The sequence below is a fragment of the Campylobacter sp. RM16189 genome (assembly GCF_012978815.1).
Taxonomy (GTDB): Bacteria; Campylobacterota; Campylobacteria; order Campylobacterales; family Campylobacteraceae; genus Campylobacter_A.
In genome coordinates, this window is sequence record NZ_LIWR01000044.1 from 57,672 (window position 1) to 169,941 (window position 112,270).

General features: G+C 37.8%; 125 protein-coding genes, 1 tRNA gene and 3 pseudogenes (2 of these 129 only partly in view). 70 read left to right on the forward strand and 59 right to left on the reverse strand.

Annotated elements, in window-relative coordinates:
• Positions 1 to 1,031: the 3' portion of an efflux transporter outer membrane subunit gene (locus CDOM16189_RS08375; RefSeq protein WP_169976395.1), read on the forward strand. Its footprint begins 352 nt before the window's first position; the window shows 1,031 of its 1,383 coding nt (coding positions 353–1,383); its start codon lies beyond the left edge, outside the window; the stop codon is at positions 1,029 to 1,031.
• A gap of 33 nt (positions 1,032 to 1,064) precedes the next feature.
• Here CDOM16189_RS08375 and purN read toward each other — a convergent pair whose 3' ends face one another.
• The 7 genes from purN to tig are packed head-to-tail and all read right to left on the reverse strand — an operon-like array spanning position 1,065 to position 8,077.
• Positions 1,065 to 1,643, reverse strand: coding sequence for a phosphoribosylglycinamide formyltransferase (purN, locus tag CDOM16189_RS08380; RefSeq protein WP_169976397.1), 579 nt, complete (start codon positions 1,641 to 1,643; stop codon positions 1,065 to 1,067).
• Entirely contained in the window at positions 1,625 to 3,034 is a 1,410-nt protein-coding gene (locus tag CDOM16189_RS08385; protein WP_169976399.1) for an NAD(P)H-hydrate dehydratase, read from the reverse strand. Before CDOM16189_RS08385 ends, purN begins: the two co-directional genes overlap by 19 nt.
• Positions 3,031 to 4,557, reverse strand: a complete 1,527-nt coding sequence (locus CDOM16189_RS08390) for a YifB family Mg chelatase-like AAA ATPase (protein ID WP_169976401.1) — start codon at positions 4,555 to 4,557, stop codon at positions 3,031 to 3,033. Before CDOM16189_RS08390 ends, CDOM16189_RS08385 begins: the two co-directional genes overlap by 4 nt.
• Positions 4,554 to 5,072 carry a peptide deformylase gene (gene def, locus CDOM16189_RS08395; protein ID WP_169976403.1) on the reverse strand — a complete coding sequence of 173 codons (519 nt, stop codon included), beginning with the start codon at positions 5,070 to 5,072 and terminating at the stop codon, positions 4,554 to 4,556. Before def ends, CDOM16189_RS08390 begins: the two co-directional genes overlap by 4 nt.
• A 7-nt stretch (positions 5,073 to 5,079) precedes the next feature.
• Positions 5,080 to 6,099, reverse strand: coding sequence for a GGDEF domain-containing protein (locus CDOM16189_RS08400; protein ID WP_169976405.1), 1,020 nt, complete (start codon positions 6,097 to 6,099; stop codon positions 5,080 to 5,082).
• Between the two features lie 11 nt (positions 6,100 to 6,110).
• Positions 6,111 to 6,701, reverse strand: coding sequence for an ATP-dependent Clp endopeptidase proteolytic subunit ClpP (clpP, locus tag CDOM16189_RS08405; RefSeq protein ID WP_169943013.1), 591 nt, complete (start codon positions 6,699 to 6,701; stop codon positions 6,111 to 6,113).
• On the reverse strand, positions 6,698 to 8,077 hold the full coding sequence (tig, locus tag CDOM16189_RS08410) for a trigger factor (RefSeq protein WP_169976407.1): 1,380 nt from the start codon (positions 8,075 to 8,077) through the stop codon (positions 6,698 to 6,700). Before tig ends, clpP begins: the two co-directional genes overlap by 4 nt.
• 133 nt (positions 8,078 to 8,210) lie before the next feature.
• On the opposite strand from tig, the gene folE reads away from it, so the two are divergent.
• From folE to CDOM16189_RS08435, 5 genes are all read left to right on the forward strand, one after another.
• Positions 8,211 to 8,798, forward strand: coding sequence for a GTP cyclohydrolase I FolE (folE, locus tag CDOM16189_RS08415; RefSeq protein ID WP_169976409.1), 588 nt, complete (start codon positions 8,211 to 8,213; stop codon positions 8,796 to 8,798).
• Positions 8,798 to 10,102: a flagellar protein export ATPase FliI gene (fliI, locus tag CDOM16189_RS08420; protein WP_169976411.1), complete on the forward strand. Its 1,305-nt coding sequence runs from the start codon at positions 8,798 to 8,800 to the stop codon at positions 10,100 to 10,102. Before folE ends, fliI begins: the two co-directional genes overlap by 1 nt.
• Before the next feature lie 510 nt (positions 10,103 to 10,612).
• A complete protein-coding gene (locus tag CDOM16189_RS08425) occupies positions 10,613 to 11,803 on the forward strand; it encodes a NifS family cysteine desulfurase (protein WP_169976413.1) in 1,191 nt (396 codons plus the stop codon).
• 69 nt (positions 11,804 to 11,872) lie between these two features.
• Positions 11,873 to 12,865, forward strand: coding sequence for an iron-sulfur cluster assembly scaffold protein (locus CDOM16189_RS08430; protein WP_169976415.1), 993 nt, complete (start codon positions 11,873 to 11,875; stop codon positions 12,863 to 12,865).
• A 337-nt stretch (positions 12,866 to 13,202) separates the two neighbouring features.
• The gene (locus CDOM16189_RS08435; RefSeq protein WP_169976417.1) at positions 13,203 to 13,625 is read left to right on the forward strand and encodes a TOBE domain-containing protein; all 423 of its coding nucleotides are present in this window, start codon (positions 13,203 to 13,205) and stop codon (positions 13,623 to 13,625) included.
• A gap of 51 nt (positions 13,626 to 13,676) precedes the next feature.
• On the opposite strand, the gene CDOM16189_RS08440 is transcribed toward CDOM16189_RS08435, so the two are convergent.
• The 8 genes from CDOM16189_RS08440 to CDOM16189_RS08475 form a co-directional block, all read right to left on the reverse strand.
• Positions 13,677 to 14,474 carry a class I SAM-dependent methyltransferase gene (locus tag CDOM16189_RS08440; protein ID WP_169976419.1) on the reverse strand — a complete coding sequence of 266 codons (798 nt, stop codon included), beginning with the start codon at positions 14,472 to 14,474 and terminating at the stop codon, positions 13,677 to 13,679.
• A complete protein-coding gene (locus tag CDOM16189_RS08445) occupies positions 14,471 to 15,208 on the reverse strand; it encodes an ABC transporter ATP-binding protein (protein ID WP_169976421.1) in 738 nt (245 codons plus the stop codon). Before CDOM16189_RS08445 ends, CDOM16189_RS08440 begins: the two co-directional genes overlap by 4 nt.
• Entirely contained in the window at positions 15,208 to 16,209 is a 1,002-nt protein-coding gene (locus CDOM16189_RS08450) for a FecCD family ABC transporter permease (protein WP_169976423.1), read from the reverse strand. The genes CDOM16189_RS08445 and CDOM16189_RS08450 overlap by 1 nt, the downstream gene beginning before the upstream one ends.
• Positions 16,210 to 17,256, reverse strand: coding sequence for an ABC transporter substrate-binding protein (locus CDOM16189_RS08455; RefSeq protein WP_170000974.1), 1,047 nt, complete (start codon positions 17,254 to 17,256; stop codon positions 16,210 to 16,212).
• A 118-nt stretch (positions 17,257 to 17,374) separates the two neighbouring features.
• Positions 17,375 to 19,354, reverse strand: a complete 1,980-nt coding sequence (locus CDOM16189_RS08460; RefSeq protein ID WP_169976425.1) for a TonB-dependent receptor plug domain-containing protein — start codon at positions 19,352 to 19,354, stop codon at positions 17,375 to 17,377.
• A 171-nt stretch (positions 19,355 to 19,525) separates the two neighbouring features.
• Complete coding sequence (locus CDOM16189_RS08465; RefSeq protein ID WP_169976427.1) at positions 19,526 to 20,026, reverse strand: chemotaxis protein; 501 nt, start codon at positions 20,024 to 20,026, stop codon at positions 19,526 to 19,528.
• The gene (locus tag CDOM16189_RS08470; RefSeq protein ID WP_169976429.1) at positions 20,008 to 20,217 is read right to left on the reverse strand and encodes a molybdopterin biosynthesis protein MoeB; all 210 of its coding nucleotides are present in this window, start codon (positions 20,215 to 20,217) and stop codon (positions 20,008 to 20,010) included. Before CDOM16189_RS08470 ends, CDOM16189_RS08465 begins: the two co-directional genes overlap by 19 nt.
• On the reverse strand, positions 20,217 to 20,948 hold the full coding sequence (locus CDOM16189_RS08475; RefSeq protein ID WP_169976431.1) for a DNA-binding protein: 732 nt from the start codon (positions 20,946 to 20,948) through the stop codon (positions 20,217 to 20,219). Before CDOM16189_RS08475 ends, CDOM16189_RS08470 begins: the two co-directional genes overlap by 1 nt.
• A 133-nt stretch (positions 20,949 to 21,081) precedes the next feature.
• Here CDOM16189_RS08475 and CDOM16189_RS08480 point away from each other — a divergent pair, with 133 nt between their 5' ends.
• A complete protein-coding gene (locus CDOM16189_RS08480; protein WP_169976433.1) occupies positions 21,082 to 21,633 on the forward strand; it encodes a DUF1523 family protein in 552 nt (183 codons plus the stop codon).
• Here CDOM16189_RS08480 and CDOM16189_RS08485 read toward each other — a convergent pair.
• Genes CDOM16189_RS08485 through CDOM16189_RS08495 form a run of 3 tightly spaced genes read right to left on the reverse strand, consistent with a single transcriptional unit; the run spans position 21,623 to position 25,711 of the window.
• A complete protein-coding gene (locus tag CDOM16189_RS08485; RefSeq protein ID WP_169976435.1) occupies positions 21,623 to 24,076 on the reverse strand; it encodes an EAL domain-containing protein in 2,454 nt (817 codons plus the stop codon). The genes CDOM16189_RS08480 and CDOM16189_RS08485 overlap by 11 nt on opposite strands.
• Complete coding sequence (locus CDOM16189_RS08490) at positions 24,073 to 24,948, reverse strand: cytochrome-c peroxidase (protein WP_169976438.1); 876 nt, start codon at positions 24,946 to 24,948, stop codon at positions 24,073 to 24,075. Before CDOM16189_RS08490 ends, CDOM16189_RS08485 begins: the two co-directional genes overlap by 4 nt.
• A gap of 43 nt (positions 24,949 to 24,991) precedes the next feature.
• The gene (locus CDOM16189_RS08495) at positions 24,992 to 25,711 is read right to left on the reverse strand and encodes a class I SAM-dependent methyltransferase (RefSeq protein ID WP_169976440.1); all 720 of its coding nucleotides are present in this window, start codon (positions 25,709 to 25,711) and stop codon (positions 24,992 to 24,994) included.
• 54 nt (positions 25,712 to 25,765) lie between these two features.
• Between CDOM16189_RS08495 and CDOM16189_RS08500 the strand changes: the two genes are divergently transcribed.
• The gene (locus CDOM16189_RS08500) at positions 25,766 to 26,173 is read left to right on the forward strand and encodes an acyl-CoA thioesterase (protein WP_169976442.1); all 408 of its coding nucleotides are present in this window, start codon (positions 25,766 to 25,768) and stop codon (positions 26,171 to 26,173) included.
• Here the strand turns inward: CDOM16189_RS08500 and CDOM16189_RS08505 are convergent.
• Positions 26,170 to 26,520: a Fur family transcriptional regulator gene (locus CDOM16189_RS08505; RefSeq protein ID WP_169976444.1), complete on the reverse strand. Its 351-nt coding sequence runs from the start codon at positions 26,518 to 26,520 to the stop codon at positions 26,170 to 26,172. The two genes, CDOM16189_RS08500 and CDOM16189_RS08505, sit on opposite strands and share 4 nt — an antisense overlap.
• A gap of 118 nt (positions 26,521 to 26,638) precedes the next feature.
• On the opposite strand from CDOM16189_RS08505, the gene CDOM16189_RS08510 reads away from it, so the two are divergent.
• Genes CDOM16189_RS08510 through CDOM16189_RS08525 form a run of 4 tightly spaced genes read left to right on the forward strand, consistent with a single transcriptional unit; the run spans position 26,639 to position 30,532 of the window.
• Positions 26,639 to 27,523 (forward strand): metal ABC transporter solute-binding protein, Zn/Mn family, encoded by an 885-nt coding sequence (locus tag CDOM16189_RS08510; protein ID WP_169976446.1) that lies wholly within the window; start codon positions 26,639 to 26,641, stop codon positions 27,521 to 27,523.
• A complete protein-coding gene (locus CDOM16189_RS08515) occupies positions 27,523 to 28,968 on the forward strand; it encodes a HoxN/HupN/NixA family nickel/cobalt transporter (protein WP_169976448.1) in 1,446 nt (481 codons plus the stop codon). The genes CDOM16189_RS08510 and CDOM16189_RS08515 overlap by 1 nt, the downstream gene beginning before the upstream one ends.
• Positions 28,965 to 29,741, forward strand: a complete 777-nt coding sequence (locus CDOM16189_RS08520) for a metal ABC transporter ATP-binding protein (protein WP_169976450.1) — start codon at positions 28,965 to 28,967, stop codon at positions 29,739 to 29,741. The genes CDOM16189_RS08515 and CDOM16189_RS08520 overlap by 4 nt, the downstream gene beginning before the upstream one ends.
• Entirely contained in the window at positions 29,735 to 30,532 is a 798-nt protein-coding gene (locus CDOM16189_RS08525) for a metal ABC transporter permease (protein ID WP_169976528.1), read from the forward strand. The genes CDOM16189_RS08520 and CDOM16189_RS08525 overlap by 7 nt, the downstream gene beginning before the upstream one ends.
• Positions 30,533 to 30,576: 44 nt before the next feature.
• Here CDOM16189_RS08525 and CDOM16189_RS08530 read toward each other — a convergent pair whose 3' ends face one another.
• The 3 genes from CDOM16189_RS08530 to CDOM16189_RS10040 all read right to left on the reverse strand — a co-directional run bounded on the left by CDOM16189_RS08530 (position 30,577) and on the right by CDOM16189_RS10040 (position 32,548).
• Positions 30,577 to 31,458 (reverse strand): DMT family transporter, encoded by an 882-nt coding sequence (locus CDOM16189_RS08530; RefSeq protein ID WP_169942896.1) that lies wholly within the window; start codon positions 31,456 to 31,458, stop codon positions 30,577 to 30,579.
• Between the two features lie 27 nt (positions 31,459 to 31,485).
• Complete coding sequence (locus tag CDOM16189_RS08535; protein WP_169976453.1) at positions 31,486 to 32,232, reverse strand: DUF4197 domain-containing protein; 747 nt, start codon at positions 32,230 to 32,232, stop codon at positions 31,486 to 31,488.
• 193 nt (positions 32,233 to 32,425) lie between these two features.
• Positions 32,426 to 32,548, reverse strand: coding sequence for a hypothetical protein (locus tag CDOM16189_RS10040; RefSeq protein ID WP_349304353.1), 123 nt, complete (start codon positions 32,546 to 32,548; stop codon positions 32,426 to 32,428).
• Here CDOM16189_RS10040 and CDOM16189_RS08540 point away from each other — a divergent pair.
• Positions 32,502 to 33,027 (forward strand): annotated as a pseudogene (locus tag CDOM16189_RS08540) (manganese efflux pump MntP). The gene CDOM16189_RS10040 and the pseudogene CDOM16189_RS08540 overlap by 47 nt on opposite strands.
• Positions 33,028 to 33,069: 42 nt before the next feature.
• On the opposite strand, the gene CDOM16189_RS08545 reads toward CDOM16189_RS08540, so the two are convergent.
• On the reverse strand, positions 33,070 to 33,942 hold the full coding sequence (locus tag CDOM16189_RS08545) for a pirin family protein (RefSeq protein ID WP_169976457.1): 873 nt from the start codon (positions 33,940 to 33,942) through the stop codon (positions 33,070 to 33,072).
• A gap of 190 nt (positions 33,943 to 34,132) precedes the next feature.
• On the opposite strand from CDOM16189_RS08545, the gene CDOM16189_RS08550 reads away from it, so the two are divergent.
• Positions 34,133 to 34,345, forward strand: coding sequence for a hypothetical protein (locus tag CDOM16189_RS08550; RefSeq protein ID WP_169976459.1), 213 nt, complete (start codon positions 34,133 to 34,135; stop codon positions 34,343 to 34,345).
• Between the two features lie 197 nt (positions 34,346 to 34,542).
• Here CDOM16189_RS08550 and CDOM16189_RS08555 read toward each other — a convergent pair whose 3' ends face one another.
• Positions 34,543 to 35,301 (reverse strand): exodeoxyribonuclease III, encoded by a 759-nt coding sequence (locus tag CDOM16189_RS08555; RefSeq protein WP_169976461.1) that lies wholly within the window; start codon positions 35,299 to 35,301, stop codon positions 34,543 to 34,545.
• Between the two features lie 90 nt (positions 35,302 to 35,391).
• On the opposite strand from CDOM16189_RS08555, the gene CDOM16189_RS08560 reads away from it, so the two are divergent.
• Positions 35,392 to 35,751 (forward strand): diacylglycerol kinase, encoded by a 360-nt coding sequence (locus CDOM16189_RS08560; RefSeq protein WP_169976463.1) that lies wholly within the window; start codon positions 35,392 to 35,394, stop codon positions 35,749 to 35,751.
• On the forward strand, positions 35,748 to 35,999 hold the full coding sequence (locus tag CDOM16189_RS08565) for a replication/maintenance protein RepL (RefSeq protein WP_169976465.1): 252 nt from the start codon (positions 35,748 to 35,750) through the stop codon (positions 35,997 to 35,999). Before CDOM16189_RS08560 ends, CDOM16189_RS08565 begins: the two co-directional genes overlap by 4 nt.
• Before the next feature lie 253 nt (positions 36,000 to 36,252).
• Here the strand turns inward: CDOM16189_RS08565 and prfA are convergent, their stop codons facing one another.
• Together prfA and rpsT are read right to left on the reverse strand one after the other, a co-directional pair.
• On the reverse strand, positions 36,253 to 37,320 hold the full coding sequence (prfA, locus tag CDOM16189_RS08570) for a peptide chain release factor 1 (protein ID WP_169976467.1): 1,068 nt from the start codon (positions 37,318 to 37,320) through the stop codon (positions 36,253 to 36,255).
• A gap of 14 nt (positions 37,321 to 37,334) precedes the next feature.
• Positions 37,335 to 37,607 (reverse strand): 30S ribosomal protein S20, encoded by a 273-nt coding sequence (rpsT, locus tag CDOM16189_RS08575; RefSeq protein ID WP_169942906.1) that lies wholly within the window; start codon positions 37,605 to 37,607, stop codon positions 37,335 to 37,337.
• 181 nt (positions 37,608 to 37,788) lie between these two features.
• On the opposite strand from rpsT, the gene glmM reads away from it, so the two are divergent.
• From glmM to hemJ, 4 genes are all read left to right on the forward strand, one after another.
• The gene (gene glmM / locus CDOM16189_RS08580; RefSeq protein ID WP_169976469.1) at positions 37,789 to 39,132 is read left to right on the forward strand and encodes a phosphoglucosamine mutase; all 1,344 of its coding nucleotides are present in this window, start codon (positions 37,789 to 37,791) and stop codon (positions 39,130 to 39,132) included.
• The gene (gene lspA, locus CDOM16189_RS08585; RefSeq protein ID WP_169976471.1) at positions 39,125 to 39,577 is read left to right on the forward strand and encodes a signal peptidase II; all 453 of its coding nucleotides are present in this window, start codon (positions 39,125 to 39,127) and stop codon (positions 39,575 to 39,577) included. Before glmM ends, lspA begins: the two co-directional genes overlap by 8 nt.
• Before the next feature lie 98 nt (positions 39,578 to 39,675).
• Positions 39,676 to 40,038: an NINE protein gene (locus CDOM16189_RS08590; protein WP_169976473.1), complete on the forward strand. Its 363-nt coding sequence runs from the start codon at positions 39,676 to 39,678 to the stop codon at positions 40,036 to 40,038.
• 11 nt (positions 40,039 to 40,049) lie between these two features.
• Positions 40,050 to 40,484: a protoporphyrinogen oxidase HemJ gene (gene hemJ, locus CDOM16189_RS08595; RefSeq protein ID WP_169942910.1), complete on the forward strand. Its 435-nt coding sequence runs from the start codon at positions 40,050 to 40,052 to the stop codon at positions 40,482 to 40,484.
• A gap of 33 nt (positions 40,485 to 40,517) precedes the next feature.
• Here hemJ and proC read toward each other — a convergent pair whose 3' ends face one another.
• From proC to proB, 3 genes are read right to left on the reverse strand one after another with little or no spacing between them, the layout of a single operon-like run.
• Positions 40,518 to 41,300 (reverse strand): pyrroline-5-carboxylate reductase, encoded by a 783-nt coding sequence (gene proC / locus CDOM16189_RS08600; protein ID WP_169976475.1) that lies wholly within the window; start codon positions 41,298 to 41,300, stop codon positions 40,518 to 40,520.
• 43 nt (positions 41,301 to 41,343) lie between these two features.
• Positions 41,344 to 42,591, reverse strand: coding sequence for a glutamate-5-semialdehyde dehydrogenase (locus CDOM16189_RS08605; protein ID WP_169976477.1), 1,248 nt, complete (start codon positions 42,589 to 42,591; stop codon positions 41,344 to 41,346).
• 9 nt (positions 42,592 to 42,600) lie between these two features.
• Positions 42,601 to 43,716, reverse strand: a complete 1,116-nt coding sequence (gene proB / locus CDOM16189_RS08610) for a glutamate 5-kinase (RefSeq protein WP_169976479.1) — start codon at positions 43,714 to 43,716, stop codon at positions 42,601 to 42,603.
• A 94-nt stretch (positions 43,717 to 43,810) separates the two neighbouring features.
• Here proB and nhaA point away from each other — a divergent pair, with 94 nt between their 5' ends.
• The 13 genes from nhaA (at position 43,811) to CDOM16189_RS08675 (ending at position 55,026) form a co-directional block, all read left to right on the forward strand.
• On the forward strand, positions 43,811 to 45,001 hold the full coding sequence (gene nhaA, locus CDOM16189_RS08615; RefSeq protein ID WP_169976481.1) for a Na+/H+ antiporter NhaA: 1,191 nt from the start codon (positions 43,811 to 43,813) through the stop codon (positions 44,999 to 45,001).
• A 140-nt stretch (positions 45,002 to 45,141) separates the two neighbouring features.
• On the forward strand, positions 45,142 to 46,296 hold the full coding sequence (locus tag CDOM16189_RS08620; RefSeq protein ID WP_169976483.1) for an ABC transporter substrate-binding protein: 1,155 nt from the start codon (positions 45,142 to 45,144) through the stop codon (positions 46,294 to 46,296).
• Entirely contained in the window at positions 46,286 to 47,326 is a 1,041-nt protein-coding gene (locus CDOM16189_RS08625; protein WP_169976485.1) for a FecCD family ABC transporter permease, read from the forward strand. Before CDOM16189_RS08620 ends, CDOM16189_RS08625 begins: the two co-directional genes overlap by 11 nt.
• Entirely contained in the window at positions 47,323 to 48,096 is a 774-nt protein-coding gene (locus CDOM16189_RS08630) for an ABC transporter ATP-binding protein (RefSeq protein WP_169976486.1), read from the forward strand. Before CDOM16189_RS08625 ends, CDOM16189_RS08630 begins: the two co-directional genes overlap by 4 nt.
• Positions 48,097 to 48,144: 48 nt before the next feature.
• Positions 48,145 to 48,606 (forward strand): 2-thiouracil desulfurase family protein, encoded by a 462-nt coding sequence (locus CDOM16189_RS08635; RefSeq protein WP_169976488.1) that lies wholly within the window; start codon positions 48,145 to 48,147, stop codon positions 48,604 to 48,606.
• 198 nt (positions 48,607 to 48,804) lie between these two features.
• Positions 48,805 to 48,880: transfer RNA gene (locus tag CDOM16189_RS08640), tRNA-Val, on the forward strand.
• A gap of 183 nt (positions 48,881 to 49,063) precedes the next feature.
• A complete protein-coding gene (locus CDOM16189_RS08645) occupies positions 49,064 to 50,332 on the forward strand; it encodes a tyrosine-type recombinase/integrase (protein WP_169976490.1) in 1,269 nt (422 codons plus the stop codon).
• Positions 50,326 to 51,288 (forward strand): hypothetical protein, encoded by a 963-nt coding sequence (locus tag CDOM16189_RS08650; protein WP_170000975.1) that lies wholly within the window; start codon positions 50,326 to 50,328, stop codon positions 51,286 to 51,288. Before CDOM16189_RS08645 ends, CDOM16189_RS08650 begins: the two co-directional genes overlap by 7 nt.
• Positions 51,289 to 51,478: 190 nt before the next feature.
• Complete coding sequence (locus tag CDOM16189_RS08655) at positions 51,479 to 51,661, forward strand: hypothetical protein (protein ID WP_169976493.1); 183 nt, start codon at positions 51,479 to 51,481, stop codon at positions 51,659 to 51,661.
• A gap of 133 nt (positions 51,662 to 51,794) precedes the next feature.
• Positions 51,795 to 52,022, forward strand: coding sequence for a hypothetical protein (locus CDOM16189_RS08660; RefSeq protein ID WP_169976495.1), 228 nt, complete (start codon positions 51,795 to 51,797; stop codon positions 52,020 to 52,022).
• Positions 52,019 to 52,684: a hypothetical protein gene (locus tag CDOM16189_RS08665; protein ID WP_169976497.1), complete on the forward strand. Its 666-nt coding sequence runs from the start codon at positions 52,019 to 52,021 to the stop codon at positions 52,682 to 52,684. Before CDOM16189_RS08660 ends, CDOM16189_RS08665 begins: the two co-directional genes overlap by 4 nt.
• Position 52,685: 1 nt before the next feature.
• The gene (locus CDOM16189_RS08670; protein WP_169976499.1) at positions 52,686 to 54,173 is read left to right on the forward strand and encodes a hypothetical protein; all 1,488 of its coding nucleotides are present in this window, start codon (positions 52,686 to 52,688) and stop codon (positions 54,171 to 54,173) included.
• Positions 54,174 to 54,477: 304 nt separating this feature from the next.
• On the forward strand, positions 54,478 to 55,026 hold the full coding sequence (locus tag CDOM16189_RS08675; RefSeq protein ID WP_169976501.1) for an ATPase: 549 nt from the start codon (positions 54,478 to 54,480) through the stop codon (positions 55,024 to 55,026).
• Positions 55,027 to 55,071: 45 nt separating this feature from the next.
• Here CDOM16189_RS08675 and CDOM16189_RS08680 read toward each other — a convergent pair whose 3' ends face one another.
• A complete protein-coding gene (locus tag CDOM16189_RS08680; protein WP_169976503.1) occupies positions 55,072 to 55,302 on the reverse strand; it encodes a hypothetical protein in 231 nt (76 codons plus the stop codon).
• Between the two features lie 10 nt (positions 55,303 to 55,312).
• Positions 55,313 to 55,525: an XRE family transcriptional regulator gene (locus CDOM16189_RS08685; RefSeq protein WP_249321669.1), complete on the reverse strand. Its 213-nt coding sequence runs from the start codon at positions 55,523 to 55,525 to the stop codon at positions 55,313 to 55,315.
• Positions 55,526 to 55,673: 148 nt separating this feature from the next.
• Between CDOM16189_RS08685 and CDOM16189_RS08690 the strand changes: the two genes are divergently transcribed.
• The 15 genes from CDOM16189_RS08690 (at position 55,674) to infC (ending at position 66,207) form a co-directional block, all read left to right on the forward strand.
• Positions 55,674 to 55,904 (forward strand): hypothetical protein, encoded by a 231-nt coding sequence (locus CDOM16189_RS08690; protein ID WP_169976505.1) that lies wholly within the window; start codon positions 55,674 to 55,676, stop codon positions 55,902 to 55,904.
• Positions 55,901 to 56,335 carry a hypothetical protein gene (locus CDOM16189_RS08695; RefSeq protein ID WP_169976507.1) on the forward strand — a complete coding sequence of 145 codons (435 nt, stop codon included), beginning with the start codon at positions 55,901 to 55,903 and terminating at the stop codon, positions 56,333 to 56,335. Before CDOM16189_RS08690 ends, CDOM16189_RS08695 begins: the two co-directional genes overlap by 4 nt.
• Before the next feature lie 101 nt (positions 56,336 to 56,436).
• A complete protein-coding gene (locus CDOM16189_RS08700) occupies positions 56,437 to 56,829 on the forward strand; it encodes a hypothetical protein (protein ID WP_169976509.1) in 393 nt (130 codons plus the stop codon).
• Between the two features lie 390 nt (positions 56,830 to 57,219).
• On the forward strand, positions 57,220 to 57,417 hold the full coding sequence (locus tag CDOM16189_RS08705; RefSeq protein WP_169976511.1) for a hypothetical protein: 198 nt from the start codon (positions 57,220 to 57,222) through the stop codon (positions 57,415 to 57,417).
• Positions 57,407 to 58,576 carry a phage portal protein gene (locus CDOM16189_RS08710; RefSeq protein ID WP_211436617.1) on the forward strand — a complete coding sequence of 390 codons (1,170 nt, stop codon included), beginning with the start codon at positions 57,407 to 57,409 and terminating at the stop codon, positions 58,574 to 58,576. The genes CDOM16189_RS08705 and CDOM16189_RS08710 overlap by 11 nt, the downstream gene beginning before the upstream one ends.
• Complete coding sequence (locus CDOM16189_RS08715; protein ID WP_169976515.1) at positions 58,563 to 59,114, forward strand: HK97 family phage prohead protease; 552 nt, start codon at positions 58,563 to 58,565, stop codon at positions 59,112 to 59,114. The genes CDOM16189_RS08710 and CDOM16189_RS08715 overlap by 14 nt, the downstream gene beginning before the upstream one ends.
• Before the next feature lie 3 nt (positions 59,115 to 59,117).
• Positions 59,118 to 60,323 carry a phage major capsid protein gene (locus tag CDOM16189_RS08720; protein ID WP_169976517.1) on the forward strand — a complete coding sequence of 402 codons (1,206 nt, stop codon included), beginning with the start codon at positions 59,118 to 59,120 and terminating at the stop codon, positions 60,321 to 60,323.
• Positions 60,320 to 60,592 carry a head-tail connector protein gene (locus CDOM16189_RS08725; RefSeq protein ID WP_169976518.1) on the forward strand — a complete coding sequence of 91 codons (273 nt, stop codon included), beginning with the start codon at positions 60,320 to 60,322 and terminating at the stop codon, positions 60,590 to 60,592. Before CDOM16189_RS08720 ends, CDOM16189_RS08725 begins: the two co-directional genes overlap by 4 nt.
• Positions 60,589 to 60,876, forward strand: a complete 288-nt coding sequence (locus CDOM16189_RS08730; protein WP_169976520.1) for an HNH endonuclease — start codon at positions 60,589 to 60,591, stop codon at positions 60,874 to 60,876. The genes CDOM16189_RS08725 and CDOM16189_RS08730 overlap by 4 nt, the downstream gene beginning before the upstream one ends.
• A gap of 104 nt (positions 60,877 to 60,980) precedes the next feature.
• Positions 60,981 to 61,319, forward strand: coding sequence for a hypothetical protein (locus CDOM16189_RS08735; protein WP_169976522.1), 339 nt, complete (start codon positions 60,981 to 60,983; stop codon positions 61,317 to 61,319).
• Positions 61,319 to 62,290: a terminase large subunit gene (locus CDOM16189_RS09980; protein ID WP_211436618.1), complete on the forward strand. Its 972-nt coding sequence runs from the start codon at positions 61,319 to 61,321 to the stop codon at positions 62,288 to 62,290. Before CDOM16189_RS08735 ends, CDOM16189_RS09980 begins: the two co-directional genes overlap by 1 nt.
• Positions 62,291 to 62,301: 11 nt before the next feature.
• Positions 62,302 to 62,952 carry a terminase TerL endonuclease subunit gene (locus tag CDOM16189_RS09985; RefSeq protein WP_349304349.1) on the forward strand — a complete coding sequence of 217 codons (651 nt, stop codon included), beginning with the start codon at positions 62,302 to 62,304 and terminating at the stop codon, positions 62,950 to 62,952.
• A complete protein-coding gene (locus CDOM16189_RS08745) occupies positions 62,952 to 63,290 on the forward strand; it encodes a phage head closure protein (protein ID WP_169976526.1) in 339 nt (112 codons plus the stop codon). The genes CDOM16189_RS09985 and CDOM16189_RS08745 overlap by 1 nt, the downstream gene beginning before the upstream one ends.
• 584 nt (positions 63,291 to 63,874) lie before the next feature.
• Positions 63,875 to 65,695 (forward strand): threonine--tRNA ligase, encoded by a 1,821-nt coding sequence (thrS, locus tag CDOM16189_RS08750; protein WP_170000976.1) that lies wholly within the window; start codon positions 63,875 to 63,877, stop codon positions 65,693 to 65,695.
• On the forward strand, positions 65,692 to 66,207 hold the full coding sequence (gene infC / locus CDOM16189_RS08755; RefSeq protein WP_169975416.1) for a translation initiation factor IF-3: 516 nt from the start codon (positions 65,692 to 65,694) through the stop codon (positions 66,205 to 66,207). Before thrS ends, infC begins: the two co-directional genes overlap by 4 nt.
• 98 nt (positions 66,208 to 66,305) lie before the next feature.
• Here the strand turns inward: infC and CDOM16189_RS08760 are convergent, their stop codons facing one another.
• The gene (locus CDOM16189_RS08760; RefSeq protein ID WP_169975414.1) at positions 66,306 to 66,836 is read right to left on the reverse strand and encodes an isoprenylcysteine carboxyl methyltransferase family protein; all 531 of its coding nucleotides are present in this window, start codon (positions 66,834 to 66,836) and stop codon (positions 66,306 to 66,308) included.
• A 187-nt stretch (positions 66,837 to 67,023) separates the two neighbouring features.
• Between CDOM16189_RS08760 and rpmI the strand changes: the two genes are divergently transcribed.
• Complete coding sequence (gene rpmI, locus CDOM16189_RS08765; protein ID WP_169975412.1) at positions 67,024 to 67,215, forward strand: 50S ribosomal protein L35; 192 nt, start codon at positions 67,024 to 67,026, stop codon at positions 67,213 to 67,215.
• Positions 67,216 to 67,305: 90 nt separating this feature from the next.
• Positions 67,306 to 67,662, forward strand: coding sequence for a 50S ribosomal protein L20 (gene rplT / locus CDOM16189_RS08770; RefSeq protein ID WP_169975410.1), 357 nt, complete (start codon positions 67,306 to 67,308; stop codon positions 67,660 to 67,662).
• A 303-nt stretch (positions 67,663 to 67,965) separates the two neighbouring features.
• On the opposite strand, the gene CDOM16189_RS08775 is transcribed toward rplT, so the two are convergent.
• From CDOM16189_RS08775 to coaE, 4 genes are read right to left on the reverse strand one after another with little or no spacing between them, the layout of a single operon-like run.
• Positions 67,966 to 68,169, reverse strand: coding sequence for a glucosaminidase domain-containing protein (locus CDOM16189_RS08775; RefSeq protein WP_169975408.1), 204 nt, complete (start codon positions 68,167 to 68,169; stop codon positions 67,966 to 67,968).
• A complete protein-coding gene (locus CDOM16189_RS08780) occupies positions 68,166 to 68,675 on the reverse strand; it encodes a glucosaminidase domain-containing protein (RefSeq protein WP_169975406.1) in 510 nt (169 codons plus the stop codon). The genes CDOM16189_RS08775 and CDOM16189_RS08780 overlap by 4 nt, the downstream gene beginning before the upstream one ends.
• Positions 68,656 to 69,399 carry a diaminopimelate epimerase gene (gene dapF, locus CDOM16189_RS08785; RefSeq protein WP_169975404.1) on the reverse strand — a complete coding sequence of 248 codons (744 nt, stop codon included), beginning with the start codon at positions 69,397 to 69,399 and terminating at the stop codon, positions 68,656 to 68,658. Before dapF ends, CDOM16189_RS08780 begins: the two co-directional genes overlap by 20 nt.
• Positions 69,380 to 69,991 (reverse strand): dephospho-CoA kinase, encoded by a 612-nt coding sequence (gene coaE, locus CDOM16189_RS08790; protein ID WP_169975402.1) that lies wholly within the window; start codon positions 69,989 to 69,991, stop codon positions 69,380 to 69,382. The genes dapF and coaE overlap by 20 nt, the downstream gene beginning before the upstream one ends.
• A gap of 73 nt (positions 69,992 to 70,064) precedes the next feature.
• Here coaE and purM point away from each other — a divergent pair, with 73 nt between their 5' ends.
• Positions 70,065 to 71,048, forward strand: coding sequence for a phosphoribosylformylglycinamidine cyclo-ligase (purM, locus tag CDOM16189_RS08795; protein WP_169975400.1), 984 nt, complete (start codon positions 70,065 to 70,067; stop codon positions 71,046 to 71,048).
• Between the two features lie 19 nt (positions 71,049 to 71,067).
• Here the strand turns inward: purM and CDOM16189_RS08800 are convergent, their stop codons facing one another.
• The 3 genes from CDOM16189_RS08800 to CDOM16189_RS08810 form a co-directional block, all read right to left on the reverse strand.
• On the reverse strand, positions 71,068 to 71,781 hold the full coding sequence (locus CDOM16189_RS08800) for an HvfC/BufC family peptide modification chaperone (protein WP_169975398.1): 714 nt from the start codon (positions 71,779 to 71,781) through the stop codon (positions 71,068 to 71,070).
• Positions 71,747 to 72,559, reverse strand: a complete 813-nt coding sequence (locus CDOM16189_RS08805; protein WP_169975396.1) for an MbnB/TglH/ChrH family RiPP precursor modification enzyme — start codon at positions 72,557 to 72,559, stop codon at positions 71,747 to 71,749. Before CDOM16189_RS08805 ends, CDOM16189_RS08800 begins: the two co-directional genes overlap by 35 nt.
• Before the next feature lie 276 nt (positions 72,560 to 72,835).
• A complete protein-coding gene (locus tag CDOM16189_RS08810) occupies positions 72,836 to 74,014 on the reverse strand; it encodes a replication-associated recombination protein A (RefSeq protein WP_169975394.1) in 1,179 nt (392 codons plus the stop codon).
• A gap of 122 nt (positions 74,015 to 74,136) precedes the next feature.
• Between CDOM16189_RS08810 and CDOM16189_RS08815 the strand changes: the two genes are divergently transcribed.
• Positions 74,137 to 75,186 carry a tellurite resistance TerB family protein gene (locus CDOM16189_RS08815; RefSeq protein ID WP_169975392.1) on the forward strand — a complete coding sequence of 350 codons (1,050 nt, stop codon included), beginning with the start codon at positions 74,137 to 74,139 and terminating at the stop codon, positions 75,184 to 75,186.
• Positions 75,187 to 75,205: 19 nt separating this feature from the next.
• On the opposite strand, the gene CDOM16189_RS08820 is transcribed toward CDOM16189_RS08815, so the two are convergent.
• The 6 genes and pseudogenes from CDOM16189_RS08820 to CDOM16189_RS09935 all read right to left on the reverse strand — a co-directional run bounded on the left by CDOM16189_RS08820 (position 75,206) and on the right by CDOM16189_RS09935 (position 79,979).
• A complete protein-coding gene (locus CDOM16189_RS08820) occupies positions 75,206 to 75,679 on the reverse strand; it encodes a GNAT family N-acetyltransferase (RefSeq protein ID WP_169975390.1) in 474 nt (157 codons plus the stop codon).
• Positions 75,680 to 75,791: 112 nt separating this feature from the next.
• Positions 75,792 to 77,903: a TonB-dependent receptor domain-containing protein gene (locus tag CDOM16189_RS08825; RefSeq protein ID WP_169975389.1), complete on the reverse strand. Its 2,112-nt coding sequence runs from the start codon at positions 77,901 to 77,903 to the stop codon at positions 75,792 to 75,794.
• Positions 77,904 to 78,055: 152 nt separating this feature from the next.
• A pseudogene (locus tag CDOM16189_RS08830) lies at positions 78,056 to 78,557 on the reverse strand (pyridoxamine 5'-phosphate oxidase family protein).
• Positions 78,558 to 78,605: 48 nt separating this feature from the next.
• Complete coding sequence (gene ung / locus CDOM16189_RS08835; RefSeq protein ID WP_170000977.1) at positions 78,606 to 79,307, reverse strand: uracil-DNA glycosylase; 702 nt, start codon at positions 79,305 to 79,307, stop codon at positions 78,606 to 78,608.
• 2 nt (positions 79,308 to 79,309) lie between these two features.
• A pseudogene (locus CDOM16189_RS10095) lies at positions 79,310 to 79,887 on the reverse strand (DUF2625 family protein).
• Positions 79,848 to 79,979, reverse strand: coding sequence for a DUF2625 domain-containing protein (locus CDOM16189_RS09935; protein WP_249321676.1), 132 nt, complete (start codon positions 79,977 to 79,979; stop codon positions 79,848 to 79,850). The pseudogene CDOM16189_RS10095 and the gene CDOM16189_RS09935 overlap by 40 nt, the downstream one beginning before the upstream one ends.
• Before the next feature lie 103 nt (positions 79,980 to 80,082).
• Between CDOM16189_RS09935 and CDOM16189_RS08845 the strand changes: the two genes are divergently transcribed.
• From CDOM16189_RS08845 to CDOM16189_RS08855, 3 genes are read left to right on the forward strand one after another with little or no spacing between them, the layout of a single operon-like run.
• Positions 80,083 to 80,637: a YbaK/EbsC family protein gene (locus CDOM16189_RS08845; protein ID WP_170000978.1), complete on the forward strand. Its 555-nt coding sequence runs from the start codon at positions 80,083 to 80,085 to the stop codon at positions 80,635 to 80,637.
• Between the two features lie 26 nt (positions 80,638 to 80,663).
• A complete protein-coding gene (locus CDOM16189_RS08850) occupies positions 80,664 to 81,809 on the forward strand; it encodes an iron-containing alcohol dehydrogenase (protein ID WP_170000979.1) in 1,146 nt (381 codons plus the stop codon).
• A 41-nt stretch (positions 81,810 to 81,850) separates the two neighbouring features.
• On the forward strand, positions 81,851 to 82,405 hold the full coding sequence (locus tag CDOM16189_RS08855) for a flavin reductase family protein (RefSeq protein ID WP_169975380.1): 555 nt from the start codon (positions 81,851 to 81,853) through the stop codon (positions 82,403 to 82,405).
• Here the strand turns inward: CDOM16189_RS08855 and CDOM16189_RS08860 are convergent, their stop codons facing one another.
• Genes CDOM16189_RS08860 through dnaG form a run of 3 tightly spaced genes read right to left on the reverse strand, consistent with a single transcriptional unit; the run spans position 82,406 to position 86,010 of the window.
• Positions 82,406 to 83,329, reverse strand: coding sequence for a restriction endonuclease (locus tag CDOM16189_RS08860; RefSeq protein WP_169975378.1), 924 nt, complete (start codon positions 83,327 to 83,329; stop codon positions 82,406 to 82,408). It abuts the gene before it with no gap.
• A 12-nt stretch (positions 83,330 to 83,341) separates the two neighbouring features.
• The gene (locus CDOM16189_RS08865; RefSeq protein WP_169975376.1) at positions 83,342 to 84,328 is read right to left on the reverse strand and encodes an argininosuccinate synthase domain-containing protein; all 987 of its coding nucleotides are present in this window, start codon (positions 84,326 to 84,328) and stop codon (positions 83,342 to 83,344) included.
• Positions 84,325 to 86,010 carry a DNA primase gene (gene dnaG / locus CDOM16189_RS08870; RefSeq protein WP_170000980.1) on the reverse strand — a complete coding sequence of 562 codons (1,686 nt, stop codon included), beginning with the start codon at positions 86,008 to 86,010 and terminating at the stop codon, positions 84,325 to 84,327. The genes CDOM16189_RS08865 and dnaG overlap by 4 nt, the downstream gene beginning before the upstream one ends.
• A 60-nt stretch (positions 86,011 to 86,070) precedes the next feature.
• On the opposite strand from dnaG, the gene CDOM16189_RS08875 reads away from it, so the two are divergent.
• From CDOM16189_RS08875 to aroC, 4 genes are read left to right on the forward strand one after another with little or no spacing between them, the layout of a single operon-like run.
• Complete coding sequence (locus CDOM16189_RS08875) at positions 86,071 to 87,096, forward strand: CDC27 family protein (RefSeq protein WP_249321679.1); 1,026 nt, start codon at positions 86,071 to 86,073, stop codon at positions 87,094 to 87,096.
• The gene (rnhA, locus tag CDOM16189_RS08880; RefSeq protein ID WP_170000981.1) at positions 87,074 to 87,508 is read left to right on the forward strand and encodes a ribonuclease HI; all 435 of its coding nucleotides are present in this window, start codon (positions 87,074 to 87,076) and stop codon (positions 87,506 to 87,508) included. The genes CDOM16189_RS08875 and rnhA overlap by 23 nt, the downstream gene beginning before the upstream one ends.
• A 2-nt stretch (positions 87,509 to 87,510) precedes the next feature.
• A complete protein-coding gene (rnc, locus tag CDOM16189_RS08885; protein ID WP_170000982.1) occupies positions 87,511 to 88,188 on the forward strand; it encodes a ribonuclease III in 678 nt (225 codons plus the stop codon).
• Entirely contained in the window at positions 88,185 to 89,252 is a 1,068-nt protein-coding gene (gene aroC, locus CDOM16189_RS08890) for a chorismate synthase (RefSeq protein ID WP_170000983.1), read from the forward strand. Before rnc ends, aroC begins: the two co-directional genes overlap by 4 nt.
• Here aroC and CDOM16189_RS08895 read toward each other — a convergent pair.
• From CDOM16189_RS08895 to purB, 3 genes are all read right to left on the reverse strand, one after another.
• A complete protein-coding gene (locus CDOM16189_RS08895; protein WP_170000984.1) occupies positions 89,249 to 91,012 on the reverse strand; it encodes a DUF7380 domain-containing protein in 1,764 nt (587 codons plus the stop codon). The genes aroC and CDOM16189_RS08895 overlap by 4 nt on opposite strands.
• A 36-nt stretch (positions 91,013 to 91,048) precedes the next feature.
• Entirely contained in the window at positions 91,049 to 93,421 is a 2,373-nt protein-coding gene (locus tag CDOM16189_RS08900; protein WP_169975367.1) for a ribonucleoside-diphosphate reductase subunit alpha, read from the reverse strand.
• A 121-nt stretch (positions 93,422 to 93,542) separates the two neighbouring features.
• On the reverse strand, positions 93,543 to 94,871 hold the full coding sequence (gene purB, locus CDOM16189_RS08905; protein WP_169975365.1) for an adenylosuccinate lyase: 1,329 nt from the start codon (positions 94,869 to 94,871) through the stop codon (positions 93,543 to 93,545).
• Positions 94,872 to 95,017: 146 nt separating this feature from the next.
• Here purB and CDOM16189_RS08910 point away from each other — a divergent pair, with 146 nt between their 5' ends.
• Positions 95,018 to 95,941: a pseudouridine synthase family protein gene (locus CDOM16189_RS08910; protein ID WP_169975364.1), complete on the forward strand. Its 924-nt coding sequence runs from the start codon at positions 95,018 to 95,020 to the stop codon at positions 95,939 to 95,941.
• A 158-nt stretch (positions 95,942 to 96,099) separates the two neighbouring features.
• Here CDOM16189_RS08910 and rlmN read toward each other — a convergent pair whose 3' ends face one another.
• The 6 genes from rlmN to CDOM16189_RS08940 form a co-directional block, all read right to left on the reverse strand.
• Complete coding sequence (rlmN, locus tag CDOM16189_RS08915; protein ID WP_169975362.1) at positions 96,100 to 97,161, reverse strand: dual-specificity RNA methyltransferase RlmN; 1,062 nt, start codon at positions 97,159 to 97,161, stop codon at positions 96,100 to 96,102.
• Complete coding sequence (locus CDOM16189_RS08920; protein WP_169975360.1) at positions 97,158 to 97,724, reverse strand: phosphorylase family protein; 567 nt, start codon at positions 97,722 to 97,724, stop codon at positions 97,158 to 97,160. The genes rlmN and CDOM16189_RS08920 overlap by 4 nt, the downstream gene beginning before the upstream one ends.
• A gap of 76 nt (positions 97,725 to 97,800) precedes the next feature.
• Positions 97,801 to 98,556 (reverse strand): imidazole glycerol phosphate synthase subunit HisF, encoded by a 756-nt coding sequence (gene hisF, locus CDOM16189_RS08925; RefSeq protein ID WP_169975358.1) that lies wholly within the window; start codon positions 98,554 to 98,556, stop codon positions 97,801 to 97,803.
• A gap of 122 nt (positions 98,557 to 98,678) precedes the next feature.
• A complete protein-coding gene (locus tag CDOM16189_RS08930; RefSeq protein WP_169975357.1) occupies positions 98,679 to 99,146 on the reverse strand; it encodes a cupin domain-containing protein in 468 nt (155 codons plus the stop codon).
• Positions 99,147 to 99,228: 82 nt separating this feature from the next.
• Positions 99,229 to 100,824 (reverse strand): DUF4857 domain-containing protein, encoded by a 1,596-nt coding sequence (locus tag CDOM16189_RS08935; RefSeq protein ID WP_169975355.1) that lies wholly within the window; start codon positions 100,822 to 100,824, stop codon positions 99,229 to 99,231.
• 12 nt (positions 100,825 to 100,836) lie between these two features.
• Positions 100,837 to 101,670, reverse strand: a complete 834-nt coding sequence (locus CDOM16189_RS08940; RefSeq protein WP_170000985.1) for an ABC transporter ATP-binding protein — start codon at positions 101,668 to 101,670, stop codon at positions 100,837 to 100,839.
• Positions 101,671 to 101,864: 194 nt separating this feature from the next.
• Here CDOM16189_RS08940 and rsmA point away from each other — a divergent pair, with 194 nt between their 5' ends.
• The 10 genes from rsmA to CDOM16189_RS08990 all read left to right on the forward strand — a co-directional run bounded on the left by rsmA (position 101,865) and on the right by CDOM16189_RS08990 (position 111,588).
• The gene (gene rsmA / locus CDOM16189_RS08945; protein ID WP_170000986.1) at positions 101,865 to 102,716 is read left to right on the forward strand and encodes a 16S rRNA (adenine(1518)-N(6)/adenine(1519)-N(6))-dimethyltransferase RsmA; all 852 of its coding nucleotides are present in this window, start codon (positions 101,865 to 101,867) and stop codon (positions 102,714 to 102,716) included.
• Positions 102,673 to 104,844 carry a ribonuclease J gene (locus CDOM16189_RS08950; RefSeq protein WP_170000987.1) on the forward strand — a complete coding sequence of 724 codons (2,172 nt, stop codon included), beginning with the start codon at positions 102,673 to 102,675 and terminating at the stop codon, positions 104,842 to 104,844. Before rsmA ends, CDOM16189_RS08950 begins: the two co-directional genes overlap by 44 nt.
• A gap of 8 nt (positions 104,845 to 104,852) precedes the next feature.
• Positions 104,853 to 105,815 (forward strand): KpsF/GutQ family sugar-phosphate isomerase, encoded by a 963-nt coding sequence (locus tag CDOM16189_RS08955; RefSeq protein WP_169975347.1) that lies wholly within the window; start codon positions 104,853 to 104,855, stop codon positions 105,813 to 105,815.
• Positions 105,816 to 105,829: 14 nt separating this feature from the next.
• Positions 105,830 to 106,594, forward strand: a complete 765-nt coding sequence (locus CDOM16189_RS08960) for a pseudouridine synthase (RefSeq protein WP_170001007.1) — start codon at positions 105,830 to 105,832, stop codon at positions 106,592 to 106,594.
• Between the two features lie 93 nt (positions 106,595 to 106,687).
• On the forward strand, positions 106,688 to 107,131 hold the full coding sequence (locus CDOM16189_RS08965) for a DUF417 family protein (protein WP_170000988.1): 444 nt from the start codon (positions 106,688 to 106,690) through the stop codon (positions 107,129 to 107,131).
• A gap of 168 nt (positions 107,132 to 107,299) precedes the next feature.
• Positions 107,300 to 107,677, forward strand: coding sequence for an ArsR/SmtB family transcription factor (locus tag CDOM16189_RS08970; protein ID WP_170000989.1), 378 nt, complete (start codon positions 107,300 to 107,302; stop codon positions 107,675 to 107,677).
• A 1-nt stretch (position 107,678) separates the two neighbouring features.
• Positions 107,679 to 109,796, forward strand: a complete 2,118-nt coding sequence (locus tag CDOM16189_RS08975) for a heavy metal translocating P-type ATPase (protein ID WP_170000990.1) — start codon at positions 107,679 to 107,681, stop codon at positions 109,794 to 109,796.
• Between the two features lie 125 nt (positions 109,797 to 109,921).
• Complete coding sequence (locus CDOM16189_RS08980) at positions 109,922 to 110,131, forward strand: hypothetical protein (RefSeq protein ID WP_170000991.1); 210 nt, start codon at positions 109,922 to 109,924, stop codon at positions 110,129 to 110,131.
• A 129-nt stretch (positions 110,132 to 110,260) separates the two neighbouring features.
• A complete protein-coding gene (locus tag CDOM16189_RS08985) occupies positions 110,261 to 110,968 on the forward strand; it encodes an ABC transporter transmembrane domain-containing protein (protein ID WP_349304350.1) in 708 nt (235 codons plus the stop codon).
• A 50-nt stretch (positions 110,969 to 111,018) separates the two neighbouring features.
• Complete coding sequence (locus CDOM16189_RS08990) at positions 111,019 to 111,588, forward strand: ABC transporter ATP-binding protein (protein ID WP_349304351.1); 570 nt, start codon at positions 111,019 to 111,021, stop codon at positions 111,586 to 111,588.
• 373 nt (positions 111,589 to 111,961) lie between these two features.
• Here CDOM16189_RS08990 and CDOM16189_RS08995 read toward each other — a convergent pair whose 3' ends face one another.
• A complete protein-coding gene (locus tag CDOM16189_RS08995) occupies positions 111,962 to 112,228 on the reverse strand; it encodes a type II toxin-antitoxin system RelE/ParE family toxin (protein ID WP_169975335.1) in 267 nt (88 codons plus the stop codon).
• Positions 112,222 to 112,270 carry the 3' portion of a hypothetical protein gene (locus CDOM16189_RS09000; RefSeq protein WP_169975333.1) on the reverse strand. It continues 176 nt past the right edge of the window, so the window shows 49 of its 225 coding nt (coding positions 177–225); its start codon lies beyond the right edge, outside the window; the stop codon is at positions 112,222 to 112,224. Before CDOM16189_RS09000 ends, CDOM16189_RS08995 begins: the two co-directional genes overlap by 7 nt.

A 112,270-nucleotide genomic window follows, 5' to 3' on the forward strand; every position in this document is an offset into this window, starting at 1 on the left:
ACTCTCTAAATTTCGGGCTAAACTACGAGATAGATCTTTGGGGCAGGGTCAAAAACAGCATAGAAGCTTCCAAGTCAAGCTTAAAAGCGAGCAAATTTGACTACGACAGCGCAAGACTTACCATAGCATCAAATATTGCCAAAAGCTACTTCACTTTGGTTGCTTTAAACATGCGAGAAAAGGTGCTAAGCGATACTCTCAAAAATTATGAAGAGATAATGAATTTCAGAAAAACTCAGCTTGAGTTTGGAAGTGTCGATAACATCACCTTTTTGCAAAGCAAAGCTCAAGTAGATAGTGCCAAAGCAAGCCTTGTAGATATCAAAAACTCAATCAGCCTAGCACTAAATTCGCTTAGCATAATGAGCGGCAAAAGCAACGATGAAATTTTAAAAGGTGTCATAAAAAGCTCCAAAAAACTGCCAAAAGAACCGGAAGTAAAAGCCGGCATAAGCGCAGACATACTGCTTAGAAGAAGCGATGTTGCTAGTGCCTATGAAAATTTAAAGGCTACAAATGCGCTAATCGGCGTATCTAAGGCGGCATATTACCCATCCATATCGCTAACGGGGCTTTTAGGTTTTGTTAGTAACGATTTAGCAAGACTCTTTGACGCAAATGCAAATACTTGGAGCTTAGGTGGATCGCTAACACAAAAGATATTTGATAACGGACGCATAAAAAACAATGTAAAAATCGCCGAGACCAACGAGCAAATCGCGGCATTGGCTTATGAAAAGAGTATTAAAACCGCTTTAAGCGAGGTTAGAGACGCACTTTTAAAAAGAGAGAATGCCAAACTATCCCAAAAGAGCGTAAAGGCTCTGTTAAACTCGCAAGAAAAGATTTATAAGATAGCAAAGAGCAAATTTGAAGAGGGCTACAGTAGCCATCTTGAGCTGCTTGACGCTCAAAGAAATCTGCTTGCAAACAAGCTTCAAGATGTAAATGCAAATTTAAATTTGATCAATTCAATTGTAGAAATTTATAAGGCTTTTGGTGGCGGATTTAAGGCGGAAAATTTAAAATAAATCCAAATTTAGCCCTTTTAAAATGGGCTAAATTTATGCCTTGCAAAGAATTTTTACGATACTTTCAGGCAAAATTTCATGCTCTATAGAGTGAATTTTGTCCTCAAACTCCTCTAAACTCATGCCGTCATGCTTTTCAAAAGCCCTTTGCATGATAAGCTTTCCTCCGTCAAGCTCCTCGCTAACATAGTGCACACTAACGCCTCCAACTAACATATCGCTTTCAAAACTCTCCTTTATTGCGTAAGCGCCTTTAAAGAGTGGCAGTAAAGATGGATGAAGATTGATGGCCTTAATTTGAGTAGTAAAAACAGGAGTTAGTATTCTCATAAAACCGGCTAAAACTACAAGATCTACGTTATATTTTTTAATCTCGCTAACTAACGCAGCGTCAAATTCTTCGCGTGAGTTAAATTTAGTATGCTCTATAACTACGCTTTCAAGCCCGTATTTTCTAGCTCTTTCTATACCGTAAGCGTTATCTTTATTTGTTAGCGTTAGGACGACTTCAATTTTGACGTTATTAAAAATTTTATTATGGATTTTTGACAAAATCGACTCTAAATTTGACCCTCTTCCGCTAAATAAAATCGCTATTTTTTTCGTAACCATTTAAGCCCTTTTATAATATCTTTTGCAGTTATTGAGTAGTTATTCTGTTTTAAATTTTTCACACTTAAAGCGTGAGCCAAAATACCGGTAATCGCCGCGTCTAGTGTGCAGTATCCTTGAGCTAACAAAGAGATAATAATACCACTTAGAGCATCTCCGCTTCCGCCTTTTGACAAGGAAGCATCTCCGTAAGGCATAATATAAATTTTACAGTTTTGAGCGATAATAGTATTAGCCCCTTTTAGCACCAAAACGTTAGGAAATTTCTCACTCCACATTTGAGCTAATTTAAAGCGGTTTTGTTGAATTTCACTAACACTAAATTTCCCAAATCCCCCAAGCTCTAAAAGAGAGCAAAACTCCTTTGGATGAGGGGTTATAACGATATCTTTTTTTGTCTTTAAAAGCTCTATTATTCGCTTTTCATAACAAAGATCGGCATCTATAACAAGAGCTTTTTTACTCTTTAGCTCTTTAAAAAGCTCATCTTTTTTAGCCTCACTAAGCTTGCCAAGTCCCATACCAAGAGCTCCGTAAGCCATCTTTTCGCTTATCTTTTTTGACTGCATAAAAAGCATGCCAGCTTTTATATTGGCCTTCTCGCTAACTATACTAACAAGTCCCGCTCCCATAGTTAAAGCAGCCTTTGCAGCGATTTTAGCAGCTCCGCTAAACTCACCACTAACAACAAAAACATGTCCGAAATCACCCTTGTTAGTGTTAGCCTTCACTCTAAGAGGAAGCCTCATATCTGCCTTGCTAAGCTTAAAAATATTAGTTTCACCCTCAAATTTCCTAGCTCCCATACCCAAATTTGCAACCCTTATCCTGCCAGTAAAATCCTTTGCAAAATCAGAATAAAGAGCTGCCTTTCTAGCCCCCATAGTTATAGTCGTATCTGCTTTAAAAACGGCTCCAAGGCTATTTCCAAATTTATCAAGTCCGCTAGGTATATCGCAAGCTATCCTGTAAGCCTTTTTTGAATTTAAAAGATTTATCAGATTTATGGCTTGCTTATCCAGCTCTCTATTTAATCCTGAGCCAAAAATTCCATCTATTATGCATTTATACTTACCGATATCTTTGACAAATTTAACTCCGAGCTTACGCGCTCTATCAATTTGAGTTTTAAGCATCTCATTTTGTCTATCAAATACTAAAAAGAGCTCGCACTCATACTCACTGCTTAGCATTCTAAGTGTGGCAACGACATCTGCAGCGTTATTTCCACTTCCGCAAACGCCTAAAATTTTAAAACCCTTTTTGACATTTTTTCGCACCTCTTTAGCAAGGGCGCAAGCTGCATTTTCCATCAAAATTTCATCATTTAACCCAAACTCAACGCAAGCTCTTAGATCAAGCTCGGCTGTGGTCATAAAAAGCTTCTTCAAACTTCGCTCCTTACTCTATAGCTAAGCGCTTCTAGGATATGAGGTTTCTTTATGATTTGCGAGCCCTCAAGATCGGCGATAGTTCTAGCTACTTTTAAAATCTTATTTATGCCTCTTTGAGTTAGCGCAAATCTTGCGATAGACATATCAAGAACACCCTTTGCTTCGCTATCGCAAATACAAAATTTGGCTATCTCTTTATCGCTTAATTTACCGTTTAGCTCGCTTTGTCCTCGCCTCATCTGCACTTCAAAAACACGCAAAACTTCACGCTGCATATCGGCACTCGTTATATCGCTTTTATCGCTACTTGCAACCTCATCCATAAGCACGTGCAGGTCGATCCTATCCAAAAGAGGCTCTGAAATTTTCGCCTTGTATCGCTTGATATCGGTTTCTAAACATCTGCAATTTAGCTGCTTTGAGAGCAAATTTCCGCACGGGCAGGGATTCATCGCTCCAACAAACATAAATTTTGTCTTGTAAGTTATCTTGGAATTTACTCTTGAGATGTGGATTTGGTTATCCTCAAGCGGCTCTCGAAGGCTTTCTAAAATTTGCTTACCGAAGTGTGGAAGCTCGTCAAAAAACAGTATCCCGCCGTTTGCAAGTGCGACTTCGCCTATCCTTGCGCTTGCCGTTCCACCTCCAAAGATCGAGCTTTTTGTCGATGTATGATGCGGGCTTCTAAAAGCTCTAAGCACGCTAAATTCGTGATCTTGCAAATTTAGCGACGCGTATGCCGCGCTTAGTAAAATTTCATCTAAATTTTGAGGCGGAAGGATATATCTCAAGCGCTTTGCACTCATGCTTTTGCCACACCCTGGGCTTCCTTCAAAGATGATGTTATGCATGCCGCAAGCAGCTATGAGGCAAGCTCTTTTGGCTCTAGTCTGACCTTTGATATCCTTAAAATCAAGCTCAAATTTTGAGTTTGCGACGTAACTTTTACCACAAATTTGAGTCAAATTTGAAAATAGCGGATGAGTCTCTTTGGCTAAACACTGCTGCTTAAACTCATCATCAAGAAAAAATTTTATCGCCTCATCAAGCTTACTTACGGCATAAATTTCTAAATTCGGTATCATCGCAGCATTTTTAGCTATCTCTTTTGGCACTAAAACCTTAGCCTTTGTAACGCTTGTGCTTAAAAACAAAAGTATAGAAAACATGCTTGCCGTGCTCTTGATGCTTCCGTCAAGTCCAAGCTCGCCAAAAACGAAAAATTCACTAAGAGAGTTGCTCTTAACCTCTTTTTGTAAAGCGATCAAAAGCGCGATAGGAAGGTCAAAATGGCTGCCCGTCTTTGGCATGTCTGAAGGAGAGAGATTTATGATGATTTTTTGAGCGGGAAAGGAGAAATTTTGAGCTAAGAGAGCTGACTTTACCCTTGCTTCGCTCTCTTTGATACTTGTGCTTGCAAGCCCTACGATGCTAAGTGCTGGCAACCCTCTATTAAATGTTGCTTCTACATCAACAATCTTTAAACCATCTGTGTAAGTAGCGCATTTTAGCGATTTCATAAAGTTTTATTCTTTAACTTCCTATACTCTTTATCAAATTTTTTGCGTTTGTTGTAGCCGATTTTTTCTATAAAAAGATGTCCGTCAAGGTGATCAATCTCGTGTTGTATCGCAACGGCTAAAAGCCCGTCCGCTTCAAGCTCGCACTCTTTGCCGTGCCTATCCTGATAGTTTAAGGTTATCTTTTCGGCACGCTTAACATCCTCATAAAATCCTGGCACGCTAAGGCAGCCTTCTTGAAAAATTTGCTCGCCTTCTTTGCGAACTATTTTTGGGTTGATTATCTCGAGCAGATCGGCTCTTTCTTGGATTTCACTCTCTTCATTGACTAAATTTATAATCAATGCCCGAATCGGATTTCCAACCTGAATAGCAGCTAATCCGATGCCATTTTTTGCTATCATTGTATCATACATATTATCTAAAAAAGTATGTAAATTTTGATCAAAGGTATCTATATCTGCCGATCTTTGATACAGCCTCTTGTCAGGATATGTTAAAACTGCTAACACCATGATTAAACTACTTATCCTCTACTATCACGTATTTTGACTTATGTCGTCCGCTTTTTGCAAGCATATCCAATGTATGCGAAAGAACCTCTTCAATAGTTTTTGTGGTATTTAGATCGCAAACCGCTATCTCTATATCTATCTCTATATCGCTTTCAGCTATCAAAAATGTCGTTGTATAGAACATATCGGCAATTCTTTCGCACGCTTTTTTTGCACCTTCTATATCGGTGTGCTTCATAAGCATAGCAAAAATTCCATCGCCATAATGTGCTAAAATATCGCTTCTTCTTGATGTCCTAAGAAGAAATCTTGAGATGTTTTTAAGTATCGCCTGCCTATCTCTAACACCTAAAAGATTCATCATTTCATCTTTTGGCCTTACAAGCATAAAAGATGATTTATATCCATATTTTTTTACATATTGAAGCTCTGATTCCAAAGTTTTTAAGAAAAACTTTTTATTATAGAGATCAAATTTAGGATCGTATATGGATTGTTCCTCTACGACTTTAAAAACTCTACTGATCTCTTCATAGTTTAATTTGATAACGTCAATATGCTTATTAATTAAAGTATTAAGCTTATCCAAGTCATCATTAAATGCATTAAATACGCTTTGAACTGTAAGTAAATTCGAATTTGCTTCAAGGCTATCTGAGCGTTTTTTTATAATAGTTTTCATAATTCCAAGGTTTTTATATATAAGTGCGACCGCTTGCAACATGCTTTTTATCTGAGCAAAACTCTGCTTAATCTCTCGCTCGATGTAAATTTGCCTATAGTCTTCTATTCTACCTATCTCATCTTCAATCTCTATAATCTCGGTAATTTTTTTCTTAAAATCATCAGACTTTTTATCAAGCATCTTTTCAAAGAAAATAGAGTAATTTTTAGGAATAGATGGTATATTTTCCTCTATAAGCTCTTTTATAACATCCTCGGAAAACCCATATATATTAAACTCTGCAGGTTCCTTGTCTTTTATAGTTACGGTATTTTCAGCCTTCTTCTTATTAACTTTAATCAAATTTAACCTCGTTATTTAAAGCTTTTCTCCAAAACTTTATCGATTAGCCCATATTCTTTGGCTTCAAACGAACTCATGAAAAAGTCCCTATCGGTATCTTTTGCTATTTTGCTTAATTTTTGACCCGTGTTTTTAGCCAAGATAGAGTTTAGAATTTCTTTCATACGCAAAATTTCTTTAGCTTGAATTTCTATATCCGTAGCTTGACCTCTAGCACCGCCTAAAGGCTGGTGTATCATGATGCGAGAATTTGGAAGTGCATATCTTTTGCCGGGAGTTCCGCAACTTAACAAAAAAGCCCCCATTGATGCGGCTTGACCTATGCAGATCGTGCAAACATCGGGCTTTATATAGTTCATCGTATCATATATACTAAAGCCGCTTGTGATAACTCCGCCGGGGCTATTTATGTATAGATAGATATCCTTATCGGGATCTTCGGCCTCTAAAAACAGCATTTGAGCCACGATAGAAGATGCTATGCCGTCTTCTATCTCTCCGCTTAGCATTACGATACGATCTTTTAAGAGGCGAGAATAGATATCATAACTTCGCTCGCCCTTGCTTGTTCGCTCGATTACGTATGGGACGTAATAGCTCATTTATCCGCCTTTTTTGTTGTCTTTTTTTCAGTTTTTGGTTCGTCTTTTTCTTTAGCCGCTTTTTTAGGCTCTTTTTCAGCTTTTTCTTCTTTTTTGTCAAACATCTCGTTAAACAGCTTCTCTTCTATCATTGACATCTTTATAGCAGGCAAAACTCCTTGATTTTTGTAGTTTTCAAGGTGTTGTTTCGGATCAAGCCCTGATCTGTAAGCCTCAAAATAAACAGCTTGGATAAGCTCTTGATCGCTTACGGCTACATTTCTTCTTCTAGCAAGCTCATCTATGATAAACGTTAGTTTCACGCTCTTTTGCGCATCTTCGCGGAATGTCTCACGCTTTTTAGTTAGAGCGTCTTTATCGTCTCTGAAGCTCTTCATCTCATCTTCACTAAAACCGCTCCATGCACCGCGGAATTGCATATCTATCTCTTGCTCTACGATGTTTTTTGGTATATCGAATTTATACTTTTCTACTATGGCTTCTGCGAATTTCGGCTTAAGCTCTTCATTTACCAGCTTATACTGCTTGTCAGCTCTGATTTGATCTTTGATTCTCTCTTCAAGAAGCTCAACGCTAGCGTTTTCTTCATTTGGCATAAGTTGTTTTAAAAGCTCTTCGTCTATCTCTTTTGCTACGTTTTTGCCTTGAATTTCATGCAGTTTTACTTTAAACACAGCCGCTTTGCCTGCTAAATTTGGTGCACCGTACTCGGCAGGAAATGTTACCTCTACATCTTTTTCTTCACCGACTTTTAGACCGATCATTCCGTCTTCAAAGCCCGGTATAAACTGACCTGAACCTATCTCAAGCACATATCCTTCAGCCTTGCCGCCATCAAACGCAACGCCGTCTACGAAACCTTCAAAATCAAATTTAGCAAAGTCGCCTTTTTCTAGCTTTTTCTTATCGACTTTCTCAAGCGGAGCTACCATCTTTAAAAGCTCGTCTTTTTTCTCGTCAATCTCTTTTTTCATAACGCGAGGAGTTGAAAATTCAGGTATAAGTTCTTCGTATCCGTCCAAATTTACGACGGGTTTAAATGAAATTTCTATCTCGGTATCGATAGCGCCCTCTTCTCTTTCGAATTTTATAAACATCGGCTCGCCGATAACCTCATCTGTTTTTCTATTAAGCTCTTTTAAAGCGGCGTCTATAAGATCTTTTAAAGCGTCTTGTTCCGCATCGCTAGTTAGCTCTTTTTCGTATCTTTTTAAGACTAAATTTACAGGCACTTTACCAACTCTAAAGCCTTCCATTTTCATATTTTTAGCTGCTTTTTTAGCAAGATTTTCAAGCTTTGATTTTATCTCTTCGCTTGAGATTTTAGCCGTTACCGAAGCGTTGGCAGTGTCTATAACTTTGGTTTTGAGTTCCATTTATTTCCTTTTAAAAATAAAAATTTTCTAATGAATATATCAAATTTTTCCTTATTAGTTGTATAAATTTGAAATTTATCAATGCAAAAGGCGCTTTAATGTAAAATGTGGCTAAATTTTAAGGAAATCAAAAATGCAAGAAAATCAGCAAAAAATTAGCTTTGAAAATTCGGTTAAAAACATGCTTGAGATAATCGGCGAGGACGTAAATAGAGAAGGTCTTATCAAAACTCCCGAAAGAGTTTTTAAGGCGTTTAAATTTCTAACTCAAGGCTATGAACAAGATCCAAAAGAGGTGCTAAACGACGCGCTTTTTGAAAGTTCAAACAACGAAATGGTTTTGATGAGGGATATTGAATTTTATAGCCTTTGCGAGCATCATCTGCTTCCTATAATCGGGCGCGTTCATGTGGCGTATATACCAGACGGCAAGGTTGTGGGGCTTAGCAAACTTCCTCGCATGGTAAATATCTTTGCAAGAAGGCTTCAAATTCAAGAGCAGATGACCGAACAGATCGCAAGCGCGATTCAAGAAGTTATCAAACCAAAAGGCGTTGGCGTGGTGATAGAAGCAAGGCATATGTGCGTAGAGATGAGAGGAGTTGAAAAGATAAACTCAACCACCACGACTTCAGCGTTAAGAGGAATTTTTATCAAAAATGCAGACACCAGAAGAGAGTTTTTCGCTCTTATAAATTCGCCAAAAGAAGTGAGATTCTAGTGAGTTTACAGCGTCTAAAATCCAAGCTAAACTCAAATTTATCCCTTTCAAACGTCTTTGGAGTGATAAATAAAATTTCATCAACTACTATTGAAATTTCAGGGCTTCGTCCAAGCATTGGCGATATCGTCCAGATCGTAGCGCGCGACAAAAGCAAAAGAGGTCTTGGCATGGTTACCGAGATCAAACAAGACGGAGCTTTTATATCGCCGTTTGGATTTGTCGAGGGCTACAAGATAGGAGATCTTGTCTATCTAAGCGATCAAGGCATGAAAATCCCTGTCGGCGATGCGCTTCTTGGGCGCGTAGTGGATCCATTTATGAGCCCTAAAGACGGCAAGGGAGCTATTTATACCGATGATTTTGCTCCCATCATGAAAGCGCCTATTGATGCTATGAAAAGAGGTCTTATAGATGAGATTTTTAGCGTAGGAGTTAAGAGCATAGACGCGCTTTTAACTTGCGGCAAAGGTCAAAAGCTGGGAATTTTCGCAGGAAGTGGAGTCGGTAAAAGCACTCTAATGGGCATGATCGTAAAAAATTCCGAGGCTCCCGTTAAAGTAGTGGCGCTCATTGGCGAAAGAGGTCGTGAAGTGCCCGAATTTATCGAAAAAAACTTGCATGGAGATCTAAGCGGCACGGTGCTTGTGGTAGCTACAAGCGATGATAGCCCGCTTATGCGAAAATACGGCGCATTTTGCGCTATGAGCGTAGCAGAATACTTCAAAAACCAAGGCAAAGACGTGCTGTTTATCATGGATAGCGTGACAAGATTTGCCATGGCGCAGCGCGAGATAGGACTAGCGCTTGGCGAGCCGCCTACATCTAAGGGGTATCCACCTTCCGTGCTTACGCTACTTCCGCAACTAATGGAGCGGGCGGGAAAAGAAGAAGGCAAAGGCTCTATCACTGCGTTTTTTACGGTTTTGGTTGATGGCGATGACATGAGCGATCCGATAGCCGATCAAAGCCGCTCCATACTTGACGGACACATCGTGCTAAGTAGGGAACTAACAGACTTTGGAATTTATCCGCCGATAAATATCCTAAATTCCGCTTCGCGTGTGATGAACGATCTAATCACGCCCGAACACAAGGCAAACGTGGCTAAATTTAAGAGATTTTATTCGCTTATAAAAGAAAATGAAATTTTGCTTCGTATCGGAGCTTACCAAAAAGGCAACGACAAAGAGCTTGATGCAGCAATATCAAAGCGAGAATTCATCGATAAATTCCTTAAGCAAGACGAAGATGAAGGCTTTAGCTTTGAAAGAAGCGAGGCGATGCTAAGAGAGATAAACTAAATCTAATCTTTACAAAATTTTAGAAATAAATTTATACATTAAATAGAAATAGGCTGTTTCGCTCAACTTAATTTTTTACTCAAAATTTCAAGAGACGGTCGCTTCAAATACCTCGATTAAAAATATGTATTCTAACGCCTTTTCAAATAAAAAAAGTGGCGAGTTTTTATTTCAAACCAGCGAAGCGTGTGGCGATAGCGCAAGGTTTTATGATAGACTGTTTTACTAAAGATAGATTTTATAAAACCGGCAAATTTTAAGAATTTTGCTTTGCAAAACTTAAGAAAATCAATTAATTTTAAAAGCATTGCGTCTTAAAGAGAAGCCAAGACAGCTCAAACTTCGAATAAATAGTAAATTGATAAAGAATTTCAATATAAATTCAATATCAAAATCACACCAAATTTGAAAAAATTAAGCCTAAATTTTAAACTAAATTTTATGCAATTTGTTATAATATCCTGAAAAAATAAAAAAGGATAAAATCTATCCTAATTAAAAGGCAAAAATTTGAGAGTTTATTTAGATAACAACGCAACTACGATGGTTGATCCCGAAGCTTTCGAGCTCATGAAACCGTTTTATTGCGAAAAATATGGAAACCCGAACTCGCTTCACAGATTTGGCAGCGAAACTCACCCTGCTTTGCGCCGCGCAATGGATCAGCTTTATACGGCCTTTAACGCTAGGGATAAAGACGATATCATCGTAACAAGCTGCGCGACAGAGAGTAATAACTGGGTTATAAAAGGCGTATTTTTTGATCATATGTTAAATAAAGACAAAGATCATATCATAATCAGTTCTGTAGAACACCCAGCAACTGGCGCGGCATGCGAATTTTTGAAGCAATTTGGCATAAGAGTAAGCCACATTCCGGTTGATGAAAACGGGCTTTTAGATCCAAACGATTTAAGAAATTTGATAGATGAAAAAACCGCACTTGTAAGCGTAATGTGGGCAAATAACGAAACGGGGACAATTTTTCCCGTTAAGGAGCTTGCGGCTATAGCGCACGAATACGGCGCGCTCTTTCACACAGATGCCACGCAAACGGTCGGCAAGATAAAAATAAACGTGCAAGATATAAATATGGATTTTATGAGTTTTTCCGCACACAAATTTCACGGTCCAAAAGGCATCGGCGGACTTTATATCAAAAATTCTCAGCCGCTTACCAGCTTGCTTCACGGAGGCGAGCATATGGGCGGCAGACGAAGCGGAACGCTTGACGTAGCAGGTATCGTAGGTATGGCGCAAGCGCTGGAAAATAGCAACAAACTAATGGAATTTGAAAATTTACACGTTAGAAAATTAAGAGACAAACTTGAAGACGCTCTACTTGAAATTCCTGAAATTTCAGTTGTGGGAGATAGGGCTCATCGCTTGCCAAACACTATTTTGGCCGCAGTTAAAGGCGTTGAAGGCGAAGCTATGCTTTGGGATTTAAACCAAGCTGGCATTGCTGCTTCTACAGGTTCTGCTTGTGCGAGCGAAACGCTTGAGAGCAACCCTATAATGGAAGCGATCGGTGCTGACAAGGAGCTTGCACATACGGCTTTAAGGCTATCCCTTTCAAGATTTAACACCGAAGAAGAGATTGATTACGCGATAGTGCATATCAAAAAAGCCGTTGAAAGATTAAGAGCGATTTCAAGTACGTTTGCTTATACGCCGGATTGGCATGTAAGCGGGCTTTAATAAATTTATAAATTTAAAAAGAAGGAGCTGATTTAGCCAAGTTGCTAAACAAGCCTCAAAAGGAATAAAATGGCAAAACACGATTTAATCGGCGGCTCGATTTGGGATGAATACTCACAAAAAGTTCAAGACCTAATGAACAGCCCTCGCAATATGGGACAGATCACAGAAGAAGAGGCAAAAGAGCGCGGCGGCAAGCTGATAGTAGCTGATTTTGGCGCTGAAAGCTGCGGCGATGCGGTGAGGCTTTATTGGTTAGTTGATGAAAAAACAGATATCATCATGGACGCGAAATTCAAAAGCTTCGGCTGTGGAACGGCGATAGCAAGCTCTGATACTATGGCTGAGCTTTGTATCGGCAAAACGGTTGATGAGGCGGTAAAAATCACAAATATAGATGTAGAAAAGGCGATGAGAGACGATCCTGAAACTCCTGCCGTCCCGCCTCAAAAGATGCACTGCTCGGTAATGGCTTATGATGTTATCAAGGCGGCTGCGGCAAGCTATAAAGGCGTGGATCCCGATCATTTTGAAGATGAGATCATCGTATGTGAGTGCGCTCGCATAAGCCTTGGTACGATACGCGACGTTATCAGGATGAATGACCTAAAAACGGTTGAAGAGATAACTCAATACACAAAGGCCGGCGCATTTTGTAAATCATGCATCAAGCCTGGCGGACATGAAAAAAGAGAGTATTATCTGGTGGATATCCTAGCGGAAACCAGAGCGCAGATGGAAGCTGAAAAGCTAAAAGCCATCGCGGACGCTAAAATTTCAGGAAACGATAGCGATTTGGCATTTGAAGAGCTTACGGTAGTAGGTCAGCTTAAAGCGGTTGAAGCGGTTATAGATGCCGAAATCCGCCCTATGCTTATGATGGACGGCGGAAATATGGAAATTCTTGATATCAAGAAAAACGACAAAGGCATTATCGATATCTACATCCGATATCTTGGGGCTTGCTCGGGATGTGCAAGCGGTTCGGGTGGAACATTATATGCGATCGAAAACGTACTACAAGAAAATTTAAGTCAAAATATCAGGGTTTTACCTATTTGATTTAATGCATACTGACGGCTTTGGAGTTAAATTTGACTTCTAAAAGCCGTCGATCTATCTTTCAATGAGCCAAATTTCTTATTAAATAGCTCAAATTTGAAATAATTTATATAATTAAACCGAATTTGGCTGTCTGAATTTATATTTAAATTTTAAATTTGAAATATTTATTTTAAACATTTTAGTGATAACATCGCGAATTTACGAAGTTTTTAAAGTATTATCAAAAATCAAATTAAATTATTTTTCTATATAATTTTATTTTAAGTTTTAGCAAAGCTTAGGCTGTTAAGATTTCATCAAGATTTAAAATCGAACTAAAAACAAAGGATTTAACATGTCATTCAGCGCAAGAAATCAACTTCAAGCCGAAATCACTGAAGTAAAAACAGGTGTTGTAAATTCACTTATCGTAAGCAAACTCGAAGGCGGAGAGATAGTAAAAGCAACAGTTACAGTCGAATCTGAAAAAGCTCTTGATCTTAAAGTAGGCAAAAAAGTCGTTTATCTATTTAAAGCCTCAAGTATAATTGTCGCAAAAGGCGAAAACGAGCTTAAATTAAGCGCAACTAATCAAATCAAGGGTAAAGTTGTTAGCGTTAAAGAGGGTGCGGTAAATTCGGAGATAGACATCAAGATAGCAGGCGGAGATAAGCTAAGCGCTATCATCACAAACGAATCCACCAAAAGCTTGGCTCTTAAAGCCGGTGATGATGTAGTTGCGGTTATCAAAGCAAGCCAGATTATTATCGGTGCTTAATAATTTATATGATTTTATATTAGTGTCTGTTGTAAAGACAGACACTAAGTGTTATACGTCAACTCTGATAAAAGCCCAATCCATAGATTGTTGGGAACGGCATGAGTTATTACTATTAAAATAATCTTTAAGCTTTAAAATTTCATCTTGGTTTAGATCGTTACCAAGACTCCACTCGGTCTTTCGAATCAACTCCTCTGCGCTTTGAGGAGCACCGGAACTACAAATACTTTTTATATAATCAATCGTCGGCAAATAACCCATTTGAAAGAGTATATTAACAAGATATACAAAATCTGGCTTTTGTTCCACATCTCGCTCAATAACCTCTAAAATGTCCTCATCCACAAAACTTCCGCCTACTTTAAAAGTGATATAAAGAGTACACTTAGTTTTTGAAAGAAGTTTTGTTAAAATCGGTTTTATATCATCAACTTCAAGGCAACGCGATGCAAAAACTATATCGCATTCTGGCACATCGCTCCAATCATCTTCGAATGCTTTTTGAGCAAATTTAACATTAGTAAGACCAAAATCTTTGGCATTCTGAATTGCAAACTCAAGCATTTTAGGTGAAAAATCATATCCGTAAATTTGCTTGACTTTACTGGCTGCAGCAACACTCAAAGCTCCCGCACCGCAAGCAAAGTCAAGCAAAGAGTCAGCCTCGTTAAAATCTATTTTTGAAATGAAATCCTTGACATACTGGCTCTTTAATACCGCTTCATTAAAGCTTGGAGCCTTTTTATCCCAATCTTTGACTAGTTTTTTACCGAAAGAACTTTTAGATTTTTGCTCTTTATATAGTTCGTTAAAATCGATTTTGTCGTAGTTTGATTTTAAAATCATAATTTATCCTTGTATTGTTCGTAATCAATTCCGTAAATTTTATCAATATTTTTAGAATTTATTAGGCTATCGCTATCGCCAAATTCTAAAATTTTACCATCTTTTAAAAATAGCACTAAATTTGAGACAAATTTAGCATGTCTGGGATAGTGTGTAGTTTGAACAAAGGTATATCCCTCATCTCTTAGCAACCTGATCATCTCTAAAAGTTTAATCTGATTTCCAAAGTCAAGTCCGTTAGTAGGTTCATCCATAAATATCACTTTTGCACCCTGAACTAATGTGCGAGCGATATAAGTTAGCTGCCTTTCACCACCGCTTACTCTTGTGTAAGGTTCATCTTTAAGATGCAAAACACCCATCTTTTCAAGAGCGTTTTCGGCTAAAATTTTATCATTTTTACTAAAATTTGAAAATAACGGAGTCCTGCAAAGAGCACCCATAAGCGCTATGTCAAATACCGTATAATCATAGCTTGGCGCATGAGTTTGAGGTATATAAGCGATTATCTTGGCCAAACTATCCTTTGAATATTCGCTTACATTTTTTCCTGCTATTTTTACTTCGCCTTCAAATTTTAAAAAGCCTAACATAATACGTAAAAGAGTGCTTTTACCGCTTCCATTTGCACCTAAAATGCTTAAAGTATCGCCTTCGTTGATAATAAAATTTAATCCATCTAAAATAGTGCGTTTTTTATACGCAAATTTTAAATTTTTAACCTCTACCAACATCAAAAGCTCTTTTTAGCGCGTCTAAGCACTAAGATAAACATAGGAATTCCAAAGAGAGATGTTACTATACCGATTGGAATTTCAAAGGTAAAAATAAGCCTTGAAAAGCTATCGCAAAATAGTAAAAATATAGCCCCTATCAGAGCTGAAGCCGTAAGTACGGAGCGGTTATCGGCTCCGTAAACGAATCTTGCTATATGAGGAGTGATAAGTCCTATCCAGCCGATGATTCCCGCGATAGTTACACTTAAAGCACTTACAAAAGTAGCGACTAAAATAACAAAAATTTTTACCTTAAATACGTTTATGCCAAGGCTCTTCGCCTCCTCTTCTCCAAGGCTTAAAGCATTTAGATATTTACCGGAAAATGCAAGCAATAAAACACCGATAAACATGGGCAATATAGATAGCTCCATAAAGCTTTTAGAAGCAAAGCCCAAGCTTCCCATCAAAAAATATGTGATATTTGGCAAGGTATCGTTAGGATCTGCGGCATACTTTAAAACAGAAAGCAAGGATGTAAAAAGCGAACCGCTAATAACGCCTCCGAGAACCAAGACTATCACGCTTCCGGAGCGTGAGTAAAGAGCTGAAATAAGAAGTGCGAAAATAACTGCAAGAAACCCGAATACAAAAGTGCTAAGCTGAATCAAGACTTCGTTTAGTCTAAAAAACATACCAAGAGCCGCACCAAATCCGGCTCCACTTAAAACTCCTAAAATAGATGGGGAAACCAAAGGATTTACAAACATCGCCTGATATGCGGCACCTGAGATTGCAAGGCTTGCCCCTATGAGCAAGCATGCTATAATACGAGGCAAACGAATTTCAGTTACTAAAGTATGAATGATCTTATAATCCTCTAAATTTTCGCCCTTTAAAACTGCTACAAAATATCTTATATATTCGCTTGCGCTAAAGCCGTATTTGCCAAGCAACAAGGAACCAAAAATAAATAATATCAACAAAGAGAGCAACAATAAAAAGGATTTTTTACTCATCTATTTGCTCTTGCCTAGAATTTTTCCTATATGCTCATCATTTAGTTCAAGTCCTAAAAATAGCTTATAAAATTCACGAGCTTCACTTTCTATATCAAATTTAAACGCCTCCGGATATGCCAAATTAATGAGCCATTTGATACCCAAAAATCTCATAAATGAAGGCGGACGATCAAACCAGCTGAATGGCTCTCTAGGGATATAATATACTTTTTTATTTTTTACCGCGTCAAGCAAGGCCCATTTAGGATCGCTGTAAATTTTGTCGTAAAAATCTCTTTCATAGACTAAAATCATATCCGGCTGATACTTTAAAACCTGCTCAAAGCTCACTTTAACGTGCCCATAAGCACTGCTTTCTTTTTCGCACTTATGCACGACCTCTGCGCCGCTTAACGGTATTAAGATCGCGTGCTGCGAACCCTCACACTCCGTAGATAATCCATCTGAGCCCTGAGCGTAATAGATTCTAAGCTTTTTAATATTGTTTGTTTTTAGATATTCATTGATCTTGCCGCTTAAATTTATAGAATTTTGTGCATAGTCAATCAACTCTTTGGCTCTTTGCTCTCTATTTAAAACCTTACCTAAAATTTGCCAGCTTTTTAGATAGTCTTCCAAACTGGTTCCGCTCAAATATAACATTGGTTTTTTGATAGAGCCAAAAATTTCTGTCATCTTTTTGACATTTTTTGAGCTTGCATTTACCAATATTAGCTCAGGATCAAGACGCAAAAGCATCTCAACATTTGGGATCTTACCCTGTCCGAAAAATCCACCGACTACAGGCTGGGTTAAGACGTAATCTTTTAAATAAGGTCTTTCGTAATCATTCCACTCGAAATTTACACCGCTAATTTTTTCAGGAGCAAGGGCATACAGCAGATATAAAAGCGTAGGATTGCTTGCATATACACGAGTCGGTTCCTTAGTTAAAATTTCAAAATCTCTGCTATTTTGAGAGATAAACTGATCTATCTCCGAACTACTCATAGCAAAGGCGAAATTTAGACATACCAATAGTGAAATCAGAATCTTTTTTAGCATGATAAAGCCTTTATTTAATTTTAAAAATCGTAGTTAATTTACCCTTTTATATTACTAAAATATAAAACTAAATAACTATAAAAAGGGCTTAAAATACTATCTTTAAGCCCTTAAAATATTAAAATTTATATTTAATATTAGAGAAAAATACCCTACCTTCTTCAGGAAATCCCTCTCTATACTCGTAGTTTTTATCAAATAAATTTGATACACCCGCATCTATACTTAAATTTTCTGTCGGCTTATAAATAAATTTAACATGAGTCAAATCAAACCCATTTAGCTTAGTATCCTCATAAGATCCTGAATATCTGCTAGAAACAAACTCTTCAGATGCATAAACGCTAAATTTAGGCAAAATTTTAAAATCTACATAAGCAAACGCTTTGTGTTTTGGAAGATCGTAAATTTTCTCATTTTTGTTTTTGTATTTTGCACTGATATATGAGTAGTTTCCTCCAATCTCCAAGCTATCTGTAGCAAAATAAGTAGCTCCTAGCTCAAAGCCTTTATACTCTGCTTTATCCACGTTTTGAGCTTGTCTTGTCTTATTTTTTAACATAACATTGCCTATGGCATCTTTAACTTTTGAGTAAAAGACCGAACCTTCAAGTCTTAGAGTATCGCCAAAGCTTCTTGCATAACCTAATTCATAGTGATTTGCTATTTCAGGTTTTAAGAATGGGTTTGGGGTATTTCTTCCAAATCTTTCGCTATATCTCTCTTTCATACTAGGAAAATATGTCTTTTTTGCATAGCTTAAACTTAGCTCATCCATTCCATTAAAGCTATGTTTAATGGCGGCTTGATAGTTAAAAGAGTGTCTCTTGCCGACTTCAAAGTCAAACAATCTATTCTTGCCTCCAGATAGTGGCTTGCCATACTCTTGAGCTTTTATGGCATCTCTTGTATCATAGCTGATACCTAGAATCAGTCTTGTCATATCGCTAAATCTATAAGTATTTTCAAGGCCGAATGTATAGGTCTTGTCTTGATATGTTTGCACCGGCTCGCCATCATCATGCTCTTTATGCTCATCAAATTTATAACTTGTAGCAAATTTAAGAGTATTATTATCTGCTATATCGCCGCCTAATTCAAGGCCAAATCCGTATGAGTAGTCTTTATAATGGCTACCAAAAGTTTTTTTAGTATAGGTCTTATCCTTATATGAATTCAAATCGTTTTTATATGTGTCATAAAAAGCCTTTGTATTCAAATAAAGCTTGCCAAATTCTGTATGAGAAAGCCAGTAAACGCTCTCTTTATCCCACATAGGCCAGTCCCAAAATCTATTGGCTACCTTATCCTTAGGATATCTTCCTGCATAAGGAGGCTGCTCTTTTTCGCCCTTTTGATTGATATATGTTATAGCATATTCATCAGTTTGATTTGGAGTAAAGCCGGCCTTAATATGCACTTTTCTATCTCTTTGAACAGATTTTTCGCGTCTATTGCCATCTTCGTTACCTTTAGCGTCTTTTACAAAGTCACTTGAAAGCTGTTGACCATTATCTTCCATAAAGCTTAAGCCAGCTTGCACATAGAATAGTTCCTGACGAGTTCCTATACTATAATCAATGTTATTTCCTATAGTTTTGCTGCTCTTGCCAAGCTCAACGCCATATCCTATACTACTCTCAAACTCTTTGGTAGGCTTTTTGGATATAAGATTTATGGCTCCACCCATAGTATTTGGACCATAAAGAACAGAACTTGAACCCTTAGAGATATCTATACGAGATAGATCAAAAGTAGTAAACCTTCCAAAATCCGAGTTTCCATCGTATGGATTATAAACAGGAATTCCATCTATAAAAAGTGGAACCCTACGAGCGTCAAAGCCGCGAACATAAAAATTTTGCTCCGCTCTTGGACCTTTTTTATCCACATAGACTCCAGGTGTCATATAAGCTACTTCAGATAGCCTCTTAACTTGATTTTTTTGCATCTGCTCACTATCTACCACAACTACGTTGGTATCGCTTTTTTGGCTACCTCCTACAAGTTTAGATACGACTTCTACCTGACCAAGTTCAAAAACTTCGGCATGAAGTGCCAAAGCGACACTACAAACAATCAAAACTGTTTTTTTCATCAAAACTCCTATTATAGATTTTTTTATATTTCTAAAAATCCTTTTACAATGAGGCTAAAAATATAAAATATGAAAAAATAATTTTATTTTATAAATATTTAAAAGTAGCTAAAACAAAAAAAATACTGAATTAATTTATAAATATAGCCTGTAGAAGATTTATGAATAAGGTTATATATTGCAGCTTTTTAAGTCCAAGCTCTTTCCGACAAATTTCTTCTCTATAATCAAAACAAGAGCATAAAAAATCTTCTCATCGTTTAGCTTGGCAATTTGTCTTAGAGTTTGATCTTTTCCGTTAAGTTTCACTTCGCCCTTTCTTAAAATATATACCAACTCGTCAGCATCTAAATTTAAAATACTTGCGACACTACTTATAGTGTGGTCTTCAATAGCCATAATAAGTCTATCCATATTGCAATAAGATGGATTTTTTCGTTTCAAAACCACATCTAAAAATTCATTTGCAAGCTTTACTAGCTTTCTTCTCTTTATAATTATATGCAAAACAGCGATTACAGCAATACTAAAACCACAAATTTTATGCAAACTCATAAAAAATTCCGTGTAGTCCCCATTTGCAAATTTAAATCCCGAATATGTCAAAATAGAGATTCCTAAAAACAAGAATACAATAAGTAAAAATTTATAAACTATCTTAATTTTAAACATTCAAAGCTCTCCTTACTCCATCTTCTAAAAAGACAGTTATAGCAACTCTTTGGATAACTATCTACAAGCTCATCCTCATTGCTATCAGTTGTAAAAAACTCACACTTTACTGCCGTTTTCCTAGCCTTTTCATAAGAAAATTTACCAAATAAAAAAACTCCGTCTAAGCTAAAATTTTGAAATTTATCCATTAAATTTCTCTAAGCTCTTCTATATCGTATGGAATAAATTTTCCATTTTTATCAGATTTTACAAGCAAAACCGCTTTAAAATTTTTAATTATCAACTTTAGTTTCGATTTTGTCAGTATCTTTTCGTTTTTATCAACGAGATTAAAATTTTCATCCAAAACCTCATCGCAAAAGCCTAAATCCAAAAGCTCTTTTATGCTCATCTCATCTTTTGACATCTTGGTTTTGCCTTTAACTCTACCGTCGTTACCATCAAGCCTTAAAGCCATACCGCCAAGCGCCCCTATGATACCATGGCCTGTGTTTTTAAGCTCTTTTAGATATATATTTTGTCTGGACGCCTCACTGTAAGCTTCATCTTTTGTTATGTATTCAAATTTGGCTCTCTTGCCAAATTTGATAAACTCATTTAGATTTGAAATTTCATCTTCAAAGGCTATCGCAAATCCCGGTTCAGAGCTTGGAGCGCTCTCTTCTATTAGTAGTTTTTCTGCAAATTTGATTACTTTAGCGAATTCCTCTTCATCCAAATTTGTAGTAAAACACATGGAGCTATTGTGTGAGGTATAATTTATTCGCTCATCTATAAAGAGTTGATGACGACTCACGAAAGAGCATGGTGAAAAATTGCTATCTATAAATTCAGCAATCATCTCGGCAAGTATTCCGGTAGATTTAGGATATCCTATCTCATCGGTATCATCTATACTTATATAAACGACTCTTCTCATAAAATTTAAACCTGAATAAAAATAATATTTATATTTTAAAATTTGTTTAGTAGATTTTTGCTGAATTTAATTTGAAAAAATATCAAATTCACACTTATATTGTAAAATACTAAAAAATCAAAAAAGGAAAAATATGTCTTTTCAAGAAATTTTACGCAAATCAACCAAAAAACTTCTAATAACAATTGCTTTAATAGCTCATCTAATCTTAGCCATCATAGTAAATTACTCTTTTCCGCATTACGAAACGGCTCTGATAACCGGAGGAGAGGTAAAAAGAGTGGATAAGGACGGTCTAATAAGTGGAGAAAATCCTGCGGATGGACCGACTAGAGATGTATATTTCATATACACTCAAGAGATAAATGGCACAAAAGTAATGACTTATAGAAACGAGGATACCGGATTTGGTTTTCCATTTTATTTAAAATTTAATTCAGCCGATCTTCAAGCAATGGCGCAAAGTTTTGCGATAAGCCAAAAGAAAGTGCAGATAAAATACTATGGATGGAGAATAACAGTATTAGATAAATTTAGAAATGCTGTTTCAATAAAAGAGCTTAAAAACAGTGAAACCGGATCAAATCCTATTATGAGCTATATATTTTATGCTTTAATCTTCGCATCTTTTCTATTTTTCGTTTTCTTTATAAGAAAGATATTCGACAAATGTATTAAGGCTTGATATTGTCAGGCGAAACAGGCTTACCCAGCAGATATCCCTGAGCATACTTTATGCCAAATTTTTTGACTTCGGCCAAAATTTCAGGAGAGCTTACAAACTCGGCAACCACATTATACTTTTGTCTATTGGCAAAATCTATAATAGTTTGAACTAGATATCTAGCGTTTTTATCAAATGGAAGCTTTTTGATGATAGAGCCGTCTATCTTTATAGTGTCTATATCAAGTTCTAAAATCCTATAGTAATTAGAATATCCGCTTCCAAAATCATCAATTGAAATTTTGGAGTTATAGCTATGAATTTTATTTATAAATAAATTTACCGCCTCATAGTCATCTACACCTTCTGATTCTAAAATTTCAAAATAGACGTTTTCTGGGTATGAGCAAATTTTAAGCTTTTGCTCTATCATATCTCTAATCTGAACATTTGCTATATCACTATTTGATAGGTTCATTGAAAATCTAATTTTAGGGAATCTCTCCACAAGTCTAAATACATGACCTATAACTTTTTTAGTTATATCATTATATAAAGAAATTTTCTTAGCAATATCTAAAAATTCGCCAGGATAACGAATTTTGCCATTTTCATCCACAAGGCGAACCAAAACTTCATAATAGTTTGCCTTTGGCTCACTATCTGAGTCTGAAGATATATCATATATGCCCTGACACTCAACTATAACAGTATCGTTATATATAGCATATTCTATAATTCTTGACATTATCTGGTTTTGATAATACTGCTGCTCTACAGAGCTATTTTCATTATAATACACTACGGGTTCACCACTATTGGTAGCCTCATAGTGAGCAAGCATAGCTTGAGTAAGACGGTTAGTTTGAATAGTATCCCTATCAAGACTAACACCTATGATCATCTTGATGTTTGGTATAAATTCTTTTCTGTCATCCACGACAATAGATAGATTATTTCCTTTAAAATAATCCCGTATATTTTTTATATCTCTCTCGACAGACTCTCCGTCGTACCAAATACAAAACTCATCTAACTGAACTCTATATATAGATGCTGGTATATCATAAGTATCTATACAAAGCTTTATAGTTTTGGCAAAGGACTCTATAATAAGATCCACCGTTTGAGTCTTGTAAAAAAATCTAAAATCCACAAAGTGACTAATATTTACATATATAAGCATTCCGCTTGGATACTCGTTAAGCTTTTGAGTAAGGGCAAAATAACTACCAAAGCCGGTTAAGTTATCAAAAAATGCCATGTCTCTTAGCTTTTCTTCTTTTTCCTTAAGCTCTTTTTCTATCATAACCTCTTTTGTCTTGTCAAGTTTTACCGACAGATATCCGTCCTTATTACCATCGGCATCAAACAACGGTAAAAACATTACTTTTTCTATCAACAAATCTTTATCTTTTGTTAAACTTATTAACTCATCACACTCCCAAACCTGATTATTTTTCAAGGAATTTGTAATGCTTTTATAAAATTCACTGCTATGTTGGTGAGATTTTAAAATATTAGCATCTTTGCCAACAACCTCTTCAAGATTATAGCCTGTGGTCTGTTCAAATATCTTATTTACATACTTTATCTTAGTATTTAGATCTGTAAAAACTATTGAGCCAAAGCTATTGTCGGTAGCTTGTTGCAAGTCATTTAGATATTTTAATATGCTCTTAGTTTTTGAATAAGCCAAATAGATCAAAAATATTGATATTCCTATAAGTGCAAAAAACAACATAGTCAAATTTTTTAAATTAGTAGCAGCTATGCTCATATAGGCCCTATTTCCGTTCATCAATATACTAAGCTCTTTTTCCATATAAAGTTCTTGAATACGTTTAAAAATACCTTGAGCACTCTCATAATATTCTATAAGTCTACTAGCATTTTTTAAAAATTTAATATCATTTTGATTTAGATTGTTCTCTGATAAATTTTTGGCTACAAGTTCTTTTGTTTTACTCAAATCGGTATTGATGTCATATTTAAATAGCAATATATTTGACATTATAGTATTAAAATACCTACTCTGTTTTAACTCTTCAAACGAACTAAAAAGTATGTCATCATAGATCAAATTTGCAAATATAGCGGTTGAATTAAATTTATCTATAAGTTCGACTTTCTTTTTAAATGTTTGCTTAATGTCTTGAAAAAATTTCATACCGGAAACAATCTCTCTAAAAGCATGTAAGTTTTGCATCCTTAAAGTATCTTTTAAGCCATTATCAAAATTCGCAAGAAGTTCCATAAGTCTATCATAATCAGAGTATAGGAATGTTTTACCCAGCATAAAGTCTATATCTCTATTTATATCTATTAAATTTATTACCGATTCTTTTAGACTATAGCTAGAATTTACATTTTTGTTTGCCTTATATATTATCATTCCACCGATAAATATATTTAAAAACATAATTAAAAATAGAACTTTATATAATACAATTTTATTTCTCATTTTAAAATTTCCGGATTATCGCCATCTAGAGTTAGTAAAAATTTATATATCAACTCTATTTGTTCTTGATTTATTTTATTTTGCATTCTTAAGTTAGCAATATGCTCTATCGTCTCTCTTAAATCATAACAGGTTCCATCATAAAAATACGGAGCGGTCTTTGATATGTTTCTTAGTCCGGGCACTTTATATTTGCCAATATTAGTTACATTTTGGTCTAAATTACAATCAAGCTGCATATCATAATATACATTAGAACCCAAATTTACTCCGCTATGACAATTGATACAGCCTGCTTTTTTAAAAAGCTCAAATCCTTTTTTTTCATCTTCTGAAAAAACAGCTTTATCTCCGCTTATAAATTTATCAAATTTTGAATTTGGAGTTAATAAAGCCTTTTGAAAATTTACTATAGCATCAACTATATTATTGAAAGTAACCCCATCTTTATAAAGAATTTTAAATTTATGTTTATAATGAGGATTTAAACTTACCTTTTCTACAACAAGCTTTTCACTGCTACCCAGCTGATTTATGTCGACTATGCTTTCAATCACTTGTTCTCTGATATTTTTAACTCTTCCGTCTTTAAAAAATAAATAATTCAAAGCAGAATTTAAAACAGTAGGAGAATTTAATGTCTGCTTAAATGATATTTTTATATTTTTTACGCTAGTGCCGCTTGAGTTCCAATATAGATTATGACATTTCTCACAAGAATCAGTTCCACTTGCACTAAGCCTAGTATCTTGAAATAAACTTTTACCCAGCTCAGCCTTTTGTTTATCATAATACAAAGGTTTGATAGGTGTAAATTGTGAAGCTAGGCAAAATTCTATGAATATAAAAAATAATATAAAAAGCCTTGACATTACTTATAAGACCTTGCTTAATAAATTTCCACTAAATTATAGCCTAAAATACCAAAAGCTTCATTGAAGATGTTACTGTTTCCGTTACTTTTCCATCTTTGCAAATGCTCAAAAGCTCATCTTTTACCTTTTGTTTATTAAATTTGAGATTTCCGATCTCTAAATGCCAGATCATATCTTCATACATTTTTTCAAGACTTATATCCCTTGTTCTCACTTCATTAAAAACATGTGACTTGACAGGAATTTTTAACATATCCAAGTGGTATTCAAAGTAAGGCAATCTCTCGCTCCACTGACGTTCTCCGTAAATTTTATAAAATCTCTCAAGCACACTCGAATGTCTTTGCTTATTCCACCACATAAAAACTCGCTTTTTGCCGGTGCGAATAAATTTATCAAGCCCTTCTATGCTGTTTATCGCCGGACTCATCGTGCTAAAAGCGATATCGTAAATATTATCCTCATTAAAGTCATCCCAACTGCTCTCAACTACTCTTAAATTTGACACACCAAATTTATCAGCATCCTCTCTCATGCACTCAAGCATCTTAGTCGAGAGATCAAGTCCTGTTACGTTTTTACACAAATTTGATAGATACAGAGTATAAACACCTGTTCCGCACCCTACATCTATAAGTGTTTTATTATTAAAATTTACACTAAACTCATCAAGTTTATTAAAAAATCTTCTTTGAAATTCGTTAAGTTCGCCCTCATATCTTGAGTAATTAGCCGCTTTTTTATCCCAAGAGCTCTTCATAAAACCGCCTTTTTAAAAATTTGAGTTACAATTGTATCAAACAAAAGGACAAATATGAGAATTTTTAGCTACAAATTTAAAGTAGGCAAAGAGGCCATAGACATAAACAACCACGCAAACAACGCATACTATCTTGTTTGGATGCAAGAAGCGGCTTTTGCGCACTCAAATTTCGTAGGAGATACGTTTGAAGAGCAGCTTAAAAACAACTCGACTTGGGTTATAAAACGCAACGAAATCGACTATTTAGAGCAAATTTATTTAGGAGATGAGATCGAGATAAAAACATGGACAAAACAGGCTAGAAAAGTTAGTTCAAACAGATTTTACGAATTTATAAAAGACGGCAAGATTATAGCTAAAGCCATAACCACTTACGTATATTTTGACCTTGACAAAAAGCGTCCAAAGGCGATCCCCGATCATCTTGCGGAGCTTTACGGCGAAAATGAGGAAATTTAAAAGCACTCGTCGCAAATTCCTTTTACAACTACGCTTTTAACGTTGTTTTGGCTTATTTTTGGCATCTTAATGTTTGTCATTTTATGGCATACGTCACAGACGAAATACGCCTTTGCTCCGTTTGATAACTCATAGAAATTTTTATGGTTATTTTCACTTTTGATTACTATATCATTTGCTTCAAAAATGTCCATACAGCGATAAAATGTCGTCTTGTTAGCGTCTATTTTGCTTAAAATTTCATCGTAACTCAAAGGAGACTGCGCCTCTTCTAAAATTTTTAAAATTTGCAGTCTAAGCGGAGTGAGTTTGATATTGTGCTTTTTTAATAGCTCTACGGCTTTCATTTCACTCCTTTTATTTAAAATTTATCGCTATCATATCTTAAATTTCTATAATATTATGTTAATTCGCAACTAAGTTGCTTTTGCTATACTTCCCTAAAAATTTAAAAAAAGGTTTAAGATGAAGAAAATTTTAGCTTTTTTATGTTTTGGCGCGCTTGTATGCTTTGCAAAACCCGTCGTTAGCGTAAGTATATTACCTCAAGAATTTTTCGTAAAACAGATCGCAGGCGACACGGTTGAAGTAAATACCATGGTCTCTCCTGGAGCCGATCCTCACACTTACGAGCCAAAACCAAAGCAGATGAAATCTCTTGAAAACAGCAAACTTTATTTTGCCATAGGCATTGAATTTGAAGAGGTTTGGTTGCCGAAATTTCAGCAGTCGTTTCCAAAGCTAAAATTTATTTTTACTCAAAAAGGAGTAGAAAGAGTCGCTATGCAAGAGCATGAGCATGAAGGACATGAGAAAAAAGAGCATTGCCACGAGCACAACGGAAAAGTGCATTGTCATAGCCACGACGGGCTTGATCCACACATCTGGCTTGATCCTGTGCTTGTAAAAACTCAGGCTAAAAACATCCTAAACGGACTTGTTAGAGTTTTTCCCGAGCACAAAGAGCTTTATAACGCAAATTACGAGAAATTTCTCGTTAAGCTAGACGAACTTGACAAATTCATCAAAGATAAGCTTGCAAATCTTAAAAACCGCGAATTTATCGTGTATCACCCATCTTGGGGATATTTTGCAAAGCGCTATGATTTAGAGCAAATTTCAATCGAAGTCGAGGGTAAAGAGCCAAAGCCCGCAGAGCTTGCAAACCTCATCAAGGAGGCAAAAGAACACGGCGTAAAAGTCATCTTCGTAGCGCCTCAGTTTTCTAAAAAATCGGCAAATTTAATCGCAAAAGAAACGGGTGCAAAGGTAGTTGAGATAGATCAGCTCCCGCTTGATTGGGAGGCTGAGCTTAAAAAGACAGCCGAAATTTTCGCTAAGAGTCTTTAATGATGAAATTTGGGCGCATACTGGCCGCACTGACGCTTTTTGCGTCTATTGCCTACTCGTGTGCGCTTTGTGCACTTTACACACCCACAGCTCATGCGCAGATCAAATTTGACGCATGGAGCGACACGATTAAAACAGCTACGATAACATGGACGTTTTCAGAAAATTTCACCGAGCTAACCATGCAAGGATACGACGAGGATGCCGATAAAAATCTAAACGAAAAAGAAGCTTGGAATGTCCAAAAGTCCTTGCTTGACTACATCGTGCCGCGCGGGTATCTTACTACGGTTAGCTTTTATGACGGCGAGGGCGCGAGCGAAAATTTATTCGTCAAAACAAAGAGCCAACGCGTTTATATCGAAGAAAACAGGCTAAATTTCGAGTATGTTTTGGAGCTAAATTTAGAAATTTTGCCTCGCCGTGTGGTTGTGTTTGAGATAATCGATCGCGAAGGATTTTTTAACTTCAAAATCGCAAACGACGAGCCTTACAGGATAACCGAATCCATTTTCATAGTGCCAAATTCAAATTTAAACACCGTGTTTTTTGAGATGAGCGAGCAAAAACCTAAAATTTCAAACAAAGACAAGCCTGAGCTTAGCTCGCTTGTAAAAAACAAAAATTTAGAAGAGATTGACGCGATAGACGAAGCGAAATTTAACTCTCTTGCTAGAACCACGATAGGCTTTTTAGACAGGCTAAAAGAACTCATCAAAGAAAACTCAACCGCATTTGAAGCTTCGAAATTTGCCCTCATCATGCTTTTTAGCTTCGTCTACGGCTTTTTGCACGCAGCGGGCCCGGGACATGGCAAACTGCTTACGACATCGTATTTTGCGGCAAGCGGAGGCAGCTACTTAAAAGCTTTTGGCTTCTCGCTTAAAATCGGCATTTTGCACGTGCTTGGCGCGCTCATGTTGGTTTGGATTACCATGAGTTTGCTTGAAAGTTTTGCGGCAAACGTAGCAAATTCCGCTGCAAATTTGACGACTAAAATTTCAGCCCTGATCATCATGGCGATCTCTGCTTATATGATATTTACGAAGCTAAAATCACTTAAACCAAAGGTTCATAACTACAAATTTAGCCCTCACAAGGCAGACTGCGGATGTGCGGCTTGTAAAGCAATGGAAGTTAAGCCAAAGAGCCTAAACGAGTGGTTTGTAGCGCTTGCAGCCTCGCTTGTGCCGTGTCCTGGAACTATCATCGTCTTTATACTTGCGTTTAGCTTAAATAGCTGGCTTATAGGCGTGATGAGCGGCGTTTTTATGGCGCTTGGCATGAGTATAGTTATATTTATCGCAGCGGTCTTTGGCACGAAGGTAAATGCGCTCTCAAAATATAAAAATTTAAAAATTTACTGCGAATTCCTAGCTCTTTTAGTGATGTTTGGCTTGGGAGCTTTTATGTTTTTTATCGCGGGCAGGATATCGGTTTTATGAACGGGGTTAGAATAGAGAATTTGTCGTTTGGATACGATGAGAATTTGATATTTGAAAATATAAATTTAAACTATGATATCAAGGATTTTCTAGCTATCATAGGTCCAAACGGCGGAGGCAAATCAACCCTGCTTCGCCTTATGCTAGGGCTTTTAAGACCTAAAAGCGGCGAGATAAAGATATTTGATAAAAACCCAAGCGAGGTTAGCAAAACCATAGGATACGTCCCTCAAAATATCTTTATAAACGTAAATTTTCCGATGAGGGTTTTAGAAGTGGTGCTTATGGGGCGAATAGATAGGAAAATTTTCGGCTTTTACACCAAAGACGATAAATCAGAAGCGATGAAAGCGCTTGAAAAAGTCGGCATGAGCGAGTTTGCAAACTCCCGCATAGGCGAGCTCTCAGGCGGTCAAAGGCAAAGAGTTTATATCGCAAGAGCGCTTTGTGCAAAGGCTAAAATTCTCATGCTTGATGAGCCAACCGCGAGCATCGACACCAAAGGGCAAGCTGCGATTTACAGCCTGCTTAGCGATATAAACAAAGAAGGAATCGGTGTCATCTTGATAAGCCATGACGTAAATATCGCGCTTAGCTTTGCTACGAAAGTTGCTTACGTAAATCACAAAATTCACATGCACGACATCGCGCCCGATCGTTCAAAGCAAGAATTCATCGCTCATCTTGCGCACGAGCATAATCACTTTTGCGATGTCGAGATCGCACTTAAAGAGTGCGGTTGCAAGAGCTTAGACAAAGGGCAAAAATGCTAGAAGCGCTAAATTTGGAATTTATGCAAAACGCCCTTATGGCAGGGCTTTTGGTAAGTATCGCATGCGGAGTTATCGGCTCGCTTGTGGTGATAAATCGCATGGTTTTCATCGCAGGAGGCATAGCACACGGAGCTTACGGCGGACTTGGGCTGGCGTTTTACTTCTCGCTTGAGCCGCTTTTGGGTGCTAGCGGATTTGCGATATTTCTAGCACTCCTGATAGCTACTATCACTCTAAACGATAAAAGCAAAATGGACTCGGTTATCGGTGCACTTTGGGCGTTTGGGATGGCGTTTGGCATTATCTTAATCGATCTAACGCCCGGATACAACGTAGATCTCATGAGCTATCTTTTTGGCTCGATTTTAGCGGTGCCTGATAGCGATCTAGCCTTTATGGCGGCGGTTGATTGCGTCATCTTGCTTATAGTTACGCTGCTTTACAGGCAGTTTGAAGCCCTTAGTTTTGATGCGGAATTCGCCAAACTTCGAGGAGTAAAAACCACACTTTTATACTATGTGCTAGTCTGCATGATGGCGCTAAGTGTCGTTATGACGATACGCGCAGTGGGTCTTATCTTAGTCATCGCACTTCTTACCATACCGCCTTATATAGCGCAAAATTTTTCTAAACGCCTTGGTGCAATGATGCTAAACGCCACTCTTATCTCGGCTGCGTTTTGCATATCGGGGCTTTGGCTTAGCTTTGAGGCAAACCTAACAAGCGGAGCAAGCATAATACTTATAGCCTCAATCTGCTTTTTTATATTTACGGCTATAAACAGACGCTAAATTTGGTTAATTTTAATAAATTTGCGCTTGTAAGATAACGAAATTTAAGCTTTTTGACTCTTGTAGTAGCTTCCTACTTCACTGATTATAATTCCAAAAAGTATAAGCAAAGCTCCTAAAATCTGCCACGAGCTTAAAATTTCCCCGCCAACAAAATACCCAAAAAGCCCCGCACTAACAGGCTCAAAAGTAAAGATAAGAGCCGTTTTCATAGGAGTTGTGTAGCGCTGCATCGCCGACTGAACAAAAAATGCAAAGACGGTCGCAAATACCGAAGTTATGATAACAGCTTTAAAAAATGCATAGTTAGCCACAGGCAAAACGCTATGCGTATCAAAAACAAGAGCCGCAAAAAGACATAGGGCGGTTACTACCAAAAACTGCATGCAAACCATCTGATAAAGCTCGCATTTGCGCACAAAAACGCCCGTAAATATGATATGAACGGAATAAGCAACGGCACAAAGCACGGAGAGAATTTCACCTCTGCCAAACCCAAGCTCGCTATCGCTTAGCAAATACAGCCCAAAAGCCGATAAAAAGGCTCCTATAAACGAATAAACATAGACTTTTTGCCTAAAAAACAGAAATACTATAAAAGGCACAAAAACTACATTTAATCCCGTGATAAAGGCAACGGTCGAGCTAAAAGTGTATTTAAGGGCAAAGGTTTGAAGTGCAAAGCCCGCAAACAAAAACACACCTAGCAAAGAGCCGAATTTAAGAGAATTTGGGTCAAATTTCTTAACAAATTTAATCGAAATCAAACCCATTAGCAGAGTTGAGATCAAAAATCTCCAAAACAAAATAACAAAAACGCCGTTACTCTTAAGCGCTTCAGCCATCGGTAAAAACGTCACGCCCCACACGACGGCAACGACTACAAGAGCGAGATCGGCGCCAAATTCCTTTATCTTTTTCGTCATATTATGAGTTTAAATTTAAGCTAAAAGTTATTTAAAAATATTTTCAATAGCTTTTTTGCCGTAACCCACAGGATCGCTTCTAAGCGACTTTTCATTTTCGCTCATCACTTTAAATAGCCCATCAAGCGTCTTTCTCGTGATGTATCCGTTTAGATCCTCGCCATCGTTTGTTACATATTCGCCCATGCCAAGGCTTGAAGCCACAGATTTAACCGACTTCATACTCTCCGAGCCGCCAAGAGAATTTTTTACAAATGAATTTAGCCCGTTATAAGCGGTTGCAAAGCTGTTTTGACTCATCATCTTTTCAATGATCGGCTTAAATATCTTTTCAAGCTCCTTGCTTGAATTTTGTTGCAAAAATTTACTAAAACTATCATTTCCGCCGTTCATGATCTTTTTGACATCGCTTTCATTCATGTTTTTTATAGTTTTTGAAAAGACATCGGCAGCTCCGGGAACTGCGCTACTTGCGGCTTTGTTTATGGAAGCAACCAGCTCGTTTGCCCACTTGTCGCCGCCAACTTTCTTTGCTAAATTTGCAGCCGTTTGTAAGCTTGGCGGAAGCGGAATTTTAGCCGAGGCATTTTTGATAAATCCGTCATTTGAAAGCTCTTTTACGGCATACTCAAGAGCCGAGCTTACCATGCTTTTATAATCGCTATTTGTAGAGGCTTGATTTACGGCTTTAAGCCCGTCTCCAACCATTTTACCCCAATCCGTACCAAAAGCGCTTAAAGCAAAAAATAGCGCTAAAATCACGATTTTTTTCATAATAATATCCTTTAAATTTAACCCTGCAAGCATAAATTAGGCTTAGCAAGTAAATAAAATGATATTAAATTTTGGCTTTTCATCACTTGAAATTTATCTTTATACGCTAAATTTGCGCTCATAAAATATCAAATTTTAATTCCGTCAAATAAAGCCGAATTTTAATCTTAAAAAAATTAGTTTTAATGTAAAATTAGCCTTTTTCAGGAGAATTTATGGAGCTTTTATTATTAGCTTTCGCCCTTGCCATGGATAGCGTAGCACTCAGTATCGCAAGCGGTGCAAAATGCCGCGCATTAACCGTTTCGGGGGTCATTAAAGTCTCTTTTATATTTGGCTTTTTTTCAAGCTCTTATGCCATTTTTGGGATATTTTTTAGGGCTAACCTTCGTAAGCTTCATAGCTTCTATAGATCATTTTGTCGCATTTGGCATACTTTCATTTTTGGGTATCAAAATGATACTTGAGGCAAGAGAGCATAAAGACGAAGCCTGTTTAAATGACCTAGGACTAAAAGTCCTAACCATAGGCGCAATAGCTACGAGTATCGATGCGCTGGCTGTCGGAGTGACATTTAGCTTTGAGAATATAGACATCATTTATACTAGTATTTTGATAGGATCTATCTGCTTTATACTATGCGTTTTGGCGTGTTATGCGGGGAAATTTTTAGGTATAGTTTTAGAAAAAAAGGCTCTTATTTTAGGCGGAGTTATACTCATAGGCATAAGCGTAAAAATTCTCATCACCCATCTTTTAGACCATGGGTTCTTGGCTCATTTAAAGCCGTTTTGATTTTACGCTTACTATTTTATAACTCCGCACCAATAGGTAAATTTAGCCTATGCTACCGAATTTTCCGCTGTTATAATCATTAATAGCTTGGCGAATTTCATCTTTTGTATTCATCACAAACGGTCCATATCCGACAATCGGCTCATCTATAGGTTCGCCTGAAAGAAGCAGGATTTTTACATCTTGTCCGACTGCCTTTACTCTCACTTCACCGTCGCCTTTTTCAAAATTTACCAACTGAGCTTCGCCTGCGCTTTCATTGCCGTTAAAAATCGCTTCTCCGCGCAAAACAACCATAGAAAGCGAATGTGAAGCAGGTACGTTTATAACCGCTTCTTTGCCGGAATTTATCATAACGTCCCAAACATTCATCGGCGTAAATGTGCTCGCCGCTCCGCTTACTCCATCAAATTCTCCCGCTATGATCCTTGCTTGTCCCGCACCGTCTGCAAATTTGATCACAGGGATTGCTTGGCGCGATAAGTGCTGGTATTTTGCGGGAGTGTTTTTATGCTTTTTAGGTAAATTTACCCAGAGCTGAACCATCTCAAAAAGTCCGCCCGAACGGCTAAAATCCAAAGAGTGAAACTCCTCGTGCACTATGCCCGCACCCGCCGTCATCCATTGCACGTCGCCCGATTTTATAACTCCGCCGCCACCGCTTGAATCCTTATGTGCGACCTCGCCGCTATAAGCTATCGTTACAGTCTCAAATCCTTTATGCGGATGGTGTCCGACTCCTCTTGGAAAGTCCGTTAAATTCGGTTTAAAAACCTGAGGTGCAGCGTAATCAAGCATCAAAAACGGATCAGTACCGCGATCTTCGCCCATATGGCTAAAAAGCGGTTGAACTAAAAATCCGTCTCCGACCCAATGCGCACTATTTGATTTGTAAATTTTATTAACTTTTCTCATTTTTTATCCTTTATTTTATTTAAAATTTCGGTATTTTAATGCAGTCTCGTTAATATATTATTTAAAATCGGTAAATAAAAATTAAGATTATTAATCCAAACTTAAACAACTCTATTTATTAACGTATATCTATAAAATTTCACTCAAATTTGAATATAATTGTAAAAATTTAAGCGCGAAAAGGCTCGAAATGTTTAATTTTATATTCTCTTGGAAGTGCTATTTCTTACTTTTGATAATAGGAGTTGGCGGGTATCTCGCCGTGCCATACCTTGACGCGGCAGGCGCTCACAATGAAACGATAGAGGTGTTTAAGATACTAACTATGGCTATGGTAATGGGCATTGCCATATACCTGCTACTTGCGATTTGGGTGATACTTTTTAAAACTATCAGATCCTAAAGCAACTAATTTATCTCAAAGCGTCTTTTTTAAAAAGCCGTATATTTGGATACGAATTTAAAATTTGATATGAATTTTCAAGCTCTTTGCGTTTAGAGCTAAATTTAACTCGTCCGATTAAATTTAGCCGAACTGGGAGTTTTAATCCTTACCAAAACAACATAAAAGCAATGCGAATTTATCAAAACAAAAGACAATTAAATTTCTATCTCAATTCCCACGGGGCAATGATCGCTTCCCGTTATATCACTAAGTATAAATGCGTCCTTAAGGCGATCTTTAAGGCTTGCCGAAATGAAAAAATAATCAATCCTCCAGCCGACATTTTTAGCTCTAGCGTTAAATCTATAGCTCCACCACGAATAAGCATCCTCTTTGTCGCCGTGAATTTGTCTAAAAGTATCGATAAATCCGTGCTTTATAACCTCATCTATCCACTCTCGTTCAATCGGCAAGAAGCCCGAGGTCTTAGAATTCGCCTTTGGATTTTTAAGATCTATCTCGCGGTGAGCGGTATTAACGTCTCCGCAAAATATCACGTCCCTGCCTTCACGCACAAGCTCATTGCAGTAGGCTAGAAATTTCGCATAAAAATCCATCTTGTAAGCTAGTCTTTCATCATCCTTTTGCCCGTTTGGAAAGTATATGTTAAAAAGCACGATATTGCCAAACCTATGCTCCAAAACTCGCCCCTCATCGTCGTTAAAAAACTGCGATTTTAGAGTAGCTACCGGAAACTTACTAAGGCTCATTACGCCCGAATACCCTGCCCTGACGGCCGAATTTACGCTCACATCGCTAAATCCGAGCTTATAAATCTCGCTAGGCACATCAGCTTCTTTTACTTTTATCTCTTGAAGTCCTAAGAAATCGGGCTTAATCTCATCAAGCCAACTAAATCCGTCTTTGCTTGCGACCGCGCGAAGTCCGTTTACGTTCCATGAAATCAGTTTCAAATTTAGTCCTTTTTAATTGCAATTATACGCACTCAACCTAAATTTAAGAGTCTATTTTGATATAATTATTCAAAAATTTAAGGTCTAAAATTGAGAAATCAGCCAAAATACAAATTCTTTAAAAATTGGAGTTACGCGATCGCAGGACTAAAGGAAATTTTTAAAAACGAAAGCAGCTTTAGGCTTGAAATTTATATATTTTTGCCCGCTTTTATCTCTCTTTTGTTTTGGAATTTCGGCGCGGTTTTAAATTTATTTTTGATTTTTAGTATGGTTTTGGTTCTGGTTTGCGAGTGCATAAACTCCGCAATTGAACGTATAGTAGATCTTGCAAGCCCTGAAATTCATCCTCTAGCAGGTGCGGCAAAAGACGCAGGAAGCGCTGCGGTAATGATATGCAACACGCTTTGTGCAGGAGTGTGGATATATGCGATTTGGGATAAATTTTGAACTCGCTTGAAAGAGAAATTTTTGGCACTTTAATCGGCGAAAAGAAATTTGAGATAATTGAGTTTTTTATCCAAAATTTAGATGAAAACGGACTTATAAATTTCACAATTGCAGAAATTTGCAATGCTACAAATTCAAGCAAACCGACCGTCATAGAAACGATAAAACTGCTTGAAAATAGAAAAATTTTTAAGCGAGTAAAAAACGGAGTTTATGCGTTTAAGAATTTAAAATTTAATGATTTTTGATTTTAGTTTGTCTGAGATTAAAATTTACTTATATTAACTAAATGCAACCAGTCTGAACTTAATAGGTACAATCTTCTATTTACTCTTAATCTAATCAAATTTTAGCTGATTGCCTCAAAAAGGGCGCAAAACTAGGATATTTATAACAGAATCAAACTTAAATTTATATCTACCCTATATGCCTATTTATGATTTTTGTATCACAATAATTCAAAGATATATAAGTTTAAACGGATAATAGTATGAATTTATATTATAAACCGGCAGCAGATATAGCTTCGGCTTGATGGTGCGCTATAAGAGGTTCTATTATCTCGTCAAAAAGCCCGCCTGCCATGATGGCATCCAGTCTATAAAGCGTTAAATTTATGCGGTGATCGCTTATGCGATTTTGCGGGAAGTTGTAGGTGCGAATTCGACCGCTTCTATCTCCTGTGCCCACTTGGCTCTTGCGCTCGCTAGTCTCTTTTGCAAGGCGCTCAGCCTCTTGCATCTCATAAAGTCGAGCTTTAAGCACTTTCATTGCGGCCTCTTTGTTTTTGTGCTGGCTTTTTCCGTCCTGGTTGGTTACTACAAGACCTGTCGGGATATGTATGATACGCACGGCACTATCGGTTGTATTTACGCTTTGTCCGCCGTGTCCCGAGCTTCGCATAACGTCGATTCTTAAGTCATTTGGATTTATCTCTACTTCACTATCTTCAACCTCAGGCATGATTGCGACAGTAACGGCCGAAGTATGGACTCTACCCTGACTTTCAGTCTCAGGCACACGCTGAACTCTATGCGTTCCGCCTTCGTATTTTAGCCTTGAGTATGCGCCGTTTCCTTTTACGAGCAAGATAATCTCTTTAAACCCGCCCGTGTTGCCCTCGCTTTGGCTTACTACTTCAAATTTATATCCGCGAAGCTCGGTATAGCGAACATAGGCGTTAAAAAGATCGCCTACAAATAGCGCCGCCTCATCTCCACCGGTTCCAGCACGAATTTCAAGAAAGATGTTTTTATCGTCGTTTGGATCTTTTGGAAGAAGTAGAATTTTTATCTCTTCTTCAAGCTCGGCTTTACGGATTTCAAGGCTCTTTAGCTCATCTTTAGCAAGCTCGCCAAGCTCGTCGTCATCAAGTAGAAGTTTGTTTTCGTCAATGTCGGCTAAAATTTGCAAATACTCTTTGGAGGCATTTCTGATATCTTCTATACTTGATTGCTCTTTGGAGAGCTTGGTCATATTTGCGATATCTTGAGTGATTGATGGATCGCTTAGCAGACGAGAGAGTTCGTCATAACGATCCAAAAACGGTTGCAGTTTATTAGCTAACATTTAAAATTTAGTGATTAAGCCGCTGTGTTTAGAGTGTTTACAAGCTTCGCCAAGCGTCCAACGCGGCGTGAAGCTGTTTGTTTTTTCAAAAATCCTTTGCTAACAAAGCTATGTAGGCTTTTATTAGCTTCTTTTAGCGCTTTTAAAGCAGTCTCTTTATCGCCGGCTTCTACTGCTACACGTACGGCTTTTGTGATATTCTTAAGTCTTGTGCGATAAAATCTGTTTCTTTCGGTTCTTTTTATCGTCTGTCTAGCTCTTTTTTCAGCAGATTTATGGTTTGCCATAATATACCTTTTTCATAATTTTAGTCCGTGATTATATAAAATTTAGTTTTAAATAGCGCTTAATTTAAGTGAAATTTAAAGCAGTCAAAATTCACGTATTTAAATTTGTGAAATTTTGATAGAATACAACAAATTTTATCATAGATAAGGCAAAATAGCTTTTAAATCATGAAGGATAAATATGAAACTATTCGGTACCGACGGAGTTAGAGGCAAGGCGGGAGCTAAACTATCTGCGCAAACTTCCATGAGGCTGGCGATGGCTGCTGGAATTTATTTTCGTAAATTTGCTCAAGTTACTAATACCATCTTGCTTGGCAAAGACACTAGAAGAAGCGGGTATATGATAGAAACAGCCATCGTTGCGGGACTTACCGCGGTCGGCTATAACGTGCGCCAGATCGGCCCTATGCCCACACCTGCGATCGCATTTCTTACCGAAGATATGCGCTGTGATGCGGGTATAATGATAAGCGCTAGCCACAATCCATACTACGATAACGGTATCAAATTTTTTGATAAACACGGCAATAAACTAACCCAAGAGGCTGAAGCTGAGATAGAAAAAATCTATTTTGACGATGAGTTAATCGCTCAAAGCCAAAAACATATGCTTGAAATCGGCGCTTCAAAGAGAATTGACGACGTTATAGGTCGCTACATAGTTCATATCAAAAATTCCTTTCCGAAATCTTTGACTTTGCACGGAATAAGAGTTGTTTTAGACGTAGCAAACGGCGCGGCTTACAGAGTAGCACCGACGATATTTAGCGAGCTTGGCGCGGAAACCATCGTGATAAACGATGAGCCAAACGGAAGCAACATAAATCTAAACTGCGGTGCGCTCTATCCGCAAAATTTAGCAAGCGAGGTCGTGAGATTAAGAGCTGATATCGGACTTGCTTTTGACGGAGACGCCGATAGGCTTGTCGTGGTTGATGAAACGGGTGAAGTGGCAAACGGAGACGCACTTCTTGGAGTGCTTGCGATGTATCTTCATAAAAACAAAACTTTAAAAGGCGGCGGAGTCGTAGCAACCGTGATGAGCAACGCCGCGCTTGAAGACTACCTTACAAAGCATAAAATAAAGCTACTTCGCGCAAACGTAGGCGATAAATACGTCCTTGAGATGATGCAAGAAAACGGCATAAATTTTGGCGGTGAACAAAGCGGACATATAATCTTTTCAGATTATGCCAAAACAGGCGACGCGCTCGTGGCCGCAATGCAGTTTATCGCTTGCATGCTAACTCAAGGCAAAAAAGCAAGCGAAATTTTAAGCGAGATCAAGCCATATCCGCAAATTTTACTAAATTTAAAAGTCGCAGATAAAAAACCTCTTGAGAGTATAGAAGGGCTAAAAGCACTCAAAGAAAATCTCAGAAAAGACGGAATCAGACCTTTATTTAGATACTCGGGAACCGAAAATTTAATCCGCCTTCTGCTTGAAGGAAAATGCCCCGACAAAGTGCAAAAACGAATGGATGAAGTGGAAAAATTCTTCACTAAAGCTCTAAATGCCTAGAGTTTTGATCAAATTTTTTATAGCTTTTTTTGTCGTTTTTATAGCCGATCAGCTCGTTAAGCAAATTTTCTTAAACGGCTTTACCTGGCAGGGAGAATACTTCTCTTTGGTGCTTGCGTTTAACAAAGGTGTTGCCTTTTCGATGTTTGCAAGCCTTGGAGAGTGGCTTAAATTCATCCAAGTAGCTCTTATCGCAGCAGTTTTAGCATATCTTGTCTGGCAAAAAGAGATTTTAAAAGATCACACCATAGCTATTGGAATTTTGCTTGGTGCGGGCAGCTCAAACATTCTTGATCGCTTCGTGCACGGCGGAGTTGTGGATTATGTTTATTGGCATAAGTGGTTTAGTTTTGCTATTTTTAACCTTGCAGATGTTATGATTGATGTTGCGGTTTGCATTATCTTATGGCAAAGCTTTAAAAAGCCAAAAAATAGCGCCAAATGAAAGCCGAGCGGGTACTAGCAAGCCGGTAAAGTCGCATTTAAATTTTATAAATTTGATGCAAATTCGCTTAAATTTATAAAACTTAAAAAGGATGAAAAATGGGAAATAACGTATATATCGCTTATGCGCTTTGGCTGTTTTGCGGCTGGTTCGGGGCGCACCGTATATATCTTGGCAAATTTATCAGCGGATTTTTTATGATGACGCTGTTTTTTATGGGCTCGATGACATATTGGATACTGATAGGTTGGTTGTTTTGGCTGATTTGGGGTATTTGGTGGCTGTTTGATATATATCTTACGGGTGTTTATGTGGAGAAAAATTTGCAAAAAGACGAGCTTAAACACGAGCTTAAAAAGCAAGATCTCGAGGCTCAGCTCAAAAGGCTTTATGAGCTTTACGAAGAGGGCAGGATAAGCAAAGCCGAATTTGAAGCTAGAAAAGAAATTTTATTTAGATAAAAGGAGAGTAAATGGCGGAATACTATAATCTCATTAAGTATTTTCACTACTTGGCGTTTATATCGTGGATGGCTGTGTTGTTTTATCAACCGCGCCTATACGTATATCACGCAGAACATATGGATAAACCCGACTTCGTAAAGGTAGTCGAGGTTCAAGAGTATAAGATGTATCACTATGTAGGCTGGGTTTCTATCATCGGCACGTTTTTAACGGGAATTTTGATACTCGTGGCGATACCTGACCTGCTTAAAAGCGGATATGTACATGTAAAGCTTACCGTAGTCGTGCTGCTGGCGATATACCATCTTGATCTTGGCAGATACATGAAACTGCTTCGTGAAAAACGCTGTAACAAATCAGGCATGTTCTTTCGTGCATACAACGAGGTGCCTACTATAGCTATGGTCATCATCATCTGGATGATGGTCTATAAACCGTTTTAAATTTGACTCGATTTTCGAGTCAAATTTAAGCTATTAAGCTCTAGACTTCCTGGCTGCGGTTCTAACAGCATCAATTAAGGCAGAGCGAATTCCATGCTCTTCAAGCACTCTTAAAGCCTCTATCGTAGTTCCTGATGGCGAACAAACCTCATCTTTTAACTGCGCAGGGTGTTTGCCTGTTTTAAGAATCATATCAGCACTTCCTGCTACGCTAGCCGCTATTATTTCATAAGCCTTAGCTCTGGGCATCCCTTCTAACACTCCTCCATCAGCAAGAGCTTCTATAAGCATAAAAACATAGGCCGGTAAACTTCCTGCGATAGCGGTAAACACCGGGATTAGTTTCTCTTCTATCTCGTGAGTAGTTCCAAAACTTTGCAAAACTTTAAGCACGCTCAAACGCTCATTATCATTTAAATTTTCATTAAAACAAACAGCCGTTACACCCTTGCCTATAGCCGCGGGAGTATTTGGCATAGTTCGCACTATCTTTTTATCGCTTCCTAAAATCTCAGCAATCATCTCTATAGTAAAATTTGGTGCAACGGTAACGATAATTTGATTTTTGATATCTTTTTTAATCAAATTTAGCACACTTTCATAGCTGTTTGGCTTGATAGCAAGCACGATAATGTCTGAATTTTGAACTATTTTACGCTCACTATCAAGAGGAGTTATGCCAAATTTAAACTTTAAATTCTCATTTTTACTTCTATCATAAACAAAAATTTCACTTAAACTACAAATTTTAGAGTTTGTAATGGCGGCTATCATCGCAGATGCCATATTGCCACCGCCTATAAATCCTAATTTCATATTAATCCTTTCAATTATGCTAAAAAATATTGTGGATATTTGACTACCTAATTTGCCCGGCTCCTCGCACAATATATTTTGTAGTAGTTAGCTCTCTAACCCCCATCGGTCCTCTTGCGTGCAGTTTTTGAGTAGAAATTCCTATCTCTCCGCCAAAGCCAAATTCCCCACCATCACTAAATCTAGTAGATGCGTTTGCATAGACTACTGCACTATCTATCTCATTTAAAAACTTCTCTATATTTTCGTAATTTTCGCTTAATATACTATCTGAATGCCCGCTTGAATGTGAATTTATATGTTCTATCGCCTCATTTACTCCGCTCACCATTTTTACAGATAAGATAAGATCTAAAAATTCCGCTCCAAAATCGTCATCGCTAGCTAGTTTTACATTATCAAATCCATGATAATTTTCAAACAGTAAATCTTGCAAACGAATCTCCACTCCATCCAGCTCACTAATCAAATTTAGTAAAATTTTATCTACTACACTACTATGAAGCAATACGCATTCTACAGCGTTGCAAACACTTGGGCGCTGAGTTTTAGCATTTTTTATTATTTTTACGGCACTATCTAAATTTGCACTTTCATCCACATAGATATGACACACTCCTGCGCCGGTTTCGATGACTGGAATCGTTGCATTTTGCACGATAAATTCTTTGAGATTTTTGCCTCCTCTTGGTATCAAAACATCTATAAATTCGTGCATCTTTATCATTTGATTTACCGCTTCGCGATCCGTTGATTCAATCAGTTGAACTGCAAATTTTGGAAGCTTAAATTTTATCCCAACATCGTTAAATAAATTTACTAGAAATTTATTTGAATTTATCGCATTTGCAGAGCCTCTTAAGATGACAGAATTTGAGCTTTTAAGAGCTAAGGCAGCTGCGTCTATGGTTACATTTGGCCTAGACTCATAAATGATACCTACGACACCCAAAGGCACGCGGATTTTAGAAATTTGCATGCCGTTTTTATGCCTCCATCCGTCCAAAATCTCGCCGATAGGATCTGTAAAATTAGCCAGCTCTATCACACCTTTAGCCATAGCCTCTATTCTGGCATCACTTAATGTCAAGCGATCAAGCAAAGCAGGGGTTAAGCCGGCCTTTTTTCCGCTTTCGATATCAAGCAAATTAGCCTTTTTTATCTCATCTCTTTGTGCTAAAATTTCATTTGCAACAGCTCTCAAAATCTCATTTTTGTCTTCGCTTTTAAGTGTTAAAAGCTCTCTACTGGCAGCTTTTGAGTCTTTAGCAATTTTTAAAATTTCATCCACACTACCCTCCTAAACTAGCAGCAAATTATCAATATGCACGACATCATCGTCATATTTATGCCCTAAAATTTCCTCTATCTCCTCGCTCTTTCTGCCCTTTATTAACATAATTTCACTTGAAGAGTAATTACTTATACCCTTTGCTATAACATCTTTTACATTTAATATCTCAACTATCTGTCCGCGCTCAAATTCTCCGCTGACATCTTTTATGCCAACACTTAATAGACTTTTTCCGCTTTTTAGCGCTTTAGCTGCACCCTCATCGATAATTATTGTGCCTTTTTTGCTTGTGCCATATCCCAGCCAATATTTACGCGAACTAATCTTCTTGTCCTGCCTTAAAAACAGAGTTCCTATCTCCTCGCCTTTAACGGCTCTTATTATATTTTCAGGATTTTCACCATTTACTATTATCAAATTCGTGCCTATTTTAGTAGCCATTTGAGCGGCTATTATCTTAGTTATCATGCCACCTGTGCCAAATTTACTACCCTCGCCTTGAGCCATATTTTTAATATCTTCATTAATGTCTTCAACTAAATTGACAAATTTAGCATCCTTATAAACATTTGGATTTTTATCATATAGCCCATCTATATCGCTTAAAATTATTAACAAATCAGCATCTATAAGCCCTGATACAAGAGCGCTTAAAGTGTCATTATCACCGACCTTTAATTCGTCACTTACTACCGGATCATTTTCATTTATAATAGGAATTATTTTTTTAGCCAGAAGTGTGCTACATACGTTTCTTGCGTTTAAGTATCTATTTCTATCGCTAAAATCACTTCTGGTTAGAAGTAGTTGCGCTATAGTCTTACCATGCGCCCAAAATAAAATTTGATACAAATGTATTAAGGCAACCTGTCCTACCGATGCCAAAGCCTGCTTCTCATTTAATGTCTTTGGTCGCTCATTTATATTAAGCTCTCCCATGCCGGCACCAACGGCTCCAGAGGTTACAAGAGTGACTTCAAAGCCCTCGTCCACAAGTCTAGCTATACTTGCAACTATGCGTTTAATTTTCTCTTCGTTTAGTTTGCCGTTTGATTTAGTAAGAGTAGATGTGCCTACTTTGATCACAACTCTTTTGATATCTTTTAATGCTTTTCTACTCATTTTTTACCTTAAATTTTAAAAAAATTATATCTAAAAAAGCCTTATTTTAATTTTTTAATGTTAATATAAAAGATTAAAAAACCAGGAGGTAATAATGAGTGGAATTAAGAGCGGAATAAAGAAATTTCTGCAACATCAAGCCAGTTCCGGCATTATATTGATGATCGCTACAGTACTTGCGCTAATTTGTCAAAATACTTTTTTAAGTCATTTTTATAATGAATTTTTACGCACTCCTTTTAGTGTAAGTTTTGGTGAATATGGTCTAAATAAGCCGTTAATTCTTTGGGTTAATGACGGACTTATGGCGGTATTTTTCTTTCTAATCGGACTTGAGCTAAAACGCGAGGTTATAGAAGGTGAGCTAAGAGATCCTGCTCAAATAGGACTTCCTATCATAGGTGCCGTTGGAGGTGTTATATTACCGGCTATAATATTTTGGATGTTTACTAAAGATGATAGTTTTGCACTTAGAGGATGGGCTATACCTACAGCTACGGATATAGCATTCGCTCTTGGAATTTTAAGTCTGCTTGGTTCAAGAGTGCCGACCAGCCTCAAAGTATTTTTGATGACTTTAGCCATTATAGACGACCTCTGTGCTATCGTTATTATCGCTTTATTTTACACAAGTAAACTAAGTTTAGCATCCCTGCTTATATCGGGAAGCTGTCTAGTAGTGCTATTTGCACTAAATAGGCTAGGGGTTAAAAGCAAAATAGCCTTTTTGGTCGTTGGCCTAATTCTGTGGGTAAGTGTGTTAAAATCAGGTGTTCACGCAACTATAGCAGGCGTTGTGGCGGCATTTTTCATACCTCTTAGCTTTAAAGATGAACCAAACCATTCAATGCTAAAAAATATAGAGCATGATCTTCATGGCTGGGTAGCATTTGCGATCTTACCTATATTTGCATTCGTAAACGCAGGAGTTTCACTTAAAGGCATAGATATAGGACACATCTTATCGCCTGTGCCTCTTGGTACTATTCTTGGACTATTTATAGGTAAGCAAATCGGAGTATTCAGCTTTAGCTTCATGGCTATAAAATTTGGATTTGCAGGGCTACCAGATAAGGCAACTTACAAGCAGCTATACGGAGTAGCGATACTATGTGGAGTCGGTTTTACTATGAGTCTATTCGTAAACGGACTAGCATACCACGACTCTGACGCATTTGCACACACAGACAAGTTAGCTATTTTACTAGGCTCATTCATATCAGGCATTATAGGCTACATAATGCTTAGGTTCACAACTAGCGCAAATACAAACAATAATGACTAATCTAAACCTGCCAAAAATGGCAGGTTTACTCAGATTATAAATAACACAAATAATAAATCAATATTCTTAAATAATATTAAATATTTTTTTATCATACTTTGGCTACTATTTTGATATTTCAAAATAAAGGAGCGCTTTTGATGAAGTTTTTCATTTCTATTTTAATGATTTTCAATCTGGCATTTGCTAAAGATTTTTTAGTAAAAGATATGCGCGGCGTAGAGGTAAAAATCGCTGAACCGCTTACGAAGATAGCGACTATCGATGATGGCTTTGTCGAAGGCGTGATGACGCATCTTGGCGTGATTGACAAGGTTAAGGTTATCGGCTCTTGGTCGATGAAAAGAGACTACAAATACTCCTTCACAAGGCGCTCAGGCGAGAGCTACACGCTTCGCGGCTGGAACACGATGAAGTATCTTCACCCTTGGCTTGATGAGCTAACCTGCATAAATTCACCGCAAGGAAACGTGATAAATTTTGAAAATTTAGCCAACGAAAATCCGCAACTCGTCATCCTTCGCGTAGGCGACTGCACGCTTAGAGGCTCAAACAAAGACGCGGTTGAAAAGACAATATCGACCATAGAGGCCCTTGGTCTTCCGCTTGTAGTGATTTATGCTCCTCAAGGGGCTGAAATTTCGACCATGAAAGAGGAGATGAGAGTTCTTGGCGACGTGTTTAATCAAAGGCAAAAGGCTCTTAAGCTATTTGAATATCTTGACGGCACTCAAAAGCTCATTGAGGAGCGAACATCCAAGCTAAAAGAGAGCGAAAAAGTAAGCATGCTTTACATGGGGCTTAATCCAAACGTGCGCAAAAACGGCGGTATGGCGACAGCTTACGGAGTAAATACGCCCGAATCTTTCATCATACAAAATGTCGCAGGTGCTAAAAACGCATTTACGGGCGATGGCACAAACGTGATCTTAAGCACTGAGCAGCTTTACGCGATAGATCCTGATGTGATCGTGCTTCCTACATCAAACGGCTATCACCCTGCAAGCGAGCTTCTAGACTCTCCTGACTTTGAAAAGCTAGGCGAGCTAAAAGCGGTGCAAAACAAGCGCGTATATGCGATGCCTTGGTCGCCGATGAACTGCGCTAGACGCGTTGAATACCCTATCGACATGCTAATCATCGCAAAAGCTGCGTATCCAAAGCTATTTAGCGATATAAAGGTTCATGAGTTCGTGCTTAAATTTTATAAGGACGTTTATGGCGTAGATGAGGCTACGGCTAAGGCGCTAAGAAGCGAGCAAATTTTAGACTGGACCGTGGAAGATGACTTCTAGCGAGCGTGCTAAGTCAAAATTTAAATCAAAATATGTATTTTTAATATTTCTCGTCGCGATACTTGCCGTTTGCATGGTAGCAGCACTCATGCTTGGGGATTATAAAATTTCCGTCAGCAAGATAATTAGCGTGCTTGGACTTAAGCTTTTTGATTTAGAGGCTTCGGGAATAACAAAAATGGATCAGATCGTGGTTTTTGATATCAGAATGCCTCGAATTTTAACCGCAGCAATCATCGGCTTTGCCCTATCAAACGCAGGTGCCGTGTATCAAGCCTGTTTTAGAAATCCGCTTGTCGAGCCGTTTATCTTAGGAGCTAGCTCGGGAGCTGCGCTTGGAGCGGCATTTGGGATCATATTTGCGGGATTTTTCCTAAGCATAACGGCAAGCGCGTTTATGTTTTCGCTTTTGGCGGTATTTTTATCATACACATTAGCGCGAAATGGCGGCATAGTGCCTGTGGTGGGGCTTATACTTTCAGGCGTGATCGTAGGCTCGATATTTTCGGCGGGCGTTTCTATCATCAAGTATGTAAGCGAGGATGCGCAACTTCGCGAGATAACATTTTGGATGATGGGTGGGCTATACTACTCCAAATGGGACGCACTTGGCGAAATTTTAGCAGTCGTTGCGGTGTGTTTTGCGGTTTTAAGCGCGCTTTCTTGGAAGCTAAATTTGCTCTCTTTAGGGGATAATCAAGCAAAAAGCCTCGGTATAAATCCCGAGAAGTACAAATTTATCTTTATCGTCATAGCTACGCTCATGACTGCAACCTGCGTGGCAAACGTCGGCATAATCGCATGGATAGGGCTTATCATGCCGCATGTGGCAAGGCTTTTAATTGGGCCTGATAATCGCTGGGTGCTACCGATAGCGGGGCTTTTGGGCGCGATTTACCTGCTTATATGCGACACCTTAGCGCGCACGATAACGATAGCTGAAATTCCCGTTGGTATCATCACTTCGCTTGTGGGCGCGCCGTTTTTGATAGTGCTTTTAAGAAGCAAGGCAAAGGAGCTTTTAAAATGAGTTTTTCAAATATGCTTGAGGCCAAAAATTTATCGTTTAGTTATGGGGATTTTGCGCTTAAAAACATAAATTTAAGCGTTAAAAGAGGCACTATCTGCGGACTGCTTGGAGCAAACGGAAGCGGTAAGAGCACATTTTTTAACTGCTGCATGAATTTTTTAGAGCTTAAAGAGGGGGAGATCCTCATAAATTCGGAGGTTTCAAACCGCAAGGACTCATCTTGGCTGGCTAAAAATATCGCTTACGTAGCTCAAAATTTGGAGCTAAATTTCCCATTTTACGCAAAAGATATCGTGCTCATGGGGCGCTCTCCTCACATAAAAAGCATATTTGGTCCAAGCAAAAAGGATAAACAGATAGTGCGCGAGGCTATGGAATTTATCGGTATATCAGAGCTTGCCGATAAGCGCATGAGCGAACTTAGCGGCGGGCAGCGCCAGCTTGTATTTATCGCGCGTGCTTTGGCGCAAGAGACACCTTTGATGCTACTTGATGAGCCCACATCTGCACTTGATTTTAAAAACCAAATTTTGCTTTGGAAAATTCTGCAAAAGATCGCAAGCGAGGGCAAAACGATCATGATATGCACGCATGAGCCAAACCATATATTATGGTTTTGCGATGAGGTCGTGGCGTTCGACAAAGGCGAAGTAGTCGCCACAGGCAAGGTAAAAGATATCATAAACAATGAGTTTTTAAAGCGAATTTACGGCGATACTTGCAAATTTAAAAGCCTCAAAGAGCGCGATATAATATTTCCGAATTTATGATTTTAACTTCTAAATAGATACAATTGGCTTTAAATTTAGGAATTTAAAGTGAAAGAGAAAATTTTAGTAAGTGCGTGCCTGCTTGGCGTAAACTGCAAATACAACGGCTCAAGCAACCAAACAAAAGAGCTTGAGCGCAAATTTAACCATCTTGCTTTGAACTATGAAATTTTATCCGTCTGTCCCGAAGAGCTTGGCGGGCTTGCAACTCCAAGAGAGGTAGCTGAGATAAATGGCGAAAAAGTCTTTACAAAAAGCGGCAAGGACGTAACCGAGCAGTTTTTAAAAGGGGCTAAAATTTGTGTCGATCTAGCCTTAAAAAATGGCTGTAAATTCGCCGTTTTAAAATCCAAAAGCCCAAGTTGCGGAAGCAAGTTTATATATGATGGAACATTTAGCAAAACTCTTAAAACAGGCGATGGCTTTACGGCAAGAGCTCTAAGGCAACTCGGCATAAAAATTTTAGATGAAAATTTCAGTTTAGATTATGAAATAAATTTAATCATCTAGCACATTATTTAAATTTTAAAGCCAGTAATGCTTTTTGGTAGTTGAATCAAATAAAAAATCGCCAAGCACAGTCAAAAAATTACTAAGCAAGATAAATTTTAATAACATAAATCTGCCTTTGAAATTTAAATTTAACTTCTGATAAATAAATTTAAAATAAATTTAACTTTAACTTGCTACAATACACACCTATTTGATGGTCGCGTAGCTCAGCTGGTAGAGCACTACCTTGACATGGTAGTGGTCGGAGGTTCAAGTCCTCTCGTGGCCACCATTTCTCCCATTTTTTACCTATTCTTAACATTAATTTCATTTTAATTTTCTTGAATTAATAGCCTAAAATAAGCACTTTTTTACGCATTTAGGTATTTTTTAATTTTACTCAAATATAATTCGTTGTAATTTTAAAAGGTAAGAAATTAGGTAAGAAAAATTTATTAGGTAAGAAGTCGATAAAATGGCCAATGTTTCAAGGAACTATTTAACAGATCGAGATATAAGAAAACTTGAGCCAAAAAATAAGGAATATATTAAAGCCGTAGGAGCTCCAAAAGAACTATACATCTCCATTAATCCAAGTGGGCTTAAAAGTTTTTTCATCAGACTAAAAGACAAAAAGAGAAAAAAACTAAAAGATTTCAGACCGGGCATTTACAGTGTAGAAGAAGCAAGAAAAGATGCTCTAGGTATTTTGAATAACCTAGAACAAGGCAAGAGCCTAGAAAGCCTTGATCATAAAAGCAATAAGTATATTTTTGGCAATTTGGCTAGTGAGTGGCTAGAACAAAAGAAAGCAATTGCTCATGAGAGCTACTATGTAAAAATCAAAAGCCGCTTAGATACTTATATACTACCCTCACTATCAAACAAGGATGCAAAAGAAATTAAGGCATCAGATTTAAAATCTTTATTAACACCTATCTTTAACCCTAATAATCCAAGCAAATCGAGGCTTGAGACAATCTATAGAATAATAGGGTATTTGAAAGATATTTTTAAAACACCTTGTAGAGATGGGTATATTTTACTTGATCCAACACAGTATTTAAGTGAAGAATTTCCAACATCTAAATCTTTTAATAAAAAGAACGGCATTGATACAAGACACCCTGCCCTGATAGATGATGATTTGTTAAAAGAGTTTATTCAAGATTTAAAAAACAATAACACTATTGAACTCAACACAAAGCGAGCTATCTATTTACAAATACTTACAGGCAATAGAGCCGGAAATACAGCAGAGGCAAAATGGGAAGACATTGACCTAAAAAATGGTATTTGGACTATACAGCCTATTGAAATGAAAATGAGAGAAGTCCACCATGTATTTTTAAACACCTATGCTATTAAAGTCCTAGAAGAGCAATTTAAATACAGCCAAAGCAGTATCTATGTTTTTCCTAGCATACAAGCAGAAACAGGCCATATTTCAAGCGGAACTATAAATAAAGCCATAAAAAATATGGGGCAAAAAGACAAATACAAAGGGCTAGCAACCGCACATGGGTTTAGATCAACTTTTAGGACTATTTGCACGTTGAATAAAGCGGATTTGCTAAAACATGGTGTAACAGAGGAAGCAATAGAGGCCAGCTTAGCGCACAAAGAAAAAAATCAAATAAAAGAACACTATCAGCGCAAGATGGCAAAAGACAATGTAAGAGCCAAGCTGATGCAATGGTATGGTGATTACCTTAACAATATAGAAGATCTAGGGATATGGTAAAAAAGGACACTAATAATCATTTAAAATCTAAAGATGGCTTTTATAAAGAAGGATATAATGACTTTGATAAAATGATAAAAAATTTAGAAAATAAACTAAAAAGCATTGATAAATCTTCTGAAAAATATAAAGAAATTTCACACAAATTGCATATACAACTTAATGAATTACATAAAAAAGATGAAAATTTTGATAAGCAACACAAAGAATTTGCGAATGATGTATATAAAATTATTGATGAAGTTGCTGAAAATGTAAAAAAAGAAAATAACGACACTTACACATTGCAGAGTGAATTAATAAAGGCATTTATGATATTAGTAGCATCTGATAAAACAGTCGATTTTTATAAAAAATTAATTGAAGATAATGATTTTGCTTCAAAAATATATATATTCAACAGACTTCATGAATCAAAAGTTAAAAATAAAAGTTTAACAAAGAATATAGCTCTGATGATAGCATTTTTGATAGTAGAATTTTGTAATCTTTTTTATAAGCTTAATAGAAGCGAAAAAGACAAAATACAACATCTTAACAAAATGGATAAGATAAAAAAAGAGATTAGCCATCATATTGAAGTAGTGGAATATCTACTAGATGAATATATACCAAACAATCCATTAATACTTTCTATTGAAGAAAGAGAAACTCTAGAAACATTAAGAACACCAACTTCAAATAATCTAAAAACCATCAAAACAATAGCACTTCAAGGATGTTCAAACTATAAAGAGATGTTAAAAGATGCTTACAAAATGTCTGCTCGAATGAATTTCTTTTCAGGAACTAGCATGGAGAAAAAATACGAAAATAGAAGAGATCTTACAGAACATTATCAAAAACATTTTCTTAAAATTGCCGAAATATACAATCTTCCAAAGGAAGAGTTTGAAAGAAATGAGCTTTTAAATGTTTTAAAAAAATTTGTGAAAAAAAATCATTTTACATCATAAAATATCTCTATATATTATTCTCAAAATTGTTTTTAGTTTTTAAAAATAAAATTGTTTAAGGTTTTTTTCATTATGCAATAAAATACTCCAAACAAAAAAAACGAAAAGAGGAGTATTCTCAATGTTAGTCACTTCAAACAATACGAACACTACACCACTACCTACACCACAGAGTTTAGCTGATGAATGGATGACCCCTGAGCAATTAGAGGCAGAAATCGGCTTAAACATAGCAGCTCAAGAGCGTATGCGTATGAAAAAACGACAACTAAGCGATAAAAACCCATTGCCATTTAGTAAATTTGGCAGAGTTATACGCTACAGCAGAAAAAGAATTAATGAGTGGTTATTAAATAACGAACAAAAGGGTTAGATCCTTGTCTGGCTTTTTAAGGGCAAAGACAAGGAATTATAATAATAAATGAGACGATTATTATACCCTTTGCCCAAAGAAAGTCAAGAAACCCTAACCTAACTTCTTAAAAATAAGAAAAAAGGAAAGAGCAATGAACTACTATGGACATGGAAGCAGGATTAATGAGTATAGGCTTGGGATTGATAGCCGCAAAGAGGTAAGAGAACACAAAGAATTCTTACATCAAAGAGAGCTAGAAAAACGCAAAAAACGTCAAGAAGAGCAAGAAGCTCAAAAGATAGCCCTAGAATATGCAAAAATCAAAGAGATTGAAAAACTAGAAAAAGAGATAGCGGATTTGATAGGTGGTGGATTGTGAGTGTGGCACCGGTAAAAGAAGATCTAAAACACTTACTAGATCACAGACAAAGACTGCAAATAGCTTTACAAAAACACAAGGCAGATATTTTTAAAAAGATATTTCAAGCTTACGATAAACGCTTTTTAGAGTGTTTTGGCAGCTTGAATATCTTAATTAAGTATCTTGGCATGAACAGCAAGAATAAATTAACTCTCATAATGCAAAACGATAGAGGGCATTTTATGAGAATTCTTGATTATTCTACTATGGAAATATACTCAGAGACTTATTCAAGCGATGACCCTTTTAGAAGCGGAAATCCAAATCTAAGCATTTCAAAAGTAACAGGCAGGAGTGTTTTAATGGTAAGCGGAGCTTATCAGGATGCACCACTTTTTGAGATGTTAGGATTTGATTATCTTTGCTTTAAAGATGAGTTTGAATTCAGTGCCGGAGTTAAATTTGATGCAATATTAAAAGCTTATCAAGGCAAAAGAATAATGTTTTTTGATAGGCAGGCAAAGCCTGAAACAAAAGAGTTGCTGGAGAGAGAGCTAGATGCAAGAACAAAGATTATTAGCTCTTATTTCTATGAATTCATAAGGTTTAGTGCTAATGACAACAAGCACTATGAGAATAAATTTAAAAACATATTAGATGGATTAATAAAGGAGAATTAGTATGTCATTTGCTGATAGATATGAAACTAAAAAAGAAAACCCACCTAGTGATGGAAAGAGTGGAACTAGGCGGGAAGAAAAAGAGGTGTTGTCTTATGAACATGATGAAATTATACCTAAAGAAGATAAACCTGACACTGAGAAGATTGAGGAAATCGCAAGGCAAGAAAGTAATAGATTAAAAACTAGGTATATGACACCGTTTGATTTTGGTATTGGTTGGCTTAATGGTTATACTAAGCTTTTGAAAAAATCACTTTCTAGCACATATCCTCAAATAGAATTAAAAGCAATTCAAAATCTAGCTTTTTTATTTTCACATGCCGGATTAAGAGTGGATGGCTTTTATATACTGGATCTAAGCGATAGCGGAGTGGGAAAGGGTATAAATTTTAGCACTCAAAATAAGCTACTATTCGATCCCATACGTAGATCGGATCGTGAAGCAAGGCAAGAGCAAAAAGACAGAATAAGGCAAATGATTGAAAATAAGGAAATTTCAAAGGCAGATGCAGATAAAAAATATAAACTCATAGGTAGCATTCACGAGAAAAATACTAGCCTAGAAGGGTTATGCCAGTGTTTTGAGACCACAAAAACGCAAATGCTAGAGATGGAAGAACTAGGAAATATCCTAAAAATGGACAAAAACACAATAATTGACTTTATAGTATCAGCACATGGGAAAGATAGGATAAAGACGCCTAGTCAAAAAATTAATGCTCATGCGGAGCCTTACATAGAACAAGCTAACTTCTTTTTTTATGCCGATACAAACCTAGCCTATTTATCATCCAAACAGCTTATGCACCATTTAGAGGGCAGCTTTTTTAACCGTTGTATTATGGTATATTGCGCCGATGAGCTAGACTATAAGGATACGCAGATAATTCCCATTCCGGCACACAAGGAAAATGAATATATGGAATTGTCTAGCGAGATTTACGAATTTGCAAAAGAATTTTCAGGATATGAAATAAATAGAAACTACCTGGCTACGAATGATATTTTAATTAATTTTGCAAAAGGGGTTAGGGCTACCGAGCAAGAAAGCAATAGGCTATACAAGCAAAGTAATAGCACTGTATATAAGGTTATGAGCCTAGCAAATAGAAGAACAATCTATAATCTAACCTCTATTATTATAACGTTGCACTACTTGCAAGAATTTACCAAATACAGAGCCTGCAAAAAAAGCAATGAAGAGTATAAATTTGAATACTTGGTATCCGATGAAACGGTTAAAAAAGGAATTGAATTCTTAAGAGGGTATCTTGATTTTAGTGCATTGATTGACAAGATCAAAAATACAACTGTATCTGATAAGCTAGAGCTTATAGAGAAGATATTAAATTATGTATCAAATGAAAAGTTGCCAATAAGCCTAAGAGATGCTTATAGAAAATTCAATATAACAAAAAACGAGCTAATAAACCTAACCAAGTCAAAATTAAAAATAGAGAATGGGAATATCATATCTATTATTTAGAATTTGTATGACACTATGACAAAACACTTATTAGCTACCTAAAATACGGTGTTTTAGTGTCATAAATTGAGTTATGACACTTTATGACACTATGACAGAGGCTATAAAAAATTGTCATATTGTCATAGATTGTCATATATGGTGTTATGACACGCTAACTCCCCAAAATACGGACTTAGTAGCTATTTTGTCATAGTGTCATAACTTTTTTAGATATAAATAATAGAGTTGCAAAAAACTCAGTATTAAAACTAAATCAAACCTTGATTGGATAAAATCTTCCAATCAAAACAAAAGGCAATCGATGACAGATGATAGGCTAATAGAGCTATTTTCAAAAGAGCGATTAGAAAGCTACACGGACGACAGCGAACATAGGGCAAATTTTAAACTGATTAAAAGCATAAGCGACAAGCTAGGCGCAATTGAAATTATCACACGTAACAAGGTAGCTACAATATCAGGGGTAGATGATAGCGTTTTTATTTCACAGCAGACTTTAGGCTATTGGGTTACGCTTATGGATGAAACAAAAATTCATAATAAAGTAGTTGATTTTGATAGTATTGATTTTAGAAAATATGCAAGATCAAATATTAAATTTGAGTGGCGAAATTATCAAAAAGTAAAAATCATTTATTCGCTTATTCGCACTATTAGAAACCGAGCATTTCATTTTGAAAACCTTTATAAGCTTAACGCTAATAATACACCTAGATTGTCGACCAAGCAAAACGATATAATTGTGGGCATAGAGCCTAAATACATTGAATACTTTTTAAAAGATGTCTTAAAATGCTTTGATACAGGGTTGATTGAATATTTAGAAGGTGGGGCACAAGGAGCCCCTTGAATGTAATCCAATTATACTACAAAACAGAACATAAATCAAGCAAATTTATTTCTCATCAATAAATCTAACATTTTTAAGATGTCTTTTTAAATCTTCTTTTGTAAGATATTTCAAATCTTCGACATAAAGAGTTTCGCCTCTTTTACGCCTACGGATAATATCGTTAAGCTCATCAAGTTTATTCTTGTCTCTAGCCTCTACTTTGGCTATGTATCTTAATAGAAAAATAGATGCTATAAAAGCAAGACCATAAATACCGCTATCTACGACAAACATTAGTTATCCTTTAAGGCTTATTGACAATCTCTTTGACTTCATGGAAGCGAGATTTAAATTTATAGTTTTCTATCCAGCTCTCTACCCATTCAGGGACTTTTATATCTCCAGACCCCCAATTGTTAATTGAATTATAGTTTAGTCCTATAATATCGCAAAATTCACGTTTTGATAAGCTTGCGCTCTTAAGAAGATTGTTAAATTCATCACGTGTCAAACTCATTTTTATACCTTTTTATCCTTTTTATAATAGAAGTATAACATATTATTTAAATAATACCATATAAATATAATATTTTTACTTGACATTGTTATAATTATATGATAATATTCTATATAAATACCATATATTTATAATAAAAGGAGCATAAATGAACTTAACATTTGATGATGAGTTTGACATAGTCAATGAGTTACCGGATGCATTACGTGCCATATCATACGTGGTGGAGGCAGTGCCATATTATCAGCATGGAGTAGGAAGTAATGAGAAAGCAGAGAAAAACGTGGCTTATTTTTTAGGCTCATTGATAGGAGATATTGCAAACGTTACAGAAGAATACATAACCGATAAATACAAGAATAAAAAGGAGACCAAATGACACTATTTACACCAAAGAGTAACAGTAAAGAGGAATTTAACAAGTTGCTAATTAAAAGAGCTGGAAGCCTAGAGGATATGTCTCATCAAATGCTTTATAACATAGCTTATGAGATTTATTGCTCTTTAGTGCTTATGACGGACAAAAAAGAAACAATTACAATTATGGCCAATGCATTATCAGAAGAGATAAATGAAATCAAAGAGGACAACCAAGACCTAAAAGAAGATTTTGAAACTATGCAGCGGATAATAAAAGAATTGAGACAAAAAAATGACAATCTGCAAAAGATTATCAGGCTTCACAGCATAGATAAACTTAGCAGAGAGGAATTATTACAAGAGATGATCAAGATATGCGATGATTTTTATGGTGTGGAGCTAACGGATGAAGAAAAACAGATGGAGGAACTATTAAGGAGTAACGAATGACCTATCAAGAGTTTAAATTTTATCAATCAATCATAGGTAGCCAAGAGGGCTTAACAATCAAAGACTTTATTGTTTTTGTGAAATCATTTAAAGGATAAGCGATGAGTAAAGAGCATTTTTATCAGGCAAGCAAGCAAATACTAGAAGCTAACAACAAAGAGGCTATCAGAGCGAAAGAAAGCCCCGCATTAGCAAAAGCTAGACACATCAAAGCAAGAGCCGAACAAGGCGACAACACACCGTTTGAGGCAGTCTTTATTAGAGCCAAGCAGTTTATTGATGAACTAGAGGCACAAAAAGAGCTTTTAAAGCTAAATGAGGCTCAAAGCTTAGAAAATACGAAAGACTACCTAAACGCAGAGGATACGACAAGCCTTAATCAGGCTTTTTATCAGCAAAGCGACATAATCAAAGAGGGTGTAAGCGGATTTATCTTAAGAATGTTTGGCTATGACTTAGACGAAATGGACTACACATACGACAAGGCGGATTAAGTCAAGCTAGATAATTTTAATAAGGGTGCAGATTTAGTCTTACCCCTTAATGTAGAATATGGGGTCGGTTTAACCTACCCCATCAAGCTAGATAGGTTTAACAGGTGGGGTCAGTAGTAATGACCTCATCGATTAAGCCTAACCCGCAAGGAATGACCCTAACGGCTTTTAAAAGATAGATATGGGATGCGCACTATGAAAGCGATATTGTCATAGCCAAGACCAGCCCTCATGTAGGGTTTTAAAATAAGAGGTTAGGTTAGAGTTTCTTGCTCTAACCTACTTTTCAATACTTAATATAATCCCTAAATATCAATATTTTAATTATATTTAGTATTGAAAATTAAATCTAATTAGATATAATATTTAATATTAATAAAAGGGTTTATTGTGGTAACTGTTTTACTTACTAATGGGTGCTATGAAACTTGCGATAATGCGATCATAGACAACTCTAAAATAATGTTAAATCTTTACAAAAACGGCAAGAATGTAATAAGTGTAAATATAAAATTTGTAATCGCAATAATAAAAGATGGAGAAAAATACCCGAACATTAAATCTCTAGGAGATGATGATGATTTTTGATAAACTCTTTAAAAAGAGACAAAAAACAGAGGTTAGTCTTGTAGCTAATCAATCTAACTCTTTTGGTGCATTTGGTGGAGATGCTTACTCAAGCGAAATATACAGAAGCGCAATAGATGCAATAGCAAGAAATACCGCAAAGCTAAAAGGCTCTCATATTATCAAAGACGAGCTAAACAAAACAACTCAAAGCAATATTAATTACTTACTGCAAATACAGCCAAATGAGATTATGAGCGCTTATGACTTCTTATATAAGATAGTTACTCATCTTTACATCTATAATAATGCTTTTGTATTGATTGATAGAGATGAAAGCGGAATAAAGGGCTTTTACCCTATAAATGCCACTAATGCAAGCTTGCTAGAAGACAGCAGAGGGAATTTATACATAAGGCTCTTTATAAGAGATGGTGAGCCGATAATCCAAAAATACAGCGACATTATTCATCTAAGAAGACATTTTAACAGCTCTCAATATTTTGGAGATGCCAATGATGCCATTATGAATACTTTAGACTTAGCTCATACTCAAAACGAGGGATTGAATGTATCTATTAAGTCAGGGGCTAATATCAGAGGTATCATGAAATACGACCTAGTATTGCCTGAAGCTGATATGATTAAGACGAGAGATAGATTTATAAAAGACTTCTTGGGAGTTTCTAATAATGGCGGAGTAATGATAACAGACACAAAAAGCTCATTTATTCCAATAGAAAGCAAGCCTATAAATATTGATGATAAACAGCTATTGGCTATTAAGACCAAAATTTATGACTATTTAGGAATTAGTGAAAATATCGTAACTAGCAAGTATAATGAGAATGAATGGGGAGCGTTTTACGAAAGTGTCATAGAACCGATAGCTACTCAAATGAGCTTGGAATTTACTCGCAAGATTTTCACTCAAAGAGAAATAAGATTTAAAAACTACATTATGTTTGAAAGTGGGAGACTGCAATTTGCAAGTAATTCTACAAAGATAAATCTAATATCTCAACTTATACCTTATGGGCTACTAAGCATCAATCAGGCATTAGAAATTTTAAATCTACCGGCAGTTAAAGACGGAGACAAAAGGCTACAAACACTAAACGTAGTGGATATTAACAAGGCAAATAAATATCAAGTAGGAGAAGATAATGAAAGAGATTAGAAGTTGCGAAATAAGAGCCGATGAAAAGGAAAAAGTTTTAATAGGCACTCCAATAGTATTTAATCAGATCACGCAAATAAACGAGAGTGGAATAAGCTATAACGAGGTTATTTTATCTAATGCTCTTGATACTTGCGATCTAAGCGATACTAGGCTTTTATATAACCACGATAATTCAAAAGTGCCATTAGCGAGAACACCAAAAACAATGAAATTAAATAAAAGCTCGGCAGGGCTTGAAATGGTAGCTATTTTACCGGACACAACAGAAGCAGAGGCGGTTTATACGGCAGTTAAACGAGGAGACTTATCGGGAATGAGTTTCGGCTTTAAAGTTGCAGATGGTGGAGATAGTTACGACAGGGCAACAAATACTAGAACTATCCACAAGATAGACAAAGTATATGAGGTTAGTATTACTCCATATCCTGCTTACTCAAATACGAGTGTAGAGGCAAGAAGCGTGATAAATACTATAAATAGCGATGAACGCATAAAAGGGCTAATAAAAGCCAATCAAATTTTAGCAAAAGGATAAAACATGAAATTCAAATCAGTTGCAGAGGCATTTAACCATTATAAAACAAAAACTCTAAAAGATATTGAAACACGCACTAACGAAATTAAGCAAGAGATTAACACAAATGCAAATCTTGATATGAACGAAATCAATATTGAATTAGACGGATTAAAAGAGGCAAAAGCTCATCTTACCGAGACAAGAAGCAAGGATGAAGCCCTAAAAGAGATTGACAAAATGAACTTTGAGACAAGATCTATTAAAGGCGATATTTTTGCAAGCGATGAGTATAAGCAAGCATTCTTCAAAAACTTACTAAACAAACCTCTTAACGCAATAGAACAAAGAGCCTTAGAAGCCGCTCAAATGGAGCTAAGAAGCTCAGGATTTGCAAGCGTAGGCAATACGGCTGCGGTTATTCCAACTTCAACACTAAACGAAGTAATCAGCAAAGCAAGAACACAAGGCGGAGTTATTGCAGTTGCTAGAGGATTTGCAATGCCATCTAACATAGATATACCGGTTGGAACTCCGACAAGTAAAGCTAATTGGCATACAGAGGGAACGGAAGCTAGCGAAGAAAGACCGGATATTGCAACAGTTAATTTTAAAGCCTACGAGATAATAAAGCTATTTAGTTTAAGTGCAGCCGTATCAAAGATGAGCATACCTGCATTTGAAAGCTACATCTCAGAAGAGTTACAAAGCTCGGTGATGGCTTGTATAGCTGATGCTCTAATAAACGGCACAGGCTCAAATCAAGGCAAAGGAGTTGTGAGCGGTATTAGCTGGGTAAAGAATACTAATCACTTTGAGTTTAAAAAGGCAGGGTTGGCTTATGCCGATGTAGTCAAAGTTGTGGCTGGACTTAAGAGAGGCTACTCAAGTAATGCTAAGTGGGCTATGAATAACTCAACTCTTTACAATCTATTCTATGGGCTAACAGATACAACGGGCAGACCAATCTTCATACAAGATCCTAAGAGTGAGAACATAGGAAAAATCTTAGGCTTTGATGTGGTAGTGGATGACTATATGGAGAATGATGTGGTAATCTTTGGTAACTTTGATTACTTAGGTTACAACTTGCCAAGTGGCATAGCTCTTGAAAGCTCAACACAATCAAGCTTTAAATCAGGCAAGATTGACTATAGAGCTTTGGCTATAGCAGATTGTAAGCCAATAGTAGATGAAGCCTTTATCAAACTTACAAGAGCCACAGCATGATAGAGCTATCTGAAGCTAGAGAGTGGTTAAGACTTGATGGCGAAGATAATGATGAGATAATAAAGGGGTTGCTTGATGCAATCCCATCTTATATTGAAGTTAGCACAGGGCTTAACAAAGAAGCTCAAGATAATGAGCCACTAGCAAAACAGCTTAGTAAGTTTATCCTGATACTTTGGTATAACGCAGAACAATCAGAAGGCGAAAAGCTAAGTAAAGTTATTGATAATCTCATGAAAGCTTTATCTACTAAGGCAAACAGTAGATGAGAAGTATAGATAATAAATTCTATCAAAGCTCATCATGGAGAAAAACACGCAACGCTTATTATATTTCACAAAACGGAATATGTGAGCGTTGTGGTGGTATCGGTAAGATAGTGCATCACAAAGAGCATCTAAACGAAAAGAAGATTAACAACATCCATCTATCTTTAGGCTGGGATAACTTAGAGCTTTTATGCATGGATTGTCATAACTCGGAACACTTTAGAACTAAAAGCACAGCAGCCGGATTGAGATTTGATGAGAACGGAGATTTAGTTAAGGCATAAGTTTTAACTAAGTCCCCCGGTATTTGATAAAAGATAGTATCAAAAATAATCGGAAGGGGGCAGATAGGAAAACCTCTCCAGGGGTTTCATACAAGGGGGTAAATATGGCAAGAGCCAAAAAAATATCAAACGATAACGAACTAGATAATTTAATAAAATTCATTCCTGATAATAGACAAAAGGTAGCAAAAGATTTAGTAATAGAGTTGAAATTTATGAATAAAACTCTAAAAAGGCTAAGAGATGTTGTGGACAATGGCGAGATATTGGAAGAGTTTAATCAAGGCAAACAAAGCTTTATAAGAGAAAATTCCGCTCTAAAAAGCTACAACACCACAATTCAAAGATACTCATTGCTTTATAAACAGCTCATAGATTTAATTGATAAAACACCTGTATTAAATGATGATAATGAGCTTGTAAATTTCATATCGGGTAACTAATGAATTATATCGAGGAATATCATACCAAGATCAAATCGGGCGAAATTGTAACAAGTGCAAGAGTAGCAAAGATTTATGATAGGCTAGTAGCTGATATAAAGAATAAAAATAGCATTTATTGCTTTGATGAAAAAAGAGCATTAAGACCTATTGAGTTTATTGAGAAATTTTGCAAACACTCAAAGGGCGAATGGGCTGGAAGACCTTTAAAATTAGAGTTGTTTCAAAAAGCTTTTATATCGGCTTTGTTTGGATTTATCAACAAAAAGACCAAGCTAAGAAGATTTAAAGAGGCTTTTTTCTTGGTTGCTAGAAAGAACGGCAAAAGCTCTATGTTATCAGCAATCAGTCTTTATATGCTAATAGCAGATGATGAACCCGGAGCAGAGATTTATTCGGTAGCTACGAAAAAGGACCAAGCTAAGATTATATTTGATGAGACTTTGAATATGGTAAAACAAAGCCCTCAATTAAATAAATTTCTAAAAAAAAGAAAGAGTGATTTATACTTTGCTCTCAAAATGTCTAAGATGATGCCACTAGGTAAGAATAGCGATACACTAGATGGATTAAACTCTCATCTTGTAGTAATAGATGAGCTTCATGGTGTAAGAGATAGAAATCTTTATGAAGTTATGAAGCAAAGCCAATCCGCAAGACGTCAGCCAATGGTTATTATGATAACTACAGCAGGAACGGTTAGAGAGTGTATATTTGATGATATATACGAATATGCCTGTAATATCGTAGATGGAAATTTCAAAGATGATGCATTTTTGCCTATCATTTATGAGCTTGACAATAGGAATGAATGGGCTGATAGTAAATGTTGGCCAAAAGCAAATCCGGGGCTTGGATCAATCAAAAAGATTAATGACCTAATAGAAAAAGCAGAAAGAGCTAGAAACAGCCCTAAAGACTTAATAGGCATACTTACCAAAGATTTTAATGCTCTCGTAATGCATGGCTAAGCTTTGATACGATAAATAATCCAAGCACTTATTCAGATGAGCAATTTAACGGCAAATATGCGATAGGTGGAGCGGATTTATCCATAACTACGGACTTGACCTGCGCTACACTCTTAACTATCGATAAAAACACAGATGAAAGACTTGTAAAGCAGATGTATTTTTTACCAAAAGACAACTTGCAAACTAGGGTTAAGGAAGACAAAATCCCTTATGATGTTTGGCACTCTCAAGGGCTTTTAAGGCTATGTGAGGGCAATACAATCAACTACAGCGATGTAACGCAGTGGTTTTTAGAGCAAGTCAAGACAAATGAAATGATCATCCTATGGATTTATTATGATAGCTATTCGGCTAGATATTGGGTAGAAGAAATGGAAAATGAGGGCTTTAAGATGGTTAGATGTATTCAGGGAGCTAAAACTCTATCCTTGCCGCTGCAAATACTAGGAGCTGATTTGCAAGCTAAAAAAGTAAACTACAACAACAACCCTATTCTAAAATGGTGCTTGACTAATACCGGAGTTGTAGAAGATAGAAACGGCAATATCTTACCAATCAAGAGCAATAATGCCAAACAGAGAATAGACGGCACTGCTTCACTACTAGATGCATACGTGGGTTTGTGCGAACATTTAACAGAATTTGAAAGGCTGATGTAATGAAAAATCTAAAAGATAAAAAGATTAGTATTATAGGATATAAGACTACCAAAAACGAATACGGAGAGAACGAGAAAGTGAAAGAATATCTACTTAAAGATATTTGGGCTTATGTAAGACAACTATCATCTCAAGAAACATTCGAACAAGCACAAATTCACGCTAATTCGGAGTTAGTATTCATAGTAAATTTTAACGATAAATTGAAAAACCCTCACAAACTAATAGATTATGAAGTAGAATTCAAAAAAGATATTTACTCAATTACCAAAATAGACTACTTTGAGTTTGAGAAGCAAGATATTAAGATATACGCTAAACTGAATAAAGATAAGTAGATAACAAGCTTAATTAGGTAAGAAATTAGGTAAGAAATGATTTAATTATAAACCTTAAATTACGATTTTATCGTATATTAATAGATATAGTATTAGTCCTCTCGTGGCCACCATCTTCTATAAAAATACAGTCATAAACCAATGCCGGATTTAAATTTATAGTACAGTTATTTAAATTCCAATTTTTTATATTTCAAATACTAAAAATTAAAGTAAAATTATTTTTAAATATAGATAATAAATTTTGAAATTTAAAAATTAAGCTTGCGGAAAGGCAACCACCCCTTTCCGCAAAAATCGGGAGAAAAATGAATCAAAACAATGCAAAGACGAGATATTGCACGATCCATTTACAAGACAAATACTAACATCAAATTTCTTAAAGTATAATTAAGTATATTAATAATTATAAGGCTTAAGCAAGTGTGTTACAAAAGCTCAAAAATTCCAAATTCACGCATCAAATTTTGGCGCAGATAAACCATCGGCAAACAAAATATTAAGTAAAGCTTAAATTCATTTTGGATAAAATCTTGCATCATTCTTTTGTTGTTTAAAAGAATATTCGGTAAAAAAGGAAAGATATGAGCGATATAATCGCATACAGACTAAACGGAGAGATAGTTGATACGCAAAGTATCGAAGATAATGTAAATTCAGCCGAGCCTGTGTATTTTGATAATTCAAAAGATGCTCTAAATGTCATTCGCCACAGCTGCGCACACCTTATGGCAGAGGCGATTAAAATCATTTACCCTCAAGCGAAATTTTTCGTAGGGCCTGCGATAGAGGATGGATTTTACTACGATTTTAGAGTCGATGAGGCAGGAACCAAGCTTGGCGAAGCTGATTTAGAAGCTATCGAAGCTAAGATGAAAGAGCTGGTTGAGGCAAAAAAAGATATAGTTAAAACCTGTTTTTCAAAAAAAGAGATAAGCGAGAGATTTAAGGACGATGATCTTAAGCAAGAGGTTTTAAAGCGCATTCCTGACGGACCTGTGAGCATGTATTCGCAAGGAATTTTTGAAGATATCTGCCGCGGACCACACGTGCCAAATACTAAATTTTTAAGATTTTTCAAGCTTACTCGCGTAGCAGGAGCCTATCTTGGCGGCGATGAAACACGCGAAATGCTAAACAGAATTTACGGCACGGCATACGCAGACAAAGAGAGTTTAAAAGAACATATAAGAGTCATCGAAGAGGCTAAAAAGCGCGATCACCGCAAGCTTGGAACCGAGATGAAGCTCTTTACATTTGATGATGAGATCGGAGGCGGACTTCCGCTATGGCTACCAAACGGCGGAAGATTAAGAAGCAAGATCGAGCAAATTTTATTCAGAGCGCACAGAGAGCGTGGATATGAGCCTGTGCGAGGTCCTGAAATTTTAAAAGCCGATGCTTGGAAAAAGAGCGGGCACTACGTAAACTACAAAGAAAATATGTATTTTACGGTAATCGATGAGCAAGAATATGGCATAAAACCGATGAACTGCGTCGGACACATCAAAGTATATCAAGACGAAATTCGCTCTTACCGCGACCTTCCGCTTAAATTTTTTGAATACGGCGTAGTGCATCGCCATGAAAAAAGCGGCGTTTTACACGGACTTTTCAGGGTTCGCGAATTTACGCAAGACGATGCGCATATATTTTGTATGCCAAGCCAGATAAAAGAAAATATCCTCGAAATTTTAAGCTTTGTCGATAACATCATGCAAAATTTCGGCTTTGAATACGAAATGGAAATTTCAACCAAGCCGGCCAAAGCGATCGGCGATGACGCTATCTGGGAGATTGCAACTCAAGCGCTTAAAGACGCTCTTGATGAAAACGGATTTAAATACGGCATCGACGAAGGCGGCGGAGCGTTTTACGGACCAAAAATAGACATCAAGATAACAGACGCGCTTAAACGCAAATGGCAGTGTGGAACAATTCAGGTTGATTTTAACCTGCCTGAGAGGTTTGATCTTGGCTACATCGACAGCAATAACGAGCGCCAACGCCCTGTAATGCTGCACCGCGCACTACTTGGAAGCTTTGAGAGATTTATAGGAATTTTGATAGAGCATACAAGCGGAGAGTTGCCGTTTTTCGTGGCTCCTACGCAGGTTGTGGTCGTGCCAATTAGCGACGCGCACTTAGACTACGCAAAAGAGATAGCAAAAGAGCTTAGAAAAATAGGCGTTGATAGCGAAATTTCGGGCAAAAACGAAAGTCTAAATAAACGCATCAGAAGCGCTGAAAAACAACGCGTACCGATGATTGTAGTGCTTGGCGACAACGAAGTGGCAAACCGCACAGTAGCGCTAAGAGACCGCAGAAGCAGAGAACAAAAAGATATGAAACTAGACGAATTTACCAATTTATTAAAGGAGAAACTGAGTGAGGTGCATTTTTGAGTAAAGAAGAAGTATTGCTCAACGAAGATATAAGAGCGAGTGAAGTAAGATGTGTCGGTGATGACGGCACAAGCTATGGCGTTATCTCAAGAGATGAGGCTTTAAAAATCGCTGAAAAACAAGGGCTTGATCTAGTCTTGATCGCGCCTGATGCAAAGCCGCCTGTTTGCAAGATCATGGACTACGGAAAATTCCGTTACCAACAAGAAAAAAAGCAAAAAGAGGCTAAGAAAAAGCAAAAAGTTATCGATGTTAAGGAGATCAAACTATCGGTAAAAATAGCTCAAAATGACATAAACTACAAGGTAAAACATGCGCTTGAGTTCCTTGAAGAGGGCAAGCACGTGAAATTTAGAGTGTTTCTAAAAGGTCGCGAGATGGCAGCTCCGGAAGCCGGTGTCGTCATGCTTGAAAAAGTTTGGGAGATGATCAAAGAAGCAGGCAATAGAGATAAAGAGCCTATGATAGAAGGCCGCTATGTCAATATGCTTGTAACACCAAAAAAAGGCTAATCAAATACTGCATAAGCCCTTTGGTTAGGGCTTATGACCTCTTCAAATTTGCTTCTTAAATTTTAAGCAGTATTCTTATGCAAATTTAAATTTATCCACTAAATTTTACTGTTTGGAATGATGACTTCGGCTATCAGGCGATTTTCTTCCTCTATCCTCTTATAAAGCACAAACGCATAAAACGGCAAGATAACCACAGTCGAATACAGCGCATGACAAAGCAAGGCAAGTCCGATAAGCTCTGGCACGATATTTAAGAAATAATTTGGGTGCTTAACAACTCTAAAAAGCCAGTGATCGTTAAATTTATGCTCGTTTGCTATCATAAGCTTAACCGTCCAAATTCCCTTTAGAAGCTGCGTAACCACATATAACATAACTAAAGAAAATGCCACAAGCGCACACCCCAAAAGTCCTTGCATATCAAGCTCGGCTCGTCTTAAAACGGCTTCAACAAGGCATGAAAAATAAAATAATATATGCAAGATCGTAAGTATTTTTGAGTTTTGCACTCCATACTCCTTGCCTCCATTTGCAAGTATCGCCTGCTCGTTTTGCTTTGAAACTTTAAGAAACGCGAGCCTTATGATAAATATCAAGGCAACGATGATAACAACACTACAATCCATAAATTTTACCCCTAAAATAAAATTAAAGCGCAAAAGATAGCAAATTTGGACTTAAATTTTGGATTATTAAGAGTCAAACAATATCAATTTTCTAAATACAATTTTGTAAAATTTAAATTCTTTAAAGAAATTTTAGATATAATCCATCTCTTACCTTAAGAGTAAGAAAAATTTTAAAAGGATTAGTATGCCTAAAATGAAGTCAGTTCGTGGTGCTGCTAAACGTTTTAAAGTGGGTAAAAACAAGATTAAAAGAGGCTCAGCATTCAGAAGCCACATTTTAACCAAAAAATCTCGCAACAGAAAAAGAGATTTAAGAAGCCCTCAATACGTTGATAGCACGAATGTTGCAAGCGTTAGATCAATGCTTTGCATGTAAGCTTAAGTTTTTGACACAAGGTCATTCAAACTCCCCCAAATTTAGGGGCAAGATTCGCTTAGCGAACGCCAATTTCTAAAAAGGATAAATATGGCAAGAGTAAAAACAGGCGTAGTTAGAAGAAGACGCCATAAAAAGGTATTGAAGCTAGCTCGTGGCTTTTACAGCGGTAGACGCAAACACTTTAGAAAAGCTAAAGAGCAGTTAGAAAGAAGTTTAGTATATGCTTACAGAGACAGACGCGCGAAAAAACGCGACTTTAGACGTCTTTGGATAGTTAGAATCAACGCTGCTTGCAGACTAAATGATATCAGCTATTCACGCTTTATAAACGGTCTTAAGAAAGCAAATATCGAATTAGATAGAAAAATTTTAGCTGATATGGCTATGAATGACCCAAAAGCTTTTGCACAAATTGCTTCACAAGCAAAGGCTGCTTTAAAATAATTTCAAATTTCTCGCTCATTTGGGCGGGAAATTCTTTTAACTCTGACTTTTATACTCTCTAATAAAATGATACAAACTGCTAAATTTTTCTGTTTCTTAAAGTGCAAAGCGAGTTTGAATAGCTCTCTTGCTTACAATTTACAAATGTAGCGAAACAAATAAAATCACACCACGCCCGACACGCCCTCTACGTAAAAACAACAGACATTGTTTTTAACCACCAAGATATCTTTTAAAGGCTAAAGCGCAAATACGCTTTTATTTTATTCGGTATTAATACCACACTAAAAACAGAAACCAAAATCAATAATCATACTTCGTCAAATCAAGCTGATTTATAAGCGATTTTAGCATTGTTACGTACTCTTCACCAAGTTCTGAGTAGTTTTGCATCGTCTCAGCAGCACTAATACCGCTAAAGAGTTTTCCGCTTCTTGCAAATTCCGCGCGGGACAATCTAAAATTTTCATATGCTGCGTTTGAGTTCAAATTTAGCGCATACATCATGACAGACTCTTGTAAACTACTAAAATCCTGATCTTGTGTCGCTTACCGCGCGCTCTATCAAGCGGCACTAGCCCTACTTCGCCCCAAGTATAGTGCCCAAAGATATTATTTGCCTCTTTCGTGAAGCGGCTTTCGCCCCAACCACTCTCTATCGCCGCTTGAGCTATCGCTAGCGAAACGGGAATTTCGCCCATGCGCACGAGATATTCATTTATGTTAAAAATATGCTTGATATTGTACTCGCTTGCGATTTTAGCTAGTTGCTTGTAATTATCCTCATCAAGCTCGCGCAGACCCTGTCTCCAAGCTTGCATGACAAAAGCTACGCAAAATGCACGCTTTGAAGCTATAACGCTATTTACATTTACGATAATTGCTCTAATTTTAGCTATAAAAGCTTCTTTTTTCGCTTTGCCTTTTAGCGTGTAGTACTCATCGCTAAAGCCCGCATGCAGGCTAATGGTAAGAAGAAAGGCAAGCCAAATTTTACTCCATAAAATTCGCATCAAAGCAGTGTCTTACCTTGCCTTTAAAAAATATCTTTTCATCTTTAAGTCTCAAACCAAGCTCTTCGCCACTCTTTGGAAATACAGAAATTTGCTCTTTTAAGCCTAAATTTTTAACTCCTGCATAAAAGCATGCTGCCATACCCGTTCCACAAGCGTTTGTCTCAGCTTCCACTCCGCGCTCGTAGGTTCTAACGAGCAAATTCCCGCCCTCGACTTTGGCAAAATTTACGTTTGCATTATGATGTTGACGCATTTTACGAGCTAAATTTAGATCAAATTCACTCAAATCCTCACAAAAACTAACAAGATGCGGCACACCCGTATCATAAAAGTACCACTCTCGCCCTTCCTCACTAAATTTATCCGCTAACTTAACCGGGCTTGTTAGCTCAACTTCCACTATATCGCCGCTTACGCTACCGCTAACACTTCCTGCGCCTGTGGCTAGCGTTATATCATTTGCGTTAGTTAGTTTGTTAGTAACAGCATATAAAAGTGCTGCACGAGAGCCGTTACCACACATCGCCGCATAACTTCCGTCGTTGTTATAAAACTCCCATTTCACGCCGTTTTCAAAAGGAAGTAGTACGATAAGCCCATCAGCTCCTATGCCGTTAAATCTATCGCAAAGCCTTTTAGCTAACTCGCTTCGATCCTTACTAACAAAAGTGTGAAATATAACAAAATCATTGCCGCTTGCGTTATACTTTGATACTCTCATATCTGCCTTTCAAATTTCTTAAAAACTCCTCGGTTTGCGCCTGCAAATCTCTTAAATTTCCGCTATTTTCTATAACAAAATCAGCCATTTCGCGCTTTTTTTCTATATCCATTTGAAGCTCTACTCGCTTTTTAGCCTCTTCATAGCTTAAGCTGTTTCGCTTAATCACACGCTCTATAAGTGTTTTTGTAGGTGCATAGACAACTACGATTTGCTCAAATTCAGCCTTTCCAAGCCCTTCAAAATAAAGCGGAATATCTACAAAATAAGGCAAATTTTTAGCTTCAAGCTTCTTGCAAAGCTCATAAATTTTTGCATCTATCCTTGGATGAAGCAAATTTTCAAGCCATTTAAGTGCCTCTTTATCATTAAACACGATTGCGCCGACCTTTTTTCGATCTATCTTGCCTTGATATAAAATTTCCTCGCCAAATTTTCGCACAACCTCATCTTTGCACGCTTCAAGCTCATAGTGAGATATATCATCAGCATCGATCACCTCAAAGCCGTGCATCTTAAGAAGGTTTAAAAATGTGCTTTTGCCGCTTCCGATTGTGCCTGTTACGACAAAAGCATTGCTAAATTTCATCAAATTTTGCCCTCGGTTTTTAATTCGATTTTAGCAAGTTTTAGCTAAAATTAGGCAAATTTTAAAAGGGGATAAAATGATAAGCTACAAAGACGCCGGAGTGGATATAGACGCCGGAAACAGCTTTGTTGAGAAGATCAAACCATACGTAAAATCAACTTTTACTCCGCTAGTCTTAGGCGGTATCGGGTCATTTTCAGGTGCTATAAAGCTGCCAAGCGGGTATAAAAATCCAGCCATTTTAGGTGCGACCGATGGAGTTGGAACCAAACTTCGCCTAGCCATAGACGCAAACAAATTTAATACAGTCGGGCAAGATCTCGTGGCAATGTGTGTAAACGATCTTATCTGCAACTTCGCTACTCCGCTTTTTTTCCTCGATTATTACGCGACGGCAAAGCTTGATATAGAGAGTGCGGCAACAGTAGTTAAAGGTATCGCCGAGGGCTGCAAATTGGCTCAGTGCGCGCTAATAGGCGGCGAGACTGCCGAGATGCCATCTATGTATGAGGGCAAGGACTTCGATCTAGCGGGCTTTGCGGTAGGAATGGCCGAGATAGATGAGATAGATAGAAGTAAATTTGTGTGCGAAGGAGATGTCCTTATAGCGCTTCCAAGTAGTGGGCTTCACTCTAACGGATTTTCTTTGGCGCGCAGAGTTGTTAGTGAGCTCGGACTAAAATTTGACGATAAGATTGAAGGCAGAGCGCTTATAGATGTATTGCTTGAGCCGACTAGAATTTATGTAAGCGATTTTTTACGTTTAAAAGACAAGATAAACGCACTGGCTCATATCACTGGCGGCGGACTGGTTGAAAATCTACCTAGAGTTTTTCCTGAAGGACTTGGCGCAAAGATAGAAAAATCAGCGATCAAAACACCTGAAATTTTTAAAATCATCGCTCAAAAGGTAAATGAAGAGGAGATGATGAGAACCTTTAATATGGGCGTAGGAATGGTGCTTGTGGTTAGCAAAGAAAATGCTAGCAGCGTACTGGCAGACTCAAACGGCTACATAATTGGAAAGGTTGTTAAAGGCAAGGGAGTGGAGTTAGTATAAAAGGTTTGCAAAAAAGAGTTTAAATTTGCTCTAAAATTCCAAGCCCGCAAAGCTCTTTTAGTGAAATTTCAAGCTCTTTTTTCATCGCTTTTTTATCAAATTCATATTCGTTTTGTAAATTTTCAAGTAGCTCAGACGCGCTAAATTTCTTTAAATTTCTTAAAAAATCATACATAAAATTTGAAATTTCTCTATATACGGCTTGATTGGTTTTTAGATCATAATACGCAAACAAATAGCTTTTTTCTCTTTTATCAAACTCTTTTAAGTGCACTTTGTAATTTAAAATTTTTACTTTAGCGTTTTTTGAGATTTTGTATCTGTTTTGCCAGTTAAATTTATCAAATTTCAGAGCCGAAAAATCTTGCATAAAAAGCTCTACTTCGCTAAATTCAAGCCACAAAAGATCACTTGCGAAAGGAAATTCTTTAAGCCTATTTTGCTCTTTTATAAATTTTCTAAAATCCTTTGGCAGCTGCCAAATAAGCGTAGTTTTAGCATAACCGCAAGCTATAAATTCACTAACTTCTTCTTTGAATTTATCCTCGCCTATCACTGAAAGCAATATCGGATTTGCATTAGCAAGAACTTCGTAAAATCTATTAAATATAAGCTCAGTATATAACTTCGTGCCTTTTGAGGAGGCTTTAGCTTGACCCGTTATCTCTTTAAAAATTTGCTTTAGCTCTTGTGGGTGCTCATGCGCTTTTCCAAATTTCACGCATTTTTTCATACTCTGCTACAAGCTCGGCAAGAGGAGGGATTTCATTATCGCGCTCTATCATGCAAGGGGCTTTTTGTTTTTTAAGTGTGTAGGTTAGTAGCTGCCAAACCTCATCGCAAACATCGCCGCCGTGCGTATCCACAAGCATTTTATACTCACGATCATCCATATGCCCTGCCACGTGGATATAGCCAAGCCTTGAAAGATCAAGATCATCTATGAATTTATACGGATCAAATTTGTGATTTACGGAATTCACATAGACGTTATTTACGTCTAGCAGCAGCTTAGCTCCACTTTTTTTCATCAACAAATTCGTAAATTCAGTCTCGCTTATTTCACATTCAAGAGTGTAATAATAAGTAACGTTTTCTAAGATTAATTCGCGTTTTAGCTCATTTTGCACATACTCAACTCGCTCGCAAAGCAAATTTAGCATCTCACGAGTGAGAGGAAGCGGCAAAAGCTCGTGCGTATGATGAGCATTAAGCGTAGAAAAACTTATATGATCTGAGTAAAATTTGATGTCATATCTATCCAAAAAAGCTTTTAAATTTTTTAGATATTTTTTACTTGGTTTTATGTCAGAGCCGATAGATAGCGTTACGCTGTGGGCTACAAGAAGGTTGTCGTGGGCTATTTGTTCAAAATTTGCCCGATGAGCGTGCGGGATAAAAAACCAATTTTCAGGAGTTACCTCCCAAAAATCAGGCTTAAATCCACTTTTTATAATATCACTTAGATGCTCACGTCTAAGTCCGAGTCCGCATTTTGTGATATTTTGCATTTTTAATTATTTTTTAGATGCGCCACATCCGCTTTGTGCGGCTTTGTTGTCTTTTGAAGCTCCGCAAGCGCTTTGTGCAGCTTTTTTTATCAGTTGCTCCGCATTTTGCCGTTCCGCAGTTTGCACTAGCTGCAAATACGCTTGTAGCGCCTGTTAAAGCTACTCCAAGAAGTGCGCCTACTACTTTTTAGACTTTTTCATAACAATTCCTTTTTGGTAATTTATTTTGAGAAAGTGATATTATAGTAACTTTTTTAATGCAGATTAAACACGATATTATTTTTTGAATTTTATTTTCGCTATCCACTCTTCAAGCGTTTTTTCAAACCCTATGCCCTTGCTTTCATAAAATTTAAGCGGTTTTGCCAGATACTTTTGCTCGATCCAACCGCCAAAACTATGTGGATAAAGATAGTCTTTAGCTTCAGGAGCGGTGTTTATAAGGTATGGAGGAATTTTTAAAGGAGCCTCAGTTTTTACGTATTTTAAGGCCGAATTTATCGCCTTGTAGCTTGAATTTGACTTTGGCGAGCAGGCTAGATAGATGGCACACTGACTTAGGATTATCCTAGCCTCAGGATAGCCGATTTTACTAACAGCTAGTAGTGTGTTAGTGGCTAAATTTAGTGCGTTTGGGTTAGCGTTACCCACATCTTCACTTGCAAATATCGCCATCCTTCTAGCGATAAAGTCAGCGCTCTCGCCCGCATCAATAAGCCTTGCAAGGTAGTATATAGAGGCGTTTTCGTCACTTCCTCGCATGCTTTTTATAAACGCACTTGCCAAGTGGTAGTGCGTATCATCCTCGCTAACTCCTTCACTAACTGCGTTAGCCCGAAGTATCTTTAAATTTTCAAGCGTTATATTAGGGCTTAAATTTAGTGCAAATTCAAGCAAATTTAAAAGCCCGCGCGCGTCGCCACCGCTACTTTTAAACAGATACTCACGCGCCTCATCATCAATCTCAAACTCAACTTCAGCTCTAACGCGGCTAAGCAACTTCTCAAAATCAGTCCTTTTAAGCGGAGCAAATTCAAACAGCATCGAGCGGCTTCTAATACCAGAACTTAGAGTAAAGTATGGATTTTCCGTGCTTGCTCCGATGATTATGGCATTATAATTTTCCATCGGAACCAAAAGCGCTTCTTGCTGAGTCTTGCTTAGACGGTGAATCTCATCAATAAAAAAAAGCGGCTTATTTAGCGCGTTTTCATGGTTTTTTAAAATTTTACGAAACTCTTCGATCTTTAAATTTCCACCGTCAAATTCGTAAAAATCATAACTCATCGCTCCAGCGACAGCCCTAGCAAAGCTCGTCTTGCCACAGCCCGCAGGTCCGTAAAATATACTGTGCGGGATTTTTTCATTTTCAATAAATTTTTTAAAAACTTCCACTATCTCGGTCTGTCCGCAAATTTCATCAAGAGTTTTTGGGCGAAATTTTAAAGCAAACATGGCTTTCCTTAGATATTTTTGTAAATTATACAAAAAGTTAAATTTCCAGACAAATTTTAAGAATTTCAAAAAAAAAAAAAACGATAAAATAAATCAAATATCTTAAAATTAAAGGAGTGTTTATGACAACTCAAGAGATCTCGAACAAGATTTCTCAAGGCATCGGTGACGCGTTTGAGTCAGTGCAAGCCAGTCGCGATGAATACTATTCTAAAAATCAAGTGCCAAGCAAATATGAGGTAGGTAATATCATATCAAAATACAGCAACATAAATGCCGGTATATCAGGTGCTACGGGCTTGGTGCCTGGTCCCTTGGGTATGGCGGCGGCGATCCCTGAGATCATCAGTGTGATTAGAAATCAAATGGCTATGATAACTGATATCGCAAGAGCTAATGGCAAAAAAGCTAGCAATGAGCTTATGCTTGAAATTTTATTTGGCGCAGTAGGCAATATGGCTTCTGGCTTTGTGGCGGTTCATGCTCAAAAAGTAATCGTAAAGCGTGCCAGCCTTAAAGTTCTGCAAAGTGTAATCAAAACACTTGGAGGCAGAGTGACACAGCAGGTGCTAAAGTCAATGGCTGCAAAGTGGATACCTCTGGCAGGCGCGGCTGCTATGGCTGCTTGGTCTAAATACTCAACCAGCAAAATCGGTAAAAAGGCACAGGAAATTTTTGAAAAAGAAATCATTTATGAGTGTGATGAGGTCGCTACAAATGAAGATATACAAATGCTTGGAGTGGCTAAGGCTGAGTTTGAAAACGCCAAAAACGAGATTGATAGTGCTATAAACGATATCAAAAATGGCGATAAGATACTAAAAGAGAAGATTAAAATTTTAATAAGCCTAATGAGGATAGATGGCAAAATAGAGGATGAAGAGCAAGAATACATCGCAAATTTTATAACCAAATCAAATTTTGCAAGCAGCGACGAAATGGAGCTGATAGGATATCTTGGAAATAACGAAAAAATGGATATAAACTACGCTTTGTTTAAGACTGATCCACAGGAAGCCTTGGCGTTGATTATTGATTTGATAGCACTCTCTAGTGTTGATGAGAAAATCCACATAACCGAAAAGATGTTTATCAAAAATATCGCAAAAATGATAAATTTTAATGAAAATGATGCATTGGAGCTAATAGAGCAAACAAAGCAAAATATCTAAATTTAGGCTCTTTTTGAGCCTAAATTTTACTAATCTTCTCTATCTCTTCTCTGCTCATTCTAAATTTTAGCCAACCGTTCTGCCTTTTAGCCCCTAAGCTCTCGTAAAATTTAATACTTGGCTCATTCCAGTCAAGGCACTCCCACTCAAGCCGTCCAAATCCCTCGTCTTCGCAAATTTCGGCAAGGGTTTTGATAAATTTCATACCGATCCCTTGTCCTCTAAACTTCTTTTTTACGTATAAGTCTTCAAGATAGATGCCGGCTCTGCCTAAAAAAGTAGAAAATGAGTGAAAAAATATAGCGTAGCCAACTATCTCGCCACCTCCACTAACGGCAACTAACGCGCTAGCAAGCTCTTTTTCAAAAATATGAGATATAAAAACACTCTCGTCTATTTTAACTTCGCTTTCAAGCTTCTCATATAAAGCAAGCTCATTTATCATTTCTATTATAGCCTTTGCATCGTTTTTAGTAGCTTTTCTTATCGTCATGTTATTCCGATCTAAAATTTTTAAAACATTATAACAAAAGCGACTTTATAATAGAGGTTGTATTTAGTAAATAGCAAGAAAAGAGGCGACGTTTATCGCCTCTAAAATTAAGTTAAAATTTCTTTTCAAAGTCGACGTAGAAATTTCTACCTTTGCCTACTAAGGTAGTTTCGGTATTTCTTCTCGGATGAATATATTGTTTATCAAATATATTATTTATACCAAAACTCAAGCTAAAGCCACGACCAAAAATCTTGTTTTCAAAATTGGTCGGAGTCCATTTACCCTTTAAATTTACTATTGTAAAGCTCTTGTCTACGTAATAATACTTCTTACCCCTAGACACAAAACTTTTTGTGTCCCTTGACGGCTTTAACCAATGGGACATGTTTGCACCCAATGTCAAATTCCAAGGCGTATACGTATATTGTCCACCAAGTAAAATTTTATCCGCATAAACATTAACTCTCTTTTTAGTCTGTTTATCATAAACCTTTATATGATCATATGCCATATTAAAAGCAAAGTTATTTATATTATATCTAGCCTCAATTTCATATCCATTGCGTTTAGCACTATCGACATTCTCATATCTTGCATACATTGGACTCGCAGGAGGTGTGCCCATTTCAGGATGCTCTTTTAAATTAATCATATTATTAATAGAACCATTAAAATAAGTTGCTTTAAAATATAACCTATCATTTCCGATTAAATTCTCTTTATCTATAGAAAATCCAAGCTCATACTCTTTTGCTATCTCAGGCCTTAAACCGTTATTTGGCAAATAGTAATAATGTATATTTAAAGGACCTTGTGCTGATGTTTCGTTTGGAGTAGGTCCTCTGAATGTCTCAGCATATCCGGCAAGCAAATTTATACCATCAAACACTTCATAGGCAAGTCCTATTTTTGGTGAAAATCTTTTATCAGAATAAGCTTCTCTTCCTGATAATTTTACACCTCTTTTGAAGTAATCATATCTACCTCCAAGAGTAAATTCAAGATTTCCTATATTAATAATATCTTGAATATACAATCCATAGTCTTTGTAAAAATTCGGAAAAGAACCAAAATCCGATAATACCCCGTTTGCTCTATATACTGCATCCTCCTTGCGATGCTCATGATCCAAACCAATAACTAATCTATGCTCCAAAAATCCTGTATTAAACATACTTTCATTTTTGACTCCCACTCCCCATCGTCTATCTTCGTTTTTATAATTTACTACACGAGTAGAATTAGTCATTACTCTATGATATTTAGCATAAGAATTAAAATATTGTGCTGAAAAATTTATCCAAGGATTATTTATCGGAGAATATCTATACACTACATTATAATCGCGTTGCTTTAATACTCCAGATACAGTATCAACATTATGCCATAAAGATTGCCAGCCTGTAACTAAATTTTCATGATAATTAAATACACTAAAATCTAGTTCATGCTCATCCGTAATATCCCACTCAATCTTTCCAAATAGTGTATTGATACGCTCATCATCAAGAGCGTAAGTCTCTCCATTTCCTTTATCGGCAAATTTTGTATTCCCAAAATCGGCATGTTTGCCATAAAGTAAAAATCCTAAATTTTCCACAGGCTTAAACGCAAGTGCCCCACGGTTTGAGTTCATATGATTGCTCTCTTGACGATGCCCGATCATCAAGCCGTAATTTTTATCTCCTATGATAAAGTCATCTACGCTCTTTGTTTGCATACTAATGATACCCCCTATAGCTCCACTACCATGAAGTACCGAAGATGCTCCTTTTACGACTTCAGCCCTTTTTAGCAAGTCGTTATCAACACGAAAAGATGAGATAAGATTAGAAAACATAGTTGGAGAACGCCTAATATTATCCTGTTCTATAATAACTCTATTATTACTTCTATCATCAAATCCTCTAATATTATAAGATTGGGCTATTTGCCTGCCAAGATCATCGCCTAGTTGAATTCCTGAAATTTGACCCAAATTTTCAATGATTGAAGGAGATTTTGATAAATTATCTTGTGTTAATATACTAACCTGTCCAGCATACTTCGCCACATCGGTTTCGCTTCTGTTTGCAGTAACTGAAACCATATCCAGCTGCGCAGTTGCTGCAGTAGAGTTTGCATCCATACGCTTTGCGCTAGACTTTGTATCTGCGCCTTGAAGCATTGAAATAGAAGCGCCAAAAAGCACAATGGCGGCCATCTTGCTAAATTTATGCATTTGATTTCCTTTTTTAGATATATAAATTAATAATCGGTATTATATTAAATTTGAATATTAGCAGTTCTTTTCTTAGATATAAGTTAAATTTTAAGTGTTTATAAATATTATTTTAATGACAGTAAAATGATAGTTTATTTTATATTTTAAATTTACAAAATTTTCGCCTTAGCGCTTAGGCTTTGTATCTTAAACTCATATATGCTGGTCGCTTTTAGCCCGTGCATCGCCGCCGTTTCAAATGCACTCATATATTCAGGCGTATATTTTTCGCAAAGTAGCCGTAAAGCTTTGATTTTCTTAGTATCCTCAGCGACAAGATAAGCCTTAGTCTCAGCTATCGCGCTTTTGTATTCGGTAGTAAAAACCCTGCTTCCAAGCCTAGCTCCATCATCCTTCATCGCCTCAAATTCAGCATCGGTATGCTTTGGGACTTTATTACACCATCTTAACATCTTTGCCGTCTTTAAAAAGCCTAGCTTTAGAGCCCGCAACCGCGCCGTGTATATAGACACTCATGCCCTCTCTTGCGATCGAGATAGGTATAGAAAATACTCTGCCATCATCATCCACACAGCTTATAACGGCATATTCGCATTTATCGATTATCTCAAGTGCGGCTAGTTCGTCTAAATTTCTATCTTTTCTTCTCATTTTTTTCCTAAAATATAAATTTAAAGGAGATTTTACCCCCCCCCATGCTTAAATTTCAATTTTATAATTATTCAAATCCCAATCAATCGCACTAACGCCTTTACTAACAAGATAGGCGTTGCATTTTGAAAAGTGACGCGAGCCAAAGTACGCTCCACGCGCTAACGGACTTGGATGAGCCGCCGTTAGCACAAGGTGTTTGTTCGTATCAATTAGCGGAATTTTAGCCTTCGCAGGATTTCCCCAAAGCATAAAAACGACGTTTTCTTTATGAGCGTTTACAGCTCTTATGGCAGCGTCCGTAAACTCCTGCCAGCCAAAATTTGCATGCGAATTTGCCTGTCCCGCCGCAACTGTGAGAGTGGCATTCAGTAGCAGCACGCCTTGCTTTGCCCAGTATGTAAGATCGCCCGAATTTGGCTCGCTGATCCCAAGATCATCATAAATTTCTTTATAGATATTAACCAAACTTGGCGGAACTCTAACTCCGTTTGGCACGCTAAAACTAAGCCCCATGGCTTGATTTTCGCCGTGATACGGGTCTTGCCCAAGGATTACCACCTTAACCTTATCAAACGGCGTTAGGTTAAAAGCGTTAAAGATAAGCGAATTTGGCGGATAGACTCTGCCGACTTGCAAAGCATTGATCAAATTTTCTTTTATACGCGCAAAATAGGGGCTTAAAAACTCTTGCTTGAGCGCTTCTTTCCAGCCTTGCTCGATCTGAACTTTGTTGATATCTATCTGCATATTTACCTCTTTAAATTCTTCATACACTCAAGAGTGAAGCGAAAATTTTCGTCCGCACTAACGGCGCGTTTGCTAACACAGTTTATGTTAGAGCCCTCTTTCGTCCATAAAAACGGCATAAAAGCAAAAACTTCATCAAGGCTTATCTTTACGACTTCCTCTTGCCAATTTTCAAAGAAAAATCCTTCGTAAAATTTCGCCAAATCACCGTTAAAAGCAAAGTCTAAAAACTCAGAATACCCCAGTTAAGGCCTTGCCACTCTAAGCTATCTTGCGCAAGATAGTAAATTTTACCCGCGTCTTTGCCAAGCCCACCTGCATTTATCGCGAAATTTCCGCCCAACACATCATCGGCTATAAGCAAATAAGGAGCGTTTAGCGCACTAAAATTTTCTTGCACCGCTTGGTTAAACGACACTATCCCGCACTTCATCTTTTCACAGCCCGAGCCAAATATCCTCATCCAGCCGTGATTTATAACAACTCCGCCGCTACCGTAGACAAGCGCACCCATCGGCGAACGAGTAGTTACTTGCAAGGCTAAGAGCTCATTTTCGGCTCTTTTTTCATCACGCGGCAAAAATTCATAACTGTTTTAGCATCCTTTGACCACTCTTTAATGAGCTTCATGCCAGGCTCATCTAAATTCACAAGTTCTTTTAGTGTTTTCATCTCTTTGCGCCTATAAATTTCTCAAAATCATAACTAAATTAAGCTAAAATTTCTAAACCAAAATTTAGAATTTGGCATAAGCTTAAGATCACAAAGGAAACTTATGTCCGAGCAAATTTTTAATAAGATTAACACTCTTCTAAGCCAAAATGATGCGAAATTTAAGGTTATAGACCACGAGCCGGCTAACACTTCAGAAGCCGTTGCCAAAGCTCGCGGCACGATAATGGGACAGGGTGCTAAGGCCCTTGTTTGCGTGATAAAAGGTATAGATCCTAAAAATTTAGCCGCGAGTCAAAACGAAAAACCAGATCAAACCTCATCAAACAGCCTTCTTAAAAGCTCCAAACACTACGTTTTAGCCGTGCTTCCTGCTGATTACAAAGCAAATTTAGAGGCTATCACGCACGAATTTCACGGCACTAAAACCTCTTTGGCAAGTCCTGCAGAGGCTAGTGAGCTAACAGACTGCGTTATCGGCTCTGTTCCACCGTTTAGTTTTCATGATAGACTCGAGCTCATCGTCGATAGCAAGCTTTTTGAGAGATTTGAGGAGATCGCTTTTAACGCCGGTTTGCTTGATCGCTCCATCGTCTTAAACGCCAAAGACTACGAGCGAATAGTAAAGCCAAGGCTCATAAATTTCGCGACCGCTTAGAAAATTTAGCTACCAAAGGAGTTAAGATGTATCAATTTAGCTTTTATAACCCTGTTAGAATAGAATTTGGCGAAGGCAAAGAGCAAAATATCGGCGCTTATATGAGAGAATTTGGCGCTAAAAAGGCGCTTTTGCTCTACGGAAGCGAGCGCATAAAGCGCACGGGGCTATTTGACGTAGTGGCAAAAAGCCTTAAGCAAGAGGGGATAGAATTTGCCGCACTTGGCGGAGTTAAGAGCAACCCCGTGCTAAGCAAAGTAAACGAAGCCATCAAGCTCGCAAGAGAATTTGGCGCAGACAGTGTGTTAGCTGTTGGAGGCGGCTCGGTGCTGGATTCGGCTAAGGCTATCGCGGCTGGAGCTTGTTACGATGGTGATGTGTGGGACTTTTTCACAGGCAAAACTCCAAAAGCTGCCCTTAAAATCTTTGACATCATGACATTGGCTGCGACTGCAAGCGAGATGAACAACGGCGCGATCGTGACAAAAGAAGAGACCAAACAAAAATACGCCATAAGCGGCGAGGTGCTTTTCCCAAAGGTTTCAGTCATCAACCCAAGGCTTCAAGCAACCGTCACAAGCGAGTATCTGGCCTACTCCGCAAGCGATGTGATCGCGCACTCCATCGAGGGGTATTTCACCGCTAGCATCCATCCGCAGATCATAAATTTGCAAGTTGAAGCTAACATCAAAACGATAATAAGAACGACAGAAATTTTGCTTGAAGATCCAAGCGATTACGACGCGAGAGCCGAGTTTGCCTGGGCTGCGACAATGGCACTAAATCACATGACTCGCGCAGGAACAAAAGGTATAAGCTTTCCAAATCACATGATAGAGCATGCCATGAGCGCGGTAACTGATTGTGCGCACGGAGCAGGGCTTTCGGTGGTGATGCCTGCTTGGATGAAGTGGTATAAGGATAAAAATTTGGCGCAGTTTGAGCGGTTTGGACGAGAAATCTTTGACGTAAATTCGGCAGACGAGGGCATAAGAGCGCTTAAAGCTTGGTTTGATAAGATAGGCACGCCAACTAGCCTTAAACAGCTAAACATAGATAAAAGCGCGCTAGAAGAGATCCTTGATGTCGCCGCGCAAAATGCCGTAGCTTGGAGAATGGATAAAATTTACACTAGAAAAACGATAGAGGAAATTTTAAATTTGGCAAACTAACACTAACTAACAAGCCGTGTTAGCGCAAAACAGGAGCAAAAATGATAAAGAAAGTAGAGCCTGCAAAGGCATATAGGCTCGTAAATACCGGTCCAACCTGCCTGATAAGCGCCAAATTTGATGGCATAGAAAACGCGATGAGTGCGTCTTGGGTTTGCGCGCTGGATTATGACAAGATAAGTGTGGTGGTTGATTCTGGCGCATTTACTCGCTCACTTATAGAAAAAAGCGGATATTTTGCCGTTAGTATTCCGTGTGTAAGACAAGCAAATTTAGTTATGAAGCTGGGCTTAATCTCAAGACATCAAAATGCCGCTAAAATGCAAGATGTAAAGCTCTTTTATCAAGATAAATTTGACGTGCCGTTAGTTGATGGTTGCCTCGCTTGGTTAGTATGTAAAGTGCTAACAAACAAAACTAACCAGAGCGAATTTGATCTGTTTATGGGCGAAGTTGTGGGTGCGTGGGCTGACGGGCAAGTGTTTGAGGATGGCAGATGGAAATTTGACGAGTGCGAGGAGGAGTTAAGAAGCCTTCACTACGTAGCGGGCGGGGAATTTTATACGCTTGGCAAAAGGATAAACGTAAAGATTTAATCACTCCATAAACTCATCGAAAAAGTCCTTATCAACTTCGCAAATTTCGATATTTTGCCTGACCTCAACGCCCACCTTATACTTTATCATCAATTCAGCAAGTCGCTCGCCGTCAATGAGAGCTATAGAGTGATCCTGCAAGTTTTTCGCATAATGCTCGGCATCTTTAGTAAATTTTGAAGTAGTGATGAAAACGCCCTTTTTCGTCTGCTTATCTAAAATAGCTCCTGCAAATTTATTAAGCTCAGGGCGAGTGATGCTTCCTTGCCAGCGCTTGGCCTGAATATAAATTTTAGAAATTCCAAGCTCGTCTTCGTTTATTATCCCATCTATACCGCCATCGGCTCCATCTTTTGTGAGTGTGCCTTCGCCGTAACCCATCTTAACCAAAAGATTTTTTACCAAGTCTTCAAAGAATTTGGGACTTTTAGCGTTTATCTCATCTAAAATTTGAGCCCTTAGAAGTTCTTTAAGAGCGATATCGGCACTATTTATAGCTTCTATCGGAGTTATATCTTTTGAATTTTGTTCGTTTGTGGATAACGGCTTATTATGTTTACTACTTTTGGTTTTGTTATAAACCTCGTCATACCAAGAGCTAAATTTAGCCTCAGAGTTCTTATCGGAGCAAATTTTTACACCAAATTCTGTTATCTTAAAAGTTCCTCGTCCTATCTTACTGGCAGGTCTTTTATTTTTTGGCAAATTCATAACCTCTTGTATAGAGGCAAGATAGCTTAACGCCCAACTAGCCCTGCTTACGTATAAAAGCACTTTGCCGCTTGGTATTTTAAGCTCCTTTTCATCATCGCTAAGTTTAAAATATTTCGCCACGAATTCATAAATTTCTTTTCTATCCGCTTCGCTTTTAGCGCTAAGAAATCTAAGTATCGGCAGCATCATCTCTTTATGACTTGGCACCATATAAATTCTCCTTTACGTTATAAACCACTCCTGAGCGGGGCTTTTATCCTCAAATGGCTTTGTAATGATAGTTCTTTCGCCGACTTTAGCGCTATACTCGCGCTCTTTATCCGCTCTTGTATAAGCAAGAGCTAAACGCACGGCAAATTTAAGATCCTCCTCATCGGCATCTAAATTTATAAGACTAACCGCGCCCACAACGCTATCGTCAAACTCTATTTGAGCAAATTTTGGATTTTCAAGTGCGAGCAGCTTTTCATTATCGCTTTCATCACGCCCGATAACCATCTTTGAGCCGTTTTTAAGCCTCAAATGCCGCCCTATCCTAAGAAGCTGCATATCTTTTAAGCTCATATCTTTATCAAATTTTAAAAAGTCTTTTATCTTGTTTGCAAAGCCTTCAACCGTGAGCAAGCACCCACCCGCAGGGCTTTCAAAATCCACAAAACCAAATTTCTTAGCAAGCGCTATCTGAGGCTTTCTATCTCTTCCGCTAAGTCCAAGCAGGCGCTCTCTATCCACCCAGCCTTCGCGCTCAGGCTTGGTTGGTTTCATAAGAAGTGCCGACATCGGACGCAAGATAAGATCGTCTTCATCTTTAGCTAAAGTCTTTACATGCACCATAGCATCGCGCCTTTGGCTCATCGGGCGCTGCCCAAGAACCTCGCCCGTAGCGATAAAGCTCGCGCCCTCATCCTCCATCATACTAAGAGCCGTCTTAAACATATACGCGTGACAATCGATACAGGGGTTAAAATGCTTGCCGTACCCAAATTTCGGGTTAAAAAGCACATTTTGCAAATATTCGCTTCTGATATCGACTATCTTTAACTCCGCTCCCGCCATCGCCGCACGTTTTTTAAGCACCTCAAATTTACTCTCGCCCGCGCCAAATCCTATATCAATATGAATAGCAAGCACATCTACGCCTTGCTCCTTTAAAAGCCTGATAGCAAGCATACTATCAAGCCCACCGCTAAATAAAACTAACGCTTTCACTTTTTAAATTTTTCCTCCAAATCTTCTAATACTTTTCTTATTTTTTTTAAAGTGATCTCTTTCTTTTCATAAGGTATATTTGAAGCCAAACAATTAGCCCGCATATCTTTGTAATAATCAATTTTAAGCCTATAAATAGCTTTTAGTACTGTCGCTTCATCTTGTAAAACATCAACATTAAATAGCAAAATTTCGCGTAAAATAGACTCATCCTCATCCGATCTTCGCAATACCGCATCAAATATATCACCGTATCTCAAAAAATACTCTCGTCTTACTAAATCTAAAACCATATCGCTTAAATTATGATTTTCTAAAATTGTCTTAATAAGCTGAATTTCTACGCTTGAACAAAGCGGAATTTTCATGCCGTTTGCTTGATATGCAGTTTGATATTCCTGCTGAGAAACGAAATCTTGAGAGTTAAAATTTTGTCTTGTAACGCCACTTAAACGAAAGGAATTTATATCTATCTTAAGCAAATTTGCCACAAGCGGCGCATAAGAATTTGCGATTATCGGCTTTAAACTCATCGTAAATTCACGTACCTCTTCAAGAGCCTTTTGCTTTTGTATCGGGCGGGTTAGGTCAAATTTAGCTATCAAATTTCTTATATAAAACTCGCCTATCTCAACTCCGCTTTCAAACATATCGCCAAGCTCTTTTATCTTGCCTGCCACGACCATATCGGCAGGATCGGCTCCGCCTTCAAGGATAACGACACTTCCGTCTATCTCGTTTTGCGCAAGCAAGTGAGCGGATTTAACAGCCGCGTTTATGCCCGCACTATCACCGTCAAAGCAAAGCACCACGCTTAGCTCGCCTCGTTTTAAAAGCGGCAAGTGCTTTTGCGTAAGAGCCGTTCCAAGCACTGCTACGGCGTTGGTAAATCCCGCATGATGAAGCATAATCACGTCAAGATAGCCCTCGGTGATGATGATTTGATTTTTGGCGTGGATATCGCGTTTTGCCAAGTGATAGCCGTAAAAAAGCGTTGATTTATCAAAAATTTCACTCTGAGGCGAATTTACGTATTTGGCCTGATGTCCCGAAAGTGTGCGTCCTCCAAAGCCAACAAGCTTGCCCGTGTGTGTATAGATCGGAAAGGTGATACGCTGAATGAAACTTGCGTAAATTCCGCTTTCATTTTGCTTGACGATGCCTGATTCAAGCGCTTCGTTTGGCAAAATTTGCTCGTTTTCAAGCAGTCTTATCGTCTGAATGCTATCAGGCGCAAAACCAAGTTCAAATTTCTCACAAAGCGCATCCGTAACACCCCGCGAGTATAGATACTCTATCGCCGCAGGAGTCTTATAAAGCAAACTGCGATAGTAGGCGTTTGCTTTTTCAAGGACATGTTTGTTTTCTTTCACATTTTCACGCTCGTTTTTTACGTAATTAAGCGTGAAATTTGAAAGCATTGCGATCTTTTCGATAGCTTCCGGATATGTAAGCTTTTCGTAATCCATCACGAATTTTATGACGTCTCCGCCCGCCTTGCATGAAAAGCAGTGAAATATCCCGCGGCTTGGACTCACGCTCATGCTCGGGTTTTTATCGTCGTGAAACGGACATACGCAGACGTAGTTTGAGCCTGATTTCTTAAGCGGGATATAGTGCCCTACGATGTCGATTATATCGGCTTGTTCTTTGAGTTTTTCAATGGATTTTGGGTCTATCATAAGCGAGATTATACAATCACTTTGCTATAATGGGCTTAAAATTTAGCGTTGGAATTTACATTGGATATATTTTTTATAGAGTTTAGAGATCCGATTTTCGGGCTTGTCGTGTTTGTTTCGCTTGTCCTTATGATAGCCGTCTTAAGCTACATCTGGGGTGTTTTTAGAAACAAAGACGAAAAGCAGGAGCTGGAGAAATTTTTAAAGAAATTTGACAAAACCGAAGGGCTTAGCAGCGAGCATAAAGATATGCTTGTCAAATTTGACGTAGATAGCGCCTCTCTTTGTTTTCTAGCAAACACGTTTGCAAAGAGCGGTTACTTCGAAAAGGCGATAAACATCTACTCGATCGCACTTAGCAAAGCAAAGAGCAAAAGCGAAAAAGAGCCTATTTTTACGGATTTGGGGCAGGTCTTTTTCAAAGCGGGTTTTTTGCAAAAGGCTAGAGATATATTTTTAGAAGCGTTAAAGCTATCTCCGCGCAACCAAACCGCACTTAAATTCCTAACAGTCGTTTATGAAAAACTAAAAGAGTATGATGAAGCGCTAAACGCTCTTGATGCGCTTGAAGAGCTTGGGCTTGACGTCAAATCCCAAAAAGCCTATATCGATATCATGAAAATTTTGATAGATAAGCAGATGAGTCTGGAAGAAAAAACCGATAAAATTTTAAAGCTTAAAGACAAATTTACTCTTGCCAATCGCATGGCGCTTGAAAACTGGCTGCAAAAAGGAGCGGATATCGTAAATTTCCCTGATTTTCCGCCATTAAAAGACGTTTTTGATATCATCTACAGACAAGAGCGGGCGGTAAATTTAAGCGATGAAGAGTATAAATCGCTATTTTACGCTAAAAATTTAAGCGACGAGCCGGCAAAAGAGCTTGGATTTGAGCTTGAAGTGATGACGAATTTAAAAAAAGCGGGCTTTAACAAAGCCGATCTTAGCTTTAATTACATCTGTAAAAATTGCAAAAACTCATTTCCACTTCATTTTTACCGCTGTCCGATCTGTCACGAGCTAGGAAGCGCTCAAATTTTGCCTCATATCACGGAAAAATCCAATGAAAACAGTATGCCTTTTTAGCGACGGCTCATGCCTTAATAACCCGGGCGCAGGCGGTTGGGCATATATCCTAGAATACGGCAAATACACAAAAGAAGCAAGCGGAGCCGAAGCCATGACAACCAACAATCAAATGGAGCTTAGGGCTGTTATCGAAGGGCTAAAAGCTCTAAAAGAGCCTTGCGTCGTTAAGCTTTACACCGATAGCTCATACGTGGCAAACGCGATAAACGAGTGGCTTGAGGGCTGGGTAAAAAAGGCATTTAAAAATGTAAAAAACGTCCCGATGTGGCAGGAGTTTTTAGAAATTTCAAAACCTCACGACATCCGCGCCACATGGGTTAAGGCTCACAACGGACATCCGCAAAATGAGCGTTGTGACACGCTAGCAAGACAGGCGGCAACTAAGATAAAAGATGAAGGCAACCTATAAAAATGCAAAATTTAAAAGCACTCGAAGAAAAGCTGGGATACAAATTTAAAGAGATAAATAACCTAAAAAACGCGCTTACGCACAAAAGCTGTAAAAAAGGCAAAAACAACGAACGGCTTGAATTTTTAGGCGATGCAGTGATGGATCTGGTGATAGCTGATTACTTATTTCGCAAATTTAAAAACACTGACGAAGGCGATATGAGCAAGCTTCGCGCCGCACTTGTCAATGAAAAAAGCTTTGCAAATTTGGCAAGCTATCTGAATTTAGGCGAGCATATATTTATATCCGCAGCCGAAGAAAACAACGGCGGACGCGAGAAAATTTCTATACTATCAGACGCTTTTGAGGCGGTTATGGGCGCTATTTACATAGAAAGCGGCTTTGAGGAGGTTAATAGCGTAGCCATAAGGCTCTTTGAGATATGCTATCCTGATATCGATCTTAAAAATTTGACCAAGGATTATAAAACGACTTTGCAAGAAATCACTCAAGCCAAGCTTGGCGTAACACCCGAATACAAGCTCGTGCGCTCATTTGGCCCCGATCACAAGAAGGAGTTTGAGATCGCGCTTTTGCTAAAAGATGTCGAAGTCTCGCGAGCGATCGGCAAAAGCAAAAAAGAAGCCCAGCAGCTTGCGGCAAAAACTGCGATAGAAAAGATCAAGGAAAACTCATGAATTCATTCGGACGAAAGCTTATCTTAACAACCTTCGGAGAGAGTCACGGAGTGGCTATCGGCGGGGTTCTTGACGGATTTCCTGCGGGAGTTAGGATAGACGAGGAGTTCTTGCAAAGCGAACTTGACAAGCGCAAACCTGGTCAATCAAAATTTGCTACCGCAAGGCGCGAGGGCGATAATATAGAGATACTAAGCGGAGTTTTTGAAGGCGTTAGCACCGGCACGCCGATAGGATTTGTGATCTACAACGAAAATCAAAAATCAAAAGATTATGAGAATTTGCGTGAAATTTTTCGTCCGGGACATGCTGATTATACATACTTTAAAAAATACGCAACTCGCGACCACAGAGGCGGCGGACGAAGCTCTGCAAGAGAAACTACCGTGCGAGTGGCGGGTGGGGCGTTTGCTCAAATTTTATTAAATGAATTTAGTGTGAAAGTAGAGAGCGGCGTAAGCGGAGTAGGAACCGTAAAAGCGCAAAAATTTGACTTTGAAGCAGCAGGGAATTCTGAAATTTTCGCACTTGACAAAGAAAATTTGATGATGGATGAGATTTTAAAAGCTAAGCAAGCTCACGACAGCGTGGGGGCTAGTGTCGTAACGAGAATTTTAAACACTCCTGCCGGACTTGGCGAAGGGTTATATGACAAGCTTGATGCAAGACTTGCCGCTGCGATGATGGGTATAAACGGAGTAAAAGCCGTAGAAATCGGTGAGGGCGTAAAAGCAAGCGCAATGCTAGGAAGCGAGAATAACGACTGCATGAATGAAGCGGGCTTTCTCTCAAATCACGCAGGCGGAATACTTGGAGGCATGAGTACGGGGGCTGAAATTTTAATAACTACGCATTTTAAGCCGACTCCTTCGATATTTCTGGCTCAACAAACACAAAATATCCACGGCGAAAATGCGATCTGCGAGCTTCGTGGCAGACACGATCCGTGTATCGGTATCCGTGGAAGTGTCGTTGCAACTGCGATGGCAAGGCTTGTGATAGCTGATTTTATGCTTTTAAATTTGAGTGCAAATTTAGAGAATTTAAAGAAATTATACGGCTAGTTTTGAGTTGATTTGACTTTATTATCCAAAGCAACTCTTAAATGACTATTATTGACTACTAAGCTTAAGCATAGCCACCATATATAAACATCAGCACAAGAAGAGACAAAACTATTGTCGTTAAGTAAGCCATGAACTATGTTATTTCTGTGATTGAAGCCAGCAGGGTTGGTTAATAAAATTTTAAAAATCTCTATTAAATTTTTAGGGATAACATTGCAAAGCTCATTATTTTCTAGTAACGCATTAATACTTTTCTCTGTTTCAATACCATCGTCTATAATTGTGGTTTTTATATTTTCTTGTTTTAGAAGAACTCTTATTAAATTTTCTAATTGAGGTATTAAAATATGACTAGAAACTATAAATTCTCTTTCAAAACCATAAAATAATCCTTGAGACCATAATAAAATTCTATCCTTTGGAACGATTGATGAATTTGCACATATGTCATAGATAAATCGCTTGGAAATTCTATGCTCTTCTAGTAATTTATCAAAAGCTGGAAAAATAGCTCCGTCTACAGAAACAGTAATTCCTATACCATAATACTTACAAATTTCAGCATTAAGGCATTCATATTCTTTAGATGCTTTTGCAATACTTCTCCCGTCGTCCGCAATAAATATAGAATTAAAAATACTATGTAGCGGGAATTTCCTAATAGAATCTTGGGCTAGTTTTTTGTTTACATCATACGACTGATATGGGGTAACTCTTGTAAAAGCCAAAATTGCCTCATTTAAATCTTTATTAGCCACTAAATCAATGCTTTGTTTTTGATATTCGCTTATATCTATAGGTTCTGTTTGAATAAGTTGCAGTTCATCTCTTACGCTAGAATTGCAAATAGCAATTTCTTCATAAATTTTATCTATTCTATTACCTACATTAATTTTAGCCCTATCTTTCTTAGGTATTGTCCGAAGTTCTTCTAATGCATTTTCTAAACAAATTTTTTTAATGATACCTCCATTAGCATCTCTTGCTTCAAAACAAAAAAGATCGGATTTATCCAATGTAAGCTGTATTAATTTATCATCTGCATTTTTTATTTTCTTGCACCACTTTTTAGCTTCATCATAATACATAACTGACAATAAAAAATCTTTCGACTCTCTATATTTCGTAGCAAAGTTTTCTAATTTTTCAAAAATTTTTTCAGCATCATCACTATCTATTTTTAAAAGAGATAGTAAGTCTGCGATATCGGCACAGCATCTTTTATCATCAACCGTGCAGTTATAAAATTTATCCAAAAGTTTTATCTTTAATTCATCAAGATATCGCTTTTGTTTCGTATTTAAAGATAAGTTAATCGCTCTTTTATAGCAATTTAACTCAAATGGATGAAATCTAAAAGGCAATTTTATATAAGACTCTATCGCCAGAAGTAAAAATTTGACATCTCTTTTTACAAACCAAAGAACATCTGCTATCCTGGCTTTTAATCTGCAGTCATTTATATGATCTAAAATATCTGAAAAAGTTTTTAAATCATCATCGCTAAAATCGTCTACTATAGCAGATCTTGATTTTTCAAACAAATAAAATGGAGTAAATGGCTCATTCCAACTATCTGGTTGTAAACATAAAGAGGTAATGCTACTAAGCAAAGATAAAATTTTAGCCTTTTCTTGATTGCCGTTTTTTAGCTCCAAATCCGCAACTTCTTTAAATTTAAAACAATAATCATCAAATTCACTAACATCGTATAAAATCTTATCTATACCAAGTGAATTAAAAATTTCTATATTCATAAACAACAACCAACAGAGACCTGAAAAGTCTCTGTATTACTGACACCCCTCACACTCGATAGAGCGATCGGCTACATTATTTACTTTGTTGCTATCAGGGCTTTCGGAGCGTAGATAATATGTTGATTTAAGTCCAAGCTCCCAAGCAAGCGTATAAATTTCGTTCAGATAGCCGCCGCTTGCCTTATCAAGGCTCATGAATATATTTAGGCTTTGTCCTTGATCTATCCACTTTTGGCGGATAGCGCCGGCTTTTACCAAGACTCTTTGATCAAGCTCATATGCAGGCGTGTAAAACTGCCACGTATCAGGGCTCAGATCAGGCACGACAGTCGGTATCATACCGCTTAAATTTTGTTCAAACCACTTGCGTTTATACACAGGCTCAATCGTCTGCGTGGTGCCCACAAGGATAGATATCGAGCTAGTCGGCGCAATAGCCATTAGATAGCCGTTTCGCATGCCGTCGGTTTTAACCTTCTGCCTCAACCAATCCCAATCGCAAACATCCTCATCAAACAGCCCTCCGCGATTTACGAGAGCTTTTGCGTTTTCGTTTGCTACATCTATCGGGAAGATTCCCTTGCTCCATTTTGAGCCTTCAAAAGTCGGGTATTTACCCTTTTCAACGGCTAAATTTGAGCTTGAGTAGATAGCCTGATAGCTCATATTTTCCATTATGCTATCTATCAAGGCTAGGTGGTCGTAGCTACCCCATTTGATGCCTTTAAGCGCGAGCATTTGCGCTTCGCCCATCACGCCAAGTCCGATCGAGCGAGAGGATAAATTCGTATGTTTTACTTTTTTGTGCGGATAGAAATTTAGATCGATTACGTTATCAAGCATCCTAACGGCGATCGGCACTACTCGCTTGATGTCCTCTTTGGAATTTATCTTGCTTAAATTTATGCTTGCCAGGTTACAAACCGCTGTTTTGCCCTCTACGTTTTCTTTCTCAACTATGAAAATTTGCTTTTTGTCAAGGCTGTCAAGCGCACTTAGCTTCTTAGCCTTTTTCGTTATGCCGCTATCAATAGTAACGTCATCTTCCTCATCAAACACCATCTCTTCGCCATTATCAAAAGTTATTTTGATCTTGTAATAATTCGGCTCGGTATTTTGGAAAATTTCGGTGCATAAATTTGAGCTTCTTATAAGTCCGTCGTGATCGTTTGGATTGGCTCTGTTTGCATTATCCTTAAAGCACAAAAACGGCATGCCCGTCTCAAAGTAACTGGTTAGAATTTTTTTCCAAAGCTCTTTGGCCAAGATAGTGTTTTTCTGAATACTCTCGTCATTTTCATATTCCACATAACGCTTTTCAAATTCTTCGCCATACAGGTCGCACAGATCGCTAACTTGCGCAGGGTCAAATAGCGTCCAGCGATCATTTGACTTAAGTCGCTTCATAAAGAGATCATTTATCCACAGCGATGGGAATAGCTCGTGCGCCCTGCGTCTTTCTTCGCCCGAATTTTTACGCAGGTCAAGGAAGTCGCTTACATCCATATGCCAAGGCTCGACATATACGGCTATAGCGCCCTTTCTCGTGCCAAGCTGATCGACCGCTACGGCTATGTCGTTAGTTACTTTTAAGAATGGTATAATTCCACCTGCGGCGTTTTTATGTCCGTCGATACTGCCGCCCATAGCGCGTACCTTGCACCAATCCCAGCCGATACCGCCTCCAAATTTGCTTAAAAGCGCCATCTCTTTGTAACTATCAAAAATCCCTTCGATATTATCAGGCGTGCTTCCGATATAGCAGCTACTTAGCTGGTGGCGAGTTGTGCGGGCGTTTGAAAGAGTAGGAGTTGCAAGCATGACTTCAAATTTGCTGATAAGGTCGTAAAATTTCTTAGCCCAACCCTGAGAATCAAGCTCATTTTGCGCTAAAAACATCGCAATAGCCATAAACATCTGCTGCGGAAGCTCGATAGGCATACCCTTGCTATCCTTAATCAAATAGCGATCATAAAGCGTCTTTATACCAAGATAGGCAAACTGCAAGTCGCGCTCAGGCTTAATGTAATCGTTTAGATCGTCCAAATCGTATTTTTCTTTAAGTCCGGGGATAATGCGCCCTGCTTTCTCGCCCTTTTCAAAGTATTCGCGCAGATGATTGTAGCCGTTATAACCCGTAACCTTATGATAAAGATCGTACAAAAACAAGCGCGCCGCGACAAAAGTCCAGTTAGGGCGGTCTATATCTATCTTATCCACGGCGGTCTTGATGAGTGTTTGCTGGATCTCTTCGGTCGTTATCATGTCACGAAACTGAATCTTAGCATCGACCTCAAGCTCGCTTAAATTTACGTTTTCTAGCCCTTCAACCGCGGCACCTGTGTATTTTTTGATCTTACTTATATCAAGCTCTTCAGCTCTTCCGTTACGTTTTATGACTTTCACTTACTTCCTTATCTTTTTGTTCTGTTTGTTATTAAATTTAAGTTATCCATTCGCAAGCGGTTTAATTAAAATAAAAAAGCTCAAACCAGACACTTAAGTCCGGCTTGAGCCGCCAAAATTATTATTTAAACACTCTTGCAAAAATTTTATCAACATTTTTCGTATAGTAGCTATACTCAAAACAAGCCTTTATCTCATCCTTACTAAGCGCCTTATTTAAATCCTCGTCATTTAGCAAATTCTGTAGATACAAGCTCTCGCCTTTTTCATTTATCGCAGGCTTGTTTTGCTGCAGATCAGCCCAAACCTTCATCGCGTTTCTTTGTACGATTTTATAGGCATCTTCGCGTGAAATTCCGCGTTTTGGAAGCTCTAAAAGCACGCGTTGAGAAAAGACAAGCCCACCCGTTAGATTTAAATTTTTCATCATATTTTCAGGGTAAACGACTAAATTTTCTATCAAATTTGTAAGACGAACCAGCATAAAATCAGCCGTTATAAACGCATCAGGCAGTACAAATCTCTCAACAGAGCTGTGGCTGATATCGCGCTCGTGCCAAAGCGCTACGTTTTCAAGCATAGGCATAATGTAGCCTCTAAGAACTCGGCAAAGACCGGTGATATTTTCGCTTAGAACCGGATTTCGCTTGTGCGGCATCGCGCTTGAGCCTTTTTGTCCGGCGCTGAAATACTCCTCGCACTCATAAACTTCAGTGCGCTGATAGTGGCGAACGGCTACGGCTATCTTTTCGCAGCTTGAAGCAAGGATTGCGATGGCGTTTATAACGTGAGCATAGCGGTCGCGCTGGATAACTTGATTGCTTGCTGGCGCGCAGCTTAATCCAAGCTCGGCGCAAGTAAATTCTTCAAGCTCAAGCGGTGCATGCGCGAAATTTCCCATTGCGCCTGAAATTTTGCCGTAGCTTATGACTTCTTTTGCATTTTTTATAAGTTCAAGACCTCTTTTTATCTCGTCATACCAGATCGCAAGCACAAGCCCGAATGTTATCGGCTCGCCATGAATTCCGTGGCTTCTGCCGACCATCAATGTATGCTTATGCTCATAAGCGCGTTTTTTGATGGCACTCATCAAATTTTGCACATCTTTTATGATAAGCTCTAGGCTATCTCTTACCTGCAAAGCAACAGCCGTATCGATACAATCGCTACTTGTCATGCCGTAATGCACAAAACGACTCTCGTCTCCCAAACTCTCGCTAATACTAGTTAAAAATGCTATAACATCATGCTTCGTGGTCTTTTCTATCTCGTCTACTCTAGCGATGTCAAATTTTGCGTTTTTAGCTATCTTTTCACAGTCCTCATCGCTTATGAACCCAAGCTTGTTCCAAGCCTTGACCGCTGCTATCTCAACTTTTAGCCAAGCGTCATACTTAGCCTGCATACTCCACTTATCAGCCATCTCCTTGCGAGAGTATCGTTCTACCATAATTAGCCTTTTATGAATATTTTTGTATAATTTTTTAAGAAAAAAATTATACAAAAACTGCCCTGAAAGACGGGTTATAAACGGCTAAATTTGAACTTAAATTTCATATTTGGTTATTTAGTAAAATTTAAATTAAAGAGTTAAATTTGCCATACGTTAATAGATTTATCGCGCGCCCAAACCGGCAAAAAGCCTATGAAATTTTGACAAATTCGGGCTTTTCTATGAGAGAGGCTCAACGGCTTATCGATAAAGGAAGGTTAATTTGTAACGGAATAGTAGTGAGTGAAAAAAACGCTATTTTAAGCGGTGAGATTTGCCTGATTGACTACGAAACGAATCCGCGCGGACTAAAGCCGATATTTGAGTGCGATAAATTTGCAGTTTTTGACAAACCAAGCGGAGTTTTAAGTCACCCAAACGGCAGAAACTGTGAATACTCGCTCAACGATGAAATTTGGTATTTATACGGGCGTGAGGCAAGTGTGGCACATCGCTTGGATTTCGAGACGAGCGGGTTAATCGTAGTAGCGCGAGATAAAATTTCGCAAATTCAATTAAAAAAGCTCTTTGAGAATAGAAAAGTTGCAAAAAGCTATGTCGCGATGGTCTCAGGCAAAATTTCTACAAATTTAACCATAAATGCCAAGATGGATCTAGCAAACGATTATGACGACGTCAAGATGAGAATGCAAATTTGCGAAAATGGTAAAGAGGCGATCACTGAAATTTCACCGCTAGAATACTTTGAAGATATTGACGCGACTTTTGTTAGAGCCATTCCGCTTACGGGAAGGCAACACCAAATTCGCTTGCATTTGTTTCACGTAGAACGAAAAATTTTAGGCGACCCGCTTTACGGATTACAAAAAGAGCAGATAATCAAAATTTTAGATAAAGATATGAGTGAGATCGAGCGCATAAATTTAACAGGAGCTTCGAGGCTTTTACTTCATGCGGATAGAATTTCATTTGAGTTAGAAGATCAAATTTATGATATAGAGACAAAATTTGATGCAAAAAGAGAATTTTATAAGCTTGCGAAAGGGAAATTTGCTTACCAAGCTTAGTAAAAAGCTAAATTTTGTTAGTTAAATTTTACTAACAAAATTTAAAAGTTAGTATTATTTTTGATCCCTATCTTCAAAAAACATAACTTTTACCATAAGAGATAGTCCCAAAACAACAACAATAGATACAAAAATAATCTGAGCGATATCAAGAGCCGTCATACACTCTCATTTCTCTCTTTGAGTTGTCCGCATGCAGCAGAAATATCAAGCCCTTTGCTTTGGCGAATAGTACAAGTTACCCCATGACCCCTAAGATACTCTTGAAATTTAAGCATATCCTCAAGCTCTGGTCGTTTATACAAACTTCCTTCGTGGGGATTAAAATATATCAAATTTACTTTTGCTTTGATGCCGTGAAGTAGCTTGACAAGCTTTTTGGCATCCTTAATGCTGTCATTCATATCCTTGATAACAAGATACTCAAACATAACCCGTTTGCGCATATCGATGGGAAATTCTCTAACAGCCTGCATAACTGATTCGATATTGTAAGCTTTATTTATAGGCATTAGTTTCGTTCTAAGCTCGTCAGTAACGGCATGCAGCGATATCGCTAACAACACACCCAAATCCATCTCTCCAAGCTTTTTTATCTGTGAGCCAAGCCCGCTGGTTGAAACTGTCTGACGTCTTGCACCTATAGCAAGTCCGTCATTTTCCATGAGAATTTTTATCGCTTTACTAACGTTAGTAAGATTATCAAGAGGTTCGCCCATGCCCATATAAACGATATTTATTCGCCTCTCATAAGGTATATTGTTAGCTTTTTTTATCCACAAAATTTGACCTACGATCTCGCCGGGCGTTAGATTACGCGTTAGTCCACCTTTAGCGGTCAGACAAAACGAACATCCCATTCTACAGCCAACCTGCGAACTAACACATATCGTATAGCGAGCATGCCGTGTTAGCTTGCCATCTTTATCGCTTTGCTCCTCTTTCATGGGCAAAAGAACACTTTCGATTCGGTATCCGTCTTTTAGTTCAAAAAGATATTTTATAGAACCGTCGCTACTCTGTTCGGCTTTTACGCATTTAAGTGGATCGAAATAAAACTCTTCTCTAAGATGCTCCCGCATAGCTTTGGGCAAATTTAACATCTCGTCAAACGAATTTGCATTTTTCTTATAAATCCACTCATAAATTTGTTTAGAACGAAATTTGGGGCTAAATTCACCCTCAAGCTCATCAAGTGTATAATCAAGCATGTTTTTCATATCAAATTTCTCTCTTTAAGTGAATTTATAAGTATCTCTTTGGCTTTTTGGTGATTTTTTACAAAATCCTGGTGTGCATTTTGGTTGCAAAAATTTGTTGCGACGAATATACCTCTGGCGGGAATTTTAAATTTTGTTGCAACTTTTAAAACTGCAAAAAATTCCATATTTTCCAAAGCATAGCCAAGCTCAGCAAGTCTATATGCCAAATTTTCATCAGTTGTGATAAAGTTTGAAGAATTTACTCGGATAGTTTCATGTGAAACTTTGGTATTTAAATTTTTGTCACAAATTTGTATTGATGAAATTTCTTTCTTGCATGGAGTATAGCTTTTGTCTTCCAAGCTTGAAATTTCGATGTTTGCACCAACCGTACTCTCATAAATTCCAAAAATTTTTCCATCTTTATAAATGCCTGCCGAACCTACAAATAAAATCTCATCAGGCAAATTTCGCTGATTTTCACATAAAAATTTCGTCAAATTTATGCTCATATCGACAAGTCCTACTCCCATAGGCAAAGCAAAATCAAAAATTTCATTTTGACCGGCAGAGATTATCATTTTTTAAGTCCCGTAAAACTAAAGCTTGAAAAATTCAAATTCATAAAATCAAATCCACAAAAATTAAATTTAGCCATCACAACCTAACTTCAATCCCGTTTTCACGCAAATACTCTTTAAGTTTTTTTATTTCAACTTCTCTAAAGTGAAAAATCGAAGCGGCTAAACAAGCATCGGCGCCTGCCAAAAATGCCTCTTTAAAATGCTGCATATTGCCCGCTCCGCCACTTGCTATTACAGGTATACCAAGCTCGCTAAAAAGCTTAGTAATACGCAAATCATAACCGCTTTTAGTGCCGTCTTTATCCATCGTGGTCAGTAAAATTTCACCTGCGCCACGATCTTTAGCCTCTTTCGCCCAAGCAAGAGCGTCCTTGCCCGTATCTATCCTGCCACCGTTTATAAAGACATGATAATCTTCATCAAAACTCTTCGCGTCAATGGCGACTACAACGCATTGAGAGCCGAATTTCTTCGCAGCTTCGTCTATCAAATTCGGATTATGGATGGCTGCGGAGTTTAGACTTATCTTATCGCAGCCCACGTTTAAAAGCCGTGAAATATCATCAAGAGTCTTGATACCTCCGCCCACCGTTAGCGGGATAAAAAGCTCGCGAGCCACTTTTTCTACTACGTCCACGATGGTGTCTCGCCCCAAGTGGGTCGCCGTGATATCAAGAAATGTTAGCTCATCGGCACCCTCTTCGTTGTATCTTTTGGCTATCTCCACAGGATCTCCGGCATCTACAAGACCTACGAAATTTACGCCCTTTACGACACGACCGTCTTTAACATCAAGGCATGGGATTATGCGTTTGGCAAATTTATTCACGGCTTACCCTTTAAGTTATTTTTGCCGATTTTATCAAAAATTTACTTAATAACCGCCAGAAGATCAAAGCAAGAAAAAGCAGATAAGAGCAAGCCGAATTTAAAAAGCTTGCTCTAAAAATTTTATTTTTTATCCGGAATTTGCGTTTTTGCGACCACATTTATAAACACAAGCGGTTCTTCGCCCGTGTTTGCTAAAGCATGGCTTTGTCCGGGACGAGCGATAGTTACGTCACCTGTGCTGACTTCGGTTTGCTTGCCGTTAGAGTCGGTAAACACACCTTTGCCTGAAATGATGATATAGACATCTTCGTTATCGATATGTTTATGAAGCCCTATGGAGGCGCCCTTTGGTAAGGTTAGCCATCCTATCTCTCTAAAAGCGTCTTGTTCGCTTGTCTGATGACGGTTATACGCAAAATCCCCAAGTAAAGGCCCCATGCCTCCGCCTGCATTTTCACGGTTCCAAGAAACTAGCGTGTCTCTTTTATAGACCTGCACGCTCCTATCGGTCTCAGGTATGAGCGGGTGAGCGTTTAAAGCGCCAAAAGATAGCGCGACAAAGCAAACTGCAAGACTAAATTTCTTCATAACTCTCTCCTTGGATAAAAGTTTCGTGGCTTTATTTTATCCAAATTTTACAATTACTAAGCATTTTTAAAACGGCTCAAATTTAAGGCGCTTTAAGATGAATTTCATTAATTTTCTTAAAGTTATCCTTATCAAAAACAAACGCACGGTAATCTTTGCCGTCATCAAATCTCACTTGTAAAAATTTCGGATCAAAGCTTACCCTAAGACGCATTGCAGAGGGATCAAATTTGGTCGTTTCAAGCTCTTTTAACTCATACTCTTTGCTAAATAGATAAATCTTGCCTTCATTGAATGCAAGCCCCATAAATTCGCTATTTTTACTCTCGTTTATATGCAGATACTCAAAATTTTTAAGGCTCTTAACCGCTTCAAAACTTACATTGTTATCATAAATTTTGATATTAAAAAACTCGCCCGAATTATCCTTAAAAAACACTCCCGCATCAAAAGGCTTTAGGTTAGTAAATCTTCCAAAAACAGCCTGAATCGGAAATTTCACGCCCAAATTTTTAGCCTCTTTATTTAAAATTTGGCTAAATTCGCTCTCCTCGTCACCGTCATGATGAAAAACGCGAAATTTATCCTTATCAAAATAAATCATATCATCGCTAAAAGGTATGGCTGAAATTTTAGGATCGGGGTTAAAGAGCGGATAGAGCGGAATTTCAATCGGCACCCCGTCCTTTGGCGCGTAAGTCATCGACATCCTAGCCTGCCTTATATCAGCCTCGCTAAATACCTCATCGCCGATTTTAACGGGCATTTTGCCTTGCTGTTTTAAGTCCATATAGTAGTTAAAGGCAAGCTCGTTTTTATACTCCGTTTCGTTTTTAAAAACCTTTCCGCTAGCGCTTCTGTAGGCGAAATAATGCCCGCCCAAATTCTCTTGAAATACAAATTCTTTAAGGCTCGGCGAGTAAAATATATAATACCTTTCGGATTTGTTTGCGAATTTATGCTCGTAAAATTTATATCCGCCAAATCCCGCTATGGCTAAAATTCCTGCGTAAATCACTAGCAAAAAGGCTAAATTTATCGAAGTTTCTTTGTGCGAGATGAGTGCATTAAATCCAAGCAAGATAGAGACCAAAAGCAAAATAAGAAGCAAGACAAAGCTCTTAACGTAAAACACAACCGCAAAGCAAACTACTACAAAAATCACGCTTGAGATAGCCGCTCTAAGGCTTCTTTTATCGATCAAAACCGAGCTTGTAAATATGTAAAAAACCGCCGCGCTTAAACAAAAATAGCACCAGTTTATAAAAACCTCTTTTGTGATGACGATAGGATAAAATTTGCTTGCCAAAAACACAAGCCAAGCCCCAAAAACAACCCAAATAACCACAAAAAACAAGGCGGCAAAAATATAGTGCCAAATCAAAATTTGAAAGCTCGACACAGGCAGATGAAGCAGGCATTTTATACGGTTTCGTTGCGGTAAAAACTGCGCCAAAGCCACACAGACAAAGCTTGCCGAAATAGCGGCAAATGTTACAAATTCGGGCTCGTTATCAAAAAACACATAGCCGTACCAGACGACTGATTCTGGATGAATAGCTCCGAATTTGTAGCTAAGATCAAAGCTAAACCAAGCAAAAAACAGAGCCAAAACCAAAATCAAAAATCCAAAAAACAGCCCGAGCCTTGTAATCTCTTTTAAAAATATCGACCTCATTTCACCCTCCCCCTACTCGTATCTGCCTACAAAGCCTAAAAATTTATCCTCAAAACTTGCATTTTGCGTCTTAAAACCGTCGATATCTACAAATCCGTAAGCCATTTTATGATGTTTAAATTCATCTATATTTTTGAAATTTTTTCCGCTTGTATCAAATTCTTTCGGCAGCTTATACACCTTAAAATCCTGCATAAATTCGCTCATCTTGCTTTGAAAAATTCGCCCTCCTCGCTCGACAATCAAAAACTCATCGATCAAATTTTCAAGATCGCTCATTACGTGACTTGTGACGATCACAGTCTTATCCTTGCCGTCAAGATAGTCCTTCAGATAATCGCCAAAAAGCCGCCTATATCCCGCATCAAGCCCCATAGAATAATCGTCAAATATAAGCACTTTGGCATCTTGCGCAAACAGCGAAGCAAGGATAACTTGGGACTTTTGCCCAAAGGACATGGAATTTAGCTTTTGATCCTTACTAAGTTTTAAAAGCTTTGCTAAATCGTTATAAATTTTGCTGTCCCAGCGCGGATAAAACGTGGATAAAAACTCCTCATACTGCGCGATACTTAGATGATCAAAGCTTGTAAATCCCTCAAATAGCAAGGCGATATCGCGCTTGGCCTCGCTGTCAAGGCTGAAGCTATTTTTGCCAAGCACCCTGCACTCACCGCTTTTTGGACGGATATAGCCCATTAGGATATTTATAAGCGTGCTCTTACCCACGCCGTTTCTGCCCAAAATCCCAAACACGCTGCCCTGCTTTACGTTAAAACTCAAATTTTCGTAAATCAGCTTTTTACCGTAAAAATGTGTGACGTTCTTTACTTCGATAGCATTCATAAAAAGCCTTATATAAAATATTACTGAAAATTTTATTACATTATTTATAAGGAGAATCTTAAGAGTTATTATCATAAATATGCTAAAAATTCAGGGCTAAAATTTCGTCCAAGTTTCAATGAAAAACATAGCCATAATGATATTTATTTTTCAAAATAAACTTTTTATAAGCAAAGTTTGGATAAATTTGCCAAATGATCAAGGCAAAGAAACATTTTGGACAAAATTTTTTACACGATCAAAATGTGCTGAACAAAATCATCCAATCGATTCCCAAAGATATGCAAAACATAGTAGAAATTGGGCCTGGCTTAGGTGATTTGACGTCAAAAATTTTGCAAATTTCAGATTCGGTTACGAGCTACGAGATAGACGGCGAGCTTTACGAACTGCTTGAAAAAAAGTTTGCAAAAGAGATCAAAGACGGACGATTAAGACTTTTTTGCGCAGATGCGTTAAGTCGGTGGGACGAAAGCGGTTTGAGTGAGACAGACTACTTTTTAACGGCAAATTTGCCCTACTACGTCGCCACCAAGATGATTTTAAACGCTATCGAAGATGAGAGATGTCGCGGGCTTGTTGTGATGATACAAAAAGAGGTCGCGGTCAAATTTAGCGCCAAAGGCGGTGAGAGCGAATTTAGCGCACTGGCGATTCTAGCTTCGCTTCAAGGTGGCTGCGAGCTACTTTTTGACGTGGCTAGCGAGTGTTTTAACCCGCCTCCAAAGGTAACCTCATCTGTTATAAAGATCCAAAAAAGCAAAAATTTGATAGGCAAAAATGCTGTTTTTAATACCGAATTCGAGTATGAAAAATTTAAAAAATTTCTAAAAACCGCCTTTAGCGCACCGAGAAAGACGCTTAGTAAAAATTTATCGGCAAATTTCGATAAATGCTTGCTGGCTGAAATTTACGGCGAGCTAAATTTGAGCCAAAATTTACGTCCTCATGAGATCGATGTCAATCTTTATCTAAAAATATTTGAAAAATTAAAGGTAAAAGATGAACGAAGACAAAGTTGTAGTCTCCAAAGGAAAGAGCAATAAAAAGCGAAGATTTCGCCCGAAAAACAAAAACAATCAAGGCGAAAACAATGCAGAAATAAGTGCCGAACAAAAAGCCAGCAATAACGTTATAGATAATTTTTTTGCGGCCTCTTTTGACAGAGAAACGCAAAATAAAAGCCACGAAAGCTCCGCTAAACAAAACGGCAAAAAAGCCAACTCAAAGCAGCACAAAAAACAAAATTCTCAAAATGGCGGACAAAATTCTCAAAACAATTCAAAAAACGGCAAGAAAAACGCTGAAAATAAAAATGCTAGCACTCAGCAAAATAACCAAAACGGCTCAAACGATGACACTCAAAAGCCAAAAAAGAGTAAAAAACCGAAAAAAAATTTGCCCGCCAAACTAAACGGCAACGAGCAATGGCAACAAGACATCGCAAGCGCGATAGAGGCGAACAAAGCCACTCATGAGCTTCGCCTTGAACCGCTAAAATATCTAAATTCAAGCGATCACAAAGTCCGTGTAACTCCTCTTGGCGGACTTGGCGAGATCGGCGGAAACATGACGGTGTTTGAGACCGAAACAAGCGCGATAATCGTAGATATCGGCATGAGCTTTCCAAGCGAGAGCATGCACGGAGTTGATATACTCATACCTGACTTTGACTACGTGCGAAAGATAAAAGACAAGATAAAAGGCGTTATCATAACTCATGCGCACGAAGATCACATCGGTGCGGTGCCGTATTTTTACAAAGAGTTTAAATTCCCTATCTACGCCACGCCTCTTCCGCTTGGAATGATAAATAACAAATTTGAAGAGCATGGGCTAAAGCAGGAGCGTTCGCTATTTCGCTCGGTTGAAAAGCGAAAGCCTTATCTGATCGGTGATTTTGAAGTGGAGTGGATACATATAACTCACTCGATTATCGACTCATCCGCACTTGCTATCACGACAAAGGCGGGTACGATCTTGCACACGGGTGACTTTAAGATAGATCACACGCCCATAGACGGTTATCCGACCGACTTAGGACGTATCGCATACTACGGCGAGCGAGGCGTGCTGTGCTTGATGAGTGATAGCACAAACAGCTATAGAGAAGGTATCACAAAGAGCGAAAGCAGCGTAGGAAAGACCTTTGACGCGATATTTGCCAAATCCAAAGGGCGCGTGATAATGAGCACATTTAGCTCAAACATCCACCGCGTATATCAGGCTATCGAGTGGGGGCTTAAATATAACCGCAAAGTCTGCGTCATCGGCAGAAGCATGGAGCGAAACTTATACACGGCAATGGAGCTAGGCTACGTAAAGCTTGATAAGAAAATTTTCATAGACGCAAATGAAGTCGGCAAATACAAAGACAACGAGGTGCTAATCGTAACCACCGGTAGCCAAGGCGAAACGATGAGCGCGCTATATCGCATGGCGACCGATGAGCATAAATATATAAAAATCAAGCCGACCGATCAGATCATAATAAGCTCTAAAGCGATCCCTGGAAATGAAGGAAGCGTATCGACGGTGCTAAATTTCTTAATAAAATCAGGCGCAAGCGTAGCGTATCAGGATTTTAGCGAAATTCACGTAAGCGGACACGCCGCGCAAGAGGAGCAAAAGCTCATGATCCGCCTAACCAAGCCTAAATTTTTCCTTCCGGTTCACGGTGAATACAACCACATCGCAAAACACAAAGAGACAGCCATAAGCTGCGGAGTGGACGAGCGAAACATATATCTTATGAGTGATGGCGATCAGGTTGAAATTTGCCAAAAATACATGAAACGAGCAAAAACCGTTAAGACCGGTAAAGTCTTTATAGATAATCAAATCAACAAGCAAATTTCAGACGATGTCATTATCGACCGCCAAAATTTAGCAGAAGCGGGCGTAGTCATGATCATCGCTCAAATTTCACGCCACAGCCAAAAGCTCATAAACAAACCGCGCGTAGTTAGCTACGGTCTTGTTGCAGACAAGCAAGACGGGGAATTTAGCAAAGAGATGGAAGAGGTGCTCGTGCAGTTTTTAAGCAACGTAAAAGAGGAGCTGCTAAAAGACAGCCGCATGCTTGAAAGCCAGGTGCGCCAAGTGATAAGAAAGCATATATTTAGAAAAGTGAAAAAATACCCGACTATCGTTCCGATAATTTATTTGATGTAAGGTTTAAAATGCAAGATATGATACAAATCGCAAGCGAAGTGCTGAAAGAAGAGGCCGCCGAGCTCATTCGTCAGGCTAACAAGCTTGGAAGCGAGATAGATGAGGCGGTAAATTTGATGTATAACGCCAAAGGCAAGGTTATCGTAACGGGAGTCGGCAAAAGCGGTCATATCGGCGCTAAGATAGCTGCCACGCTTGCAAGCACGGGCACGCCAAGCTTTTTTATACACCCGACCGAAGCGATGCACGGCGACCTTGGTATGATAGATGAAAATGACGTTGTTTTGGCGATAAGCTTTAGCGGTGAGAGTGATGAGCTCGTTCGAATTTTGCCGCATATCAAGCGATTTGACATCAAGATAATCGGCATGGCAAAGAGCAAGGAAAGTAGCCTTGGCAAATTTAGCGACGCGCTTTTAAATTTAGACATCATCAAAGAGGCCTGCCCGCTAAATATCGCTCCGACAACATCAACCACGCTAACTTTAGCACTTGGCGACGCGCTTGCGGTTTGCCTGATGAGAAAAAGAGAATTTAGGCAAGAGGATTTTGCAAATTTCCACCCGGGCGGAAGCCTTGGAAAAAGGCTATTTGTCAAGGTCAAAGACGTGATGAAAACGCAAAATTTACCGATCATAAAAGATGACGTTAGTTTAAAAACCGCGATTGATGCGATGACTCACGGCAAGCTTGGCAATGTACTGCTGGTTGATGGCGAGGGCAAATTAAAAGCCGTTTTAAGCGACGGGGACTTACGTAGAGCGCTCATGAGCGAGAGTTTTGACATCAACGAAAAAGCGATAACTTACGCAACTAAAACACCAAAAACACTAACAAACAAAGAGATGTTAGCAATAGATTCGCTAAGGCTGATTGAAGAGTATAAGATCCAAATTTTAGTAGTGCTTGACGAGGGCGAAAGACCGATCGGAGTGCTACACATACACGATTTATCGAGCTTGGGGCTATGATGGAAAATTCAAAAATGAGACTAAATAAATTCATCTCGCACAACACAAGCTACTCGCGCCGAGAGGCTGACGAATTAATCAAAAACGGCAAAGTTAGCGTAAATAACCGAGTTGTTAGCGAGCTTGCCACAAGCGTTAGCGATAAAGATAAAGTTAAGCTAAACGGTCGCCCGGTGAAGCTTAAAAAGGATTTTACAGTGATCGTCTATCACAAACAAAAGGGCGAGCTCGTTAGCAAAAAAGATGATCGCGGACGAAAGACGATATATGATAGCTTGCCGCGAAATTTTGCTAAATTTGTAAGCGTTGGCAGGCTTGATTATGCGAGCGAAGGGCTTTTGCTGCTAACTGACGCGCCTGCAATCGCAACTGCGCTCATGGAAAGCGACATAGAAAGAATGTACTATCTAAAAGTGAAAGGCGAAGTAGGGCAGGAGGTGATAACCGCGATGCAAGAGGGCTTTTTCGCCGCAGACGCAACCAAAGGCGCACATGCTAAAACCGAGATCAAATCAATGGAATTTAAGCCTTTTTTAGCGTATAAAATTTTTGGCTCAAGCGGAGGATACACAAAGCTAAAAGTCATCATAAACGAGGGTAAAAACCGAGAGCTAAGAAGATTTTTTGGATATTTTGATCTTGAAGTTATGGATCTGAAGCGCGTTAGTTTCGGGCGAGTTGATCTTGGTATGCTAAAGCCCGGCAAATGGCGCTACTTTGAAAACAGCGAATACGAAGATCTAAGGGATTTTTTAAAAACCAACAAAATTCGCTACTAAATTTAGCCGACCTCTTCGGCTAAATTCTTAAATTTCACACTACATAACACTTCTTTTATTACAATTTTGCAAATTTTAAAAAATAGGACAAACATGCAAAATTTAATTCACAAATTTATCAGTTCGGAATTCGAGATCAAATTCGCAAGATTTGCGCTCATCTTAGTGCTGTTTTTATTTGGCAACTACAAATGGTTTGAGTTTGAAGTAGAGCTTTTAAAGCCGATCATCTCGGGCACTTGGCTAAATTTTCTCTATACTATTTTCGGCTTTCACGGAGCAAGCTATTTTTTAGGCATTGTTGAAAGTATCGCCTACATAGCCCTTGCGGTTGGATATAAAAAGCCAAAAGCTGGAGTTTTAGGTTCACTTATCGTTATCATGACGGGGTTTACCACACTTAGCCTTATGCCACAACTTGGCAAGCCAGATGGCTTCATACTAAAAGATATTTTCATGGTTGCACTTGGGTTTATCATCCTAAAATACGATCTAATCAGAATACAAAAAGCTCGCAACCAAGCCTCGCTAGTCTAAATTTACACTTTCAAACTCGCACGATAAATAAACCTAATCGCTAAAAAGCTGTGCGGGTTAATAAATCAAATTTGGCTTTTAATTTCAGCAAATTTCATCCTTGACAAACTATTTTTAAAGTTATATACTTGCTCAAATGAATAATTGTTCATATATAAAGGCAAAAAGATGCAAGAAAATATACAAAACAACGATTTACAAGCGGTTTGTGAAAGCACGATCATACATCAAGATGTGATAGAAAAAGTAAGAAACGAGCTGAAAAGCGAAGAAATCTTATACGATCTTGGCGATTTTTTTAAAATTTTAGGCGACACGACGAGGATAAAAATTTTAAGCGCACTATCCAAATCGCAAATGTGTGTCTGCGATATCGCGGCACTTTTTGGCATGAGCCACTCGGCCATCTCGCATCAACTTAGAGTGCTTAAGCAAGGAAGGTTAGTTAAACACAAAAAGCAGGGCAAGGTGGTTTATTATTCGCTTGATGACGAACACGTAAAAAGTATCATCGAACAAGGGCTTACACACATCATGGAGAGATAAAATGAGCACCAAGATAACTCTATCGCTTGAAAATTTAACTTGCGCTAATTGCGCTGCGAAGATCGAAGCAAAAATAGCAAAAATGCACGGTATCAAAGAGGCGAATTTAGACTTTTTGGGGCAAAAAATTTCAATAACAAGCGACAAAAAAATAAATACAAATGAGTTTATCAAAGAAATTCAAGCTCTCGTTGACAGCATAGAAGACGGCGTTATAGTCACTCAATACAAACAAAAAAACACTTCACACAATCACGAAAATAGCAATGTAAAAAATATAATCACGAAAATTGTCATAGGAGGAGTACTCTTTGTCATTGCGCTTACGGCTTCTGCTAGCGAAACGCTTAAATTTGCACTATTTTTAGCAAGCTACTTGATCATCGGCTGGAGCGTGCTTGTAAGCGCTGCTAAAAACATCATAAAAGGACGAGTGTTTGACGAAAATTTCCTCATGGGTATAGCTACGCTTGGAGCATTTGCCATCAAAGAGTACCCAGAAGCCGTTGCTGTCATGCTCTTTTATCAGATAGGCGAGCTCTTTCAGGAGATGGCAGTAAACAAATCGCGCAGATCGATCGCCTCGCTTATGGATATAAGGCCCGATTTTGCAAATTTAAAGCTTGGCGCACAGATACAAAAAGTCTCGCCCGAAAGCGTTAAAGTGGGCGATTTCATCGTCGTAAAACCGGGCGAAAAGGTGCCACTTGACGGAGAGATCATAGAGGGATTTTCGACATTTGACACCTCCGCACTAACAGGAGAATCCTTGCCAAAAGAGATCGGCATAGGTGAAAACGCGCTAAGCGGCTACATAAACAAAAGCGCGCTAGTAACGATAAAAGTAAGCAAAATTTTCGCCGAATCAACGGTCTCAAAGATACTTGATCTCGTGCAAAATGCAAGCTCCAAAAAGTCAAAAACGGAAAATTTCATCACAAAATTTGCAAGGTATTACACTCCCGCAGTCGTTCTCGTCGCGCTTATGCTTGCATTTATCCCGCCGATTATCTTTAACGAAGAGCTATCAGCCTGGGTCTATAAAGCGCTTGTATTTTTAGTTATCTCATGCCCTTGCGCGCTAGTTGTCTCCATCCCGCTTGGGTTTTTTGGCGGTATCGGTGGCGCTTCAAAGCACGGCATACTCATTAAGGGCGCAAACTATCTGGAAGCATTAAACAGCGTTGATACAGTCGTTTTCGATAAGACAGGAACGCTTACAAAAGGAATTTTTAAAGTAAGCAAGATCAAGCTATGCAGCAAAAATTCACAAATAAAAAGCAAAGAAGAGCTACTAAGGCTAGCAGCCCATGCGGAGTTTTTCTCTACTCATCCGATCGCAAATTCCATCGTAAAAGAATACGAAAGTAGGGAAGGCAAAATCAATGAACAAGATATCTTAAAATTTGAAGAAGTGGCAGGGCATGGCATAAAAGCAAGCATAAACGGCAAGGATATAATTGCTGGCAATGCCAAATTTATGACTCTTCAAGGAGTTAAATTTGAGGCTTCAAATGAGCTTGGTACAGTGGTTTACATGGCTATAAACGGCGAATTTGCAGGCAAATTTATAATAACCGATGAGTTAAAAACAGATGCCAAAGAGGCGATTTTAAAGATCAAAAATGAGGGCATAAAAGACACCGTAATACTAACAGGAGACAGCAAGGAGATCGCACAAGATGTCGCGGATAAACTTGGCATCAGGCAAGTTTTTGCAGAGCTTTTGCCGACACAAAAAGTCGAAAAACTAGAAGAAATTTTAGCTCAAAAAGCAGGGCAGGGCAAAGTGATGTTCGTAGGAGACGGCATAAACGATGCGCCGGTGCTTGCAAGAGCCGACGTGGGCGTAGCTATGGGTGGAGTCGGAAGCGATGCGGCGATAGAGGCTGCCGATATCGTCATAATGAACGATGAGCCTTCAAAGATAGCAACCGCGCTTAAAATCGCCAAAAAAACACGTGCGATCGTTTGGCAAAACATCATCTTCGCACTCGGCGTAAAAGCCGCCATCATGATAATGGGAGCCTTAGGATACGCAACGATGTGGGAAGCCGTGTTTGGCGATGTAGGCGTGGCGCTTATAGCGATACTAAATTCCGTTAGGGCGATGAGGTGAAATAAAATTTTATCTCATATATCTTGCTTTAAGATTTTTCATCCTAAAATCTCTAAAATATAATTAGATAAATTTAAGAAGCTGTTTAAAGATAAGGCTTTGTTAAATTTAACCGAGGCAAGAGTTTGAAATCCGTACTAGAGATAATTAAAATCGCAGAAATTCCAAAGCCGATCGTAATAATATGCTTTTTAATGGCTATCGTATCATCGTTTTTTGCCGTCATTCTGGCTCAATTTTTCGGCTTTGCAATAAGCGCGATATCTAATGGCGCAAATAATGGCTTGATATATGATCTCATCACAAACCACAAATTTAGAGCCAAGCAGCTATAATCTAGCAATTGCGGGCATTGTTTTATTTTTTGTCTCATCAATCGTATATATTTTATTTAGAAATTTTTTCTGCTATATAGTCGTCATCATCGCGCAAAAAATCATAATAAACGTTAGAAAAAGCTGTTTATCAAGCTAACTAATATCGATTTTAAAGAGATCATTAAGATGTCAAAAGGAGATGTGATCTACACTTTGATGAATGATACTCAAAGGCTTGAATACATCTTTGAAAGACCGTTTTATACGATTTTTAGCGATATTTTTGATTTTATTTTCGTAGTAGGATTTTTGCTATACATTGAGCCTGTAGTCTTACTGATCCTACTTATCACAACACCTTTTATATATATTTTTAGCATAAAGACAGCTAGGATCCAAAAACAAACATCGGACAACACTCAAAAAGCGGATTCTAAAATAACCGTTAGTATAGAGCAGCTTCTTAGCGGATATGAAACTATCAAGTCATTTAATGCCGAAGCTAAAGAGCAAGAACGCTTCAACAAACTATCCGATGAGTCATACAAAAATAGAAAAGCAGGAACCAAAAGCCTTTCTATATTTATGCCTATTGAAGCGACTTTAAGCACTATAGGAATCGCCTTAGTGCTTTTATATGCCGTGTATCAAGTTAGTAATCATGCTCTTGCAGTCGGTATGATAGTTGTTATAGCCGACTATTCACGCAAATTTTATCAACCAATTAGAAACATCTCTAATTATTTGCAAGTCATTCAAAAAGCACTTGTTTCGATAGGCAAAATAATAGAATTTTTAACCATAAAAGAAGAGGCACAAACCGGCTCACTTAAAAATATAAAGATGTCCCTGTAGTAGTAAATAATTTAAAAATTTATTTAGATGAAGTAGAGTTAGTAAAAGAAATTTCGTTTAAATGCCATAAAGATGAGTTGATCCTGATAAAGGGCCGTAGCGGAAGCGGTAAAACATCGATCATTAGGGCGTTTGTGGGGCTTTATAAAGTCTCAAATGGTATGATTTATATTAACGGAATAGACATAAATTCTTACTCTAATAAAGAGCTAAGAGCGGCTATATCTTATTGCGGTCAAAGGACATTTTTGCATGATGATACGATTATTAATAATATCTTATATCCAAATTCAAGTTGTGATTTAAACAGCGTTTTGGCTTATTTGGAGAAATTAAATTTGAAGCACTTAAACATCGACGAAACGATAGGAGATGATGGCAATAAACTCTCAGGCGGAGAGAAATCAAGAGTGGCATTTCTAAGAGCCGTTATGAAAAACTCTAAAATTTTACTCTTAGATGAAGCTACTTCGGCACTAGACAAAGATAATGAAAATATCGTGATTGATCTATTGCAAGAGCTTAAACAAGATGGCTGGGCTATTATATTTTGCACGCATAGTGATAACGAAAGACTGATTAATATAGCGGATAAAGTGGTGTGTATGGATGAGTGTTGATTATAATTTAAAAATGGTGGGTTAAGCGATACCATAATATACCACTTAAATAACGTTTTTATAGCTATTCTAAAGCATTAAATATTCTTACATATTCGATAACATACTCAATAAATAAGACGTAAATCTAGTAAAATATTAATTATTTTTTTTAAGAAAATCAACATAAAAAAATGAGTTATGAAAAGTTTAGTTTTCAATATAAAGTATTTGTAATGCCGTATTTAATGGCTTTTTGTTTAGTAAAAATATCTGTTTTTAAGTTTCGTTAGCTTAAAGTAGGTGTTTTGGTTTAAGATTTGATATGTTTCACAACTTTTTCAGCTCGAAACTTAATTAAGGTTAAAATGTGAAACCTCATCGTTTTTTAGTTTCACGACTTCCACTCATTGGCTTTATAAACCCCTAAAAGATAAATAACCTCATCATCTATCATATAAGGGATTATGTAGCCTCTAAATATAAGTTCTCTTTTGTTTTGGGTTATGGTTCTACCCATTAATGGGTTTGCTTCTAATAGCTCTACATTATCAAGCATTTTTTTAATAAACTCAATAGCCCTGTTTTTGCTATCCTTTGCGATAAAATCAAAAACTGCCTTAAGTTCATTGTTAAAGCGTTCCGTGCGCCTAATTACCATTTAGCAACCTCATCTCTTATCCCTTTTAAAGGGTAGGTGTCA

Bases quoted from the DNA above. Each gene is read 5' to 3' on its own strand.
- CDOM16189_RS08860 (WP_169975378.1), bottom strand. From the start codon at position 83,329: ATGGTGCCAAGTCATAAAGAGATGATGCTGCCGATACTTAGATTTCTT.
- folE (WP_169976409.1), top strand. From the start codon at position 8,211: ATGCAAGAAAATCAGCAAAAAATTAGCTTTGAAAATTCGGTTAAAAAC.
- glmM (WP_169976469.1), top strand. From the start codon at position 37,789: ATGAAACTATTCGGTACCGACGGAGTTAGAGGCAAGGCGGGAGCTAAA.
- rpmI (WP_169975412.1), top strand. From the start codon at position 67,024: ATGCCTAAAATGAAGTCAGTTCGTGGTGCTGCTAAACGTTTTAAAGTG.
- CDOM16189_RS10040 (WP_349304353.1), bottom strand. From the start codon at position 32,548: ATGACCCCCGAAACGGTTAATGCGCGGCATTTTGCACCGCTTGCGATA.
- CDOM16189_RS08455 (WP_170000974.1), bottom strand. From the start codon at position 17,256: ATGCTAAAAAAGATTCTGATTTCACTATTGGTATGTCTAAATTTCGCC.
- CDOM16189_RS08775 (WP_169975408.1), bottom strand. From the start codon at position 68,169: ATGATGTATGCGCTAAATTTGAACTCAAACGCAGCATATGAAAATTTT.
- clpP (WP_169943013.1), bottom strand. From the start codon at position 6,701: ATGAGCTATTACGTCCCATACGTAATCGAGCGAACAAGCAAGGGCGAG.
- aroC (WP_170000983.1), top strand. From the start codon at position 88,185: ATGAATTCATTCGGACGAAAGCTTATCTTAACAACCTTCGGAGAGAGT.
- CDOM16189_RS08955 (WP_169975347.1), top strand. From the start codon at position 104,853: ATGCAAGATATGATACAAATCGCAAGCGAAGTGCTGAAAGAAGAGGCC.
- purM (WP_169975400.1), top strand. From the start codon at position 70,065: ATGATAAGCTACAAAGACGCCGGAGTGGATATAGACGCCGGAAACAGC.
- rnc (WP_170000982.1), top strand. From the start codon at position 87,511: ATGCAAAATTTAAAAGCACTCGAAGAAAAGCTGGGATACAAATTTAAA.
- CDOM16189_RS08650 (WP_170000975.1), top strand. From the start codon at position 50,326: ATGGTAAAAAAGGACACTAATAATCATTTAAAATCTAAAGATGGCTTT.
- CDOM16189_RS08730 (WP_169976520.1), top strand. From the start codon at position 60,589: ATGAGAAGTATAGATAATAAATTCTATCAAAGCTCATCATGGAGAAAA.
- rnhA (WP_170000981.1), top strand. From the start codon at position 87,074: ATGAAAACAGTATGCCTTTTTAGCGACGGCTCATGCCTTAATAACCCG.
- lspA (WP_169976471.1), top strand. From the start codon at position 39,125: ATGCCTAGAGTTTTGATCAAATTTTTTATAGCTTTTTTTGTCGTTTTT.
- proC (WP_169976475.1), bottom strand. From the start codon at position 41,300: ATGAAATTAGGATTTATAGGCGGTGGCAATATGGCATCTGCGATGATA.
- CDOM16189_RS08685 (WP_249321669.1), bottom strand. From the start codon at position 55,525: ATGAGTTTGACACGTGATGAATTTAACAATCTTCTTAAGAGCGCAAGC.
- CDOM16189_RS08655 (WP_169976493.1), top strand. From the start codon at position 51,479: ATGACCCCTGAGCAATTAGAGGCAGAAATCGGCTTAAACATAGCAGCT.
- CDOM16189_RS08745 (WP_169976526.1), top strand. From the start codon at position 62,952: ATGAAAAATCTAAAAGATAAAAAGATTAGTATTATAGGATATAAGACT.
- CDOM16189_RS08450 (WP_169976423.1), bottom strand. From the start codon at position 16,209: ATGAGTAAAAAATCCTTTTTATTGTTGCTCTCTTTGTTGATATTATTT.
- CDOM16189_RS08645 (WP_169976490.1), top strand. From the start codon at position 49,064: ATGGCCAATGTTTCAAGGAACTATTTAACAGATCGAGATATAAGAAAA.
- CDOM16189_RS08820 (WP_169975390.1), bottom strand. From the start codon at position 75,679: ATGACGATAAGAAAAGCTACTAAAAACGATGCAAAGGCTATAATAGAA.
- CDOM16189_RS08430 (WP_169976415.1), top strand. From the start codon at position 11,873: ATGGCAAAACACGATTTAATCGGCGGCTCGATTTGGGATGAATACTCA.
- CDOM16189_RS08470 (WP_169976429.1), bottom strand. From the start codon at position 20,217: ATGGATAAATTTCAAAATTTTAGCTTAGACGGAGTTTTTTTATTTGGT.
- CDOM16189_RS08935 (WP_169975355.1), bottom strand. From the start codon at position 100,824: ATGAGGTCGATATTTTTAAAAGAGATTACAAGGCTCGGGCTGTTTTTT.
- tig (WP_169976407.1), bottom strand. From the start codon at position 8,077: ATGGAACTCAAAACCAAAGTTATAGACACTGCCAACGCTTCGGTAACG.
- CDOM16189_RS08675 (WP_169976501.1), top strand. From the start codon at position 54,478: ATGACAGATGATAGGCTAATAGAGCTATTTTCAAAAGAGCGATTAGAA.
- CDOM16189_RS08630 (WP_169976486.1), top strand. From the start codon at position 47,323: ATGAGTTTTTCAAATATGCTTGAGGCCAAAAATTTATCGTTTAGTTAT.
- hemJ (WP_169942910.1), top strand. From the start codon at position 40,050: ATGGCGGAATACTATAATCTCATTAAGTATTTTCACTACTTGGCGTTT.
- CDOM16189_RS08460 (WP_169976425.1), bottom strand. From the start codon at position 19,354: ATGAAAAAAACAGTTTTGATTGTTTGTAGTGTCGCTTTGGCACTTCAT.
- CDOM16189_RS09980 (WP_211436618.1), top strand. From the start codon at position 61,319: ATGAATTATATCGAGGAATATCATACCAAGATCAAATCGGGCGAAATT.
- proB (WP_169976479.1), bottom strand. From the start codon at position 43,716: ATGAGTAGAAAAGCATTAAAAGATATCAAAAGAGTTGTGATCAAAGTA.
- dnaG (WP_170000980.1), bottom strand. From the start codon at position 86,010: ATGATAGACCCAAAATCCATTGAAAAACTCAAAGAACAAGCCGATATA.
- purN (WP_169976397.1), bottom strand. From the start codon at position 1,643: ATGGTTACGAAAAAAATAGCGATTTTATTTAGCGGAAGAGGGTCAAAT.
- rsmA (WP_170000986.1), top strand. From the start codon at position 101,865: ATGATCAAGGCAAAGAAACATTTTGGACAAAATTTTTTACACGATCAA.
- CDOM16189_RS08660 (WP_169976495.1), top strand. From the start codon at position 51,795: ATGAACTACTATGGACATGGAAGCAGGATTAATGAGTATAGGCTTGGG.
- CDOM16189_RS08695 (WP_169976507.1), top strand. From the start codon at position 55,901: ATGACACTATTTACACCAAAGAGTAACAGTAAAGAGGAATTTAACAAG.
- rpsT (WP_169942906.1), bottom strand. From the start codon at position 37,607: ATGGCAAACCATAAATCTGCTGAAAAAAGAGCTAGACAGACGATAAAA.
- CDOM16189_RS08670 (WP_169976499.1), top strand. From the start codon at position 52,686: ATGTCATTTGCTGATAGATATGAAACTAAAAAAGAAAACCCACCTAGT.
- CDOM16189_RS08480 (WP_169976433.1), top strand. From the start codon at position 21,082: ATGTCTTTTCAAGAAATTTTACGCAAATCAACCAAAAAACTTCTAATA.
- CDOM16189_RS08530 (WP_169942896.1), bottom strand. From the start codon at position 31,458: ATGACGAAAAAGATAAAGGAATTTGGCGCCGATCTCGCTCTTGTAGTC.
- CDOM16189_RS08975 (WP_170000990.1), top strand. From the start codon at position 107,679: ATGAGCACCAAGATAACTCTATCGCTTGAAAATTTAACTTGCGCTAAT.
- CDOM16189_RS08475 (WP_169976431.1), bottom strand. From the start codon at position 20,948: ATGAGAAGAGTCGTTTATATAAGTATAGATGATACCGATGAGATAGGA.
- rplT (WP_169975410.1), top strand. From the start codon at position 67,306: ATGGCAAGAGTAAAAACAGGCGTAGTTAGAAGAAGACGCCATAAAAAG.
- CDOM16189_RS08970 (WP_170000989.1), top strand. From the start codon at position 107,300: ATGCAAGAAAATATACAAAACAACGATTTACAAGCGGTTTGTGAAAGC.
- CDOM16189_RS08535 (WP_169976453.1), bottom strand. From the start codon at position 32,232: ATGAAAAAAATCGTGATTTTAGCGCTATTTTTTGCTTTAAGCGCTTTT.
- CDOM16189_RS08515 (WP_169976448.1), top strand. From the start codon at position 27,523: ATGATGAAATTTGGGCGCATACTGGCCGCACTGACGCTTTTTGCGTCT.
- CDOM16189_RS08855 (WP_169975380.1), top strand. From the start codon at position 81,851: ATGATAAAGAAAGTAGAGCCTGCAAAGGCATATAGGCTCGTAAATACC.
- CDOM16189_RS08590 (WP_169976473.1), top strand. From the start codon at position 39,676: ATGGGAAATAACGTATATATCGCTTATGCGCTTTGGCTGTTTTGCGGC.
- CDOM16189_RS08690 (WP_169976505.1), top strand. From the start codon at position 55,674: ATGAACTTAACATTTGATGATGAGTTTGACATAGTCAATGAGTTACCG.
- CDOM16189_RS08995 (WP_169975335.1), bottom strand. From the start codon at position 112,228: ATGGTAATTAGGCGCACGGAACGCTTTAACAATGAACTTAAGGCAGTT.
- CDOM16189_RS08940 (WP_170000985.1), bottom strand. From the start codon at position 101,670: ATGAATGCTATCGAAGTAAAGAACGTCACACATTTTTACGGTAAAAAG.
- CDOM16189_RS08625 (WP_169976485.1), top strand. From the start codon at position 46,286: ATGACTTCTAGCGAGCGTGCTAAGTCAAAATTTAAATCAAAATATGTA.
- CDOM16189_RS08725 (WP_169976518.1), top strand. From the start codon at position 60,320: ATGATAGAGCTATCTGAAGCTAGAGAGTGGTTAAGACTTGATGGCGAA.
- purB (WP_169975365.1), bottom strand. From the start codon at position 94,871: ATGGTAGAACGATACTCTCGCAAGGAGATGGCTGATAAGTGGAGTATG.
- CDOM16189_RS08800 (WP_169975398.1), bottom strand. From the start codon at position 71,781: ATGAAAAAATGCGTGAAATTTGGAAAAGCGCATGAGCACCCACAAGAG.
- CDOM16189_RS08545 (WP_169976457.1), bottom strand. From the start codon at position 33,942: ATGAGAAAAGTTAATAAAATTTACAAATCAAATAGTGCGCATTGGGTC.
- CDOM16189_RS08760 (WP_169975414.1), bottom strand. From the start codon at position 66,836: ATGGATTGTAGTGTTGTTATCATCGTTGCCTTGATATTTATCATAAGG.
- thrS (WP_170000976.1), top strand. From the start codon at position 63,875: ATGAGCGATATAATCGCATACAGACTAAACGGAGAGATAGTTGATACG.
- CDOM16189_RS08465 (WP_169976427.1), bottom strand. From the start codon at position 20,026: ATGTTTAAAATTAAGATAGTTTATAAATTTTTACTTATTGTATTCTTG.
- CDOM16189_RS08720 (WP_169976517.1), top strand. From the start codon at position 59,118: ATGAAATTCAAATCAGTTGCAGAGGCATTTAACCATTATAAAACAAAA.
- CDOM16189_RS08435 (WP_169976417.1), top strand. From the start codon at position 13,203: ATGTCATTCAGCGCAAGAAATCAACTTCAAGCCGAAATCACTGAAGTA.
- CDOM16189_RS08965 (WP_170000988.1), top strand. From the start codon at position 106,688: ATGCAAAATTTAATTCACAAATTTATCAGTTCGGAATTCGAGATCAAA.
- CDOM16189_RS08780 (WP_169975406.1), bottom strand. From the start codon at position 68,675: ATGCGAATTTTATGGAGTAAAATTTGGCTTGCCTTTCTTCTTACCATT.
- CDOM16189_RS09935 (WP_249321676.1), bottom strand. From the start codon at position 79,979: ATGAAAACACTAAAAGAACTTGTGAATTTAGATGAGCCTGGCATGAAG.
- CDOM16189_RS08700 (WP_169976509.1), top strand. From the start codon at position 56,437: ATGAGTAAAGAGCATTTTTATCAGGCAAGCAAGCAAATACTAGAAGCT.
- CDOM16189_RS08895 (WP_170000984.1), bottom strand. From the start codon at position 91,012: ATGAATATAGAAATTTTTAATTCACTTGGTATAGATAAGATTTTATAC.
- CDOM16189_RS08495 (WP_169976440.1), bottom strand. From the start codon at position 25,711: ATGAAGAGCTCTTGGGATAAAAAAGCGGCTAATTACTCAAGATATGAG.
- CDOM16189_RS08960 (WP_170001007.1), top strand. From the start codon at position 105,830: ATGAGACTAAATAAATTCATCTCGCACAACACAAGCTACTCGCGCCGA.
- def (WP_169976403.1), bottom strand. From the start codon at position 5,072: ATGGTGTTAGCAGTTTTAACATATCCTGACAAGAGGCTGTATCAAAGA.
- CDOM16189_RS08810 (WP_169975394.1), bottom strand. From the start codon at position 74,014: ATGTTTGCTTTAAAATTTCGCCCAAAAACTCTTGATGAAATTTGCGGA.
- CDOM16189_RS08825 (WP_169975389.1), bottom strand. From the start codon at position 77,903: ATGCATAAATTTAGCAAGATGGCCGCCATTGTGCTTTTTGGCGCTTCT.
- rlmN (WP_169975362.1), bottom strand. From the start codon at position 97,161: ATGAAAAACATGCTTGATTATACACTTGATGAGCTTGAGGGTGAATTT.
- CDOM16189_RS08440 (WP_169976419.1), bottom strand. From the start codon at position 14,474: ATGATTTTAAAATCAAACTACGACAAAATCGATTTTAACGAACTATAT.
- CDOM16189_RS08845 (WP_170000978.1), top strand. From the start codon at position 80,083: ATGTCCGAGCAAATTTTTAATAAGATTAACACTCTTCTAAGCCAAAAT.
- CDOM16189_RS08500 (WP_169976442.1), top strand. From the start codon at position 25,766: ATGAGAATTTTTAGCTACAAATTTAAAGTAGGCAAAGAGGCCATAGAC.
- CDOM16189_RS08710 (WP_211436617.1), top strand. From the start codon at position 57,407: ATGATTTTTGATAAACTCTTTAAAAAGAGACAAAAAACAGAGGTTAGT.
- prfA (WP_169976467.1), bottom strand. From the start codon at position 37,320: ATGTTAGCTAATAAACTGCAACCGTTTTTGGATCGTTATGACGAACTC.
- CDOM16189_RS08815 (WP_169975392.1), top strand. From the start codon at position 74,137: ATGACAACTCAAGAGATCTCGAACAAGATTTCTCAAGGCATCGGTGAC.
- CDOM16189_RS08505 (WP_169976444.1), bottom strand. From the start codon at position 26,520: ATGAAAGCCGTAGAGCTATTAAAAAAGCACAATATCAAACTCACTCCG.
- nhaA (WP_169976481.1), top strand. From the start codon at position 43,811: ATGAGTGGAATTAAGAGCGGAATAAAGAAATTTCTGCAACATCAAGCC.
- CDOM16189_RS08490 (WP_169976438.1), bottom strand. From the start codon at position 24,948: ATGTCAAGGCTTTTTATATTATTTTTTATATTCATAGAATTTTGCCTA.
- ung (WP_170000977.1), bottom strand. From the start codon at position 79,307: ATGCAGATAGATATCAACAAAGTTCAGATCGAGCAAGGCTGGAAAGAA.
- CDOM16189_RS08850 (WP_170000979.1), top strand. From the start codon at position 80,664: ATGTATCAATTTAGCTTTTATAACCCTGTTAGAATAGAATTTGGCGAA.
- CDOM16189_RS08525 (WP_169976528.1), top strand. From the start codon at position 29,735: ATGCTAGAAGCGCTAAATTTGGAATTTATGCAAAACGCCCTTATGGCA.
- CDOM16189_RS08715 (WP_169976515.1), top strand. From the start codon at position 58,563: ATGAAAGAGATTAGAAGTTGCGAAATAAGAGCCGATGAAAAGGAAAAA.
- CDOM16189_RS08390 (WP_169976401.1), bottom strand. From the start codon at position 4,557: ATGAAATCGCTAAAATGCGCTACTTACACAGATGGTTTAAAGATTGTT.
- CDOM16189_RS08920 (WP_169975360.1), bottom strand. From the start codon at position 97,724: ATGATAATCTCTGCCGGTCAAAATGAAATTTTTGATTTTGCTTTGCCT.
- CDOM16189_RS08735 (WP_169976522.1), top strand. From the start codon at position 60,981: ATGGCAAGAGCCAAAAAAATATCAAACGATAACGAACTAGATAATTTA.
- CDOM16189_RS08930 (WP_169975357.1), bottom strand. From the start codon at position 99,146: ATGAAGAAATTTAGTCTTGCAGTTTGCTTTGTCGCGCTATCTTTTGGC.
- CDOM16189_RS08520 (WP_169976450.1), top strand. From the start codon at position 28,965: ATGAACGGGGTTAGAATAGAGAATTTGTCGTTTGGATACGATGAGAAT.
- CDOM16189_RS08680 (WP_169976503.1), bottom strand. From the start codon at position 55,302: ATGTTTGTCGTAGATAGCGGTATTTATGGTCTTGCTTTTATAGCATCT.
- CDOM16189_RS08550 (WP_169976459.1), top strand. From the start codon at position 34,133: ATGTTTAATTTTATATTCTCTTGGAAGTGCTATTTCTTACTTTTGATA.
- CDOM16189_RS08950 (WP_170000987.1), top strand. From the start codon at position 102,673: ATGAACGAAGACAAAGTTGTAGTCTCCAAAGGAAAGAGCAATAAAAAG.
- CDOM16189_RS08620 (WP_169976483.1), top strand. From the start codon at position 45,142: ATGAAGTTTTTCATTTCTATTTTAATGATTTTCAATCTGGCATTTGCT.
- CDOM16189_RS08510 (WP_169976446.1), top strand. From the start codon at position 26,639: ATGAAGAAAATTTTAGCTTTTTTATGTTTTGGCGCGCTTGTATGCTTT.
- CDOM16189_RS08445 (WP_169976421.1), bottom strand. From the start codon at position 15,208: ATGTTGGTAGAGGTTAAAAATTTAAAATTTGCGTATAAAAAACGCACT.
- dapF (WP_169975404.1), bottom strand. From the start codon at position 69,399: ATGAGAGTATCAAAGTATAACGCAAGCGGCAATGATTTTGTTATATTT.
- CDOM16189_RS08485 (WP_169976435.1), bottom strand. From the start codon at position 24,076: ATGAGAAATAAAATTGTATTATATAAAGTTCTATTTTTAATTATGTTT.
- CDOM16189_RS08805 (WP_169975396.1), bottom strand. From the start codon at position 72,559: ATGCAAAATATCACAAAATGCGGACTCGGACTTAGACGTGAGCATCTA.